Raw genomic sequence first — 114,730 nt, forward strand, 5'->3', positions numbered from 1 at the left:
AGCGGCGCCAGGCCCGGCGCGGGCGGGCGCGGCGCGGGCTCGGCGGGCGTTCCACCGCCGACGGCCCCCGCACCTGGTCGCACATACGTGCCAGCGGTGGCACATACCCGCCGGTGGTGGCACACACCGCGGACCGTGTGTGCGAGCACCACGGGGTATGTGTGAGCGGCGCCAGGCCCGGCGCGGGCGGGCGCGGCGCGGGCGGGCGCGGCGCGGGCTCGGCGGGCGTTCCACCGCCGACGGCCCCCGCACCTGGTCGCACATACGTGCCAGCGGTGGCACATACCCGCCGGTGGTGGCACACACTGCCGACGGTGTGTGCGAGCGCCGCGGGGTATGTGCGAGCGGCGCCGGCCCCGGCGCGGGCCGGCCCGTCGCGCCCGATCGCACATGTGTGCGAGCGCCCGCGGGGGTCTGCGCGCGCAGGATCGCGGACGGCCCCGGGCGACGACGTCACGCCGGCACGAGCAGGGCGAGCGTGAGCCCCGTGAGCTGCCACACCTGCTGCACCCGGTAGGTGCGCAGCGCCTCGCGCTTGGCGTCGTCCAGGCCGCCGAGGGGGTCGGTGCGCTCCCCGGACCGCACGACCCAGATCCGCGGGGGAGCGCCGAGGCAACCGGTGCACTCGGTGGCGCGCAGGCCGTCCGTGCGCAGGGGGCGGGACAGCAGGACGTCGACGGGGCGGCGGTCCGCAGGGACGTAGCGGTCGACGAGGTCGCGGCTCACCCGGTCCTCGCCGCGGGCGCCCGTGCCGTGCACGACGACGTCACCGGGCAGGTACTGCGTCGCGACGAGCGCGCCGAGCTCGCGGGTGGCCTGGCCGTGCCCGTCGGCGGCCCGCTGGTCGAGCTGGGCGGGAAGCGCGAGCACGCCGACGCAGGCCACGACGGCCGTGGCGCGCGCCGATGTCGTGCCCGCGAGGGCGAGCGCCGCGAGCAGCGTCCAGGCCGGGACGGTGAACAGCAGGTAGCGCCCGAGCCAGAGGTCCAGCACCGCGGAGGCAGCGAGCAGGCCGCCCAGCGGGACGAGCGCCCACAGCGCCGGGACGGCGGCGGGTGGCCGCAGCGAGACCGCGAGCAGGCCCAGCCCGATGACGACGCCGCCGATCAGCGTGGTCCCGAACATCTGCGACGGCGTCGTGGTGAGCCGGTCCGCGCCGAGCGTGGGGATCCAGTCGACCTGCGCGCGCTGCCGGGCGCCCAGCCACAGCAGGGGGAGGGCGGGCAGGCAGCCCGCGACCGCGCTCGCGAGCCACGCGGTCCCGCCGCGGCGCGCCAGGGCCACGGCCAGGCCGTGCGCCGGGACCAGCAGCAGGGCGACGACATGGAGGAGCCCGAGCGCCGCCACCGCCGCGGCGTACGCCGACCAGCGCGCGATCCCGGGCCGGTCCAGCGCGCGCACCAGCAGCAGGGTCGCGGCGACGGCCGCGCATACGGTGAGCGCGTACGGGCGTGCCTCCTGGGCGTACCGGCTGGTCGTCGGGAGGATCGCGAACAGCACCCCCGCCGCGAGCCCCGTGCGGGCCCCGGCCAGCCGGGAGCCCAGCGCGGCCGTCAGGCCCGCCGCGACCGCCATGGCCAGCACGGACGGGACGCGCAGCGCGAGGTCGGACGTCCCGGCGAGCGTGGCCCAGCCGCGCATCAGCAGGTAGTACGGCGCCACCACCGCGTCGATCTCGCCGAGCATCGCCCGAAGGCCCGGCAACGGCACCGTCACCGCGCCCCAGGTGGCGAGCTCGTCGGCCCACAGGGCGGGGGTGGACGCGCCGAGCAGGCCGAGCACGCCCGCGAGCACCGCCGGGAGCAGCGACACGAGCGCCCGGCGGTCCCGGAACCGCTCGGTCTCGATCATGCTGAGGTGACCCTAACCGGCCCGGGGCCACTCCGACAGGCCGCAGCTGCCCGTTTCCCGGCAGGATCCACCCCATGACCGAGCCCACCACCACGCTCGACGAGCGGTTCAGCGAACCCGACACGGCGGCGGTCCCGTGGTCGGACACCCTGCGGGTGATCGAGGAAGCGGAGCTGTTCCTGGTCACCACGGTCCGCGCGGACGGCAGGCCGCACGCCAGCCCGCTCGTGGCGGTCTGGCAGGACGGCGCGCTGCACTTCTGCACCGGCCCCGAGGAGCAGAAGGCCCGCAACCTGGCCGTCCACCCGCACGTCCTGCTCAGCACCGGCGACTCCCGCTGGGACGGCGGGCTCGACGTCGTCGTGGAGGGCGAGGCCGTCCGCGTCACGGACCCGGGGCGGTTGCGCGTCCTCGCCGAGGCGTGGACGCGCAAGTGGGACGGGCGGTGGCAGTTCGACGCGGGCGAGGGCGGGTTCGTGCACGAGGCGGGCGCCGCGTACGTCTACCGCGTCGAGCCGGCGAAGGTCCTCGCGTTCGGCAAGGGGCGGTTCACCCACACGCGCTACCGCTTCGCGCCCGCGCCTCGACGGGGATGAGCCGCGGGCCGCGGATCCCGTCGGTGCTGCGATGATCGGCCCGTGATCGTGCGCAGGGAGGTGGCGGGGGACGCGACCCGCGACGTCCTCCTCGCGGCGTTCGAGACCTCGCTCGAGGCCGGCCTGCTGGACGCCCTGCGGGCCGATCCGGGCTGGCTGCCGCGCCTGTCGCTGGTCGCGGAGCGGGCGGGCACGGTGGTGGGCCACGTCGTGTGCACGCGCGGGTACGTCGCGTCGACGCCCGCGCTGGGCCTCGGCCCGCTCGCCGTGCTCCCCGAGGAGCAGGGCAGGGGCGTGGGCTCGGCGCTCATGCACGCGGTGCTCGGCGCCGCCGACGCCGCGGACGAGCCGTTCGTCGCGCTGCTGGGCGAGCCCGCCTACTACGGGCGGTTCGGGTTCGTCGCGGCGTCGGAGCGGGGGATCGCGGCGCCGGACCCGGCGTGGGGCGGGTACTTCCAGGTGCGGGCGCTCACCGCGTATCGGCCGGTGAGCGGCACGTTCGCGTACGCAGCGCCATTCTCGTCGATGTGACGAGAAGGGGCGTGATGGCGGCGTACCCTCCTCGGCCCGGCCAGCACCGCCCAGACGGTCTTGCCGTCGGCGTGCGCCGCCACCCCCCACGCGCGCGCCAGCTCCGCCACCAGGTCCAGGCCGCGCCCGGAGCGCCTGCGGACGTCGGCCGCACCCCGCGGATCCGCGTCCCGGACGGCCACGTGCAGGCCGCGGCGGTCCAGGCTCAGGATCAGCAGCGCCGGTGCGCCGCCGTGCGCGGCGGCGTTCGCCGCGAGCTCGGCCACCACCAGCGGGGCGTCGGGGAAGCGGCCCGCGACGCTCCAGGCCGCGCAGGCGGCATCCACCAGAGCGCGGACGTCCGCGTCCGGCGCGAGCCCGATGCGTCGGCACAGTCGCTGCGGGCGCCGCCCCAGCAACGGCCGGGCGCCCGACCGGTGCGGCCCGACCGGGACCGCCTCGTCGATCCGCTGCGTGCGCAGCATCAGCGCCGTCGGCTCGCGGGCACCGAACAGCACCAGCCGCGCCGTCGGCCAACCGCCCGCGTCGGCCAGCGCGAGGGGGAAGACGTGCAGCAGGCCGGGGCGCGCGACCGTCAGGGCGCCGAGATCGACCCGAACGTCCACCCAGGCCGTGAGGTGCGCATGGACGGTGGTGCGCAGGACGTCCGCCGTGTCCGGGGCGAGCTCGCCGCGGGGGGTCAGGACGCGCTCGGCGACGTCGGTGTCGATCCGGATCGCGGCCACGGTCCCCTCCTGCGCGGCGGGTACCCCTGCCGCAGCGGCCCGAACCCCTACGCCGTCGCCCGAACAGCGATGGCCGTCGCGTCCGGGACGCAGCAGACTGGGCCCCGATCCCGGGAGGTATCTTGCCGCACACCGCCGTGCCCGAGCGCTACGACTCGATGCCCTACCGCCGCTGCGGGCGCAGCGGCCTGAAGCTGCCCGCGATCTCGCTGGGGCTGTGGCAGAACTTCGGCGACGACCGCCCGCTCGCCGTCCAGCGCGAGATCGTGCTGCGGGCGTTCGACCTCGGCATCACCCACATCGACCTGGCCAACAACTACGGTCCGCCCTACGGCTCCGCCGAGCGCAACTTCGGCCGGATGCTCGCCGCCGACCTCGCGCCGTACCGGGACGAGCTGGTGATCTCGACGAAGGCGGGCTGGGACATGTGGCCCGGCCCGTACGGCGAGCTCGGGTCGCGCAAGTACCTGCTCGCGAGCCTCGATCAGAGCCTGGCGCGGATGGGGCTGGACTACGTCGACATCTTCTACTCCCACCGCTTCGACCCCGAGACCCCGCTCGAGGAGACGATGGGCGCGCTCGACGCCGCCGTCCGTGCGGGCAAGGCGCTCTACGTGGGGATCTCGTCGTACTCCCCGGAGCGCACCGCGCAGGCCGCCGAGATCCTGCGCGGGCTCGGCACGCCCCTGCTGATCCACCAGCCGTCCTACTCGATGCTCAACCGCTGGATCGAGGACGGCCTGCTCGACGTCGTGGAGCGCGAGGGCGTCGGCGTCATCGGGTTCTCCCCGCTCGCGCAGGGCATGCTCACCGACCGCTACCTCAACGGGGTGCCGGAGGGTTCCCGCGCGGCGCAGGACGGCTCGCTGGACCGGCAGTGGCTCTCCGAGGAGAACCTCGACCGCATCCGCGCCCTCGCCGCCATCGCGGAGAAGCGCGGGCAGTCGCTCGCGCAGATGGCCCTTGCCTGGACGCTGCGCGATCCGCGCGTCACGTCGACGCTGGTCGGGGCGTCGAGCGTGGCGCAGCTGGAGTCGAACGTCGCGGCGCTGGCGAACCCTGACTTCGACGCGGACGAGCTGGCCGAGATCGACCGGTACGCGACCGAGGCGGGGATCGACCTGTGGCGGGGCTCGGCGACGAGCTGACCGGCGATCATGTCGGCGATGGGCTGGTCGAGTACGAATGCCACCAGGAATGCGGCCGGACGGAGAACGCCCGGCCGGTCCGTCGGGACCTGCCGGGCGTTCTTCCAGGTAGATGGCGGTAGCGGTGGGATTTGAACCCACGGAGGGCGTGAACCCTCACGCGCTTTCGAGGCGCGCTCCTTCGGCCGCTCGGACACGCTACCGGGACGAACTTTACCGGGGCACCGTCGGCCGGCGTCCGCGGGGCGGCTCGCCCGAACGCTGATCGACTTCCGTGCCCGCCCGCGCCACACTTCCGGGATGACCGTCGCCGCCCGACTGCTACTCCCCGTGATCGCGCTCCTCCTCGCGGGGTGCGCCCCCGATCAGACCCCGTCGACCGCCGAGGCCGACTGCACCCCCGGAGCCCTGCCCACCCTCGCACCCGGGACCCTGACCATCGGTACGGACGAGCCGGTGTTCCCGCCCTGGTACGTCGACAACGACCCCACGACCGGAGAAGGCTTCGAGGCGGCCGTGGCGTACGCGATCGCGCAGGAGCTGGGCTACCCGAAGGACAAGGTCACCTGGACGCGGGTGCCCTTCAACGCCGCGATCCAGCCCGGCCCGAAGACCTACGACCTCAACCTCACCGAGTTCTCGATCACCGAGGAGCGCCGCCAGGCCGTCGACTTCTCCACGCCCTACTACGACGTCAAGCAGGCCGTGATCACCCTGACCACGAGCCCGGCCGCTGCCGTCACCGACATCGCCGGGCTCAAGCCCCTGCGGCTCGGAGCCCAGGTCGGGACGACGAGCCTCGCCGCGATCAACGACCAGATCGTGCCGACCACCCCGGCCGCGGTGTTCAACACCAACGACGACGCCAAGCTCGCGCTCACCAACGGCCAGATCGACGCGCTGGTCGTCGACCTGCCGACGGCCTTCTACATCACCGGGGCGGAGCTGGACAACGGCAAGATCGTCGGGCAGCTGCCGTTGGCCGGGGGCACGCCGGAGCAGTTCGGGGCGGTGCTGGACAAGGGCAGCCCGCTGACCCCGTGCGTGAGCGACGCGGTGGACACGCTGCGCGCGGCCGGCACGCTCGCCGCGCTGGAGCAGCAGTGGCTGGCGTCGACCGGTTCGGCGCCCGAACTGAAGTGAGCCTCCCGGCTCCCCAGCTGAGCCCGCTCGCGCAGGAGCGGCTCGCCTACCGCCGCTCCCGCGCCCGCCGGTCCACGGCCGTCGCGTTCTTCTCGACGCTGCTGTTCGCGATCGTGCTGGTCGTGGTCGTGGGCAACTCGCCGGGCTGGCCGCGGTTCCGCGAGACGTTCCTGGACCCGGCGGAGGCGTGGCGCTCCCTGCCGTCGATCCTCGACGGGCTCTGGCTCAACCTGCGGGTGCTGGTGGTGGCGGAGATCGGCGTGCTGGTGGTGGGGCTCGCGATCGCGGGCATGAGGACGCTGCGCGGGCCGGTGTTCTTCCCGCTGCGCGCGCTGGCGACCGCCTACGTCGACCTGTTCCGCGGGGTGCCGCTGCTCATCGCGCTCTACCTGATCGGCTTCGGGCTGCCGGCGCTGCGGTTGCAGGGGATCCCGACGAGCGCGGCCGTCCTGGGGACGATCACGCTGATCCTCGTCTACTCCGCGTACGTCGCGGAGGTGTTCCGGGCGGGGATCGAGTCGGTGCACCCGTCGCAGAGTGCGGCGGCGCGCTCGCTGGGCTTGTCCCACCGCCAGTCGATGCGGCTGGTGGTGCTGCCCCAGGCGGTCCGGCGGGTGCTGCCGCCGCTGCTCAACGACTTCGTCGCGCTGCAGAAGGACGTCGGCCTCATCTCCGTGCTCGGCGCGGTGGACGCGATCCGGGCCGCGCAGATCGCCGTCGCCGAGTCCTACAACTTCACCCCGTACGTCGTCGCGGGGCTGCTGTTCGTGCTGCTCGCCGTGCCGACCGGCCGGTTCGCGGACGCGGTCGCCGCGCGGGCGGCGCGCCGTCAGGAGGGCTCGTGATCCCCGTCCTCCAGGTCCGCGAGCTCGTCAAGCGCTACGGCGACGCGACCGTGCTCGCCGGCCTGGACCTGCAGGTCCGCGAGCACGAGGTGGTCACGCTGATCGGGGCGTCCGGGTCGGGGAAGTCGACGCTGCTGCGGTGCGTGAACCTCCTGGACGACGTCGACGACGGCCAGGTCCTCCTCGACGGCGTGGACGTCACCGACCCGCGGCTCGGGGCGCGCAACCTCGCCGACGCGCGGCGCCGGATGGCGATCGTGTTCCAGGCGTTCAACCTGTTCCCGCACATGACGGCGGTGCAGAACGTGGCGCTCGCCCCGCGGGTCGTGCACGGGATCTCCCGGCGCGACGCCGACGCCCGGGCCACCGAGCTGCTGGAGAGGGTCGGGCTCGCGGCGCTCGCCGGGGCGTATCCCGACCGGCTCTCCGGCGGTCAGCAGCAGCGGGTGGCGATCGCGCGGGCGCTCGCCGTGGCTCCGCGGCTGCTGCTGCTCGACGAGATCACGTCGGCGCTGGACCCGGAGCTGGTGGGGGAGGTGCTCGCGATCGTGCGGGAGCTCGCCGCCGGCGGGATGACGATCCTCATGGCGACCCACGAGATGGGCTTCGCCCGTCAGGTGGCGGACAGGGTGTGCTTCCTCGACGGCGGGCGGCTCGTCGAGTCCGGTCCGCCGGAGCAGGTGCTGGGCGACCCGGTGCACGAGCGGACACGGACGTTCCTGGCCCGGATCATCGCGGCGGGCCGGCTGGGTTGACCGTCGAGAACGACACTGCGCTGATCAACAGGGCGATTCGATCATCGTAAGGTCGTTCTCGACGGGGTCACGGGAGCTGCGCGGGCAGGCCGAACGCCGCGAGGTGTTCCGGGCCGACGAACGTCGTGATCGCGCCGATGCGGTCGTCGCGCACCGTCAGGACGTCGACGGCGAAGCCGACGTGGGCGCCCGACTTCTCGTCCCACAGGTAGGAGCCCAGCGCGGGCTGACCGTTCGCGCCCGTCGGCAGCCGCCGCCACCCCCCGCAGGTGCCGAGCGGGACGGCCTTTGCGAAGTCCGTGACGGCGTCGCGGCCCGCGTACCAGTGCGGGAGCGGCGGCATCGCCCACGTGACGTCCTCGGTGAGGAGCGCGACCAGCGAGTCCGCGTCCCCGCGTTCGAGCGCCGACGCGTAGCCGTTGACGAGCGCCTGCAGGCGGGCGTCACCGAGGCTGCGCAACGTCGCCTGCTGGGAGCGCGGCGGCACCCGCTGCGCGACGACGCGGCGCGCCCGCTGCAGCGCGCTGTTCACGGACGCGACGGACGTGTCCATCACCTCGGCGATCTCCGCCGCGCTGAACCCGAGCACCTCGAACAGCAGCAGCGCCGCCCGCTGGTTGCCCGGCAGGTGCTGGCACGCCGCGACGAACGCCAGCTCGACGGCCTCGCGCTGCTCGTAGGGCAGCTCGGCGTCGGGGTAGGGGCCGAGCCACGCGACGTCCGTGCGCGGGCTGTCGTGGGCGACGGCGTACGGGCTCGACGGCCCGAGATCGACGGGCAGGGCACGGCGTCCGCGGCGCGCGATCACGTCGAGGCAGGTGCGGGTCGCGACCGTGTACAGCCACGTGCGCACGGCGCTGCGCCCCTCGAACCGTCCGATGTGGCGCCAGGCGCGCACCAGCGCGTCCTGCAGGGCGTCGTCGGCATCGTGGACGGAGCCCAGCATCCGGTAGCAGTGGGCGTGCAACTCGCGGTGCAGCGGCTCGACGAGGCGGCTGAATGCGTCGTCGTCGCCTGCACGGGCGCGGTCGAGGTCGGACGTATCTTCGGCCACAGCGATGAGTCTGCCGGACCGGCCGCGGTCACACCCTCCGTGCACCGAGCCGAGGAGGAGAACGTGACCACCACCCACCGCGCCCGACGCCGGAACGCCCTGGAGGAGTGGGCGCTCGTCCACGCCGAACGCGCCGCCCTCGCCGCGGATCTTGCGGACCTGCCCGAGGAGGCGTGGGAGACGGAATCGCTCTGCACCGGGTTCACCGTGCGCGAGGTGCTCGCCCATCTCGCCTCGGCGGCGGGGCTCACCCCGCTGCGCTGGTGGTGGGGCGTGCTGCGCTGCCGGTTCGACTTCGACCGGCAGGTCGCGATGCGCCTGGCCGAGCAGCTCGGGGACTCACCGGCCGAGACCCTCGAGCGCTTCCGCCGCGTCGTCACCAGCACGACGTCGCCGCCGCTGCCGGTGCTCGCGATGCTGGGCGAGACGATCGTGCACGGCCATGACATCCGCCGCCCGCTGGGCCTGCGCCGGGACCACCCGATCACGACCCTCACCCGCCTCGCCGACTACTACGCCGGGACCGACCTGGTCGTGCTCGCACGGGGCCGGATCGGCGGGTTGCGCCTGGTGGCCACCGACGGGCCGTTCACAGCCGGCGCGGGCGCGCTCGTCGCCGGCCCGACGCTGGCACTGATCATGGCGATGACCGGCCGCGGCTCCTTCTGCGACGACCTCGACGGCGACGGCGTGGAGCTCCTGCGCGAACGGTGCTAGTGCCTCGTCCCGGAAGGTTGGGGTTGTGATCGGGTCTGCTTGATCCATCGGTGGAGGGGCGGGAAGGGTGTCCGCCGGAGGTGGTGGGCGTGGCGCGAGGGCCCGAGGTGTTCGTCCGGGAGCTGACCCCGGACGAGGCGCAGCGACTGGTGAAGATCACCCGCACGGCGCGGGACCGGGTCCGGCTGCGGCGAGCGGGGATCGTGCTGGCCTCGATGCAGGGACGCACCGCGACCGAGGCGGCGGCGATGTTCGCCGCGACCGCGCAGTACGCGCGGGAGGTGATCCACGCGTTCAACGACAAGGGGCTCGCAGCCCTGGACCCAAAATGGAGCGGGGGTCGACCGCCTAAGTTCGGCCCCCACGTCCGCGAACTCATCTGCAGGGTCGCCCGCACCCCGCCCCAGCAAGTCGGACTGCCGTTCACCACCTGGAGCCTGACCAAGCTCGTCGAGCACCTCGCCGCAGCGCATCGAGTCGTGATCAGCGTTGAGACCGTCCGGCAGATCCTGCGCACCGCGGGGGTGCGCTGGCAGGCCACCAAGACCTGGAAGGCCAGCAACGATCCGCAGTTCGCCGAGAAGATGACCCGGATCCTCGACGACCGCTGCGCCGCCGGACAAATCCCCGACGGTGGTCGGGTGATCTGTGTCGACGAGTTCGGGCCGCTGAACCTGCAACCACGCCCAGGCCGGGGCTGGTTCCCCTCCGGGCGTCCGGCCCGGCTGCGGGCGACCTATCACCGCTACGGCGGCGTACGGCACATGCTCGCCGGGCTCGATCTCGCCTCGGGGCAGCTGTTCTACCGGCTCCGCGACCGCAAACGCTGGCAGGAGTTCCTGTCGTTCCTGCGCCAGCTGCGCCGCCGGTTCCCGCTCGGGCGGCTGCATGTGGTCTGTGACAACTTCTCCCCACACCGCAAGACCGAGGTCGCCACCTGGTGCGCCGACAACGACGTCGAGCTGGTGTTCACCCCGACCCACGCGTCCTGGCTGAACTGGATCGAGTCGGAGTTCACCGCGCTGCGCTACTTCACCCTCGACAGCAGCGACTACCCCTCCCACGCCGCACAGGAAGCCGCGATCGCCGGCTACGTCCGCTGGGCCAACCGCCACTCCCGACCCAAACGGCGCTTCGCCCCCGAGTCCAAGATCCGCAGACCGGATTACCTACCGAACGTTGCCTGACGAGGCACTAGCGGTGCGCGCCGAAGAACTCCTCCAGCAGCGCGGCGCACTCGCCCGCCAGCACGCCCCCGACCACCTCGGGACGGTGGGTGAGCCGCCGGTCCCGCAGCACGTCCCACAGGGAGCCCGCGGCCCCGGTCTTCGGCTCCCACGCCCCGAACACGACCCGCTCCACGCGGGCCAGCCCGATCGCGCCCGCACACATCGTGCACGGCTCCACGGTCACGACCAGGGTGCAGCCCGAGAGCCGCCACTCGCCGACGGCCACCGCGGCCGCGCGCAGGGCGAGGATCTCGGCGTGGGCCGTCGGGTCGCCCAGCGCCTCGCGTGCGTTGCAGGCTGCAGCAAGCTCGCGACCGGACGCGTCCAGCACGACCGCGCCGATCGGCACGTCGCCCGTCCGGAGCGCCCCCGCCGCGACCTCCAGCGCCCGGCGTACCAGCGCTTCGGGCTCCGGTGTCAACGCGGTGTCACCGCGCGTCGACGACTTCCGCCAGCGCCTCGCCGAACCCGCAGCGGCGGCCGATCGCGATCAGCTGCTCGTCGGGGTAGAGATCGGTCTCCGTGGCGAGCACCTCCAGCTCGTCCGCGGGCAGCCCGAGGTCGGCGACGATCGCGAGGTCGCCCTCCGGCCACGGCTCGGCGTCGGGATCGTCCGCCTCGTAGTCCGGCAACTCGACGCGCAACAGGTCCAGCACGTCCGCCGCGACGTCGTAGTCCAGCGCCGCGATCGCGTCCGACACCATCAGCGCCACCCCGCCCGGCACCGGGCGCAGCAGCACGAAGAACTCGTCGTCCACATCGAGCAGGCCGAGTACCGCCCCCGTCGAGCGCAGCTCCCGCAGGGCGGTGATCGCGCTGTCGAGATCGACGAGCGCTTCCGAATCCAGGCGAGTGCAGCGCCACCGCCCGTCCTCACGGATCGCGGCCACGGCGAACCCGGGCAGCGCGTCCTCCCGCCGGTCCGGGGGCGCTTCGGCGCTCTGCACAGCCATATGTCCACGGTAAGCCTTCGCCGGGGTGTGGGACAGAGCACAGTGGTGGTCGAATCGCCGACCGCAAGCCGACGTGCCGGTAACGGTCGGTTCGGTGCCAGGATCGGTACATGCCCCCGGCCGACGAGCAGCTGAACGGTCTGGTCGCCCAGGCACGCAGCCTCCAGCCGCGGACGATCGCCCTGCGCCGCGCGCTGCACCGCAGGCCCGAGATCGGCCTTGAGCTGCCGCATACGCGCGACGCCGTCGTCGCCGCGCTCGCCGACCTTCCGATCGTGGTCCGCCTCGGCCGGTCCAGCAGCTCGGTCACCGGCGTGCTGGAGGGTGCCCGTCCCGGGCCGACGGTCCTGCTGCGCGCCGACATGGACGCCCTGCCGCTGCAGGAGCAGACGACCCTCAAGTACCGCTCCGAGATCGACGGGCGCATGCACGCGTGCGGCCACGACACCCACGTCGCGATGCTCGCCTCCGCGGCCCGCCTGCTCGCCGAGCGCCGCGACAAGCTCGCCGGGCGCGTCCTGTTCATGTTCCAGCCGGGGGAGGAGGGCTACCACGGCGCACGGCACATGATCGACGAGGGGCTGCTGGACGCGTCCGGTCCGGCCGGCCGGCCGGATGCGGCGTTCGCGCTGCACATCTCGGCGACGCTGCCCGCCGGCGAGCTGCACACCCGCCCCGGCCCGCTGATGGCCGCGAACGACACGGTCCGCGTCGCGGTGACCGGCCGGGGCGGGCACGCCTCCGCCCCGCACGACGCCCTGGACCCCGTCCCCGCCGCCGCGGCCATGATCGGCGCGCTGCAGACCGCCATCACCCGGCGCGTCGACGCACACCAGCCCGCCGTGCTGACGATCGCCCGGCTCGTCGCGGGCACCACCAGCAACGTCATCCCCGAGACGGCCGACATGGAGGGAACGCTGCGGACGCTCTCCGAGCCCGTGCGCACCGTGGTGCGCGAGGAGATCCGGCGCGTCTGCCGGTACACGGCGCTCGCGCACGGTTGCACCGCGGAGGTCGACATCGAGCCGGGCTACCCGGTCACCGTCAACGACGAGGGGTCGGTCGAGCGGGTCTGCACGGTGGCCCGGAAGCTGCTGGGCCGGGGCAAGGTCGCCACGATGTCGACGCCGATCATGGGTGCGGAGGACTTCTCCTACGTGCTGCGGCAGGTGCCGGGGGCCCTGGCCTTCCTCGGCGGCTGCCCCCGTGGCACCGATCCCCGCGCGGCGGCACCGAACCACTCGAACCGGGTCGTGTTCGACGAGGAGGCGATGGCGGCCGGGACCGCCGTCTATGCGGGGTTGGCGCTGGACGTCCTCCGGTAGCCCGGCGAGTTCCGCATCTCGTCGGGGCGAGTTGCGCTTCTCGTCGGGGCGAGTTGCGCTTCTCGTCGGGGCGAGTTGCGCGTTCCAGCGGGGCGAGTTCCGCATCCGGCGGCCGCGAGTTCCGCATCCCGCGGCGGCGAGTTCCGCATCTCGTCGGGGCGAGTTGCGCTTCTCGTCAGCCGCGCACCCCGTCCCGTCCGACGAAACGAACAACACGGCCCGATGGATTGCGCAACTCGCGGGGCCGGGCGTCGGGCACAGTATCGCCCGTGATGCGGATCCGTGAGCTGGCGATGGCGCTGCGTTCCGGCGAGCTGTCGCCGGCCGAGCACGTGGCGGACGTCCTGGACCGGCTCGTCGCCGACACGACGAACGCCGTCGTCGCACTCGACACCGAGCGGGCGACGGCCGAGGCCGCCGCCCGTACCGCCGAGCTGGCGCGCGGCGAGTGGCGCGGCCCGCTGCACGGCGTGGCCGTCGGGATCAAGGACCTCGTCGACGTCGCAGGCCTCCCGACGCGCGCCGGCTCCCGGATCCTCGACGACGCCGGCCCCGCCCGGGCGGACGCCCCGATCGTGACGGCGCTGCGCCGCGCGGGCGCGGTCGTCGTCGCGAAGCTGCACACGCACGAGTTCGCCTACGGTCCGACGGGCGACGTCTCCGCCACCGGACCCGCCCGCAACCCGCACGATCCGTCGCGGATCACCGGTGGTTCGTCGTCGGGGTCCGCCGCGGCGGTGGCGGCCGGGCACCTGCCGCTCGCGATCGGGACGGACACCGGCTGCAGCGTGCGCACCCCCGCCGCGTTGTGCGGGATCGTCGGCCTGAAACCGACGTTCGGCAGGTTGCCGACCGAGGGCGTGTTCCCGCTGGCCGAGAGCTGCGACCACGTCGGGCTGCTCACCGCGGACGTCCACGGTGCCTCGGTGACCTACGACGCGCTCGTCCGGGAGGGCGGCGGCGGGGGCATTCAGGCCCCCGGCGTCGCGGGTGTGCGGATCGGAGCGCCGGCGGACGGCTACTGGGCACCGCTGGACCCGGCGATCGCGGACGGCGTCGCGGCCGCGGTGGAGCGGTTGGCGCGGCACGGCGCGGAGGTCGTCGAGGTCCGCACCGCGATGATCGGCGAGCTGGCGGCGACCTATCCGGTGATCGTCGGCAGCGAGGCCCTCGCCACCCACGGCACGTGGCTGGCCGAGCGGCCCGAGGACTACCAGCCCCTGACGCGACGGCGCCTCGAGCGGATGGCCGACCTCCCCGCACGCGAGTACGTGCTCGCGCAGCGGGCGCGGCGTCGGCTGGTGGCCGCGATGCGGGCCGCGCTGGACGGGGTGGACGCGCTGGTGTTGCCGACGACACGGCTGCGGGCGACGCCGATCGGCGAGCAGGTGATCGACGGTGTGACGGTCGCGTCCGCGCTGCTCGACCTGAACCTGCCGTTCAACCTGTCGGGCTGGCCCGCGGTGTCGGTGCCCGCGGCGGTGGACGGGCTGCCGGCCGGGGTGCAGGTGGTCGGCGTCGGACTGGAGGAGCGGGGCGTGCTGCGGGTGGCGGCTGCCCTCGGCGCCTGATCGCCCGGCTACTGTCTGTACGCATGGAGCGGGCGGTCTGCGTGCTGGGTGCCGGGCTGATCGGCGGCTCGCTGATGCGCGCCGCGGCGAAGGCGGGCCGCGACGTCTGGGGCACGAGTGCGTCGGAGGCGACGGCCGCCGCGGGCCGCGCGGACGGGTTCGACGTCACGGTCGACGCCGACGAGGCCCTTCGCCGCGCGGCGGATGTCGATGCGCTCGCCGTGCTCGCCGTCCCGCTGCCGGTGGTGCCGCGCGTGCTGGAACGGGTGGACGCCGTCGCGCCGACGGTGCGGCTGACCGACGCGGTGAGCGTGAAGGTGGCCGTCGCCGACGCCGTTGCTGCGCACGCCCCCCGGGCCCGCTACGTCGGCGGGCACCCGATGGCCGGCACGGCCGAGTCCGGCTGGCGGGCGGGCGTGCCGGACCTGTTCGAGGCGGCCGCGTGGGTCGTCGACAGCGACGACGGCGTCGACACCGACGTGTGGTGCGACGTCGCCGAGCTCGCCTGGGCCTGCGGCGCCCGGGTCGTCCCGGCCGCGGCGGACGAGCACGACCTCGCCGTTGCCCGCATCTCCCACCTGCCCCATCTCCTGGCCGCCGTCCTGGCCGCGACGGGCGCCGGACCTCAGGGCGGTGTCGAGTCGGACCTGCCGCTCGCCCTGGCCGCCTCGTCGTTCGCCGACGGCACGCGGGTGGCGGGGACCCGGCCGGAACTGGTGCTGGCGATGTGCGAGGGCAACCGGGCGGCGCTGCTCGCCGCGGTGGACGACGCGCTGGGCCGGCTCGGCGCCATGCGTGGCGCGCTCGCCTCGACGGGTGGGCTCGCCGCGACCGTGCGCGCCGGCTACGCAGCCCGGCAGCGCTGGCAGGCGACGCGGGAGCCGCTGGGGCACCGGGTCCGGCGGCCGCGGCCGGGCGACCTCGCGGGGCTGCGGGAGATCGGCAGGCGCGGCGAGGTCGTCGTCGGCTGGGCGTGACGGCGGCCTGCCGAAACCCGCAACTCGGCCGGGCGGAACCCGCAACTCGGCCTGGCGAAACCCGCAACTCGCCGCCGCGGGATGCGCAACTCGCCGCCGCGGGATGCGGAACTCGCGGTCAGCTCGCCACGGCGGGCGCTGCGGGAGAGGCGGGCCGGGGGACCTCCGTGGCGGCGACCAGCGTCGCGATCTGCGGGTACTGCACGACGAAGCCGTTCACGTCCACGACGAGCTCCGCCTCGAAGTCGTCCCAGCTGAACCCGACGACCGCGTGGTCGTCGACCACCGGCGAGATCGTGTGGTAACGCTGCGTGACCAGCTGGGGTTCGAGGTCCGGGAGGGACACGAACACCATCGGGACGTCCTCGTCGCGCGGCTCGCGATGCAGCCCGAGCCGTCGGATGGGCAGGGAGTTGTAGAGCGCGCTGAACTCGACGTCGACGTCCAGCGCGCCGTCGAACGCCGGCCGCGTGCTGCCCGAGCCGCTGTCGGCGAGCCAGAGGCCGTCCTCGCGGCGGTTGAGCGTCAGGTGGCGCTCGCGGGCCGCCGTCGCGGAGGTGAGCGAGACCCGCTGCACGATGTCGTCGTCGCCGACGATCAAGCGGTACGACGCGGTGAACCCGGGTCGCACCAGCCTGCCGAGCGCGCGCAGGCCGCCCTGGGCTCGCTGGATCCGGACGCCCTCGATGCCGATCCCCTCGGCTGCCTGCCACGTGAGCATGGAGGTCACGTGGCACACGGTAGTCACCCGAGTGGCAGGTCCACCTCTCCTGGTGCGGGTCCGGGGGAGAATCCTGCCCGATCGGCGGGGTCTCAGGACCGCGAGGGGACCCGCAGCCAGTCCGGACAGCGCAGCCCCGGCCGGTAGATCGAGCTGCGGCGTTTCGCGACGACCCCCGGCAGCCCGCGTTGGGAGGCGGCGGTGAGGAGGGCCGCGCCGTCGGCGTAGATGGGGGATCGGGTGACGGCGGCGTCGGGCGCCGGGTCGAACGGCAGCCGCTCCAGGGTTGCGCGCCGGTCGGCGAGAGGCCGGTCGAGCAGCGGGACGCCGTAGAGGCGCAGCACGTCGAAGGCCATGAACGTGACGGCGCCGGGCTCGCCGTGCCCGGCGAGGCGCCGCGCGAGAGCCTCCCCGCTGGGCACCCCGTCGGCGAGCAGGACGACGACGCCGTCGAGCAGGATGTCCGGGGCGAGATCGGCGACGGCACCGAGCTCGGGGAAGACGCCGGTGCGGTCGGTGCCGCCCGCGTCGGTGAGGCGTAACCGGCGGTCTTCGACCTCGGCCAGCATGCGCAGCCCGTCCCACTCGACCTCGAACATCCAGTCCGGCCCACCGGGGAGGGTCCCCGGAGTGGCGAGCATGGGTTGCACACGGCCATGCTGTCACCGGGACCGGCGGAATCGTGGGAGGAGCCCCATGCGCGCGATGTGGAGTGGCGCGGTGTCGTTCGGGCTGGTGAGCGTGCCGGTCAAGCTCTACACCGCGACGTCGAGTCATGACATCCGCTTCCACCAGGTTCGGGCCTCGGACGGGGCGCGGATCAAGTACAGGCGGGTCGCGGCGACCGACGGCGAAGAGGTCGAGTACGCCGACATCGTCAAGGGTTACGAGACCGAGGACGGCGAGCTGATCATGCTCACCGAGGAGGATCTCGACCAGCTGCCGATCGCCTCCGGCCACGAGATCGACGTCGTGGAGTTCGTCCCGGGCGACCAGATCGACCCGCTGCTGTTCGACAAGAGCTACTACCTGGAGCCCGAGCCGAAGGCGGCGAAGCCGTACGCGCTGCTTCGCGAGGCGCTGGTGCAGACCGACCGCATGGCCGTCGTGAAGGTGGCGCTGCGGCAGCGCGAGACGATGGCCGTGCTGCGGGTGCGGGGCAAGGTCATCGTGCTGCAGACGATGATCTGGCCGGACGAGGTGCGCACCCCGGACTTCGACATCCTCGACTCCGACGTCGAGCTGCGCCCGCAGGAGCTCAAGATGGCGGCGTCGCTGATCGAGAGCCTCGGCGCGGAATTCGACCCGAGCGACTTCCACGACGAGTACCGCGACGCGGTCGCCGAGATGATCGAGCGGAAGCGGACGACGGGAGAGACGCGTCCCGCGCCGGTGGCTGAGCAGCCCGCGGACGAGGGCGACAGCATGACGGACCTGCTGACGGCCCTGCAGCGCAGCGTCGAGGCGGCGAAGGCGAGTCAGAAAGCGCCGGAGAAGCAGGAGAAGCCCGCGGACGACGCGCCGAAGGAGAAACCCGCTGCGCGCAAGCGGTCGTCGAAGAAGGCCGACGATGCCGACGAGAAGCCCACGCGGCGGCGCAAGGCGGTGTAGCCGGCCGCCGGGTGAGCAGGGTGCCCCCCGACGGGCGCGGACCGCCGCGGGTGCGTCGAGTGTGCGTTCGTGCAGGTCGGGCCCGGACTGGGTGCACGCTCGGCGGGTGGGCCGCGCAACTCGGCCTGATGAGATGCGCAACTCGCGGTGGGCGGGCGGTGAGTGGCGGTCGGACGCGCAACTCGGCCTGATGAGATGCGCAACTCGCGGTGGGCGGGGGCCGCAACGGGTCGGGGGAGGGGTCAGCCCGTGTCGATCGCCCGCGCCGCGAGGATCCGTTCGAGGATCAGTGCGGCGCAGCCCGCCACCCCGCCGCGCTCGCCGAGCTTGCTGGGCTCGATGCGCAGCCGCCGCGTGACCGACGCCGAGGCGTGCCGGTAGACCTCCTCGCGCACGCCCGCGACCAGGGGTTCGAACGCGTCGGCGAGGTCGCCCGCGAGGACGACGACGCCCGGGTTGACCAGGTTGACCGCCCCGGCGAGCACCTCGCCGAGACGCCGTCCCGCGTCGCGGACGAGCGAGACTGCCTCGTGGTCGCCGCGGTGGGCGAGCTCGACGATCCCGGCGAGCGTGGTGACGCCGCGCCCGGACAGCGCCCGGATGAGCGCGGGCCCGCCCGCGACCGCCTCCAGGCAGCCCGTCCCGCCGCAGCGGCACGCGACGCCGCCGCCGTCGCGCACCGCGGTGTGGCCGATCTCGCCGCTCGCGCCGTCCGCGCCGCGCTGCAGGCGCCCGCCGCTGACCAGGCCCGCCCCGATGCCGGTGGAGATCTTGACGAGCAGCAGGTCCTCGACGCCGGTGTCGCGCAGGGCACGGTGCTCGGCGACGGCGAGGGCGTTCACGTCGTTCTCGACGACCAGGGGCAGCGGCCGGCCCGGCAGCGTCAGGTGGTCGGTGAGCGCGACACCGTCCCAGCCGGGCATCGCGGGCGCGCGGACGCTGCAGCCGCGGTCGCGGTCCACGGGGCCGGGGATGCTCACGGCGATGCCGCGGACCGTGGCGTCCTCGGTGGCGGCGATCCGGCGGAGGGCGGCGAGCTCCTCGGCGACGGCGCTGAGGACGGCCGCGGGGCCGAGGGTGACATCGATGCGTAGCTCGGACTCGGTGACGACGCGGCCGGCGAGGTCGCACACCGCCACCTGGCTGCGGCTGGCGCCGACGGCCGCGACCAGGACGGCGCCGCCCGTGGCGTGGAACTCCAGCCGGGCCGCGGGCCGACCTCCGGTGGACGCCTCGCCGGGCCGCTCGACGAGCCAGCCCTTCGCGAGGAGGTGGTCGACGCGCGCCGCGACGGCGGTGCGGGACAGGCCCGTGAGCCGGCCCAGCTCGGCGCGGGTGTCGGCACCGCCGCGGACCAGCTCGAACAGGTCTCCGGCGGAGGGTTGGTAGCCGGCTCCACGACGAGCTGCCATGGGGGTCAGTGAATCACTTCCGTCGGTGCGAGGCACGATCAGCACCATATAGGCACTTTAAGTACCTAAACATGACTGCTATGGTTCGGAACTGCCCCACTTCCGACGGGAACAGGAGTCGGCTCGTGCCGAAGCCTTCGAACCCCTCGCCCACCACAGACCGGGCCTGCGATCTGGTCGTCTTCGGCGGCACCGGTGATCTCGCGATGCGCAAGCTCCTTCCGGCGCTGCTGCGCCGGGACACCGACGAGCAGCTGCCGGAGGTCTCGCGGATCGTCGCGGTCTCGCGCGCCGGCCTCGACGACGCGGGCTTCCGCGACAAGGTCGACGCCGAGCTGCGCCGCTCCGCACCGGACCACACGGCGACCGCCCGCAAGCGCTTCCTGCGCAGGCTGCACCACCGCACCGTCGACGTCACGGACGGCACCGATGCCGAATGGGCCGCCCTCGCGGAGCTGCTCGGCCCGCCCGGCCGTCGCGACCGCGTGCTGTACCTCGCCTGCGCGCCGCAGTTGTTCGGCCCGATCGTGCGCCAGGCCCGTGCCGGCGGCCTTCTCGACGACGCCACCCGCGTCGTCCTGGAGAAGCCGATCGGCCACGATCTCTCGTCCGCGCGGCGGATCAACGACGAGGTCGGCGCCGTGGTCGCCGAGGAGAACACCTTCCGCATCGACCACTACCTCGGCAAGGAGACCGTCCAGAACCTGCTGGTCCTGCGCTTCGCCAACACCCTGCTCGAACCGCTGTGGAACGCCGGCGGGATCGACCACGTGCAGATCTGCGTCGGCGAGACCCTCGGCGTCGGCGGGCGCGCCGGCTACTACGACGGTTCCGGCGCGCTGCGCGACATGGTGCAGAACCACCTCCTGCAGCTGCTCTGCCTGGTCGCCATGGAGCCGCCGGCCCGGCTCGACCGCGAGGCCGTCCGCGACGAGAAGCTCAAGGTCCTGCAGTCGTTGCGCCCGCTCACCGGCGCAGACGTGGCCCGCTGCACGGTCCGCGGGCAGTACACCGCGGGCCTGGTGGACGGCCAGGCCGTCCCCGGCTACCGCGACGAGCTGGCGGCCCCCAGCCGCACCGAGACGTTCGTGGCGCTCAAGGCGCAGGTGCACAACTGGCGCTGGGCCGGGGTGCCGTTCTACCTGCGCACCGGCAAGCGGCTGGGCCGGCAGGCCTCGGAGATCGTCGTGCAGTTCCGGCCGGTGCCGCACTCGATCTTCCCGCTGGTCGGCGACGACATCCCGGCCAACCGGCTCGTCCTGCGGCTGCAGCCGGACGAGGGCGTGCACCTGCAGATGATGACCAAACAGCCCGGCCCCGGCGGCATCCGCCTGCACCCGGCGCAGCTGGAGCTGAGCTTCGCCGAGACGTTCGCCGCCCGCCTGCCCGACGCCTACGAGCGGCTGCTCTCCGACGTCGTGCGCGGCAACCCGACGCTGTTCATGCGCCGCGACGAGATCGAGGCCGCGTGGCACTGGACCGAGCCGGTCCAGGCCGCCTGGGACGCCCTCGGAGAGGCGCCGCGGCCCTACCCGGCAGGCACCGCGGGACCCGCGGCAGCCACCGCCCTGATCGAACGTGACGGCCGTACCTGGTACGAGGAGACCCTTCCGTGACCCAGCCGACCCTCCACCCCGTCCTCGCCCGCGTCACCGACACGGTCCGCGAGCGCTCCGAGACCACCCGCGCCACCTACCTGGCCCGCACCCGGGCCGCTGCGCTCGAAGGCCCCGCCCGGGCCGGCCTGGGCTGCGCGAACCTCGCCCACGGCGTGGCCGCCTGCTCGCCGCAGGACAGGCTCGCCCTCACCCGCGCGCCCGTCCCGAACGTCGCGATCGTGTCGGCCTACAACGACATGCTCTCCGCGCACCAGCCGTTCGCCGAGTACCCGGCCCGGCTCAAGGACGCCGTGCGCGCCGCGGGCGGCACGGCCCAGTACGCGGGCGGCGTGCCCGCGATGTGCGACGGGATCACGCAGGGTCGCGCCGGCATGGAGCTGTCGCTGTTCAGCCGCGACCTCATCGCGATGTCCACCGCCGTCGCGCTCTCGCACGACATGTTCGACGCCGCGCTCCTGCTCGGCGTCTGCGACAAGATCGTTCCCGGGCTGGTGATCGGTGCCCTGTCGTTCGGGCACCTGCCGACGATCCTGGTGCCGGCCGGGCCGATGACCTCTGGGCTCGCCAACGCCGAGAAGAGCCGGATCCGCCAGCTGCACGCCGAGGGCAAGGTGGGCCGCGAGGAGCTGCTCGCCGCGGAGTCCGCGTCCTACCACGGGCCCGGGACCTGCACGTTCTACGGCACCGCGAACTCCAACCAGCTGCTCATGGAGATCATGGGTCTGCACCTGCCCGGGGCGAGCTTCGTCAACCCGGGCACGCCGCTGCGCGACGCCCTCACCACCGCCGCGGGCGAGCGGGCGGTCGCGCTGGCCGGTGGCGGCGCCCCGATCGCCGACGTCGTGGACGAGCGGGCCGTCGTCAACGGGCTCGTGGCGCTGCTCGCCACCGGCGGGTCGACGAACCACACGATGCACCTCGTCGCGATGGCGGCCGCCGCGGGAGTGGAGCTGCGCTGGTCCGACTTCGCCGAGCTCTCGGCCATCGTGCCGCTGCTGGCCCGCGTCTACCCGAACGGCAAGGCCGACATCAACCACTTCCACGCCGCGGGCGGTACGTCCCACCTCGTGCGGGAGCTGCTCGGGGCGGGCCTGCTGCACGGTGACGTCACCACGGTGGCGGGTGAAGGCCTCGACGCCTACACCACCGAGCCGTTCATCGGGGACGGCCTGCGCTGGCGGCCCGGCCCGGCCCGCAGCCTCGACACCGAGGTGCTGCGGCCGGTCGCCGCGCCCTTCGCCCCGGACGGCGGGCTGCGCCTGCTCGACGGCAACCTCGGCCGCGCGGTGATCAAGACCTCTGCGGTGGCGCCCGAGCACCGGATCGTCAAGGCGCCCGCGCGCGTCTTCGACGACCAGGCGCACTTCCTCGCCGCGTTCGCCGCCGGTGAGCTGTCAGGCGACCTGGTCGCGGTCGTGCGCTACCAGGGCCCGCGCGCCAACGGCATGCCCGAGCTGCACAAGCTCACCCCCGCGCTCGGTGCGCTGCAGGACCGGGGCCACCGGGTCGCGCTCGTCACCGACGGGCGGATGTCCGGGGCGTCGGGCAAGGTGCCCGCCGCGATCCACGTGTCCCCGGAAGCGGCGGCGGGCGGTCCGCTCGCCCGGATCCGGGACGGCGACCTCGTCGCCCTCGACGCCGACGCCGGGCTGCTGGAGGTCCTCGTGCCCGCACCCGAGCTGGACGCGCGCGAGCACGCCGGTGCCCCGCCGGACGACGGCAGGTGGTCGGGGACGGGGCGCGAGCTCTTCGCCGCGTTCCGCCGCGCCGTGGGCCCGGCCGAGCTGGGCGCGAGCGTCATCGGGGGTGTGCGGTGAGCGAGCTGCTCGACATCGCTCTTCTCGACATCGCGCCGGTGATCCCCGTCGTGGTGCTGCACGACGTCGAGGCGGCCGTCCCGCTGGCCCGGGCGCTGGTGGACGGGGGCCTCGCCGCCATCGAGGTCACGCTGCGCACACCGGAGGCGTTGCCCGCCGTCGAGCGGATCGCCGCGGAGGTGCCGGATGCGCTGATCGGCGTCGGGACGGTGCTCGGCCCGGCGCACGTGGCGGAGTCGGTGCGCGCGGGGGCGCGGTTCCTGGTCAGCCCCGGGGCGACTCCCGGCCTCCTGGACTGCCTGGTCGACAGCGGGCTGCCGTTCCTGCCCGGCGTCGCGACGATCTCGGAGATGATGGCCGTGTACGAGCGCGGGCTCACGGGGATGAAGTTCTTCCCTGCCGAGGCGGCGGGCGGTCGTGCGTTCCTGTCGGCCGTTGCGGGTCCGCTGCCGCAGCTGCGGTTCTGCCCCACCGGGGGAATCACGGCGGCGTCCGCGCCGGGCTACCTCGCGCTGCCCAACGTGGGCTGCGTCGGCGGCTCGTGGACCACGCCGCGCGACGCCCTCGACGCCGGGGACTGGGGGCGCGTCACGGCGCTCGCGAAGGAGGCGGCGGCGCTGGGGCCCTGAACTTCCCCTCGCAACGAGCGGCGCGTTCGTCCCACTCAGTTGGACGAACGCGCCTTTCGTTGCGAAGGGTGGCCGGGTCAGGGGCCGTGGGCGGACTTCGGCGGTACCTCGTCGTTCTGGATCGCCTTGAACAGCACGGAGGCCCGCTTGGTGTCCCAGCGCACGACGGACTGGCCGCCCACGCTGCCGGAGTTCGCCACGGGCACCGTGGTGGCGAGGCCGTCGCCACCGGCGATCCCGCGCATGGCGAGCGCGAGCCCGGCGAGGTTCCACACGTGGTCGCCGGAGTCGACGGTGACGGCCCGCGCCATCGCGCCGGCCAGCGGCACCACGCGGAACGGGTTGAGCAGCGTGGTGGGGCTCGTCGCCTTCTCCACGAGCGCGCCGAGGAACTGGCGCTGCCGGGTCACGCGGTCGAAATCCGATCCCGCGGTGGCCCGTGTCCGGACGTAGCCGAGCGCGGTGGCGCCGTCCATCTCCTGGCAGCCGGCCTTGATGTTCAGCGCCGCCTTCGGGTCCCTGATCGCCTGGTCGGCGCAGATCTCCACCCCGCCGACGGCGTCCACGGCGTCCACGAAGCCGCTGAAGCCGATCTCGGCGTAGTGGTCGATACGCAGGCCGGTGGCCCGCTCCACCGTCTGGATGAGCAGCTTCGCCCCGCCGAAGGAGTACGCCGCGTTGAGCTTCTCCCGGCCGTAGCCCGGCACGTCGACGTAGGAGTCCCGCGGCAGGCTCACCAGGACGCTGCCGCTGCTGCCGCTGTGCAGCAGCATGATCGTGTCCGTGCGCTGGCCGACGTCGCCTCCGGTGGCGAGCTCGCGCTCCTGCTCCTTCGTGAGGCCCTTGCGGCTGTCCGAGCCGACGATGAGCCAGTTCGTGCCGTCCGAGCTGGCCGTGCTGTCGCTGGGCAGCGCGTCCGTGCGCTCCAGGTTGACCTCGACGTACGTGCCGAACGCCACGACCAGCGCCAGCACCACCACGCACGCTGCGATGACGCGGCGCTTCCAGAAGCCGGCACGGCGCGGTGGGCGCGGGCGTACCGGAGGCCGGTCCTGCCGGGGCGGCCCGGGCGCGACGGCCGACCGCGGGGCGTACCCGTTCGGCGGCAGCACCTCTGTGGGCGACTCTGTGGGCGACTCGGCGGGCGGCTCTCCGGACGGCTCGTACCGGGGCGGCGGCGAAGTGTTCCAGCTCGGACGCTGGGAGCGCCGGCCGGGCGGTGGCGGCGGCGCGCCGCGCCGCGGTGGCCCCGACCGTCCGTTCATCCCGCTCTCCCCGTCCTCACTGTCCGTTGCTGTCCATCACTGTCCGTCGACGTGCCTCTGGCCGTGCGCCCGACAGAGGGATCCCACATGAGGGAGACGTCCGAGAGGCCCTACAGGTTCTGTCGTGTCGATTACAGATCGGTGGGCGGTGCGTCCGGGGCGGCGGGAGGGGCACTGCAGCGCCGCCCGCGAGGTGGGATTGACGACGCTGCGGCGGGCCGGGGCGGGGCAGTTGTCCACCTCGACGGTACCTGTCCACAGGTTCCGGATTCGTCCGCAGGCGAGGTCGCCGACGGACGATCATCGGATCCGTGGAGATCACCAACGGTCGGCTGCTGCGCCCGGCCGAGCTGCGGGTACGCGGGTTCACCGACGGCGAGCTCCGGAGACGGCGGCGGGCGCGGGAGCTGGCGGCCGTCCGGCGTGGAGCCTACGTCCTCGGCGGCGACGAGCGGTTGCGGACGCCGGCCTCCCGGCACGCGTTGCTCGTGGAGGCCACGACGGGTGCGGTCCACCCGGACGCGGTCGTCAGCCACGTGTCGGCCGCCGTCCTGCACGGGCTCCCGGTCTGGGGTGCCCCGTTGGATCGCGTGCACCTCACGCGGCCGCGGCGCTCCGGCGCGCGACGAGGTGGCGTCGCGCACGTGCACGCCGCATCCCTCGCTCCGGGCGAGATCACGGTCGTCAGGGGGATCCCGGTCACGACCGTCGCGCGCACGGTCGTCGACATCGCCCGGTCCGCCTCGTTCGAGGCCGCTGTCGTCACCGCGGACGCCGCGCTGCGTGCGGGCGTCGATCCCGACGAACTGCGGGACGTACTTGCACGAGGTGCCCGTCGTCCCGGGCAGCCGGGGGCGCGCCGCGTCGTCGCGTTCGCGGACGGGCGCAGCGAGAGCCCGGGGGAGTCGCGCAGCCGGGCGCTGCTGCACCTGCACCACCTGCCGCCTCCGGAGCTGCAACGGCCGGTGTGGTCGGCCGAGGGGCACTTCCTGGGCCGGGTCGACCTCTGGTGGGAGGGGCGCCGCACGGTCGGGGAGTTCGACGGGCTCGTCAAGTACGGCCGCTCGCTGTCGCCGGGTCAGGACCCCACCGGCGTGCTCGTGGCGGAGAAGCGCCGGGAGGACGCGCTGCGCGACTCCGGCCTGCAGGTGGTCCGCTGGATGTGGGACGAGCTGGAGCACTTCGTCGTGGTGGTCCGGCGGCTGCAGCGGGCGTTCGACCGCGCCGGGCGCGCCCGACCGGCCTCGGACGGCCGCGCTGCCCGGCCGCCGCCCGCTCGGCCGCCGCCCGCCGCGCCGCGGGCCCAGCCGCCGCCCGCCCGGCCGCCGCGCGGCCGGCAACCGCTCCCGGCTCCGCGACCTCGCAACGTCTCGATGCACCGCGCAGCGCTCCGGATGGCTGCGGAGTGGCGGTTGACGCTGCGAGGTGGTGCGGCGACGTGGCGAGGTGGCTGCGAGGCGGCGCGGCTCACTCCAGCAGCGGCTCGCCCTCGAACAGGCCGAGCTGCTCGGCGTAGAACTCGATGCCCACTCCGTTCGGGTCGCGGATGTAGAGGCTGTTGTCGATGCCGCGGTCCGGGCCGATGTAGGGGATGCCCGCCTCGTCCAGGCGCTTCCGGGCGTTCGCGAACTCCTCGTCGGAGGTGGACAGCGCGAGGTGCTGCACCCCGCCGATCGTCTCGCTGAACTCCGGGTGGTCGTGGCCCGGGAAGTCGAAGAAGCCGAGGAGGTTGCCGTTGCCGATGTCGAAGAAGAAGTGGCTGGACCCCGCGTAGTCGCGGTTCTCCACGAGCTCGACGAGCGGGAACCCGAGCGTCTCCTGGTAGAAGCGGATGGTCTCCTCGACGTCGCGGCAGATCAGGGCGAGGTGGTGCACCCCCCGCACGGTGGTCCGCGGCCGCTTCGACGGCGACCGCAGGTACTTCTCCTTCAGTGACGCGCGCCGGGCCCGGACGGCCTCGAGCTCGGCTCCCTGCGGCTGTGGCATGGCGGTCCCTTCTCGCGGTGAGTCCGGCCCCCACCTTGGCACGGCCGGGGCCTACGGTCACCGGAATGCAGCGCCACGCCTCCGGATCGCCCTTCGAGGCGACGATCGGGTTCTCCCGCGCCGTCCGCATCGGCAGCCGGATCCTCGTCTCCGGCACCGCCCCCGTCTGGCCGGACGGCTCGTGCCCTGACGACGTCACGGAGCAGGCCCGCCGCTGCTTCGCGATCGTCGCGGAGGCGCTCGCGGCACTGGGGACCGAGCTGCGCGACGTCGTCCGCACGCGGATGTTCCTCACCGACCGTGCCGACGCCGACGCGGTCGGCGCCGTGCACGGCGAGCTGTTCGCCGAGGTACGGCCCGCCGCGACGATGGTGGTGGTCGTCGGGCTGCTCGACCCGCGCTGGAAGGTGGAGGTCGAGGTGGAGGCCGAGGTCACCCGGCCCTGAGCAGCGCCGGGCACTCCGAACGGGGGACGCCGGATCGCGAGCTGCGGCCGGTGTGAGGGTCTGTTAACGGGGGTCGTACGCGGCAGAAACAGGGGCGATGAAACCTCGAACGGGTGACCGCGACACACTGCCCGTACTGCTCGCTGCAGTGCGGCATGACGGTGTCGCCGGACGGTGAGGTCGCGGGCCGGGACTTCCCGACCAACCGTGGCGGGCTGTGCCTGAAAGGCGCATCCGCCGCCGAGCTGCTGGCGCACCCGCAGCGGCTCACCACGCCGCTCGTCCGCCACCGCGGCACGCTGCGACCCGCGTCCTGGGCCGAGGCACTGGACCGGATCGCCGCCGCGATCCGCTCCGCCCAGCTCCGGTACGGCCACGACGCCGTCGGCTGCTTCGGCGGGGGCGGGCTCACCAACGAGAAGGCCTACCAGCTGGGGAAGTTCGCCCGGGTGGCGCTGCGGACCTCGGCGATCGACTACAACGGCCGCTTCTGCATGTCCTCGGCCGCCGCGGCGGGCACGCGCGCGTTCGGGATCGACCGGGGGCTCCCGTTCCCGATGGCGGACATCCCGCTGGCCGACGTCGTGGTGCTGGTGGGCGCCAACCCGGCCGACACGATGCCGCCCGCGATGCGGTTCTTCGAGGAGGGACGGGCGCGGGGCGCGCGGCACGTCGTCGTCGATCCGCGGCGCAGCGCCACCGCCGAGCTCGCGCACCGCCACCTGCAGCCGGTGCCGAACACGGACCTCTCGCTGGCCGCGGGGATGCTGCACGTCGCAATCCGGGAGGGCCTCGTCGACGAGGTGTACGTCGCCGAGCGCACCACCAGCTTCGACGCGGTCCGCCGCGCGGTGCGGGAGTACTGGCCGGACAGGGTCGAGCGGACGACCGGCGTTCCCGTCGCGGACATGGTCGCCACCGTCCGGGAGCTGGCGGGCGCCCGTACCGCGATGATCCTCACCGCGCGCGGCGCCGAGCAGCACGCCGACGGCACCGACACCGCCCAGGCCTGGATCAACCTGGCCCTCGCCCTCGGGCTGCCCGGCAGCCGCCCCGGCTCGGGCTGGGGCACGCTCACCGGGCAGGGCAACGGCCAGGGCGGGCGCGAGCACGGCCAGAAGGCCGACCAGCTCCCGGGCTACCGCAGGCTGGCCGACGCGGCCGCGCGCGCCCACGTCGCCGCGGTCTGGGGGGTCGACCCCGACGAGCTGCCCGGCCCCGGCCCGTCGGCCTACGAACTGCTGGACCGGCTCGGGACGGACGGCGGCGTGCGGGTGCTGCTGCTCGCCGCGTCCAACCCGGTGGTGTCCGCGCCGAACGCCGGGCACGTCACGGCGCGCCTGGACGCGCTGGACTTCCTCGCGGTCAGCGACTTCTTCCTCTCCGAGACCGCACGGCGCGCCGACGTCGTCCTGCCGACGACGATGTGGGCCGAGGAGGAGGGCACGCTCACCAACCTGGAGGGGCGCGTGCTGCTGCGCCGCCGCGCCCTCGCGCCGCCGGAGGGCGTGCGCAGCGACCTGGAGATCTGGCACGCGCTCGCGCAGCGCCTCGGGCGCGGGGAGCTGTTCCCGACCGACCCGTGGCAGGTCCAGGACGAGCTGCGCCGGGCGTCGGCCGGCGGTCCGGCGGACTACGGGGGCATCACCCGCGAGCGGCTCGCCGCGGGCGAGGAGCTGTTCTGGCCCTGTCCGGACACCGAACACCCGGGTACCCCGCGGATGTTCACCGAGCGCTTCGCCACCCCCGACGGCCGCGCCCGCTTCGTCGCCGTCCGGCCGCGGCCGGCGCGGGAACGCCCGGACGCGCGGTACCCCTACCTGCTGACGACGGGTCGCAGCCGCACCCCCTACCAGTCGGGCACCCAGACGCGCCGCACCCCGTCCCTGCACGGTGCGGAGCCGGACGCCCGGGTCGAGCTGCACCCGGAGCTGGCCCGGGAGCTGGGTATCTCCGACGGCGCGCCGGTGCTGCTGCGGTCGGTGCGCGGCGAGACGCGGGTGCGTGCCCGCCTCACGCCCGCCATCCGGTCCGACACCGTGTTCGTCCCGTTCCACTGGGCGGGCGTGAACGACCTGGTCAGCGACGCCCTGGACCCCATCTCCCGCATGCCCGAGTTCAAGACCTGCGCCGTGTCCGTCGGACCCGAACCCGCCCACCACCACCTCGGAGGACAGATGCACAGCACGCACCGGTTCCTGCAGGGCATCTACGAGTTCACCGGTACCGGAGCCACCAAGCCCGCGCTGCTGCACCCGGACCTGCGCTACACGGTCCCCGCGGGCGTGACGTCGCAGCCGCTGTACTTCCGCGGCGGCAACTCCACCGACGAGCTCGTCACGGTGGTCCTCCTGCGCGACGGCGTCCCGATGCGCTACTTCCCGATCGGGGCGAAGGCCGACAGCCACGTCTCGCTGCGCGTGGTCGAGGACCTCGACGACGGCACGACCCTGGAGCTGCACCTCGCCGCGCCGGACGGGCTCACCGGCACGGTGGTCGTGGACCTCGGCCTGGTGGAGGTCTGATGGCCCTGGACCTGGTCGTCGTCGGCAACGGGATGGCAGGCGCCCGCGCGGTGGAGGAGATCATCGCCCGCGGCGGCAGCGAGCGCTTCCGCATCACGGTGTTCGGCGACGAGCCGTACGGCAACTACAACCGGATCATGCTGAGCCACGTCCTCGCAGGTGAAGGGGACGAGGACGGACTCGGGGAGATCTACCTCAACCCGCTGGACTGGTACGCCGACAACGGCATCACCCTGCACGCAGGTGTGCGGGTCGTGCGCATCGACCGCTTCGCCCGCAAGGTCTTCGCCGACGACGGCACGGTCGCCCCGTACGACAAGCTGATCATCGCCACCGGGAGCCGCACGTTCTTCCCGCCGATGGACGGCATGTGGGTCGACGACCGCACCCTCACCCCGGGCGTGTTCGGCTTCCGCACCCTCGACGACACCACGGCGATGCTCGACTGGGCCGTCGACGCAGCGCCCGAGCGCCGCCGCGCCGTCGTCATCGGCGGCGGGCTGCTCGGTCTGGAGGCCGCGTACGGGCTGCAGCAGCGGGGCGTGGAGTGCCACGTCGTCCAGTCCGGGCCGGTGCTCATGAACCAGCAGCTCGACGACGAGGCGGGCGCGATCCTGCGCCGCGTCGTCGAGCGCCTGGGGATCGGGGTGCACACCGGCAGGCGGACGACCGCGATCCGCAGCGCCGGGCACGTCACCGGCGTGGTGTTCGGCGACGGCTCGTCGCTGGACGCGGACATGGTCGTCGTCACCGCGGGCATCCGGCCCAACGTCGGCCTGGCGATGATCTCCGGGCTCACGGTGGAGCGCGCCATCGTCACCGACGACCAGATGCGCTCGGTCGACGACTTGGACGTCTACGCCGTCGGTGAGTGCGCCCAGCACCGCGGCGAGACCTACGGGCTGGTGGCGCCGCTGTGGGAGCAGGCCCTCGTGCTCGCCGACCACATCACCGGCGCCGACCCCAAGGCCGCCTACCACGGCTCCAAGACCGCGACGAAGCTGAAGGTCGCGGGCGTGGACGTCGCGGCGATGGGGGTCAAGCGTCCCGAGCGCGACGACGACGAGTTCGTCCGGTTCTCCGAGCCGCGCCGCGGCGTCTACAAGTCCGTGGTGATCCGCGAGGGGCGGCTGGTCGGCGCCACCCTCCTGGGCGACGTCGGCAAGGTCGCGTTCCTCACCCAGAGCTTCGACCGCGGCCTGCCGCTGCCCGAGGAGCGCGTCGAGCTGCTCTTCGAGCTGGGTGCGCCCCCGGCGGAGCAGAGCGTCGCGGAGATGGACGACTCGGTGCAGGTCTGCAACTGCAACGGCGTCTCCAAGGGCGACCTGGTGGCCTGCGTGAAGGCGGGCACCCACAGCGTCGGCGGGGTGATGGCCGCGACGCGCGCTGGGAAGGGCTGCGGGTCGTGCAAGGCGTTGGTGGCGGACGTCGTCGAGTGGGCTGCCGGTGGGGACGTGGAGATCGACGAGTCCGCGGGCTGGTACGTCCCCGCGATCCCGATGGACAAGCCCGCGCTGGTGGCGGCGATCCGCGCGCAGGGGCTCCGGTCGGTGTCGGCGGTGTTCGCCGCGCTCGCCCCGGACGGCGAGGACGCGGGCTCCAAGATGGCGCTCACGTCGCTCCTGCGCACGATCTGGCCGGGCGAGTACGTCGACGAGCGCGACGCCCGCTTCATCAACGACCGCGTGCACGCCAACATCCAGCGCGACGGCACGTTCTCCGTCGTGCCGCAGATCGCGGGCGGGGTGACCTCGGTCGAGCAGCTGCGGCGCATCGCGGACGTCGCGGAGAAGTACGACGTCCCGATGGTGAAGATCACCGGTGGGCAGCGGATCGACCTGCTCGGCGTCCGCAAGGAGGACCTGCCCGGTGTCTGGGCCGACCTGGACATGCCCTCGGGGTACGCCTACGGCAAGTCGTTCCGCACGGTGAAGACGTGCGTGGGCACGGACTTCTGCCGCTTCGGCCTCGGCGACTCCACCGGCCTCGGTGTCGCGATCGAGAAGCGCTACCAGGGCCTGGAGGGCCCGGCGAAGCTGAAGCTCGCGGTCGCGGGCTGCCCGCGCAACTGCTCCGAGGCGATGGTCAAGGACGTGGGGCTCGTCGCGGTCGGTGACGGGCGGTGGGAGGTCTACATCGGTGGCGCGGCGGGGGCGTCCGTGCGCAAGGGCGACGTGCTCGCGACCGTCACGGGCCAGGACGAGGCGATCCGGCTCGTCGGGCGCTTCATCCAGTACTACCGCGAGAACGGGCGCTGGCTGGAACGCACCTACGACTTCGTCCCGCGCATCGGGCTCGACGAGCTGAAGGCGATCCTCGTGGAGGACCGCGACGGCGTCGCCGCCGACCTGGACGCGCGCATGCAGGACTGCGTGGACGCCTACGTCGACCCGTGGCTGGAGGGCCGCGAGCCCGTGACGCCGGGGCAGTTCGCGGGCGCGTTGCCGCTGGTCCCGCTGCCGCGCGTGCCGGTGCGCGGGGTGGGGGCGTGAGCGCGCGGCGCCGCCCGTCCCCGGCCGCAGTGGGGTGGCTTCACTCCGGCTCAACCGGCGTAAAGCCACCCCACTGCACCCGCGGCGGCCGGGCGGGCGCGAAGGACTCCCGGTGAGCGCGCCGGAGGTGACGGCGCACCGGCTGGGCCCCGCGGCGGCCGTCCCGGTGGGGGAGGGGCGCGCCTTCGCCGTCGGCGACGAGCAGGTGGCCGTCTTCCGGCTCCGCGACGGGTCGCTGCACGCGCTCTCCGCCGCGTGCCCGCACGCGGGCGGCCCGCTCGCCGACGGCACCGTCGACGCGACGAAGGTGGTGTGCCCCCTGCACCAGCACGCCTTCGCCCTCGCCGACGGCGCGTGCCTCACCGCAGGTCCCGACGCCCGGGCGTACCCGGTGCGCGTGGAGGGCGGCGAGATCGTCGTGGAGACCTGACGGGGGACGCGGTCAGGTGCGGTGGTGGCTCTCCTGCACCTCGTACACCGGCGTCGGGATCGCCTCCTGGCGCGCCTTCAGCTGCAGCGCCAGGTACAGCGAGTAGTGGCGCGACTGGTGCAGGTTGCCGCCGTGCAACCAGAGGTTCTCCTGGTTGGTCGGCTTCCACATGTTGCGCTGCTCGCCCTCCCACGGACCGGGGTCCTTGGGGGTGTCCGAGCCGAGGCCCCACACCCGGCCGACCCTGGCCGCGACGTCCTCGCCGCACAGCTCCTCGACCCAGCCGACCATGTTCCCGTAGCCGGTGGCGAAGACGACGACGTCCGCCTCGAGCTCGGTGCCGTCCTCGAGCTTCACACCCTTCTCCGTGAGCTCGGCGACCTGGCCCTGGACGAGCTTCACCTCGCCGTTCGCGACCAGGTCCGCCGCGCCGACGTCGATGTAGTAGCCGGAGCCGCGGCGCAGGTACTTCATGAACAGCCCCGAGCCGTCCGCGCCCCAGTCGTGGCGGAAGCCGGACGCCTCCAGGCGCTCGTAGAAGTCGGCGTCGCGCTCCTTCATCTGCTCGTACAGCGGGATCTGGAACTCGTGGAGGATCCGGTACGGCAACGACGCGAAGATCATGTCGGCGTGCCAGGTGGTGACGCCGTTCCGGATGGCCTGTTCGGAGTAGAGGGCGCCCAGGCCGATGTCCATCAGCGTGTTCGACTTGACGATGTGCGTGGACGAGCGCTGCACCATCGTCACCGACTCCGCGCCCGCCTCCCACAGCGCACCGCAGATGTCGAACGCCGAGTTGTTCGACCCGACGACGACGGCCTTCCTGCCGGCGTAGGCGTCGGGGCCCGGGAACTGCGAGCTGTGGAACCACTCGCCGCCGAAGGCGTCCTTGCCGGGGATGTCGGGGATGTTCGGGCGGCCGGACATGCCGGTGGCCAGCACGAGCTGCGTCGGCCGCAGGGTGATCTCCTCGCCGTCGCGGTCCAGGACGACCGTCCAGCGCTCCCCGTCGAACGTCGCGGACCGGCAGGTGGTGGAGGACCAGTAGTTGACCTCCATCACCCGGGTGTACATCTCCAGCCAGTCGCCGATCTTGTCCTTCGGCGAGAACACCGGCCAGTTGCGCGGGAACGGCAGGTAGGGCAGGTGGTCGTACCAGATCGGGTCGTGCAGGCACAGCGTCTTGTAGCGCTTTCGCCACTGATCGCCGGGCCGCTGGTGGCGGTCGACCACGATGTGTGAGACGCCGAGCTGGCGCAGCCGCGCGCCGAGCGCGATGCCGCCCTGCCCGCCGCCGACGATCAGCACGTACGGCTGCTCGGTGCGGCCGAGCTCGGCCGCCTCCACCTCCTTGCGCTCCTTCCACGTGACGCGGTCGCGGAAGGCGCCGTGCTCGGTGCCGTGCGGGCGCCGCTCGTCCAGGTTCTCCTCGTGGCCCTTCAGCTCCTCGAGGGCCGTGAGGAACGTCCACGCCTTGAGCGCCCCGTCCTCCTCGGTGAGCCGGACGAGGCCCTTGCCGCGGCCGACGCCGGTCTCGAACGCGAACCAGCCGGTGACGACGCCGTCCGCCTCGGTGGGCTCGGCGGTGAAGGTGAAGCCGGACGGGTCGGTGCTCTCCAGCGTGGCGTGCAGCAGGTCGGCGACACCGTCGGGGTTCTCGACGGTCTTGATGTTCCACGTGAACGCGATGAGGTCGCGCCAGAAGCTCTGCGCAGCGAACATCCCGGCTGCGCGGTCCACGTCCCGCGCGGCGAGCGCGTTCTCGAAGTCCGCCAGCCACGCGTCCGCCCGGCGGGCGGGTGTCGAGGTGTCGGGGCGTTCCAGGGTCTGACTCACGGCGGGGACCTCCTGCGACGGTGCGGTTTCCTGTGACAGGCAACACCGCGCAGAACCGGTCGGGCACCGGTTGCATCAGGGTTGCATCGGTAGCCGTCGCGCCTCAGAGCCAGCGCGGCGCCCCCGGCACGCTCCCGTTCGACGAGGCCACGTCCCCGCCCGTGCTGCGCCCGGTCAGCCAACCGGCGAGCGCTCCAGCGGGCCCGTCGAGGACGGCGACCGGTTCGCCCCGCCCCAACCGCCAGCGGCCGTCCGGCGAGCGCAGCAGCATCGAAGGGCAGCCCTCCCGCGCGCTCATCACGGCGGTGATGTCGTCGAGCAGCACCTCGGCCATCCCGTCGGGCAGCCGCAGCGGTGTCTCGTGATCGGTCCCGAGGCTCGCGTCGATGTCGTGGGCGTGCAGCCACACCTCCCGGGTCCGCATCCACGGCACCTCCGCCGCCGGGATCGTGCGGCCCTGGGCGCTGCGCACCGACGCCGTCCACTCGGTGTCGGAGAGCTCGGCGAGGGCGGCGGCCAGGTCGGCGGCGGTGGACACCAGCTCGGCGCGCAACCACGCGATCGGTCGGGCGGCGGACTCCTCGATGCCGCGATCGCGCTCCTCGGCGTCGGCGTACATGGGCGTCTCCACACCGGTGCGGGCCCACGCGGCGAGCCGGCCGAGCGCCTCGGCGTTGCGGGCCAGGTGGCCGACGACGTGCGCGCGGGTCCAGCCGGGCAGCGCGCTGGGTGCGCGCAGCGCGTCGTCGTCGAGCCCGTCCACGACGGCCTCCACATGCGCCTGGCCCGCGTGCATCCAGGCCAGCGTCGTCGTGGTCTCGTGGCGGGTGCTCACCGCCCTCCCCTCGCTTCCGTGCCTCGGCACTCGGGCCGGGACGGGTCGGATCCGGGCGCGTCGCGTCGTCCTCGCCTGGCGGCTCGCCCGGCGCTCATGCGCCCTCCTCCTCGGCGCTGGATGGGTCGGATCCGGGCGCGTCGCGTCGTCCTCGCCTGGGCGGCTCGCCCGGCGCTCATGCGCCCTCCTCCTCGGCAACCCTGCGCGCCACGTCCTCCCGCAGTGCCTTCTTGTCGATCTTCCCGACCGCGGTCGTGACCATCTCGTCCACCACGATCAGGCGCTCCGGGAGCTTGAACTTGGCGACGGGGCCCATGCCGGCGCGGATCTCGTCCAGCGTCACCGTCGCCCCGTCGCGCGGCACGACGAAGACGGCGACGCGCTCCCCGAGATCGGGATCGGGCATCGCCACCGCGGCGACCTCCAGCACGCCCGGCACCTGGTAGACGAGGTTCTCCACCTCCTCGGCGGAGATCTTGTCCCCGCCCCGGTTGATCATGTCCTTGTCCCGGCCCTCGACGATCAGGTAGCCCTCGGACGTGCGGCGGCACACGTCACCGGAGCGGTACCAGCCGTCCTTCGTGAACGACTTACGGTTCTGCTCGGGCGCCCGGTAGTAGCCGCGCGGGGTGTACGGGCCGCGGGTGAGCAACACGCCGAGCTGGCCCTCCCGGACCGGGTGCTCGTAGGAGTTCACCAGCTTCACCTCGTCGCCGGGCGACAGCGGGCGGCCCTGGGTGGTGCAGACGATCTCGTCCGGATCGTCGAGGCGGGTGAAGTTGAGCAGGCCCTCGGCCATGCCGAACACCTGCTGCAGCTGCGCCCCCAGCACCGGCCTGATCTTGCGGGCCAGCTCGTCGGCCAGCCGGGCCCCCCCGACCTGCAGGACCTGCAACGGCCCGTCCGGTCCGCCGGGCGGCCCGTGGACCGCCGCGTGCTCGAGCCAGCGGGCGGCCACCGCCGGCACGGTCGAGGTGAGCGTGACCCCCTCCGCCGCGATCGTCGCGAACGCCTTCTCCGGCTGCAGCGTGCCCAGCATGACCACCCGCCCGCCGCGGATCAGCGTGCCGAGGACGCCGGGGGAGGCGAGCGGGAAGCTGTGGCCGACCGGGAGCTGCACCAGGTAGACGGTGTCCGCGTCGATCCCGGAGACGTCTGCGCTGGCCTTGGCGTTGTAGGCGTAGTCGTCGTGGGTGCGCGGGATGAGCTTCGGCAGGCCGGTCGTGCCGCCCGACAGCAGGAACAGGGCCACGTCGCGCCCGCCGGGCGGGGTGGCGTCCCAGCGGGCCCGCTCCGCCGCGGCGTCCTGCGGCGGAGCACACAGGGTGCGCAGGCACTCGCTGCCCGGAGCGATCTCGTCGCCCGCACAGAGCACGAACGACGGCCCGTCGATCTCGTGGGCCATGCTCTGGTGGTCGAAACCCCGTAGCCGGTCCGGCACCGCGACCGCGACCGCCTCCGAGTGCTGGGCGAGGTAGGACACCTCCGTCCGCCGGTGCCCCGGAAGGGCCATCACCGGCACGATCCCGGCGCGCAGGCACGCCGCCGTGAGCGCGACGAACTCCCAGCGGTTGGGCAGCTGCACCACGATCCGGTCGCCGGCGCCGATGCCCAGATCGGCCAGCCGGGACGCCGCGGCGTCCGCCCGCGCCATCAGCTCGCCGTAGGTGAGGCGCACGTCGCCGTCGACCACGGCCACCGCGTCCGGGGCCCGGTCCGCCGCCTCCTGCAGCAGCGTGCCCAGCGGCACGCCCTCCCAGTAGCCGGCGGCGATGTAGCGCTGCACGAACTCGTCCGGCCACGGGACGAGCCCATCCGTGATGGGGGCGGCCACGTCAGTGCTTCTCGGCCACGCAGACGTTGCGGCACTCGCCGAGGCCCTCGATGGCCGTGACGACCTCCTGGCCCTCGGCGAGGAACAGCGGCGGCGTGCGGCCCGCACCGACCCCGCCCGGCGTACCGGTGAAGATCAGGTCGCCCGGGGCGAGCGTGACGATCGCGGAGATGTACTCGACGAGGCGGACCGGGTCGAACACCAGCTCGGAGGTGCGCGAATCCTGGCGGACGTCGCCGTCCACCGTGCACGAGATCCGCCCGGGCTCGACCTCGGTGACCAGCCACGGACCGACGGGCGTGCACGCCTCGAACATCTTGCCCTGCAGCCACTGCAGCGTGCGGTTCTGGTAGTCCCGTGCGCTGACGTCGTTGCCCACCGCGTAGCCCGCGATCGCCGCGGCGGCGTCCGGGCCGGTGGCGTGGCGCACCTCCGCGCCGATCACCACGACGAGCTCGGCCTCCCAGTCGACCTTCTCCGACCCGGCCGGCAGCACGATCGGGTCGCGCGCGCCCGTGAGCGTGCGCGCGAACTTGGCGAACAGAGTCGGGTACTCGGGCAGCTCGCGACCCATCTCGCGGATGTGGTCGCGGTAGTTCAGCCCGACGCAGATCACCTTCTCCGGCGACGGCACCAGCGGGGCGTAGTCGAGGTCCGCCAGCGGCAGGACGGCCCCCGACGCAGCGGCGGCCGCCTCCCGCCAGTCCGGCTGCTCCAGCACGGCGCGGACGTCGGTGCGGCCGAGATCGACGGCCCCTTCGTCGTCCACCCGGACGGCGCGCAGGCCGCTGTCGGTGCGGACGGTCGCGAGCTTCATCGAGGGACCTCTCGTCGTGACGGTGCGTGTGGGCAGGGGCCCGCCGCACCGTAGCGCGCGGACCGGGTTCCCGCCGACGTCCGTTCCGCCCAGCGACCGGCCGACGACTAGAGCCCTCGGGTGAAGCCCTCCGGCACGATCACGTCGTTCGGGCCCAGCTCGTGGATGGTGGACTTCCCGAGCCCGAGCAGCGCCTCGTCGATCCCCGCCCGCAGGATCTCCAGCACCCGCTTGACCCCGGCCTCACCCTCCGCGGCCATGCCCCAGAGGTACGCCCGGCCGATCATCACGGCCTTCGCGCCCAGCGCGAGGGCCTTGACGACGTCCCCGCCGCGCCGGACGCCGCCGTCCAGCAGGACCTCGACCTGGTCGCCGACCGCCGCCACCACCGACGGCAGCGCGCGGATCGACGCGGGCGTGGTGTCCAGGTTGTTGCCGCCGTGGTTGGACACCGAGATCGCGGAGGCCCCGGCGTCGACGGCGCGGCGCGCGTCGTCCGGATGCATGATGCCCTTGATCATGAACGGGCCGCCCCACTCGTTGCGCAGCCACGCGAGGTCGTCCCACGTCGGCAGCGGGGTGAACATCCACTGCCCGTAGAACTGGAAGAAGGGCGGCGCCTCCTCGCCGGGCATGACGGTGTTCGGCACGGTGAGATCGGGGATGACCTTGCCCGAGCGCACCCAGTCCAGGATGTAGCGCGGCTTGAAGGCGACCTCCGGGGCGAACTTCAGCACCGCCTTGAGATCCATCTTCTCCGGGATCGACGGGCTGCCCACGTCGCGGCGGTGGCAGAACGTCCAGTCCAGGGTGACGATCAGGCCCTGTGCGCCCGCTTTCTTCGCGCGCTCGGCGCGGGCGAGGATCACGTCCTTGTCGCCCGCCCAGTACATCTGGAAGAACGTCTTCGGGTTGGCGGCCACGACGTCCTCGACCGAGCGGCTGGCCATCATGGACAGCCCCATCGCGGTGCCCTCTGCCGCGGCGGCCTTCGCGACGGCCACCTCCCCCTCGGGGTCGACGGCCTGCACGCCGGTCGGGGAGATGATCACCGGCGTCGAGAGGTCCTGGCCCATGACGCGGGTGGACTGGTCGCGCTGCTGCGGCAGGTTCGCGATATGCGGGCGGAACCCGATCTCACCGAACGCCCTGACGTTGTCCTCGCGCGTGAGGGCTTGCTCGGTGCCGGCCATCAGCGCCTTGTACACCGACCTGGGCAGGCGCCGCTTCGCCCGGCGCTGCGCCTCGGCGACCGTCTCGAACCACTGGTTGGCCATTTCCGGAGACTAGCCCCGCCGGGGTGGCGCGGGCCCGGTTCCGGCCCGGTCGGGCAGGTCCGGAAGGTGAGGTTCCTGCCCGATCGGCGGGGCCGTGCCGCCGTCGGGTGACCTCGCCCGCGAACGGCGCGTCACCGGAGTAGGTTGCCGCCGACGCCGAGGTGGGGGAGGGCACGTGCACGATGGCGACGAGGGCCGTGACCGGGATGTCGCGGGGCCGTCCGAGACCCCTCGCCCCGCCCCGGACGGCGGCCCCGGCCATGACCCGGAGCGCACGCAGCCCGCACTCGACCGCGCCGGGGACGCCCCGGGGGGCGCCGAGGGCCGCACCCCGCCGGAGCGCGTGCCGTGGTCCCCCGATCCGGGGGCGGATCCGGCCCCGGCATCGTCCGAGCCGGCTCCGTGGGGGAGCGACGGCCGCCAGGAGGCGGGCCACGCCGCGCCTGCCGGGACCGAGGGGGGGTCCGAGGTGGAGGAGCCGCCCGCGCCCGCCGAACCGCAGGCGCGGGCCGCGACCGCCGAGGAGCCCACCGCCGACCTGCGGCAGCTGCCCGAGCCGCGGACGCCCGGTGAGGGCTCGCCTGCGGAGGAGCCGACCGCCGTCCTGCCGCTGCCGTCCGAGCCGGGGACGCCGCAGGACGAACCGCCTGCCGAGGAGCCGCCGCCCGCCGAGCGTCTCGTCATCGCCCTGGCCGACGGACCGACGTTGCGGGACGTCGCCGCGCGGGCCCCGATGCGGGCGGGCGAGGTGGCGAGGATCGGCTCCGAACTGGCCACCGTCCTCGCCCACCTGCACCACCGCGGCCACGCCCACGGGGCCGTGAGCCCCGCGAACGTCGTCCTCGCCCCCCGCGGGCAACCGCAGCTCGTCGACGTCGGGGACGGGGCGGGTGCCCGGCCCGCCGACGACGTGCACGACCTGGGCCTCGTGCTGCTCACCGCGCTCAACGGATCGGACTCGGGCGTCGTCCCGACCGACGTCCCGCGGCCGCTGCGCCGCGTCCTGCTCGCCGCCACCGACGCCGATCCCACCCGCCGCCCGACGGCGCGGCAGATGGTCGACATGCTGGCCTGGGTGGCGCGCGACGATCATCCCGGCGCGCCCCCGGAGCCGGGGCCACGGAGGGGCTGGAGCGCCGGGTGGGCGGTCGGGGTCGGCGCGTTGCTGCTGGTGCTCCTCGGGCTGGCGGCCGTCGCGGTGCTGCGGGAGAACCCGGATCCGGCCGCGAACCCGACCGTGCCGACCTCCGAGCCCGCCCCAGCGCCCGCCCCTGAGCCCACCCCCGTGCCCACTTCGGCGCCGACGTCCGTCGCCGTACCGGAACCGACCCCGTCCGTGGCGCCGCCCGTCCCGACACCGACACCGACCGTCCCCGTGCCGACCGAGACGCCCGCGGTGCCCGAGACGCCGGTTCTGCCCACCGCGCTCCCCACCTCGCTCCCGGCCCTGCCGACCGGGCTGCCCACCGCCCTGCCGACCACCCTGCCCACGATCGACGTGCCCACCGCGCTGCCCGAGCTGCCCGACGTGCCGGACCTGCCCTCCGAGGCGGGCGGGCTGTGGGACCGGTTCGTCGAATGGGTCAAGAGTCTGTTCTGATCTGCTCCGGTGCGCGGAGGGGCAGGGGTAGGGGCATGAGCGGACGAGGACGGGGCACGGCCGTGCGGGCGGGCGCCCTCGCCGTGACGGTCGCGGGCGCTGCGGCGGGGACGTGGGCCGGGGCCCGGGCACTGCGCCGCCGGGCGCGCACCGTCCCTTCCCGGGCAGTGCTCGTGGAACCCACCGGGGACCGGACCGCGGCGACGCCGTACCACCGGGAGGGCACGGGCACCCCGCTCGTCCTGCTGCACGGCATCACCGCCACCTGGAAGGTGTGGATGCCGCTGCTGCCCTACCTCACCGCGCACCACGACGTCCTCGCGCTCACCCTCGTCGGTCACGACGGCGGCGCCCCCCTCGCCGAGGGCGTCGCGGTGTCGGTGGACGCCCTGGTCGACGGGGTGGAGGCCGAGCTGGACCGGCTCGGCGTCGACACCGCGCACCTCGTCGGCAACTCGCTCGGCGGCTGGGTGGCGATCGAGCTGGCCCGCCGCGGGCGCGCCCGCTCGCTGGTGCTGTTCAGCCCGGCCGGGGCGTACACGTCGAAGCGTCGGCTGGCGATGGTGACGGCGGGCATCGGGGCGTCGCTGTCGCTCCTGGTCCGGCTCGCCCCCCGCCTCGACACGATCGTGCAGCGGCCCGCCGGGCGGCGTGCCCTGGCGTTCACGCAGGTGGCGCACCCGGAACGGCTGCCACCGGACGTCGTCGCGGACACGGCGCGCTCCGCCCTCGCGGCCACCATCGCCACGCCGCTGCTGCGCGTGCTGCTCGACACCCCGCTCGACCCGCTGCCGGCCGGTCACCGGTACCCGATCCGGCTCGTCTGGGCGCAGCCGGACCGCGTCATCCCGTTCGCGCACTTCGGCGCGCCGATGCTCGAGAAGCTCCCGGGTGCCGAGCTGATCCGCCAGCCCGGCATCGGCCACGTCCCGATGAGCGACGACCCGCCGCTGGTGTCGCGGCTGGTCACCGAGATCACCACCGCCGCGGACCGGGCCACCCCCTGACGCGCGAGTTCCGCATCCCACCGCCGCGAGTTGCGCATCTCGTCAGGCCGAGATGCGCGTTCGGTCAGGCCGCCGTGTTCAGGACCGCCGAGTTCAGGGCCGCCCGCAAGCCGCGCAGCGCATGGAACATCCGGCTCTTCACCGTGCCGACGGGGATGCCCAGCTCGGCCGCCACGTCCGGGTAGGCGCGGTCGCGCAGCACCGCCCGCACCACCACGCTGCGGTGCGCGTCGCTCACGGTGGCGAGCGCGTCCACCAGCACGAGCCGCGTGAGCACCGCGTCGGTCACGGGCGCGACGGTGTCGGGCGGCAGCGGCAGTCGCGCCAGCGCCCGGTCGTGGACGGCGCGCGAACGGGCCGCGTCGACCAGCACGTGCCGCAGGATCGTCGTCAGCCAGGCCTCGACGGGCTGGCCGGGCCGTGGTTCGAACGAGCGGCATGCCCGCCAGGCGCGCACGAACGTCTCCTGCACGGCGTCCTCGGCGCAGCCCGCGCCGCTCGCGGCGGCGAGGCGCAGCAGTCGACCCCGGTGCGCGCGGTACGCGACCGCGAACCCGCGCTCGTCGCACAACCCGGCGCACCCGCGGGCGCCCCCGCAGCCCGTCATCTCGCCGATCACTTCGGGGCCGCCACGCAGCGGTAGACCTGGCGGGTCGTGGCGGCGACGATCTGGACACTGCCGTCGCCGGAGACGAGCCCGGCGAGCTCCTCCTGCCCGGCCCGGTAGCGCAGGTTGTGCCACTCGGGCACCGCCGTTGCGCCGCCGGCGAGGAAGGTCTGCAGCTCGTCGAGTGCCGGGATGCGACGCCCTTCGGCGAGGCAGGTCAGGTTGGACTCCCGCCAGGTCAGCCGCTCCGTCCGCAGCTGAGTCTCGATGCAGGCGCCCTCGTGCAGCGCGGTGCCCGCCGGGCAGGTCGTCCCCGGTGCCGCGGTCGGGGTGACGGAGGCGGCAGGCTGCGGTGCGCCGCACGCGGCGAGGGAAGCGGCCGCGACGGCGGCGAGGACGGCTCGGCGGATCATCTGGGTCTCCCGGCGTGACGTGGGTGCCCGGGAGCCTCTCGGCCCGGCAGGTGCGGCACCATCGGGGAAACCCCGCGAACCGGGCCGGGCCGACGACCGTGGATGCTCGGCGAAGGGGACGGGAGGTCCGGTGCGCGACGACGAGCTGCTCGGCCGCGACCGCGAACGGGCGCGCCTGCACGCGGCGTTGCGCCGGCTCGCGACCGGATCCGCGGCGGTGCAGCTGGTCGGCGAGGCGGGGATCGGGAAGTCGGCGCTGCTCGCCGAGCTCGCCCACCGGGCCGCCGCGGGCGGAGCCCTCGTGGTGCGCGCCGACGCGGCGGAGTTCGAACAGGACCGGCCGTACGGGCCCCTCGCGGATGCGCTGGAGCCCCACCTGCCGCTGCTCGACCTCGACGCGCTCGGACCCGGCCACCGCGCGTCCCTGGCCGCGGCGCTGCCCGCGCTCGGCGCCGCTGGGGGGATCTCGCGCCCGCACGTCCACCGGGCGGTGGCGGCGTTGCTGGACCTCGCCGCCGCGGCGCACCCGCTCGTCCTGGTCCTCGACGACCTGCACTGGGCCGATCCGGAGACCGCCGCGCTCGTCGGCCACCTGGTGCGCAGCCCCGGGCGCGGGCGGGTGCTGCTCGCGGTGGCACACCGCCCGCTCCCGCCGGGAGACCTCCTCGCGGCGCGGCTGGATCGCGCCGTCGCGACCGGGTCCGCCGACCGCGTCGAGCTCGGCCCGCTCGACGACGAGGCGGCGACCGCACTCGTGGCGACGCATGTGCCCGAGGGGCCCGCCCGCGACGCACTGCTGCGGGCGTGCGGGGGCAACCCCTTCCACCTGCGTCAGCTCGCACGCTCGCCGCGCGGCGTTCCCGGGACGGTGACCGGGACGATCCTCGCGGAGGTCGCGACGCTCGACCCGGCAGCGGCGGCGCTGCTGCGCGGCGCGGCGACGGTCGGCGATCCCTTCGACCTCGATCTCGCCGCCGTCGCCGCCGGTCAGGACCCCGACGCGGCGCTCGATGCGCTCGACACCCTCGTCGCGGCCGCCCTGGTGGTGGTCGGCGAGTCGCCGCGGGTGTTCCGGTTCCGGCATCCGCTGGTGCGGCGGACGGTGCGGGGGCACACCGCGCCGGGGTGGTCCGCGCGCGCCCACGGGCGGATCGCCGCCGCGCTCGCGGCCGCCGGGGCCCGTCCGGAGGCGCGCGCGCCGCACGTCGCCCAGGCCGCCGGGCTCGGCGACCGCGACGCCGCCCGGCTGCTCGTGACGGCCGCGGACGCCGTCGTCGCCCGCTCGCCCGCCACCGCGGCGCGCTGGCTCGCCGACGCCCTGCGCCTGCTCCCGGGCGCCGGGGCGGCGCTGCGCCACGACCTCCTCGGCCGGCGCGCCCATGCGCTCACCGACGCGGGGCGGCTCGACGACGCCGTCGCGACCCTCCGGGAGATCCTCGCGCTCGGCGCCGCGGACCGGACGGCGGTCGTCGCGGCGTGCGCGCGCACCGAGTACCTGCGGGGACGGCCCGTGGCGGCGCTGGAGCTGCTCGACGCCGAGCCTTCCGCCGGGGCCCGGGAGCGGGCGGTGCTCGCCACGGAACGGGCCGCCATCACGCTGCCCGCCGATCCGGTACGGGCGGCGGAGCACGCCGCGGAGGCGGTCGCGGCCGCGCGGTACATCGGTGGGCGGGCGCTGCGGACCCGGGCGCTCGCGCTGCAGGCGCTGGCGCTGGTACTGGCGGGGGACCCTCGCGGGGTGGCGATCGCGGGGGAGGCGGCGGGCGAGGTGGCGGACTCCGGGGTCGCCGGGACGGAACCGGTCCCGGTCGGCCGGGCGGTGTGGACGGCCGCGGCCGATCCCGCAGACACCCTCCGGTGGCTCGGCGAGGCACTCACGCTGCTCGGCAGGCCGTCCGGGATCGACCACCTCCGCCGCGGTCTTGACCTGGCGGCAACCGGGCCCGCAGCGGTGTCGTTGCGCACCGCGCTCGGGTTCGCCCTCGCCCGGCAGGGGCGGCTCCCGCGAGCCCGCCTCCAGCTCGACGACGCCGTCGACCACGCCCGCCTCGCCGGGTCGGACGAGCTGCTCGCCCAGGCGCTGACGGTGCGCTGCCACGTCCGCACCTGGACCGGCGACCTTCCGGGCGCGCTCGCCGACGGCCGCCGCGCCGTGGACCTCTCCGCGCACCGCCGGGACGGGGTCGGGGCGGCAGCCGCGATGTTCCTCGCGGACGCGTTGCTGCAGGCCGGGGACCCGGCGGCGGCCGTGGATACGATCCTCGACGGCGCGGGTGGGCCGGAGCTGGCGCTGCTCGCTCCCGCCCTCCGCGCGGACGGCGCGGCGGTGCTCGCGGAGGCGGCGCTGGCCACGGGGCGGGTCGCGTTGGCCCGGGCCGCCGCGGGGGAAGCCGGTCCCGGTACCGCCGCGGGAGAAGCCGGGGCCGCCGGTGGAGCTGGCCCCGGAGCGCCCGGTGCCGCCGGTGGAGCTCGCCCCGGAGCGCCCGGTGCCGCCGCCCGTGGAGCCGCGCCCGCCGTCCCGTCCCCGGTCCTGCGCGCCCGCGCCCTGCTCGCCGTCCACGACGGCCGGACGGACGCCCGCGAGCTGGCCGCCGGGGCCCGCACGCCACTGGAGCGGTTGCGCGCCAGGCTCGTCGGCGCGGACCGGGCCGAGTTGCTCGCGGTCGCGGAGGCCGCGGACGAGCTGGGCGCGACGACGATCGCCGCCGCCGCGCGGGCGGGTGCGGCGGGGCGCGCCCTCACCGACCGGGAGCGGGCTGTCGCCGAGCTCATCGCGGCCGGGCACTCCAACCGCCGGATCGGCGCCGAACTCTACCTGGCCGAGCGGACCGTGGAGCGCTACGTGAGCGCCGTCCTCGCGAAGCTCGGCGCGCCGAACCGCGCCGCCGTCGGCGGGCTGCTCAGGGGAGGTCGGTCAGCCGCACCGGGGTGACCTCGGTCCGGGCCGCGACCCAGGGCGGCAGGAGGCCGAGCGCGGCCTCGGCGTCGTCGGCCTCCACCGTCCACCAGAGGGTGTGGCCGCCGTAGAGGCACGACGCCGGCACGGACTCATGGCGCAACGGGCTGTCGTAGCCCTTCCATGCGGCGAACGCGGTGGCGCAGTCGGTGGCGGCGTGCCGGTGCAGGAGCTGGAAACGTCGCCGGCCGGTCACCGCACCAGAGTCGCGCCGGCGCGGCCCGCGCGGTGTCGGGGAAAGCCGCCGCCGTCGCCGCGGGTGCTGGACCCGGACCGGCGGCGATCTCCACACTGGCCCCATGGGTGCGGGCCTGGTCGGGCGGGAGGCCGAGCGGGCCCGCGCGGAGCGGCTCGTCGCGGAGGTCGGGACGGGTGTGCCGCGGGCGCTCGCGGTCCGCGGCGAGCCCGGGATCGGCAAGAGCGCGCTGCTGGGGCATCTCGCCGTGGTGGCCGGGTCCGCGGGCTTCCTGGTCCTCTCCGGGCGGGCCGCCGAGTACGAGCAGGACCTGCCCTTCGGGGCGGTCGTCGACGCGGTCGACCCGTTCCTCGGGGCGTGGGACGGCGCCGCCCCCGCCGAACTGGCCGCGGTGTTCCCGGCGCTCGGGCCCGGCACCGCTCCGTCGCCCGTGGACCGCCACCGGCTGCACCGGGCGATGGCCGACCTGCTCGCGATCCTGGCCGCCCGGCGGCCCGTCCTGCTCGTCCTCGACGACCTGCACTGGGCGGACGCGGCCACCGTCGAGCTGGTGGAACGGTTGCTGCGTCGCCCGCCCCCGGGGCCCGTCCTGCTCGCCGCGGCGCTGCGGTCCGGGTCGGCGGCCACGCCGTTGCGGGCGGTGCTGCGCGCTGCGGAACGGCACGGTCACGTCGAGGCGGTGGACCTCGGCCCGCTCGACGCCTGCGAGGCGGACCTGCTGCTGGACACCGTGCTCCCGCCCGGCGCGCCGCAGCGGGACCGCATCGCGGCGGACGCGGGCGGGAACCCGTTCTACCTGCTCCAGCTCGCCCGGGCGCCCGGGGCACCCGCGGGGGAGGGCGACAACGGCCAGCTGCCTGCGCCGATCGTGGCCGCGCTGCGGGCGGAGCTGCGCGACCTGCCCCGGAACGCCGGCCTGCTGCTCGCGGCCGCGGCGGTGGCGGGCGACCCGTTCGAGATCGACGTCGCGGCGGCGGCCGCCGGGCTGGCACCCGATCCCGCGCTGGACGCCCTGGACGAGCTGTGGGCGCGCGATCTCGTCCGTACCACGGACGCGCCCCGCCGGTTCGCCTTCCGCCACCCGGTGCTGCGCCGGGCGGCCTACGCCGCGGCCGGGTCGGGCTGGCGGATCGGTGCCCACGCGCGGGCCGCTGCGGCGCTGGCGGCGGCCGGTGGCCCGGCGGCGATGCGCGCCCACCACGTGGAGCGGTCCGCGGCCGCAGGGGACCGGGACGCGGTGGCCGTGCTGTCGGCGGCCGCGCGGGACGTGGCGGGCGTCGCGCCGGTGACGGCGGCCCGCTGGTCGGGGGCGGCGCTGCGGCTGCTGCCCGCGACGGCGGCCGCCGAGCGGGTGGAGCTGAGCGAGGCCACCGCGGCGAGCCTGCTCGCGGCCGGGCGCCTGGACCAGGCCCGGCCGGTACTGCGCGCGGCCGTCCCGCTTGCGGCGGACGAGGCCACGCGGGTGCGGCTGGCGTGCGGGTGCGCGGACGTCGAGTGGCGCCTCGGGGCCCGCGCGGAGGGGCTGCGGCTGCTCACCGACGTCCTCGGCCGCTGCACGGATCCGGCGCTCGCGGTGCGGGTACGGATCGCGCTCGGCACTGCGCACCTGTGGGGCGCCGATCCGTCCGCCGCCGCGCGCTGGGCGGTCGAGGCCAGGGACACCGCGCGCGATCCGGGGCTGCGGGCCACGGCCGCGGCGCTGCTGGCCATCGCGACCGCGCACGACGACCTGGACGCCGCCCGCCTGGCGGTCGCCGAGGCCGCGGCGTTCCTCGACCGCTTTCCCGACACCGACGCCGCCCACGTCGATGCCTTCCTGTTCGCGGGCTGGGCCGAGACCTCCCTGGAGTGCGAGGCCGCGGCCGTCGGTCACCTGCAGCGGGCGCTCGCGGTCGCCGCGGACGCGGGACGCGCGCTCGTCGTCCCGGAGATCCGCTACGGGCTGGCGGTGGCGCTCGCCGCGACCGGCGACGTCGCGGGTGCGGCCCGCGCGGCCGACGAGGCGGCCGAGGCCGCGCGGGCGACCGGCGCGACGGACACCCTGGCCTGGGCGAGGCTCGCGCACCTGCACGCGGCGCTGGCGGCCGGGGATGCCGCGACGCTCGCCCGGTACGCGCGCGAGGCCGGGCCGGAGAGGGACCCGTCGGACCTCTCCGCGTCGATCGACGGAGCCGGCCGGGCGATGGTCGAGATGGCGGGCGGGGACGCGGCCGCGGGCGTGACGTTGATGCTCACCGCGGGCGGCGGCCCGGACCTGCTGCAGTTCGCCCGGGCCTACCGCCCGTACTGGTACCTGCTGCTGACCGACGCCGAGCTGCGCCGCGGCCGCCGCGACGCGGCCGCGGGCTGGGCCGAACGGGCCCGGACCGCCGCGGAGGGGCTGGGACTCGACGGGCGGACGGGGTGGGCGCTGCGGGCCGAGGCCGCCGTGCGGTTGGCCCGCTACGAGCCGGCGGCCGAGCTCGCCCTGCGCTCCGCGGAGCTGCTCGAGCGGGCCGCCTACCCGCTGGAGGCGGCCCGCTCGCGGGCGCTCGCCGGTGCGGCGCTGGTGGCCGCGGGCAGGCGCGCGGCGGGGGCGGCGATGGTGGACGGGGCCGCGGCGACGCTCGCCGCGCACGGTGCCCACGGCTGGGCCGCCGCCGCCCGGGAACGGGTGGGCGGAGCGGGCGGTGAGCTGAGCCGCCGCGAACGGGAGATCGCCGATCTCGTGGCGGACGGCTGCACGAACCGGGAGATCGCCGAGCGGCTCACCCTGTCGGTGAAGACCGTCGAGACCCACCTGGGGCGGGCGTTCGGCAAGCTCGGGGTGAGCAGCCGGTCGGGCCTCGCCGCGCGGCTGCGGGGGTAGCTCAGCGCTCGCGGAAGGCCGCCTCCACCGCGTCGACGATGCCCCGGTAGCCGGTGCAGCGGCAGATGGTGCCCGCGAGCTCCGCGCGGATCGTCTCCCGGTCCGCGTCGGTGTGGGTGGCCAACAGGTGCACGGCCGTGAGCAGCATCCCCGGCGTGCAGAAGCCGCACTGCAGGCCGTGGTGGGCGACGAACGCCTCCTGCACCGGGTGCAGCACGCCGTCGCGTTCCAGGCCCTCGACGGTGGTGACGGCGCACCCGTCGGCCTGCACGGCGAACATCAGGCAGGCCCGGACCGGCTCCCCGTCGACCAGGACGGTGCAGGCCCCGCACACGCCGTGCTCGCAGCCGAGATGGGTGCCGGTGAGGCCGAGGTCCTCGCGCAGGGCGTCGGCGAGGGTGCGGCGGGGTTCGACGTCGAGGTGCTCGACCTCGCCGTTGACGGTGACCGTCACGTCCATCGCCGCTGCCTTCCCAGGGCCCGCCGGACCATCTCGGCGGCCAGCGCGCGACGGTGGTCCGCGGGAGCATGCACGTCGTCCGCCGGCCGGATCTCGGCGGCCGCGGCCTGGGCCGCCCGCTCCGGCGATCCGCCGTCGCGCAGCACCTCCTCGGCGGCGACGGCGCGCACCGGCAGCCCGCCGACCCCGCCCAGCACGATCCGCTGCTCGCGGCCGATCTCCGCGAACACGGCCGTGACCAGCGCGAAGTCGCCGTGACGGCGGGCGAACTCGGCGAAGCCCCACCGGCGTGGCACCGGGAACCGCAGCCCGACGACCATCTCGTCGTCGGCGAGCGTCGTCGTCAGGGGGCCGGTGATCAGCTCCTCGACGGCGCACTCCCGCGTCCCGGCCGGCCCGGCGATCTTGGCGACGGCCCCCGTCGCGACGGCTACCGCCGGCAGCTCGGCCGCCGGGTCGGCGTGCGCGATCGAGCCACCCGCCGTGCCCCGGGTGCGGATCGCGGCGTGCCCGATGAAGCGGGCCGCCTCCGCGAGCAACGGGTGGTGGTCCTGCGCGGCGAGGTCGCGGTGGCGGGTGAGCGCACCGACGTCGACCGCGGCGGACCGGGCGTGCGCTCCGTCCGGTTCGAGGGTGACGGGGTGCACGCCCGCCAGGGCCGGGATGCGGTTGACGTCCACGAGCACCGCGGGCCGGGCGAGCCGCAGCGCCATCACCGGCACGAGGCTCTGCCCGCCGGCGAGGATCTTCCCCTCGCCGTCGGCCGCTGCCAGCGCGGCGACGGCCTCAGCGACGCTGGACGCCCGCACGTACTCGAACGGCGCCGGCTTCACGACGCCGCCGACCCGCGCCGAGTGTGCGGTGAGTCCGCCGCCGGCCTGCCGAAGTGCACGCTCGCCGGGTCGGCCAGCGCCGCCCACACCGTCGCCGGCGTCACCGGAAGCGTCGTGATCTCGACCCCCAGCGCGTCCGCCACCGCCCCGGCGATCACCGCGTTCGGCCCGAGCGTGCCGCCTTCACCGACTCCGCGGACGCCGAGCGGGTTCGCCGCCGGGTGCGCCACGTGCCCGATCGCGATCTCCGGGATCTCCGCCGAGGTGGGCATCAGGTAGTCCAGCAGGGTGCCGGTGACGAGGTTGCCGTCGGCGTCGTAGGCGAGGTGCTCGTACATCGCCCCGCCGATGCCCTGCGCGACCGAGCCGAGGATCTGCCCGTCCACGATCTGCGGGTGCATGGCCCGACCGGCGTCCTCGACGCAGGCGTAGCGCAGGATCTCCACCTCGCCGGTCGCGCGGTCCACCCGGACCGCCGCGGCCTGCGCCCCGGCCGCGAACGCGCCGCGGATCGGGTCGTAGAAGCGGGTGGCCGACAGGCCCGGCTCGATGCCCTCGGGCAGGCGGTTCGACTCCAGGTACGCGACCCGCGCGACCTCCGCGAGCGTGATGCGCGGATCGGCCTGCCCGACGACGGTGATCTCGCCGCCGGAGATCCGCAGGTCGTCCGGGTTCGCCTCCATCAGCCCCGCTGCGAGCCGCAGCACCTGCTCCCGGACGGCCTGCGCGGTCCGGTGCGCCGCGCCACCGCCGATCACGGCCTGCCGCGAGGAGAACGCGCCGAACCCCCACAGCGACTCGTCGGTGTCGCCGAGCCGCACGTCCACGTCGTCGAAGCGCACGCCGAGCGCGTCCGCGACGATCTGCGCGATCACCGTCTCCTGGCCCTGCCCCTGCGAGGTGACACCGGTGAGCACGGTGACCCGCCCGTCCGGGTCGACGCGGACGGTGCACGCGTCGTGGCCCGTCCGGAACGGCATCCGCGGGCCCGCGCTCGCCGCCCGCCCCAGCCCGGTGAGCTCGTTGTAGCAGGCCATCCCGATCCCGACGGAGGGGTCGTCGCGCAGCTCGTCGTGGCCGATCAGCTCCAGCGCCCGCTCCAGGCACTCCAGGTAGTGACCGGAGTCGTCGACCAGCCTCGTCGGCATCCGGTAGGGCACGTCCTCGGGGCGGATCAGGTTGCGTCGCCGCACGTCGAGCGGGGAGCGGCCGAGCGCGCGGGCGCCCGCGTCGAGCAGCGACTCCATCACGAACACGCTCGACGGTCGCGCGACCCCGCGGTACGGGCCCGCGGGAGTGGTGTTCGTCGCGACCCCGCGGACGGTGCACCGGTAGTGCGCGAGCTTGTACGGCCCGGTGAGCAGCCCGCCCGCCATCAGGGCCTCCAGCCCCGCCGTCCACGGGTAGACGGAGTAGGCACCGACGTTGCAGGTGACGTCCGCGTCGATCGCCAGCAGCTCGCCGTCCGCGGCGAAGCCGGCCCTCACGAGGTAGCGGTGGTCGCGGGCGTGGCACGCGGCGGCGAGGTGCTCGACGCGATCCTCGACCCACTTCACCGGGACGCCCGGCATCGCCAGCGCGACCAGGCACAGCGCGACGTCCTCGGCGTAGAGCACGGCCTTGACGCCGAACCCGCCGCCGACGTCCGGCGCCACCACCCGCACCGATCCCTCGGGCAGCTCCAGCAGTTCGGCGACCATGTTGCGCACCAGGTGGGGCACCTGGGTGGTGGTCCAGAACGTCAGCCTGCGGTCGTAGGGGTCCCACAGCGCGACCCCGGCCCGGCACTCCAGCGGGTTGGCCGCGTGCCGGTTGGTGACGAGCTCCCGCTCGACGACCACGGCGGCGTCGCGCAGCGCCGCCTCGACGTCGCCCGCGTCGAACGTGCGGGAGAGCAGCACGTTGTCCGGTGCCTCCGGGTGGACCGGCGCGGCGGGAGGGTCCCAGGCGCACACCGTCACCGGCAGCGGGTCGTAGTCGACCTCGACCAGCTCGGCGGCGTCCTCGGCGCGGTAGCGGTCGGGTGCGACGACGACGGCGACGGGCTCGCCCGCGTACCGGACGACGTCGTGGGCGAGCACGGGCTGCGCGGTCTCCACGTACGACCGCAATGCCGATCTCGCCCGCAGCGCGACGTCGCGGAAGTCCGCGCCGGTGAACGCACGCACCGACCCGGGGACGTGCACGCCGGTGATCCTGGCGTGCGCCAACGGCGAGCGGACGAACGCGACGTGGCGCATCCGGGGCAGCGCCAGGTCCGCGACGAACCGGCCGTGGCCCGTGACGAGCCGGTGGTCCTCCTTGCGCCGCGGGCTCGTCCCGAGCGCTCCCGCGAGTTCCGCATCTCGCCGCCCCGAGTTGCCGGTTTCGCCGGTGCCCGCCCCCGCGAGTTCCCCATCTCGTCGCGCCGAGTTGTGGATTCCGTCAGGCGCGCTCACGGCATCGCGTACCCGCCGTTGACCGAGATCACCTGGCCCGTGGTCCACGACGACAGCGGCGAGGCCAGCAGCAGCACCATCGGCACCACGTCCTCGGGGCGCCCGAGGCGGCGCAGCGGGTACTGGGCGAGGATCCGGCGCATCCGCTCCCCGTCCTCGGCACGGTCCTCGGATTGCCCGCCACCGGAGTGCTCGGCGAAGTTGTCGGTCCGGACGAGCGCGAGGGAGACGGCGTTGGCCCGGATGCCGAAGCGGGCCAGCTCCTTGGCCAGCGACCGGGTCAGGCCGACCGTCGCGGACCGCGCCGTCGCCGTCACCAGCAGGCCGGACTCGCCGACCCGCCCGGAGTCGCCCATGAGGCTCACGATCGCGCCGCGCCCGCGGTCGGCCATCCGGGTCGCCACGGCGTGCGTGACCTGCAGCGTCCCGGTCACGGTGACGTCGATCTGCGGCGCCCAGTCCGCCGGGGTGGAGTCCAGGAACCGCTGCAGCTTCGTGGCCGCGGCGTTGTTGACCAGCACGTCGATCGGCCCGAGCTCGCCCTCCACCCGCCCGACGAGGGACGCCACGTCGTGCGGGCTGCGCAGGTCCCCGCCCACCGCGAGCGCCTTCACACCGAGCCCCTCGGCCTGCGCAACCGCGGAATCCGCGCCCTCGGACGAGGAGAAGAAGTGGAACGCGACGTTCGCGCCCTCGGCCGCGAAGCCGAGCCCGATCGCCCGGCCCAGACCCTGTCCCGCGCCGGTGACCAGCACCGTCGCGCCCGCCAGCTGGAGATCCATCGCGGCCCCTTCGCCTCGCTCCGCGAGCAGGCTAGCCCCGGCCGGCGGCAGGTGCGTGGCGAGCGGGGCGGGGCCGGTGCTCCTCGGCCGCCCACGTCGCGTCCGGGGCGAGCTCCACGACGTCGCGGTGCAGGCGCGACTCGCACCGGCGGCTGATGGCGACCGACACCACCGTGACGGGACCGTGCGCGCCGTGGCCGTGCTGGGCCGTCACCGGCCAGCCGCGGGCCCACAGCCCCTCGGCGAGGCTCGCCGATCCGCTCACCACCGTGACGCCGATCGAACCCGGGGTGATCCGGTCGCCCGCCACGAGCCCGGCGAGCACGCCCAGCGCCACCCCAGCGGCGTACGCGCCGACGCTCAACGGGTCGTCGACGTTCGTGACGACCTGGCTGATCGCCGTGATCTGCAGGACGGCGCCCACGGCGCCGAGCGCCACCGCACCGGCCCGGCCGCCGCGCGCGGCGATGAGCACCCGCCACTGCCAGAGCCCGACCTCGGTGAGGACGAGCGCCGCGATCAGGAGCGGACGGTAGGTGGCCATCGCGTCCTCACAGCACGGCCAGGATGAGAAGTGTCATGACACCGATGCTCGGTGGGGCGGCCCGGCGATCGTGAGTGACAGGAATGACCAGGTGCGCAAGAATCCAGCCATGCATGTCGTGGCCGTCCTCGCGCTGCCGTCCGTCGTGGCGTTCGACCTCGCGATCCCCGCGCAGGTGTTCGGCCACGTCGACGAGCGCGACCACTACCGGCTCGCCGTCTGCGCCCCGGTGCCCGGCGACGTGCCGACGACGACCGGGTTCGGCATCCGGGTCGACGACGGGCTCGCGGCGCTCGCGGGTGCGGACACCGTGATCGTCCCCGGGTACCGGCCGCTGGACCCGCCCGACGCCGCGACGATCGACGCGCTGCGCGCCGCCGCCGACCGCGGGGCACGCGTCGTCTCGATCTGCACCGGGGCGTTCGCGCTCGCCGCCGCCGGGCTGCTCGACGGCAGGCGCGCCACCACGCACTGGCGCGACGCCCCCGCGCTCGCGCGGCGCTTCCCGGGGGTCGAGGTCGACCCGGACGTCCTCTACGTCGACGAGGGCCGGGTGCTGACCAGCGCCGGCGTGGCGGCGGGGCTGGATCTCTGCCTGCACCTGGTGCGGGCGGACCGGGGCGAAGCGGAGGCGACCCGGATCGCCCGGCGGATGGTCGTCGCCCCGCACCGCGGCGGCGGCCAGGCGCAGTTCCTGCAGCGCCCGGTGCCGCGCAGTGGCGGGCCGACGATCGCGGCGGTGGCGGAGTGGGCGCTGCGCCATCTCGACCGCCGGCTCACCGTCGCCGATCTCGCCCGCCGGGCCGGGCTCGCGCCCCGCTCGCTGGCCCGCCGCTGGGTGGCCGAGACGGGCCACACGCCGCTGCAGTGGCTGACCGAGCAGCGGCTGCTGGAGGCGCGGCGGCTCCTGGAGAGCACGGACCTGCCGGTCGCGGCGGTCGCGCACCGCACCGGCATCGGCTCGGCCGCGCACCTGCGGGCACTCTTCGCCCGCGAGACCACGACGACCCCCTCGGCCTACCGCGCGGCCCACCGTGGCGTCAGCGGGGTCAGTGCGGGGCGGTCATGAGCTCGACGAACCGCCGGTACGCCGCGTCGACCTCGCTCCCGTCGGCGCCCGCGAGCAGCTCCATCAGCAGGCCGCGGGTGACCGCGATCCCCAGGCGCACCCCGGCCGGATCCGGCGGTATGCCCAGCGCCTCGGCGGCGGCCGCCGCGTCGTCCAGCCACGGCCGGGTGAGGCCGGCACGCAGCTCCTCCGTGCCGGGAGCACCCTGCACCACCAGGCCGAACACCTCGAAGAACAGCGCGACGGACGGGCGCATCGCGGGGTCGCTCACGCGGGCCCACAGGTCGGTCATCACCTCCGCCGGGTCGGCGGCGCGCCGGGCGGTGTCCGTCATCAGGGCGCGCTGGCGGGCCTCGACGGCGGCGACGATCGCCGCGAGCAGCCCCTCACGGGACCCGAAGTGGTACAGCAGCATGCGGTGGCTCGTGCCCGTGCCGCGCGCGATGTCGCGCAGGCTGCGCCCGGTGATCCCCTCCTGCGCCGCGTACGCCAGGACGCGTTCGAGGAGCCGTTCCCGCGCTTCCGCCGCCATGTACCAAACGGTACATTGGCGGTATGAGATGGACACACTCGGTGCCGATCGATGCGCCGGCCGACGTCGTGTGGGAGCTCGTCACCGACGTCGAGGCCTGGCCCGGCTACTTCACGACGGTGCGGTCGGTGCGGCGGCTCGACGAGGGTCCGCTGCGGGTCGGCAGCTCGGCCCGGATCGAGCAGCCCGGCCAGCCGCCCGCGGTCTGGACCGTCGCCCGGCTCGATCCCGGCCGGGAGTTCAGCTGGGGCACCGCCCGGCGCGGGTTGCGGATGACCGGCACCCACCGCGTCGTCCCCGAGGGGCCCGGCTGCCGCAACGAGCTGGAGCTGGCGGCGGAGGGCCCGCTCGCCTGGCTGGTCGCGCTCGCGGCGCGGTACGTCCTGCGCACCGAGAACGCCGGCTTCCGGGCGGAGGCGCTGCGGCGGGTCGCCGCCTGAGGATCCCGTGACGGCCGTCGACCTCGGCCTGCTCGGCGGGTTCGAGGTGACGGTCGACGGCGTCCCCGTACCGGCCGGGCGCTGGACCCGACGGCACGCGACCGCCCTGGTCAAGCTGCTCGCGCTCGCACCGGGCCGGCGCCTGCACCGCGAGCAGGTCCTCGACCTGCTCTGGCCGGGGGAGTCCCCCGCGGACGCGCTGCCCAGGCTGCACAAGGCGGCCCACTTCGCCCGCCGGGCGCTCGGCGTCCCGGACGCCGTCGTGCTGCGGCGGGAGACGGTGCTGCTCTGCCCCGACACACCGGTCACCCTGGACGTGGACCGCTTCGAGTCGCTCGCCCGCGCGGCGCTCGGCGGCGGGGACACCGCGGCCGCCCGGGCCGCGCTCGCCGCGTACCCGGGCGAGCTGCTCCCGCACGACCGGTACGAGCCCTGGGCACAGGATCGCCGCGAGGAGCTGCGGCTGCGCCACCGCGAGCTGCTGCGCCTCGACGGTGCGTGGGCGGAGCTGCTGGAGACCGACCCGGCCGACGAGGTGGCGCACCTCGCACTCATGCAGCGCCACGCGGACGCGGGCGACCACCTCGCGGCGTTGCGCCAGTTCGAGCGCCTGGCCCGGACGCTGCACCGCGAGCTGGGTGTGGCGCCCGGCCGCGAGGCGACGGCGCTGCGCGACCGCATCCTGGCCGCGCGGTCCGCTCGGCCCCGGCGGGTCGGGACGCTGGTCGGCCGGGACCGCGAGCTGGCGGTGGTCGAGGACGCCCTGCGGGCCGTCGCGGGCGGCCGCGCCCGCACGCTGATCGTCACGGGGCCGGCGGGAATGGGCAAGTCCGCGCTGGTCGAGGCGGCGGTCGAGCGCGCGGCGGGCCGGGGTCTGCGGGTCGGCACGGGGACGTCAGCCGCGATGGAGGGCGCGTGGCCGTACGCCCCGGTGCTGGAGGCCCTCGCACAGCTCTGCCGGGCCGATCCGGGTCTGCTCGACGACCTCGACGCCCCGCAGCGCGCCGCCATCGAGCGCGCCCTCGCCGGGGCGGACACGGACTGGGACGGCGCCGGCTCGCACCAGCGGCTCTTCGGGGCCGCGGCGGACCTCGTCGCGGCCGCCGCGGCCGGGAGCGGTGTGCTGCTCACCGTCGAGGACCTCCACGACGCGGACGAGGCCAGCCTGCGCCTGCTGCACCACCTCGTCCGGGTCGGGCACGGGCGGGCGGTCGGGGTCGTCGTGTCGCACCGGCCCGACCCGATGCCCGACGCCCTGGTCGGGTGGCGGCGCAGCCTCCTGGACCGCCACGGCGCCGTCGAGGTGCCGCTTCGCCCGCTCGCCGCACCCGACGTCGCACGCCTCGTCGGCCGCCACGTCGCGGCGCCGGACGCGCAGTTGCTCGGCCGCATCGACGCGCTGGGCCGCGGGATCCCGTTCGCCGTGCAGGAGCTGGCCCGCCGCGCCGCGGCGGGGACACCGCTGCAGGCGACGCTTGTCGGCGTCGCCGGAGAGACCCGCGACGTTCTGCAGCGCGTCGCGGTCGCCGGGTCGGCCTTCGACACCGACGAGTTCGTGGCGCTCTCGGGGCTCGCCGAGCACGAGGCCTTCGACCACCTGGACGCCGCGCTCACCGCGCTCGTCGTCGAGCCTGTGGTGGTCGGGACGCCGGCCGGCTACCGGTTCCGCCACGCCCTGCTGCGCGAGGCCCTGCTCGCCGACCTCCCCGAGCACCGGCGGCGGACGGTCCACCGCGACGCCGCGACCCGGCTCGTCGGGCTCGGCGCGTCACCGGCGCGGATCGGCCACCACCTGATGGCCGCCGGGATGGGCGCGCAGGCCGTGCCCCACCTGCTGCGGGCCGCCCGCACCCAGGCGGCCGTCGGCGCGTACGGCGAGGCGCTGGCCCTGCTGGACGACCTGTGGCCGCACGCGACGCGGCGTGAGCGCGGCGGGGCCTTGATGCTGCGCGGCGACCTGCAGAACGCGCTCGGCGATCCCGCCGCCGTCGCCACGTACCGGGAGGCGCTGGTGCACGCGCCGCCGGAGGCGCACCGCGCGCTGCGGATACGGCTGGCGCACGCGGCGATGCTCGCCGGGGACCTCGCCACGACCGTGGCGGCGCTCGACGGCCTCGACCCCGACGGCGGGGACGGCGACGCCGACCTCCTGCTGACCCGCGGCAAGTGTGCGTACTTCGGCGGCGACTTCACGGCTGCCCAGGCCGCGGCGGACGCGGCGCAGCGCCTCGTGCTCGCCGGGGCGTCGAGCTGGAAGGTGCTGGACCTCGTCACCCTCCAGGGCATGCTGGCGCACCGCACGGGCGGCTGGTTCCACCGGCTCGCCGCGGAGCTGGAGCGGACCCGGGAGAGCCCGGAGGTCGCGCACACGATCTTCGACGGCTACCTGTGCTCCGCGGAGTACCTGCTCTACGGGCCGACGCCGTACGCCGAGGTCATCGACCTCGCCGGCGACCTCGCTGCGACGGCGCGGCGCAGCGGGGCACAGCGCGCAGAGGCGTTCGCAACGGCGCTGCTGGGCGAGGCGGCGCTGCTGTCCGGGGATCTCGCGCGGGCCGGCCCCGCGCTGGAGCTGGCGGGCGAGCTGCACCACGCGATCGGCTCGGTCGGCGGGGAGGCGCACGCGGTGCAACGGCTCGCGGAGGTACGCCTCGCGGCTGGCGACCGGGCCGGTGCGCGGGAGCTGCTGGACCGGGCGCTGCCGCTCGCGCGGCGTTCGATCCTCGCCCGCCACCTGCTGCACCGCGTCCACGGGACGATGATCGTGGCCGCCGAGGACCCGCAGGAGGCGCGCGCGGTCGTCGACCGCGCCGAGGCGGCCATGGGCTGGGACGACCGGTGTGCGTTCTGCTCGATCATGCTGTACGTGCCGGCGGCGACCGCCTGCGCCCGCGCGGGCGACCTGGCCGACGCGCGGCGGCTGCTCGGGCTGGCCCGGGAGTCGGCGGCGCTCTGGGACGGGACGTCCTGGTCCGGGGCGATCCGGGAGGCCGAGGCGGAGATCGCCCTCGCCGAGGGCGATCTCCCCGGCGCGCGGGCGGGGCTGGCGGCCGCCGCGGCCTTGTTCGACCGGGCGGGCCAGCCCCTGGACGCCGCGCGTTGCCGACGCGCGGTGCGCGCGGCGGAACCCGGTCAGGCGGGTGGGGCGAACAGCTCCAGCGCGATGCCGTCGGGGTCGCGGAACGCGAGCCCGGAGCCGTAGCCCGCGTCGACGATCTCGCCGCGGGTCACGCCCAGCTCGTCCAGCCGGGCGGCCCAGTCCACGAGCTCGGCGCGGCTGGCGCAGCCGAACGCGATGTGGTCCAGCCCGGGCCTGCGCTCGGAGAACCGCTCGTAGCTCGTGAGCGCCGGGAAGCCGTGCAGGCCCAGCAGTGTGCCGTTCAGCTCGTAGACGACGTGGCGGAACGGGCCCGTGTCCTCGTCCAGGATCGGCTTGACGCCGAGGACGCGGTTGTACCAGTCGACGCTGGCGTCGAGGTCGGTCACGGTGATCGCGACGTGGGTGATGGCGGGCATGGTGGTCGGGACGGCCACGGTCCCCTCCTCGCTGTGTGGTGACGCCGGCGGATGCCGGATGCCGACGACGCTAGGAGCCGGTCCTTCCCCGGGCCTTCCCCGCCGCGCGGGCGGGGGAAGGCCGGGCGGCGGGCTGGTCGGGCGGTGACCGCTCACCCGTGCCGTGATCACCGGATCTGTGACCTGAGCTGCACGGATGCACGTCGTGTCACGGAATCAGTGATCACTGCACGTGAGCGGCGCCACGGCCGGATCACCGGCTCACCGCTCGTCGGCCCGCCGTCCGGCAGCGGCCTCGGTGACGGTGCGTGCGATCCGCCCCGCCCGGGTGGCGTCCCGCTTCGCGGTGGAGATCCAGTCCAGCAGGGAGCGCCGGGCCGAGCGGGAGAACCCGTCCCAGTGCACGCGGGCTTCGGGGACGGCGTCGAGGGCGGCGCGCAGGTCGGCGGGCTCGACGAGGTTCTCGACGTCGTCCAGCGCGGTCCAGGCCCCGCTCGCCTTCGCCTCCTCGACGGCGGCGAGTCCGGCCGGGCGCATCAGCCCGGCCTCGGTGAGCCGCGCGACGCGCGCCTTGTTCGTCCCGGCCCACCGACTGCCGGACCGGCGCGGGGTGAGCAGCAGCGCGGTACGGTCCTCGTCGATACGGCGACCCCGGCTGTCCACCCAGCCGACGCACAGCGCCTCCTCGACCACCTCGTCGTAAGAGACGTGCGGCCCGCGGCCCTTCTTCCAGGTGACGGCCCAGAACCCGGGCCCGGTCGCGTCCGCGAGCACCTCGCGCAGCTGCGCCCGCGACGCGACGGCGATCTCCGGGTAGGTCTCCGGTCTCGTCACGGCAGCGCCCGGTACATGACGTGCAGGCCCACGAGCCCCGCCACCCGGTCGTCGAACGCCTCCGGCACGGTGCCGACGATCTCGAACCCGAGGGACCGCCACAACCGCACGGCCGGGTTCGTCTCGACGACGGCGTTGAACTGCACGCCGCGGTAGCCCTGCTCGCGCGCCCACGCGAGCGCCCACTTCCCGAGTGCCCGCCCGACCCCGCGGCCGCGCTGCGCCGGGTCCACCATGAAGCTCGCCGTCGCGATGTGCCCACCGCGGCCCGGCCGGTTCGGACCGGCCTTCGCCGAGCCGAGCACGGTGTCCCCGTCGACCGCGACCACGGTGACCCCCGGCGGACGCTCCATCCACAGCGCCCGGGCCTCGTCGGAGGACAGTCCCTCCGGATAGGCGTACGTCCGGCCGTCGGCGATGATCGCGGCGAAGAACGGGTGGATCGCGGACCAGTCCGCGTCCGTGGCCGGGCGGATCTGCACCTCGCCGAGGGTAGGTGCCCGACCCCGCCGCCGGGCAGGCGGCAGGCGATGCCACGCGCGCGATACCGCCGATCCCGGTCCCGCTGCCGGACCCGCGGGCTGCGGTGCCCATCGGCCACCGGGGAACCCCGGGGAGGCGGCTCGTCAACGCGGCTCGATCGGCCCCGACACGTGACGGGCGAGCTGTGCCGCGATCGGCTCCGCGCCGATCCGGTTGTCGACGGCCAGGTGCGGCACCGGCGGCGGCTCGTCGGGGCGCATCCTCGCCACGAACCCGTCGAACGCGGTGAGCTTCCCGGCGTCCTGGGCCCGACCCCGGGCCTCCAGCCGGGCGCGCAGGGTGCGGGTGTCCGAGCGCACCCACACCAGCCGGACGGGCTCGCCGCCCAGCTCGGCCACCCACGCGCGCCACCGCGCCGGTTCGCGGATCTGCGTCGTGAACGGCGCGCACAGCAGCACCGGGCAGCAGTGGGCGCGGATCTCCGCGGCGACGCGGGTCATGCCGGCGTACTCGTGCACCTTGACGTGGGCGTCGTACCAGGCACCCTCGCGCTCGCCGTCGGGGCGACCCGCGGCGGCGAGGGCGGCGGCGACGAACCCGCCGTACATCGTGTCCTTGTCCAGCAGCGCCGGTGCGGGGTCCAGCGCAGCGGCCAGCGCGGCCGCGACGGTGCTCTTTCCCGCGCCGGGCGCCCCGGCGACCACCCACACGTCCGCCACGGAGGGCGAGTATCTCGTCGAGGAGCCGCGCTCAGCCGCCCGCGTCGTCCTTCTCCGGCGGCGCGGCGCCGTCCGGGCCGCCCTGCGGGGCACCCTCGGCGGGTCCGGCCATCTCGGGGGGCGCCATCTCGGTCCCACCCGCGTCCGGCTGCCCGGCGTCGGGTTGCCCCGCGTCGGGTTGTCCGGCATCCGGCTGCCCGGCGTCCGGTTGTCCGGCATCGGGTTGTCCGGCCTCCGGCTGTCCCGCGTCGGGTTGCCCGGCGTCCGGCTGCCCGGCCTCCGGCTGTCCCGTGTCCGGCACCGTCGGGTCCGCCGGGACGGCGCCCGCCCTGGTCACGGGGGCGAGCCCCGGTTGCGCGACGAGCACGGTGTCGGGCGGGTACGGGTACTCGCCGCTGAAGTTGCCGGGTCCGGCGTAGCGGCAGACCACGAGGTCGTAGGGCAGGTTGCCCCGGGCGGCGAAGCCGCAGCCCACCCGCGTCGTCGTGCTCCAGACGATCTGGGAGTAGTGACCCCAGCTCGTCCAGTTGCCCGGCGGCTGGTCGACCGGCTGCGGGTCGGTCTGGTAGAGCACGCGCTCGTCGGCGGCCAGCCGGTCGGTCGCGCCTTCGAGCGGGCCGCCGGCGAGGTTCTCCCCGAGGCCCGGCCGCGAGTCCCACGTCGAGTGCTCGAACGTGCCGTCGGCCTGCTTCGCGTCGGCCCACTGCTGTGCGCCGGCGGCGATCGTGGCGTCCCACACCAGCGGGGCCTCGCCGACCTCGGCACGGTAGACGTTGTGCCGAGCGACGATCTCGTCGCGCTGCGCGGTGGTGAGCTGCGCGCCGGTCGTCGGGTCGACGACCAGGTTCGCGCTGCTGACCGGCGCCGCGAGGCCTGCGCAGGCCGACAGCATCAGCCCGCAGACGGCCAGCGCGACCGGTCCGACGGCGTGGCGTCGGACCCGGGGCTGCGGGCCGGTCGGTCGTGGTGTGCGGTGTGGTGCGACATCCATCCGACGGCCCTCCCCGTCCTGTCCGCCGCAGCGAACCGGTCGGACGCTACGCCGGAGCGGCTCGCCCGGGCCAGAGTGGACCCTCGCCGGCCGGCGGGATTGCGGCGAACGGCCCGGCCGGGCGCCCACCCCTGAGGCGACCGGAGCAGTCCCGGAGCACCGCGCACGGGGGGTGGTGTGGCGGAGAACCCCGACGCGCGGGACGATCGGTGTTGCTGTACCGATCCACCGTTCCCAGAGCCGAGAGCGGTCCGCCCGATCCCCGGGGGAGGACCCGTGAACGCACCCACCGCCGCCGCCATCCATGCCGGCGTGGTCTCGGAGGAGGAGCACACGGCCCTGCGCCGCGACATCCGGCGGCTGTCCACGCTGCTGGGCGAGACGATCGCCGCGCACGGTGGCCCCGAGCTGCTGGTGCTGGTGGAGGACGTGCGCCGCTCGTCGCGGGAGGCGGCATCGATGACGGCACAGCGCAACGGCACCGGGGCAGCGGACGGCGCCGCGGTCGCCGCCCTGCTCGCCGGCCTCGACGCGGGGACGGCCGTGGCGCTCGCGCGGGCGTTCTCGCAGTACTTCCAGCTCGCGAACCTGGCCGAGCAGCTGCACCGTTCCCGCGAGCTGCGGATGCTGCGTCCCGCGGAGCGCCGTCCGCTGCGCGCGCTGATGCAGCGCCTGGCCGCGGAGTGCGACCACGCCGAGGTCGAGGAGGTCCTGGGGCGCGCCGAGCTGCGGCCCGTGTTCACCGCGCACCCGACGGAGGCCTCCCGGCAGTCGGTGCTGCGGGTGCTGCGCCGGGTCGCGGACGCGCTGGACCGCGACGCTGCGGACGAGGAGCTGGCGGCGCTGGTCGACCTGCTGTGGCAGACCGACGAGATCCGCCCCGGCCGCCCCACGGTCGTCGACGAGGCCCGCGGGATCGCCTGGTTCCTCGACCAGCTCGGCACCCGCACCGTCCCGGACCTGCTGGGCGAGTTCGAGCGGGAGGTCCGCGCCGCCGGGTTCACGATGCCCGTCGGCGCCCGCCCGCTGGTGCTGGGTTCCTGGGTGGGCGGAGACCGCGACGGCAACCCGAACGTCACCCCCGCGGTGACGCGCGAGGTCCTGCAGATCAACGCCGAGCGCGCGCTGCGGATCCACGAGCGGCTCGTGGCCCGGCTGATCGAGGAGCTGGGCGTGTCGACGCGCGTTGTCGGGGTGTCCGAGGAACTGCGCGGCTCGCTCGCCCGGGACCGGCGCGTCCTGCCCGAGGTGCACGACCGCTTCATCCGGCTCAACCAGCACGAGCCGTACCGGCTCAAGCTCTCCTACGTGCTGGCCCGGCTGGAGAACACCCGCCGCCGGGTCGCCGACAGCCGCCCGCACGTGCCCGGCCGGGACTACCTGGGCACCGAGGCGTACGTCGAGGATCTCGCGGTGCTGGACCGGTCGCTGCGCGCCCACCTCGGCGGCCGCATCGCCGACGGCACCCTCGCCCGTGCGCTGCGGTCCGCCCGGGCGCTCGGCCTGCATCTCGCCGAGCTGGACTTCCGCGAGCACTCGGGGCTCCTGCACACCGCGCTCGGTGCGGTGTTCGACGCGCTCGGCGAGCTGGACCGGCCGTACGCGGAGCTCTCCCGTGACGAGCGCACCGCCCTGCTGTCCGCCGAGCTGCGCAGCCGCCGCCCGCTCGTCCGGCGCCACTACGGTCTGCCCGCCGCGGCGACGGACGTCGTCGCCACCTTCGACGTCCTGCACGACATCCAGCACGAGCTCGGGCCGGAGGTCTGCCACACCTACATCGTGTCGATGTCGCAGGGCGTGGACGATCTGCTCGCGGCCGCCGTGCTGGCCCGCGAGTCCTACATGGTGGAGCTGCACCAGAACCCGCGCTCGTCGCTCGACCTGGTGCCGCTGTTCGAGACGGTCACCGAGCTCGCACAGGCCGGCGCGCTGCTGGAGGGGCTGCTCTCCGACGAGGGCTACCGCGTCCACGTCCGCAACCGGGGTGACGTGCAGGAGGTGATGCTCGGCTACTCCGACTCCAACAAGGGCGCGGGCATCACCACGTCGCAGTGGGAGATCCACCGCGCCCAGCGGCAGCTTCGCGACGTCGCGGCCCGCCACGGGGTGCGGCTGCGGCTGTTCCACGGCCGGGGCGGGTCGGTCGGACGCGGTGGCGGGCCCGCGGGCGAGGCGGTGGCGTCGTCGCCGTTCGGGGCCGTGGACGCGACGATGAAGCTCACCGAGCAGGGCGAGGTCATCTCGGACAAGTACTCGCTGCCCACGCTCGCCGAGGACAACCTGGAGATCCTGCTCGCGGCGATGCTCTCGGCGACGCTCACCCACCAGTCCTCCCGCTGGCCCGACGACGTCCTCGCCCGCTGGGACGAGGCCATGACCTGCGTCTCCGACGCCGCCCGCGCCGCCTACCGCGAGCTGGTGGACGAGCCGGGGCTGCCCGCGTTCTTCGCCGCCGCCACCCCGGTGGACGAGCTGGGCAGTCTCAACGTCGGCTCGCGGCCGTCGCGGCGTCCTGGTGGCGGGACGGCGACGCTCGACGACCTGCGCGCCATCCCCTGGGTGTTCGGCTGGACGCAGACCCGGATGGTCGTCCCCGGTTGGTACGGGCTCGGCTCCGGGCTGCGGGCCGCACGCGCGGCGGGCTACGGGCCCTTGCTCGAACAGATGCGCGAGTGGGCGTTCCTCGCGAACCTGCTCGGCAACGTCGAGATGACGCTCGCCAAGACGGACCTGCGCATCGCCGAGGCGTACGTCTCGCGGCTGGTGGAGCCGGGCCTGCAGCCGATCTTCGAGCGGATCCGCGCCGAGCACGCCGTCACCCTGCAGGAGGTCCTGCGGCTGGCGGGCGCGCCGACGCTGCTCGCCGCGCACCCGGTGCTGCGCAACACGCTCGCCGTGCGGGCGGCGTACCTGGAGCCGCTGCACCACCTGCAGGTCGAGCTGCTCGCCCGCCGCCGCGAGGTGGACGAGCCCGACGGCGACCTCCAGCGGGCGCTGCTGCTCACGATCAACGGCATCGCTGCGGGGATGCGGAACACGGGCTGACGGTGCACACGGCGGCGTCGTCGTGCACACGTCCCGCCATGTGCACAACCGCCGACGGCGTGTGCGACCGCCGCGGGGTCTGTGCCCCGGCGGGCGCATCACCGCCGACGGCCCCCGCACCCGGTCGCACATGTGTGCCCGCGGTGGCACATAGCCGCCGGGGGTGGCACACATCCGCCGGTGGTGGCACATGCCGCAGACCATGTGCGCGAGCACCCCGGGGTATGTGCGAGCGGCGGCCTCCCGACGGGTGGTCGCACATGTGTGCGAGCGGTGGCACATATCCGCCGGTGGTGGCACATGCCGCAGACCGTATGCGCGAGCACCCCGGGGTATGTGCGAGCGGCGGCCTCCCGACGGGTGGTCGCACATGTGTGCGAGCGGCGCCGGGCCCGTCGCGGGCGGGCGCGTGCCCGGCGGGGCGTTCCACCGCCGACGGCCTCCCGCGCCGGTCGCACATATGTGCCAGCGGTGGGATACACCCGCGGGTGGTCGCACATATGTGCCAGCGGTGGCACGCGACGGTGTGCACCGCGCGCGGGGGGCGGGCGGCCCGAACTCAGCCGATCGCGGCCGTCACCGTCTCCTCGATGAGGTCCGCCATCGTCGTGGCGTAGGTGGCCGACAGGTGGTTGTCGTCCATGTAGACGAGCACGTTGCCGATCTCGGCGGGACAGAACGCGCCGTCGCAGACGGTGTCGGCGATGTCGAGGAACCGGACGTTCGCCGGGATGCCGAACGCGTTCACCCACGGCGGCTCGGGGCCGTAGATGCTGTCGCGGTCCGCGCCGCACACCGGCGAGCCGCGCCCGTTGCGTTCGATGCACTCGGGCATGGAGCCGTCGAACCGAGGGTTGTCCCGCACGGCCAGCACGGGGATGCCCAGCGCGTCCAGCCGCGTCCACTGCTCGACGAAGCCGGGCGGGAGCTGCTCGGTGCGCCCGCTGCGCACGTCGCGGGTCGCGAGCGTGACGACGGCGTCCGGGCGCACGTCGGCGATCTCCCCGCCCGCGGCGTCGAGCCAGGAGATGCAGTCCACGTCGTCGGGGTCGGTCTCGGAGACGGTGGAGAACGGGCAGGCGCCGCGGATGATCGCGACGATCTGCCAGTCCCGGCGCTCGGCGATGGGCGCCAGCGCCCCGATGAGCTGCTGGGAGTGGGAGTCGCCGACCACGACGATCCGCTTGGCCGGGACGCGCTCCCCCATCGGCTGGGCGCACATGTCCATCGGGAAGCGGGCCAGCGGGGCGCACTCCCAGCGCTCGATGCGCACCCAGTCCTCGTACACCGACACGGGCGGCGGGACCAGGGGTGCGTCGGCGACGCCCACACCGGTGAGCGCGCGGGCGCCCGGATGGGTCTCGACGGCGACGGGCCCCGCGCTGCGGCTCAGCAGCGCGAGCTGCCATCCGCCGGTGACGAGCAGGACGACGACGGCACCCGCGGCGGTGCGCCGCGCGAGCGGGCGCAGTGCGGCGCCGGTGAGGCGCTGCTCGACGAGGTGGTGGGTGGCGACGGCGAGCACCACCGACACGGCGACGACGGCGAGCCCGCCGCCCGGCCCGGCCGTGTCGCGGTCCGCGACGACCAGGAACAGCACGAGCACCGGCCAGTGCCACAGGTAGAGCGGGTAGGACAGGGCGCCGACGTAGCGGGCGGGGCGGGAGGCGAGCACCCGCCCGGCGCCGCCGGTGGCACCCGCGACGAGCACCATGGCCGCGCAGAGGGTGGGCCACAGCGCGCCGATCCCGGGGAAGGCCGTGACGTCGAGGACCGCGCCGCAGGCCAGCAGCCCCAGCACGCCCGTCCAGCCGAGCAGGTGGCGCAGCCTGCGGCCGGGGTGCAGCCGGTCGATCACCAGCGCGAGGACGGCGCCGAGGCCGAACTCCCAGAGCCGGGTGAGCGTGTGGAAGTAGGCCAGCGGCTGGTCCTGGGCCGTGAGCCGCAGCGAGAACCACAGGGACGCGGCGACGAGCCCGATCGAGACCAGCAGGAGCCGTCCCCACAGCAGGCGGGGCTGGCCGCGGCTCGCGAGCGCCACCAGGGCGACGGCGAGCGGCCAGAGCACCATGAACTGGACCTGCACCGACAGCGACCAGAAGTGCTGCACCACGCTCACGGCCTGCGAGCGGGCGGCGTAGTCCGTGGCGTCGGCTGCCAGCTGCCAGTTCTGCAGCATGAACGTGGAGGCGACGATCTCGCGGACCGTCTGCGCCCAGCGGCTCTCCGGCAGCAGCGCGATCCCGGCGGCGACCGTGGCGACCAGCACGATGGACGCGGTGGGCAGCAGCCGGGTGGCGGTGCGCGTCCACTGGCGGCGGACGTCGATGGTGCCGGTGCGGGCGGCGCGGTACAGCCCGCCGGTGAGCAGGAAGCCGGTGACCAGGAAGAACACGTCGACGCCACCGGAGACCCTGCCGAACCAGACGTGGTAGGCGACGACGAGCAGGACCGCGAGCGCGCGCAGGCCTTCGAGCTCGGGCCGGAACGTGCGCCGCGTGGCGGCCTGCTCCGTCCCGGTCATCGCCCCGAGCCTAGCCGGGCGTGGGCCGTGCGGGTTCTGGTGTTACCGCCGGTACGCTCCCGCCGCCGGTGCTCTGTTCGGCCGCGTCGGGCGTGTGGGCGACGGAGAAGCTCTCGACGACGTGGGCGTGCGGGACGACGCCTGCGAGCCCGCCGACGCCGCCCCGCGCGGCCCGCCGCGCCCGCGGGACCCGCGCGATCCCGACGACGTGGACGTCGATCCGGTCGCGGGTGACGCGCAGCCGCAGGTGGCTCTTGTAGTCGGGGATCTGCCCGCCCGAGAACGCCTCGAGCGTGTGGCAGCACAGCAGGTGGTCGGCGATCTGGAGGTAGAGGGCGAACACGAGCGCCCCGAGGACCCCGAGCACGACGGTCGTGACGGCTCCTCGCAGGCCGACCTCCGCCAGCCAGGCGACGACGTCCTCCTGTGTCGACTCCGGGCGCAGCCACGCCGTCCACCGTTCGGGCAGGCCGTCGGTCAGCAGCCAGACGATCCCCGCGTACCCGGCCGTGTGCAGCGCGGCCAGCGCCACCGCCCTCGGCCAGCGCGATGGGCTGCCGTCGTGCTCCTTCGTGCCCGCCACGGCGTAGAGAAACGTCGCCAGGAGCACGGCCGCACCGGCGATCCAGAACGACGGTGACCGCACCATCTCGTCCATGGCCCGGGTCGCGGAGAGGTAGAGCGGCAGGATCAGCACGCCGAGCAGCGCAGGCAGCGTCCACCCGTTGCCGAAGGCGGCCACGGGCAGCCGCCGCCAGCCGAGCAGGCGCGACGTCCGGGCCTCCGGGTAGCGCCCGACGATCGTGTAACCGATCTCCGCGGAGTCGTCCGGCCCGGTCTGCGAGGGATCGCGGGTCAGGGTCCACGGGGCGAGGTCGAAGCGCAGCGTCCGCGGCAGGTGGTGGGTCGAGGCCAGGAACGCCCCGCCCCCGCCGCAGGTGACGAGCTCCGGGGCGAATCCGTCGGCGAGTGACGTGTCGGTCGCCGTGTACCTGGCGTAGTGGTGGTCGTCGCCGGTGAGCACGAGCCGGATGCGGTGGCGCTGGGTCGGGCCGAGGGTCCGGTCGACGAACCACAGGGTGGTGAACAGCGGGCTGTCCGCCGGCGCCCGGTAGAGGTCCTCGCCGCGCGCCTCCAGCCAGCTCGGCGTCGCCGTGCACAGCACGATCCGGTCATCGGCGCCCAGCTGCGTGCGGGCGGCCCGGAAGTAGGTCAGCTGCTCCACGTCGATCGGCCGGTTCAGCTGGCCGTCCACGGCCCACAGCCACCAGCCGGGGACGAGCTGCACCGCGAAGTAGCTGCGCGACTGGAACGCGCCCCAGCCGCCCACGCTGCGGCGTTGCCGGGTCGGCGGAACCGGTAGCGCGGGCGGGCCGTCGCCAGCCGGACGGTCGATGTGGGACTCGCAGAAGATCCGCCGGAAGGCGCCCAGCCCGTCGTACCAGTCGTGGTTGCCGGGCAGGGCGAGCAGCGGTGGCCGGTCCGCGACGCCCTCGAGGATCGCCGCGCGGCGCAGCACGGAGACGAACCGCTCCTCGTAGACCTGCGCCGACGCCACCGGGTAGACCTCGTCGCCACCGAGGACGAGCAGGTCCGCGCGCTGCGGGCGGTCGGCGAACGCGGCGGCCTGCTCGATCCGCGCCGCGCCGGAGAGGCAGCGGGCGGTGGCGAACGTCGCGTCGAAGCCGTCGCCGGTGTCGGACACGAAGTCGATCCACACCGTCGCCCCGTCCGGGGTGGCCAGCGTGTAGAACTCCCGCGGGCTCGCCGCCATCGCCTCGCGCTTGTCGGCGAAGCGGGCGAAGGAGGACGCCTGCAGCACGTCGACCGACGTCGTCACGAGCTGGCGGACGTCGAGCCACTTCACGGGCCTGCAGGGTTGCGGCATCCCGCCCTCGTCGGTGATCACGGGCACCTCCGGCTCGGTGTGTACCGGTGTTCGCCGACGGTGGCGGTGGCGTTACGGCGAGCACACAGAAGGTCCCGACACCTACACAGCGGGGGCACAGGTTCGCCCGGCAGGCTGGACGGCACGCGACGAGAGGAGCACCCGGTGACCCCCGGCCACCCCCACACCCACGACCCCGACGACGAGCTGGACCGCGGCCTCGGCTACGACCTGCCCCGGCTGATGGGTCGCCGCCGCCTGCTCGGGCTGCTCGCCGGGGCCGGCCTGCTGACGGCGACCGCGTGCGCCGGCGGTCCGGGCGGCCCGTCCGGGGTCGCCGTCGCGCAGGGCTCCGAAGGCGAGATCCCGCAGGAGACCGCCGGCCCGTACCCGGGGGAGGGCTCGAACGGCCCGAACGTGCTCACCGAGTCCGGGGTCGTCCGCTCGGACATCCGGTCGAGCTTCGGCACGCTCTCCGGCACCGCCGAGGGGATCCCGCTGACGCTGTCCCTGACGGTCACCGACCTCGCCGGGGCGCCGATGCCCGGCGCGGCCGTCTACGTCTGGCACTGCGACCGGGCGGGCGACTACTCGCTCTACACCCGGGAGGACCAGAACTACCTGCGCGGCGTGCAGGTCGCGGGCCAGGACGGCGCGGTCGCCTTCACGTCGATCTTCCCGGGCTGCTACTCCGGCCGCTGGCCGCACGTGCACTTCGAGGTGTTCTCCTCGCTGGACGAGGCGACCTCCGGCGCGAACGCGATCACGACGTCGCAGCTCGCGTTCCCGCAGGAGGCCTGCGCCGCCGTGTACGCGACCGCGGGCTACGAGCAGAGCGTGGAGAACCTCTCGCGGATCACCCTGGCCTCGGACACCGTGTTCTCCGACGGGGTCGAGGAGCAGATGGCCGCCATGACGGGGTCCGTCGGGTCCGGGTACACCGCGGCCCTCACGGTCCCGGTCGCCTGATCCCGGGATGACACGGGCGGCGCGCCGTGTTGGCCCGGTCATGAACCCCGCCACCACTGCCTTCGACCCGCACGCGCTGCTCGCCGAGGCCCGCCTCGGAGTCCTCGCCACCATCAAGTCGGACGGCCGTCCGCAGCTCTCGCCCGTGACACCGTTCTACGACCCCGACGCGGGCGTGATCCTGGTGTCGATGACCGAGGGCCGCGCGAAGACCGCGAACCTGCGCCGCGACCCGCGCGCGACGCTGGAGGTCACCAGCGCCGACGGGTGGGCCTGGGCGACGGTCGAAGGGGTCGCCACCCTCACCGGCCCTGGCACGGACCCGGACGGGCCGGAGGTCGAGGCGCTGGTCGGCTACTACCGCCGCGCCGCGGGGGAGCACCCGGACTGGGCCGAGTACCGGGCGGTGATGGTCGCGGACCGGCGCGTCCTCATGACGATGACCGTCGACCGCGTGTACGGCGCGCGGATCCGCTGAGCCCGCTCAGATGAGCCCGGCCGTCCGCGCGACGTGCGCGGCGGCCGTGCGGTTGCCCACCTCGAGGCGGCGCATGGCGTTGCGCAGGTAGGTCTTCACCGTCTCGACGGTGAGGCCGAGCTCCTCGGCGATCTGCGCGTTCGTGGCACCGGTGGCGACCAGCGCGAGGCACTGCTGCTCGCGCGGCGCGAGCCGGACGTCCGGCGGCAGGTCGGCCGCGGGGCCCGCGAGGCTGCGGTGGGCGCGCATCAGGCGGGCGCGCAGCTCGGGGTCGGTCTGGCGAGCGGCGACGTCCCTGAGCTCGGCCAGCGCCTCCTGCGTGGAGAGCCGCCCCGCCTCGGCCCGGGGCGGCGCCAGCAACCGGGAGAGCTCCACCTCCAGCTTGCGGACGATCCCGCCGGTGCGCCGCACCGCGACGTCGCCGATCGGGAGGCCGTCGCGGGAGGCCCCGTACACGACACCGACGACGTCGGCGCCCACCCGCAGCGGGAACGCGAGCACGCCGGTGAGCTGCTCGCCGTCGACGACCTGGCTGTCGAAGTGGTGGGTGATGGTGGCGTTGGTGCGGTAGTCGCTCACGAGGCAGGGACGCGCGCGGGCCAGCGCGAGACCGCCGAGCCCGCGACCGCGCTGGACGGCGAGGCCGTCCAGGGTGCGTCCGAGGGTGCCGCGCAGCTCCGAGATCACGATCCGTTCGGTGCTGCCGTGCTCCACGGCCCCGCCGAACACCGCGGGCAGCCCGGTGAACTCCCGGAGCAGGTCCAGGCGAGAGCCGACGAGCCGGCGGACGACGTCGGTGGTCGCGGTCGATGCGCTCACGCGGTCGCCTCCCTCGGTCGCGGCGGTGCGAGTGTCGTCCTCCCAACGCCGACGCCCCCCACCGGGTGACGGTTCGTGCCCGGCGCACAACCCGGGCGGCCGGCTTCGGTCCGCAGACCGATGGAACGCGGCGCCCCGCTTCGTAGCGTCGCCGTACCAGCTCGGACGGGGAGGACGGGATGAGGACCTACGCGCTGTCGCGGCCGGTCGACGGACGGGACACCTGGCACGACCCCAAGCGGTACCTGTGGCTGCTCGGACTGGTGGTGCCGGTGCTGCCGTTCGTCGCGATGGGCCTGCACGCCTGGACCGGCCTCGCCGCCGCCCTCTACGTCGGCCCGGTGGTGCTGCTGGTGATCGTCCCGCTGATCGACCTGATCACCGGCGACGATCCCACGAACCCGCCGGACGAGGTGGTGGAGGCGCTGGAGGAGGATCGCTACTACCGCTGGGTGACCTACGCCTTCCTGCCCGTCCAGTACGCGGGGTTCGCCGCCTCGGCCTGGTACGTCGCTACGCAGGACCTGACCTGGGTCGGCGTGCTCGGGCTCGCGCTCACGGCGGGTTCCGTCGCGGGAGTCGCGATCAACACCGCGCACGAGCTCGGGCACAAGCGCGAGTCCGCCGAGCGGTGGCTCGCCAAGGTCGCCCTCGCGCAGTGCTTCTACGGCCACTTCTTCATCGAGCACAACCGCGGCCACCATGTCCGCGTCGCCACGCCCGAGGACCCGGCGTCGAGCCGCATCGGGGAGAGCTTCTACGCGTTCTGGCCGCGGACGGTCCTCGGCTCGCTGCGCAGCGCCTGGCGGCTGGAGACGAAGCGGTTCGCCCGCCGCGGGCGCCACCCGTGGCGCATCGGCAACGACGTGCTCAACTCGTGGCTGCTGTCGGCCGTGCTCTGGGGTGGCCTTGTCGCCTGGCTCGGGGTCGGGATCGTGCCGTTCCTGCTGATCCAGGCCGTGTGGGGGGTCACGCTGCTGGAGCTGGTCAACTACATGGAGCACTACGGGATGCTGCGCCGGAAGGTCGGGCCCCCGGACCGTCGCCGCTACGAGCGGGTCACTCCCGCGCACTCGTGGAACTCCAACCAGATCGCCACGAACGTGCTCCTCTACCACCTGCAGCGCCACAGCGACCACCACGCGAACCCTACGCGCCGCTTCCAGACCCTCCGTGACTTCGCCGAGGCGCCCGTCCTGCCCACCGGCTACGCGGGGATGATGGTGACGGCCCTGGTGCCGCCGCTGTTCCGCAGGCTGATGGACCCGCTCGTCGTCGCCCACTACGACGGCGACCTGCGCCGGGCGAACGTGCAGCTGTCGAAGCGGGAGCAGTTGCTGGCCCGCTACCCGGTCCCGGTGGCCGCCGGTCGCGCCGGCACTGCCGAGGGCGGCGCAGCGGAGGCTGCCGCCAGCACGGCTGCTGCGGACGTCGCCGCTGCCCGCTGCCCCGGCTGCGGCTACACCTACGTCGTCGCCGAGGGCAACGAGCTGGAGGGCTTCGCCGCCGGTACCGCCTGGTCGGACGTCCCGGACGACTGGTGCTGCCCGGACTGCGGCGTCCGGGAGAAGGTCGACTTCGTCCCGCTGGCCGCGGCTGACGGCTGACCGGGAGCCTCCGCCGGGTACGGTCCGGCGATGATCGAGGGCGCCTCGGAGACGCTCCGCGAGGTCGCGGCGGCACTCCTCGCGGAGCCGGACGAGCTGCTCGCCACGGTCGTCGCGGAGATCACCGCCGCGGTACCGGGCCTCGCCGCGGAGCCGCGGCTGCGGGCGCTGCTCGCCGCGACCGTCCACGACACCGTCCTCGGCGGGCTCGCGGTGTTCGCGAGCGGCGCCCCCGTCAGGGACGCCGTCGCGCCCGACGCCGGGGTCGAGCTCGCCTGCCGCTTGGCCCAGCAGAACGTCCCGATCTCGGTGATGCTGCGCGCGTACCGGCTGGGGCAGGCGGCGTTCCAGCAGGAGATGCTCACGCGCATCGGCGGACGCCGGGTCGGCGCCGAGGAGCTGGTGGGCGCGGCGCGCGACCTCACCTCGGTGACGTTCAGCTTCGTCGACGCGATCGCGGAGCAGGTCGTCGCCGCCTACCAGGCCGAGCGTGACGAGTGGCTGTCGCGGCGCAACACCGCCCGCCTCGCCAGGGTCACGGCCCTGCTCGCGGGCGGCACCGGCGACGCACCGCCGGGCTACGACGTCGCCGGCACGCACCGGGCCGCCGTCCTGTGGAGCGACGACGGCGGCCCGGACCTGGAACGCCTCGTCCCGCCGCTGGCCGCCGCGGTGGGCTGCGCGCGGACGCCGCTGGTCGTGGCGCCGGACGCCTCCACGCTGTGGATCTGGTTCCCCGGCGCCCCCGAGGTCCCCGACGGCGCCGCGCTCGGGCCGGGTGCGTGGGCGGCCCTCGGCGATCCCGCGGACGGGCTGGACGGGTTCCGGGCCTCGCACCGCCAGGCCGTCCGGGCGCAGTCCGTGGCGCTGGTGGCCGAGCCGCGGCACCGGCTGCGGATCACGACGATGGCGGCGCTGGGCCCGCTGGCGCTGCTCGGCGCCGATCCCGCCGAGGCCGGGCCGTGGGTGCGCGCGGTGCTGGGCGGCCTCGCCGCGGACGACGAGCCGCACGCCCGGCTGCGCGAGACGCTCTGGACCTACCTCGCCCACGACGGCAGCCTCGCCGCGACGGCGGCCGAGCTGCACCTGCATCGGAACACCGTCCAGTACCGGATCCGCCGTGCGGTACAGGCGCGGGGCTGCCCCCTGGTCGAGCGGCGCCTGGACGTCGAGGTGGCGCTGTTGGCGTGCCGGGTGCTCGGATCCGCGGTTCTCGTTCCGGAATGACCGGACGGTGGTTGGCAATGCTTCACGACTGCTGCTAGGTGTCGGGGGCCGACGGGTGGCAACGGGGCCGCCGGGCGTGGATCGGAGGTCGGCATGGGTCGGGTCGAGGGCAAGGTCGCGCTGATCACGGGTGCCGCGCGGGGCCAGGGGCGTTCGCACGCGCTGCGGCTGGCGGAGGAAGGCGCCGACATCATCGCCGTGGACGTCTGCGAGCAGCTGGGGAGCGTCCCGTACGACATGGCGACGGAGGCCGATCTCGCGGAGACGGCCAAGCAGGTCGAGGCGCTGGACCGGAGGATCGTCACCTGCAAGGCCGACGTCCGCGACCTCGCGGCGATGCAGGCCGCGGTCGCGGAGGGCGTGACCGAGCTGGGGCGGCTGGACGTGGTGGTCGCGAACGCGGGCATCGCCAGCTTCGCGCCCGCCCACGAGCTCACCGAAGAGGTCTGGGACGAGATGATCGAGGTCAACCTCACGGGCGTGTGGAAGACCGTGCGGGCCGCGCTGCCGACGCTCATCGACCAGGGCAGCGGCGGATCGATCATCATCACCAGCTCGACGGCGGGGCTGGTCGCGTTCGGCAACCTGGCGCACTACACGGCGGCCAAGCACGGCGTCGTCGGGCTGATGCGGGTGCTCGCGGTGGAGCTGGCCCCGCAGCGGATCCGGGTCAACACGGTGCACCCCACGACCGTCGACACGGACATGGTGCAGAACCCGTCGATCTACCAGCTCTTCCTCGGCAAATCCGACGCCACCCGCGACGAGGCGGAGCAGGGGATGAAGATGGTCAACGCGCTGCCGATCCCGTGGGTCGAGGCGATCGACATCTCCAACGCCGTGCTCTACCTGGCCTCCGAAGAGGCCCGCTACGTCACGGGAACGACGATGGTGGTGGACGCGGGCGGCACCGCGCCGTACAAGATCCCGCACGCGTGACCGTCTCCACCGGCGCGGCGCGCCGCGATGAGATCGCCCGCGACGTGGTGGGCCGCCGCCGCGAGCTGGACCTGGTGCTCGCGGCGGTCACGGCCGGGCGCGACGTCCTGCTGGAGGGGCCGCCGGGCACGTCCAAGTCCACGATCCTGCGGGCGATCACGGCGAACTGGGGAGTGCCGTTCGCGCTGGTGGAGGGCAACGCGGAGCTCACCCCGGCCCGGTTGGTGGGCCACCACAACCCCGCACGCGTGCTGCGCGAGGACTACTCGGCGGAGAACTTCGTGCCGGGCCCGCTCGTGTCCGCGATGCGCCAGGGCGGGTTCCTCTACATCGAGGAGCTCAACCGGGCCCCCGAGGACACCCTCAACGTGCTGCTCGCGGCGATGGCCGAGCGGCAGGTCGAGGTGCCGCGGGTGGGCACGATCACGGCCGGGGCGACGTTTCGGGTGCTCGCCTCGATGAACCCGTTCGACAACGTCGGCACGGCGCGGATCTCCGACTCCGTCTACGACCGGTGGTGCCGGCTCGCGATCGGCTACCAGGACGAGGGCGACGAGCGCGCGATCGTCGCGGTCCGCACCGGCAGCACCGACGAGCGGCTGATCGCCGACGCCGTGGCGCTCACCCGCGCGACCCGGGTGCACCCCGAGCTGCGGCGCGGCTCCAGCGTGCGCGGGGCGATCGACCTGGTCGCGATCGCGGCCGAGCTGGCCGGCCTGCACGAGGGCGGGTACGAGCAGGTGGTCCTGGACGCCGCGCAGCTGGCGCTCTCGGCACGGATCGGCGTGGACGAGGCGGGCGAGGCGACGCCGGAGGCGGTGATCACCGAGATCTGGGAGAACCATTTTTTCTCGCGCCCCGGCGTGCGGCGCCGGGACCGCACCGGATAGACGTCCCCAACGCGGTCGCGCTCCCGTCGGCGCGCGGGATGCTCGCGCCGCTGCGGCGCAAGCCCAAGCGCCTCGACGAGGCCCCGGCGCTCTACCGGTCGGGGGGCGGCGCGCCGGTGGTCGTCGACCTCGCCGGGGGGCTGCCGGGCCCCGCCGGGGACGGCCCGGCGGGCGGCCAGGGCGTGCTGGTGACGTCTGCTCGGTCGCAGCTGCGGGATCTCGACCGGTTGCTGGAGGACGAGCCGGTCGACCGCGAGGTGGCGGCGCTCGCCCGGCGGATCGCGCGGCGGCTCGCCGTGCGCCGCCGCCCGCGCGAGGTGCGCGGTGAGCGGGGCGCGGGCCGGCTCGCCTCCGTGCCGTACCGCTACCGCTCCGACGACATCGATCTCGACCGCACCATCGAGGTGCTCACCGAGCGTCCCGTCCCCGAGGACGCCGACATCGTGGTGCGCGAGCGGATGCGCCCGCGCCAGGCCGTCGCCCTGGTCGTGGACGTGTCCGGCTCGATGCGCGGGGAGAAGGTCCGCACGGCCGCCGCGACCGTCGGTGCGCTGTCGGCCGATCTCGCCGACGACCGGCTCGCCGTCGTCGCGTTCTGGTCGGACGCGGCGGTGCTCACCCCGCTCGACGCACCGGTGACCGGGCATCAGGTGCTGGACGCGCTGCTGCGCATCCGCGCCCGTGGGCTCACCAACGTGCACTTCGCGCTCGCCGTGGCGCACGCCGAGCTGCACCGGTCCGCGGCGCGGCGGCGCACCGCCGTGCTGCTCACCGACGCCGTGCACAACGCGGGGCCGGACCCTCGCCCGCTCGCCCGCCGCTTCGACGAGCTGCACGTCCTGCTGCAGGCCGACGGCGAGCACGACGCACCGCTCGCGGCCGACCTCGCCCGCCTCGGCCGTGGCCGGCTCGCCCGGGTGCACACCCACCGTGACGTCGCTCCCGCGCTGAACCGGATGTTCGCGGGGAGGTGATCCCGGGGTGAGGGCCCGCCGCGCCCGCCCGCGACCGGCCGGCGCCGCTCGCACAGACCCCGTGGTGCTCGCGCACACGGTCTGCGGTGTGTGCCACCACCGGCGGGTGTGTGCCGCCGCTCGCACATATGTGCGACCACCCGCGCCGGGTTCGCGTCCGCGCCCGCCCCGACCGGCCGGTGTCGCTCGCACAGACCCCGCGGCGCTCGCACACACGGTCTGCGGTGTGTGCCACCACCGGCGGGTATGTGCCGCCGCTCGCACACATGTGGGACCACCCGCGCCGGGGCCGGTGCCGCTCGCACAGACCCCGCGGCGCTCGCACATATCCCGTGGTGCTCGCACACACGGTCTGCGGTGTGTGCCACCACCCGCGGGTATGTGCCACCACCCGCACGAGCGCGTGGCGGCGGGCGGACGGCGTCCTGAGCGCCCCGGCCGGTGTGCCGCGGTCAGTGACCCCGGAACGCCTCCGCGAGCCACCACGACGGCCCGTCTGCGGTCACCTTCGCGTCCACCAGTATCGGCCGGTCCCGCGGCCCGGCGAGCCAGTCCGCGACGGCGTCCAGGTCGGCGGGCGAGCGCACGGTCGCGGCCGCGCAGCCGTACCCGGCGGCGATCGCGGCGAGATCGGCGTCGGGGAACGTGACGGTGGCGTGGTCGTCGCCGGTGAAGTGGTGCACCTCCGCGCCGTAGCCCGCGTCGTCGTAGACCACGACGAGCATCCCGATCCCCAGCCGGACGAGCGTCTCCAGCTCGGAGATCCCCATGAGGAACCCGCCGTCGCCGAGCGCGGCCACCGGCAGCCGGTCCGGCCGGGCCAGCGCCGCCCCGATCGCGGTGGCCAGCCCCAGGCCGATCGACTGGTAGGACTGCGTCATGCAGAACCCGGCCGCGTCCGGGACGGCGAGGTAGGCCGCCGGGTAGCCCATGAAGTTGCCGGAGTCGATCGCGAGGGTGCGCTCGGCGGGCAGCAGCGCGTCCAGCCGGGCGGACAGCGCGCGGGGGTCGATCCTGCCGTCATGGCCGTCGCTGTCCACCGGCAGGTCGGTCCACCGTCCCTCCGTGGCGATCCGCTTCGCGACCTCGTCGGTGCGCTGCCCGGGCCCGCCCCGCACGGCCGCCAGCACGTCCCGGGCGGTGGCGGCGACGTCGCCCACCACCCCGAGCCGGACGGCCCGGTTCCCGCCGAGCGCCGCCGGGTCGTCGTCGACCTGGACCACGGCGGCGTCCGGGCCGATCAGGGCCCCGTGGCGTGTGGTCCACACCGTGAGCGACGCGCCCCAGGCGACGACCAGGTCCGATCCGGCGATCAGCTCGGCGGCGAGCGGAGTGGCGAACCCGCCGGAGATGCCGAGGTCCCACTCCTGCCCGGCGAACAGGCCGTTCGCGACGGCGGACGTCGCGAGCAGTGCGCCGCACCGGTCCGCGAGCGCGACCAGCTCGGGCGCCGCCCCGAACGCCCCGCGGCCCGCGACGAACACCGGGCGCGCCGCCGCGTCCAGCAGCGCGGCCAGCTCGGCGACGGCCGCCGGCCCGGGCCGCGGCGCGATCCACGGCGTCACCGCGGGTAGCGCGTCCGGGACGGTGCACGGCTGCGCCTGCACGTCCAGCGGCAGCGCGAGGACGACCGTGCGCCGCTCCCGCACGCACGTCCCGTAGGCGCGCAGCACGTCGGCGACCGCCGAGGCGGGCGAGTGCACCCGCTCCGCCACCGCACCCACCGAGCGGACCGCGGCGTCGCTGTCGATGCGGAAGTTCGACCGCACCGCCGCCCCCGCCGTGTCCGCGGCCAGGACCAGCAGGGGAGTGCGGCTCTTCGCCGCCTCGGCGATCCCCGTCAGCGCGTTGGTCAGCCCCGGCCCCTGGTGCACGGTGAGCACCGCGACCTGCCCGGACGTGCGCGCGTAGGCGTCCGCGATCACGGCGGCGCCGCCCTCGTGGCGGGCGGCGACGAACGGGACGCCGCCGGCCCGCAGGGCGTTCGTGACGTGGAAGTTCCCTGAGCCGACCACGCCCGCCGCGACCCCGACCCCGAGCCGCGCGAGGACCGTCCCGACGACCTCCGCGACCGTCACTTCTCGACCAGCGCCAGCACGCGAGCCGGGCTGCCGGAGCCGCCGACGATCGGCAGCGGGCACACGATCAGCACCGCGCCGGTGGGCGGGAGCCGGTCCACCCCGCGCAGGCTGGTGAGCCCCCACTTGTTCGCGCCCATCAGCTCGGAGTGGCACGGGAACGCGGGCTCGAACGAGTGCGCCGCACCGGCGTCCGTGCCGACGGTCTCCACGCCGAAGCCGGTGATCGGGGTGTCCCGGGCGAGCCAGCGCGCGCACTCGACCGACACGCCCGGGGTGTGCGGGCCGGACTCGTCGGCGTTGGCGAACGCGGCCGCGTCGTCCCCGCGGGCGGCCCAGCCCGTGCGGTAGAGGAGCCAGCCGCCGTCCGGCAGCGGGCCGTGCTCGGCCTCCCAGGCGCGGACGTGCTCGATCTCCAGCAGGAAGTCCGCGTCCTTCTCCACCTCGCCCGTCATGTCGATGACCGCGGCGGGCCCGACGAGGGTGGTCATCGGCGCCTGGGAGACGTCGAGGCCGTCGCGTCCGGTGATCCAGTGGACGGGCGCGTCGAGGTGGGTGCCGGTGTGCTCGCCGGTGTGGATGTCGTTCCAGTACCAGGCCGGGCCCTTCTCGTCGTAGCGGGAGAGCAGCTCCAGCTCGAACCGGTGGGTGTTGGCCAGCGGCGGGGGCAGCTCCAGGATCGGCGTGGACTCCTGCAACGGGGTGGTCAGGTCGAGGATCTCGACGCGGCCCGAACGGGTGGCCTCGACCACGGCGGACAGCACGGACATGGTTCTCACTCCTCGCGACGGCGTCCCGCCGAGCATTCCGCGTCGGCGCGGCGCGACCAACCCCCGCGCGCCATCCCGGCCCTGGTCACGAGGCATCCGCCGCCTTCCGGGCGTGGCTAGACTCGGCGATCCGGGGGGCCGCGTGCGCCCTCCGGTGCAGGCGGGGTGCGTCGATGAGCGGAGCGGAGCCGGCTCCCCGGGTGCGGCTGCGGGACGTGGCCCGGCGCGCGGGCGTCGCGCAGTCCACGGCGTCCGCCGTGCTCACCGGACGATCCGAGGAGGCCCGCATCGCCCCCGCCACGCGGGCGCGCGTCCAGGCCGCCGCCGCGGAGCTGGGCTACCGGCCGAACCTCGCGGCGCGCAACCTGCGCTCCCGCACGAGCCGCATCATCGGGCTGGTGTCGGACGCGATCGCGGCCGAGCCGTACGCGGGGGAGATGGTGCGCGGCGCGTCCGCCGCGGCCGTCACGCACGGGCGGCTGCTGCTGATCGCCGAGAGCGACGGAAGCCCCAGCGTCGAGGACGATCTCGTGCACGGCATGATCGACCGTCAGGTGGACGGCCTCATCTACGGCTGCCTCGCCACCCGCACGGTGACGCTCTCGGCTGCGGTCCGCTGCCTGCCGACGGTGCTGCTGAACTGCCTGGCGGACCCGCTGCCGGGTCCCGCGGTAGTGCCGGACGACGTGGACGGCGGCCGGGAGGCGGCGGCGGCCCTGCTCGCGGCCGGGCACCGCGAGGGGATCCACGTCGTCGGCAGGCGCTACCGCAACGTCCTGGCCGGGCGGCGCCGGCTACGGGGCATCCGGGCACGGCTGGCGGAGGCGGGCTGTTCGGTCGCCGGGCTCCTGGACTGCGAGTGGACACCCGCGGAGGCCTACGCCTCGGTCTCGGCGCTGCTGCGCCGCACCCGCCCGGCCGCGCTGATCTGCCTCAACGACCGCGTCGCGTTCGGCGCCTACCAGGCGCTGGCGGCGGCGGGGCTGCGCGTCCCGGACGACGTGTCGGTGGTCGGCTTCGACGACTCGGTGATGGCGGGCTGGATGCAGCCCGGGCTGAGCTCGGTCGCGCTGCCGTACCACGAGATGGGCCGGCTGGCGGCCGACCTCCTGATCAAGGAGGACCGCCATCCGGTGGTCCACGAGATCGGGATGCTGCTGCGGCATCGGGGCTCAGTCGGCGCCCCCGCGCCGTCGCGGGCCTGAGCCCGGTCGACGGGCGTGCTTCGCGGGGTTCCGGTGTGCTTCGCAGGGTGTGCCTCGCAGGGTGTGGGTGCGCTTCGCAGGGCCTGCGGCGTCTGCGAGGGGTGTGCGGGCTCTGCGAGGACGCCGGCGGGCTGGGCGGGACCGGTGGCCTGGCCCGGCTGCCGGGCCCCGCCACCGCCGCCCCCACGGGCCGCGCCACCGCCGCCCCCACGGGCCGCGCCGCCGCCGCCGGGGCTGAGCCACTGCCACCACCTGCCGCCGCTGCGGTGGGCTGAGCCTGGTCGACGGGGCCGCGCCTTCGCAGGGTTCCGGTGCGCTTCGCAGGGTGTGGGTGCGCTTCGCAGGGCCTGCGGCGTCTGCGAGGGGTGTGCGGGCTCTGCGAGGACGCCGGTGGGCTGGGCAATGAGGCGCCGCTCGGCGGGGTGCTGATCGGGGAGACCCGGCCGACCCGGCGGTGGGCCCGGCCGACCCGGCGGTGGGCCTATTGTCGGGCCCGGGCGGTGGACCCGTGGCCCGGCCCGGCCGCGGGCCCGCCACAGGCGCCCCGCGGGCTGAGCCACCGCTACCCCCCGCGGGCCCCGCCCCCCACCGTCCCCGCAGGGCCCGCCCCGCCCCACTGAGCCATCCGCCACTACGCCGGTCGGCCCTTGACCCCGCCGCACGATTATCGATAATCGAGCACAGGGCAGTGATGCCGATCACAAGGAGGCCTGGCGTGTCGGTGCAGCAACGCCGGGTGCTCACCCGTTCGGTGCTGCGCGAGCAGCTGCGCGAGGAGATCCTCACCCGCATCCTCGACGGCGACTACGCGCCGGGCGAGCGGATCGTCGAGAGCCGGCTCATGAAGGAGTACGGCGTCAGCCAGGCACCCATCCGGGAAGCCCTGCGCGACCTCGAGGCGATGCGGTTCGTCGAGAGCGAGGCGCACCGGGGTGTGCGGGTCCGGTCGGTCACCGAGAAGGAGATCGGCGAGATGTACCCGGTGCGCGCCGCGCTGGAGGAGACGGCGGGGCGCCTCGCAGCCCCCCTCGTCACGGACGCCGTCCTCGATGCGCTCACTGCGGAGATCGCGGCCATGCGCGAGGCCCACCGCTGCGGCGACCTGCACGCCCAGCTCGTCCACGATGCCCGCTTCCACGAGGTGATCTTCGAGACCGCCGGCAACGGCCTGCTCCTCGACATGTGGCGCTCCCTGCACGCCGAGATTCGCGCTCTCGTGACCTACCTGCGCGTCGACACCACCCCGATCATCGACGCCCACCTGCCGATCCTGGACGCGCTGCGCAGGCGCGACCCGGACCTCGCGGCGCACGAGATGCGCCGTCACATCGAGCACTTCGGCGCGCTCGCCATGGGAGTGCCCGCCGACTGACCGTCCCGGACCGTCCGCACGAGGAGGTGTGGAGTTGAAACCCGCCGCATTCGACTACCTGGCGCCGCGCACGATCGACGAGGCACTGGCACAGCTCGCCGAGCACGGCGCCGAGGCGCGCCCGCTCGCAGGCGGCCAGAGCCTCGTCCGGCTGATGAACCAGCGCGCCGCGACACCGTCGGTCATCGTGGACCTCAACCGGCTGCCCGACCTGGACCACGTCGCGTCCGACAACGGAACCGTCCGGATCGGGGCGCTCGCCCGGCAGCGCGGCGTCGAGACCTCCGACGTCGTCCGTAGCCGGATCCCGCTGCTCGCCGAGGCGGGAGCGCAGGTCGCGCACCTGGCCGTACGGGAGCGGGGCACGGTCGTCGGCAGCGTCGCGTTCGCCGACCCGTCCGCCGAGCTGCCCGCGGCGCTGCTCGCCCTCGACGGGCAGGTCGTCGCGCAGAGCGTCGGCGGCGAGCGGGTCCTGGACGCCGAGGCGTTCTTCACCGGCCCGTTCACCACCGCGCTCGACCCGGACGAGCTGGCCGTCGAGCTGCGGATACCGGCACTTCCGCAGGAGCGCTGCGGCAGCGCGTTCGTCGAGATGGCCCGCCGCCACGGCGACCTGCCGGTGTGCGGGGTCGCCGCCGTCGTCCGCCTCGACTCCGACGATCGGATCGGCTCCGCGCGCATCGCCCTGTGCGGTGTGGACCGCCGCCCCGTCCGGGCGACCGAGGCGGAGGATGCGCTCGCGGGCCGGCAGCCCACGGACGAGCTCCTCCGGGAGGCCGCCGCCATCGCCTCGTGGAACGTCGATCCCGCAGGCGACTGCCACGGATCGGCCGAGTTCCGCCGCCACCTGGCAGGGGTCCTCACCCGCCGTGCCCTCGCCACCTCGATCAGCAGAGCCGTCGATGCAGCCCGGGAGGATGGGAATGCCTGAGAAGGTCCGGATCACCGTCACCGTCAACGGCACCGCCCACGACGTCCTCGTCGAACCGCGCACGCTGCTCGTCGACCTCCTCCGCGACACCCTGCAGCTGCCCGGTACCCACATCGGCTGCGAGCAGGGCGTCTGCGGCGCGTGCACGGTGCGGGTCGACGGCCGCCCCGCCCGCTCCTGCCTGATGTTCGCCGCGCAGCTCGACGGCTGCGAGGTCACGACCGTGGAGTCGCTCGCCGGCCCGGACGGGCTGCACCCCGTGCAGAAGGCGTTCGCGGAGAACCACGGCCTGCAGTGCGGTTTCTGCACGCCCGGGATGCTCATGGCGGCCTGCGAGCTGCTCGAACGCGTTCCGGTGCCCGCGCCGGAGGACGTCCGCGAGTCCCTCGGCGGCAACCTCTGCCGCTGCACCGGCTACCAGAACATCGTCCGGTCGGTGTGCGCCGCTGGTGCGGCGCTCGCGGCGGCTGACCAGGTCCCGAGCGGGGTGCAGGCATGACCACGGTGGAGAACGGCTCAGGGAACGGCTACCGCTGGATCGGCAAGCCCGTCCCTCGCAAGGAGGACCCCAAGCTGCTGACGGGCCGCGCCGGCTACATCGCCGACGTCACCCTCCCCGGGATGCTGCACGCCGCGGTGCTGCGCAGCCCGCACGCGCACGCGCGCATCCGCTCGATCGACACGTCGGCGGCGAAGGCGCTGCCCGGGGTCGTCGCCGTGCTGACCGGGCCCGAGACGCTGGAGCACATCAACCCGATGCCGGCGTTCTGCGCCGAGCCGGTGCCGCAGTCCGCGGTCGCGACCGAGAAGGTCCGCTACCCGGGCGAGGCCGTCGCGATCGTCGCGGCCACGGACCGCTACCTCGCCGAGGACGCGTGCGCGTTGATCGACGTCGACTACGAGGTGCTGGACCCGGTCGTGGACCCGCTCGCGGCGATGGCGCCGGACGCCCCCCGCCTGCACGACACCCTGGACTCCAACGTCGCCTTCCACCGCACGCTCGACTTCGGGGACGTCGACGCCGACCTGGCGCGCGCCGCCCACGTCGTCCGCCGGACGGGCCGCTGGCACCGCATGTGCGCCTCGCCCATGGAGACCGCTGGCGCGGTCTGCTCGTACGACCCCTACAGCGGCACGATGACCGTCTGGTCGAACTCGAACTTCCACAACTTCCTGCCGTGGGCGTTCGCCGGGATGCTCGGCGTGCCCACGAACCAGCTGCGCATGATCCCGTGCGCGGTCGGCGGCAGCTTCGGCAGCAAGCACTTCATCACCAAGGTCCTGTCCGTCGCCGGGGCGCTCACGAAGGCCACCGGCCGGCCCGTGTGCTACCTGGAGGACCGCCAGGACAACATCGCCGCCAACGACAACGTCGGCCCGGACCGTGTCTACGACGCCGCGCTCGCCCTGTCCGCGGACGGCGAGATGCTCTCGCTGACGCTGCGGATCGTCGATGACTACGGCGCCTACTTCCAGTTCGCGCACGGCCAGCACGGCAACGCGATGTCGCAGCCCACCGGCCCGTACCGGATCGCGAGCCTGCGCTACGACGTCTCCTGCGTGCTCACCAACAAGGTGCAGCAGGGCTTCTTCCGCGGCGCGGGCGCGGATCCCGGCAACTTCATCCTCGAACGGCTCGTGGACGCGGCCGCCGAGGAGTTGGGCATCGACCGCGTGGAGCTGCGGCGGCGCAACTTCATCCAGCCCGACCAGTTCCCGTACAAGATTCCCAGCGGCAACGTCTACGACAGCGGCAACTACCCCGCCGTCCTGGACCGCGCGCTGGAGCTCGCCGACCTCAAGCACTGGCAGGCCGAGCAGGAACGGGCGCGCGAGGAGGGTCGCTACCTCGGCATCGGCCTGGCCTCCTGCCAGGAGCGCACCGCGTACAACGCGAGCGAGTGGTGGTTCCTCTACGACGAGCCGCCGCTGCCCGCGACCAGCACGCCGGAGAGCGTGAAGCTGTCGGTGGACGCGATGGGCACCGTGCGCGTCGAGCTGGGCTGCCCGCTGTGGGGCAACAGCCCCGAGACCGTCGTGAGCCAGGTGGTCGCCGAGGAGTTCGGCATCGATCCGGCCGACATCGCGATCGTCTACGCGGACTCCACGGCCGGGGCGCTCTCGGCCGGGCCGGGTGGCAGCCGCCTCACCGTGATGCTCTCCGGGGCCGCCCGCGGCGCCTCGCGCACCGTCCGCGACAAGATGATCCGCATCGCGGCGCACGCCATGGAGATGGCGCCCGAGGACGTCGAGTGCGTCGACGGCACCTTCCGCGCCAAGGGCGCCCCCGGCACGTCCATGACGATGGGCGAGGTGGCGATGCGCGCGCACCTGTTCGCCCACGACAACCCGGAGGGGGAGTACAGCGGGCTGGTCGACGTGCACACCTACGACCACCCGTACTCGACCCCGCCCTCGGCGGACCGCACGGACATGGGCGCCTTCTACCCGATGGTGTCGCACGCCTGCCACATCCCGATCGTCGAGGTCGATCCGGAGACGGGCCAGGTCACGGTGCTCAGGTACTACGTCGTGAACGACTGCGGCACCGTGATGAACCCGCCGCTGGTGGAGGGCCAGGTCGTCGGCGGGGTGGCGCAGGGGATCGGCGCAGCGCTGATGGAGGAGTACAGCTACGCCGCGGACGGCAGCCTCGCCAGCCCGACCTTCCGCGAGTACCTCATCCCGAGCATGCACGAGATCCCCGACATCGTCGTGGAGCACCTGGAGACCCCGTCGCCGTTCACCGAGTACGGGGTGAAGGGCGCAGGCGAGGGCGGCAGGCTCGTCGCGCCGACGGCGATCGCGAGCGCGATCAGCGACGCGCTGCGCCCGCTCGGGGTGTGGGTGGACGAGCTGCCGATGACGCCGGAGCGGGTCGTGGCGGCGGTGCGCGCGGCGGCCGGGGAATGACGTCCACCCGTCCGGTGGCGGTGGGTCCGGCCGGCGCGATGCCGGACGGGCAGCGGGTGCGCGCCGCGGGGCTGGTGCGCACCGGCCGCTCGTACTCGCTGGCCGCGACCCGGTTCCCGGGGATGCCGCTGTTCCCCGGACACCCGGCGTTCCAGGTGCTCTCCTACCGCACCCCGCAGGGGCTGCGGGTGGGGCGGGAGAACCTGTGGGCGCCCGCGGCGAACGACGCCCACCTCGGCTGCATGACCGAGGTGATCAGCTCGACGGCCCACTCCGGCGCGCACGTCGACGCTCTGGCCCACATGACGATCGGCGAGGACGCCCGCTGGTACGGCGGGGCGTGCGCGGCCGAGCACCTGGGCGACTTCGGCCCGACGGTGGGGGACGCGGCGAGCCTGCCGCCGCTGTTCACCCGCGGTGTCCTCGTGGACGTCGCGGGGCACCGCGGGGTGGAGTGCCTGCCAGCGGGCTCGGTCGTGGACGCGGCCGAGGTCGAGGAGATCTGCGCCGCACAGGGCGTGGAGATCCGGGAGTGGGACGTCGTGGTCTTCCGCACCGGCTACATGGGTCTGTGGCCCGACGCCGCGCGGATGGCCCGGCACCGCTCGCCGGGGCCCGACCTCTCGGTGGCGGAGCTGCTCGTCGCGCGCGGGGTGGTCGCAGCGGGCAGCGACACCGAGACCTTCGAGGTGCAGCCCGCGCCCGATCCCGGCGTGCCCGCCAACCCGCAGCCGGTGCACACGAAGCTGCTGATCGAGAGCGGCGTCTACATCATGGAGAGCCTGGATCTGGAGGAGCTGGCCGCGGACCGGGTGTACGAGTTCCTGTTCGTCGCGCTGCCGCTGAAGATCGCCGGGGCGACCGGGTCGATGATGGACCCGCTGGCGGTGATCTGAGCTCCGGGGTCACGCGACGTCCGGTCAGGGGCGGCGGTCCGCGAGGACGCAGAACTCGTTGCCCTCCGGGTCGGCCAGTACGACCCAGCTCTCCTCGCCCTGCCCCACGTCGGCGTGTCGAGCGCCGAGGTCGAGCAGGCGGCGGACCTCGTCGTCCTGCTCCCTGTCGGTGGGGTTGACGTCGAGGTGGAGCCGGTTCTTGACGGTCTTGCCCTCGGGCACACGCGCGAACGTCAACGTCGGTGGCACCGGTCCGGGGCGGTCGCCCGCCACCGTGGCAGGCCCGATCGTGACGGTCCCGTCGTCCTCGTCCTGCACCTCGTAGCCGAGGACCGAGCACCAGAACCGGGCGAGACGGTCGGGATCGGCACAGTCGATCCCGAGCTCGGTGAGCTTGCTGGTCATGTCGGGACCTCACACCACTCCGAACATGATCGCCAGAAGTGAGACGGGCCGCCCGTATCCGGGCTTGCCGTCACACTCCTGGTGATCATGGCTGCGGCAGTCGCCGACCCGCGACGGGGTGACCGGGGCGGGGCTGCATCCCCCGTGCCGGCCCCGCCCCGGTCGGCAGCGGTGGGCGGGACCGTGCCCGCGCACCGCGGGTCAGTCGGGGGGACCGTCCGTGGCGTGGAGCGGGCACCGCGGATCGACGAGTGGTTCCTCGGCGGCGCCTGCGCGGTACGCCGCGTTCGCGAGGATCGAGCACAGGCATCCGCGGGCCACGGCGCGTGGCCCACCGGGCGCCAGATGCGGATCCGGATCCTGCGGCCCAGGCGCGACCACCGACGTCTCGTCGGACATGCATGCCCCTCTCCCCCTGACACGGATGCATGCCGTGCTCGTCGAGTACCGTATACAACGAGTAACGCGAACTTCGCAGTGGCGTTACTCGCCTTGAGAGATGCGTCTCGCGATGTCGTCGGGCGAGGACGAGGCGGCCGGATCGAGCACGATCCCGTACCCGCGGGCGACGCCGTCGATCTGCGCCCAGATCAGCCGCGTGAGGTGGTCGACGACCGCGTCGCGGTCGATCGTCCGCTCCTGCACCCACCACTCTGCGGTGTGCTGGACGAGGCCGACGATGCCGCGCGCCCACACCTCGGCCATGACCTCGTCCTCGTGACCGAACGCGCGCAGGTAGTCGCCGAGCACCGCCCCCACCGCCGTGACCACGAACTCCTCGCCCGCTCGCACGACGTCCTGGCCCCCCACCGGGGGATGGAGGGCGAAGAGGCGGTAGACCCCGGGCGACTCGTCGAGGAACTCCACGAACGCCGCCACCGAGGTCCGGATCCGCGTGTGGAACGGCCCCTCGGCGAACACAGCGGGCATCAGGCGCTGCATCAGCCGGGTGACCGCGCGCTCACCCATCGCGGACAGCAGCGCGGCCCGATCCGCGAAGTGCCGGTAGATCACCGGCCGGGTCACGCCTGCCCGCGCGGCTACCTGGTCCATCCCGAAGTCCGGACCGGCCGTCTCCAGGACGGCCAGCGCGGCGTCGAGCAGCTGTTCCCGCCGTTGCGCGCGGTGCGCGTCCCACCGGGTGCGGCGCCCGTCCGGCGCCGCACGCCGCCCCGCCGCACCGGTCTGGTCGAGCTGCTCGCCGGGCACGCACCGATACTCCACACCGCAGCGCCGCTGTCGACCCGGACGCGGCGGAACCCGCCCGCCGGGTGAACGCGATGATCCCCACGGCCCGCGCGGATCACCTATCCGAACGGGTAGTGGCCCGCGCCATGCGATCGCGCAGGATGGCGGTATTGCAGCGGAACGACAAGGGAGTCGGTCATGAGCGGGACCATGCGGGCGTTCGTCATCAAGGAGATCGGCCGGACCGAGGTGATGGAGAAGCCGATCCCGGAGCCGGGCCCGGAAGAGGCCGTCGTGCGGACCACCGCGGCCCTCATCTGTACCTCCGACGTCCACACCGTGAAGGGCGCGCTGCCGGTCCCGGGGGACCGCACGCTCGGTCACGAGTCCGTCGGCGTGATCCACAGCCTCGGCGCGGCGGTCACCGGGTTCACCGAGGGTCAGCGCGTGGCCGTCAACGCGATCACCCCGTGCTATCGCTGCAGCTACTGCCAGCGCGGGTTCACCAGCCAGTGCGGCGGGCCACTGGGCGGCTACAAGTACACCGGCCAGATCGACGGGAACATGGCGGAGTACTTCGTCGTGCCCGCGGCGTCGGCCAACCTCGCCCCGATCCCGGACGGTGTCGAGGACTCCACCGCCGTCTACGCCTGCGACATGCTCTCCACCGGGTTCATGGGGGTCGAGCACGCCTTCCTGCAGTTCGGCGAGACGGTCGCCGTGTTCGCCCAGGGCCCGGTCGGGCTGAGCGCGACGATGGGCGCCAACCTCATGGGAGCCGGGCAGATCATCGCGGTGGAGTCGCGCCCGGAGCGCCAGGCGCTCGCGAAGCGCTTCGGCGCGGACGTCATCGTCGACTTCACCCAGGGCGACCCCGTCGAGCAGATCATGGACCTCACGGCAGGCGAGGGCGTCGACGCCGCGATCGAGGCGTTCGGCTTCCCGCAGACGTTCGAGGCATGCGTGCGGGTCACCAAGGCCGGCGGGCCGCGTGTCGAACATCGGGTACCACGGCGAGAACCCCGCACCGCTGCAGCTGCCGCTGGACGCGTTCGGGCTCGGCATGAACGACAAGGCCATCCACACCGGCCTGTGCCCCGGCGGCAGCGAGCGGATGAACCGGCTCTTCCGGCTCATGCAGTCCGGCCGCATCGACCCCACGCCGATGACGACGCACACCTTCGCGTTCGACGACATCCAACGGGCCTTCGACATGATGACGACCAAGGAGGACAACATCATCAAGCCGTTGATCACGTTCTGACGATCGTCTGGTGTTGCCGGGCCGGTTGCCCTGGCGGCGGCGGCCCGGCCATCATCCCGCCGACCCGTTGTCGCCGACCGGAGGCCCACCCGTGCGCGTACCACTGACCGTTTCGGACTTCCTCGACCGCGCCGTCACGGCCTACCCCGACGCGCTCGCCGTCGTCGACGAGCCGCTGCAGCCCGCGCCGCCGGTCCCGACGACGACCTACCGGGAGTTCGCCGCGCGGGTCCGTGCCTGGCAGGCGGGTCTCGACGCGCTCGGTGTCGGGGAGGGCGAGCGCGTGGCCGTGGTCAGCCACAACTCGGCGCGCCTGATGGAGCTGCTGCACGCGGTGCCGGGTACGGGCCGCATCTGCGTGCCGGTCAACTTCCGACTCCGGGCCCACGAGGTGGCGTTCATCATCGAGCACTGCGGCGCGGACGTCCTGCTCGTCGATCCCGAGCTGGACGACGACCTCAAGGGCATCGGCGCCCGGCACCGCTTCGTCCTCGGCGCGGAGACCGAGGAGGCGGTGATGCGGTTCGACACCGAGCCGCGCCCCTGGGCCGAGCCCGACGAGGACGCCACCGCCACGATCAACTACACCTCGGGCACCACGGCCAACCCGAAGGGTGTGCAGCTCACCCACCGCAACCTGTGGATCAACGCCCTCACCTTCGCGATGCACCTGCGCCTGTGGGAGCGCGACGTGCTCATGCACACGCTGCCGATGTTCCACTGCAACGGCTGGGGGATGCCGTACGCCACCGTCGGCCTGGGCGTGCCGAACATCGTCATCCGCAAGGTGGACGGGGCCGAGATCCTGCGCCGCGTCGACGAGCACGGCGTGACCGTCATGTGCGGGGCGCCGGCGGTCTGGGCGATGGCGCTCGACGCCGCCGCGGCCCGTGACGCGTCGGACGGCCCGGTGCCCGGCCGCGGCAGCGTGCGCATCGTCGTCGCGGGTGCGCCCCCACCGTCGCGCACCATCCAGCGCATCGACGAGCAGCTCGGCTGGACGTTCCAGCAGATCTACGGCCTCACCGAGACCGCGCCACTGCTGACGTTCAACCGCGCCGATCCCGCCGACGACGGCCTTCCCGCCGAGGAGCGTGCGAGGAAGCTGTCCCGCGCCGGCAAGCCCGCCCTCGGCGTGCGCCTGAAGATCTCCGGCGACGGCGAGGTGCTCGTCCGCTCGAACGTCGTCATGGACGGCTACTGGCAGAACCCGGACGCGAGCGCCGAGGCGTTCGACGGCGGCTGGTTCCACACCGGCGACGGCGGCGGCATCGACGACCAGGGCTACCTGACGATCTCCGACCGCAAGAAGGACATCATCATCACCGGCGGGGAGAACGTGAACTCCGTCGAGGTCGAGGACGTCATCTTCGCCCACCCGGCCGTCGCGGAGGTGGCGGTGATCGGCGTCCCGTCGGAGAAGTGGGGCGAGACGATCAAGGCGCTCGTCGTCCTCGCGCCGGGCGCGGAGGCCACCGAAGCCGACATGATCGCCCATTGCAAGCAGCGGCTGGCGGGCTACAAGGCCCCGACGTCGGTGGAGTTCCGCACCGAGATCCCGCGGACGGCGACCGGGAAGATCCAGAAGTTCAAGCTCCGCCAGCCGTACTGGGAGGGGCGGGAGCGCCAGGTCGGTTAGCCGGCCCGCCGCGCGCGGGGCGTCCGGTGGCGACACGACGCTCGTTGTCGCGCATCCGCGGTTCGTAGTGGGCGAAGAACACCTTGCCGACGAGATCGCGCCTGCTGCGCACACCGGTCTTGTCGAAGATCGACTTCAGGTGTTGCTGCACCGTGTGCGCCGACACGGTGAGCGTCGCGGCGATCTCGGCCGTCGACGCGCCCTGCAGCACCATCCGCGTGACGTCACGCTCCCGCTCGGTGAGGCCGAACGCTGCCATGAGCAGCGGGTTGATCGGGGCCGGACGAACCGGCTCGAGGATCACGGCGACCCGGCCGCCGGTCGTGCCGTCGAGGCGCGCCCCGTGCATCACGACCCACGCGCCCCCGGTAGAGAGCACCCGGGCCATCGCGACGCCCCTGCCGGGATCGCGTGCCCGGGCCGCGACGGAGCGGACGGCCGTGGGTAGCCGCCCGGCACCGAGCTCGGCGCCCGGCAGGTCGGCGAGCAGGAGGTCGACACCGGGCGTGCGCGACTCCACCTCGCCGGTGGCCGACAGGACGAGCAGGCCGGGCGCATCGGCCGACTCGGGATCGGTGGCCTCACCGACCAGGAGCGCCCGGCGCGCGCCGTCGGCGAGGTGCGGCGCGACGGCGCGCAGGAAGCGCTGCTCGGTGGCGTCGAACATCGGACGGCCGGGCTCGCGGTAGATGCCGAGGGCGCCCCACACCTCACCGGTGCGGCTGCGTAACGCGAGGATCAGTTCCTGGTCGCCGCCCATCGCCATGTTCGCCTGCCAGCGTGGGCTCCCGGTGGGGTCGCCGCCGGTGGCGTCGTGGAGCGTCGAGAGGCCGCTCGGACAGCGGGCGACGTCCGCGAGCAGGTTGACGTCGTCGGTGTAGTACTCCGACGTGAGCCACTCGGCCGGGAACTCCGTGACCTGCGGGTGATAATGGCTGGTGATCAGCAGGGACGCCGGGTCGAGGGTGTAGGAGCACGGCGCCGTGTAGTGGGGGACGGCCCGGCGCAGCACCTCGTTCATCCCCGTCCAGAGGGTGACGAGATCGGTCGGGCGCGCGCCGAGCTCGGCGATGCGGTCGACGGCCCGCCCGAGGTCGGTCATGCCCGGCGAGCGTAGAGGCCGCCGCCACGAGGTGGAATGCCACGAAGCTGGAATGGGCGCTGCCTCCGTCGCTGCCTAGCGTCGCCGTCACGGACGGAGGAGGTCGCGATGACGACGGATCTGGCGGCGCGGGTGCTGGCGGCGGGCACCGGGGAGATCAGCCCGGACGCAGGCGGGGTCCGGGACCGCTTCATGATCGACGGGGTGCTGACCGGCGGCCGGTTCGCGCTGGTCGAGCACCTCTTCCCGCCGCGGGCGCTCGCGGCGCCGATGCACCGCCACCACGACGAGGACGAGTTCACCTACGTGACGCGGGGGCGGATCGGGGCCGTCCTGGGCGGCGTGGAGCTGGAGGCGCGGCCCGGTGACCTGATCGTCAAGCCGCGCGGGCAGTGGCACACGTTCTGGAACGCGAGCGACGAGCCCGCCGCCTGCCTGGAGATCATCTCGCCGGCCGGGCTGGAGCAGGCGTTCCGGGAGATGGCGGGGCTCGGTCCCACGCTGGATGCGGCGGGTCTCGCCGAGCTGGCCGCGCGTCACGGTTGCGACATCGACATGGAGGCGACCGGCCCCCTCGTCGCACGGCACGGCCTGGCGTTCTGACATGGACGCCGACATGGACGCCAGGTCGCCGGAGGAACTGGAGACGATGCTCGAGGACGCCGTCGTGCTCGGCGACGGGCGGGCCGCGGCGCGCCTGTTCGCCTCCGACGGGGTGCTGGTCGCCCGCGGCGTGCCGGGCGAAACGCGGGGGCGAGCAGAGCTCGCGTCCGTGTTGCCGCGGCTGGGCTACGTCGCCGATCCGCGGGTCGTGGCGCGGTGCGACGATCTCGCCCTCCTGCTCGGGCCGGCCGCGGTGAACGTCGCCCGGCGCGGGCGGCGTGACCGGTGGCGGTTCGCGATCTCCGTGCGGGCGGAGCCGGGTCCGGCCGAGTGAGATCTCGGACGGCTACCGGTCGAGAGGTGCGTGATCCCCGGCCGGACGGTCCGGCGGGCGAGCCTCCGCGGCCGCGGGATCGCCGGGCGGGTGCTCGCGGAACCACTCCACGATGCCCGGCATCCGCGGCTCGAAGCCGCCGGGTACGGAGAAGTTGAGCGCCCCGGCCCGCTCGCCGGTGCGGTTGCAGAACCCGTGCGGTGTGCCGCCGGGCGCCAGCACGAGCGATCCCTTCGGCGCGTCGATCCACCGATCGCCGAGGAGGAAGGTCATCGTGCCGTCGAGGACGTAGAAGACGTCGTCCTCGGGATGGCTGTGCTCGCCCACCCCCGTGGTGTGCGGCTCCAGCCACCACTCCGAGATCGAGTAGCGGTCGGCGGTCTCCGTCCCGTCCGCCTTGAACACCGCGTTCATCCGGCTCATCGGGTAGTGGCGGCCCTCGCCGGGTGCACGGTGGACCGGGGGTCGGGGTGCCGGGTCTGTGTTCATCTCCCGGACGGTAGCCATCCGCGGGCGCCGGGCGCTTGGACGAATGGGACGCGGCGGGCCAGACCCAGCACTGCCGCACTTACTTGTAGGACGACTATTGACCGACGTCATTCAACCTCGTACCGTCTCCGGCACCGGCGCGACGGCCGCCGCGCCGCAGGGCAGCGGGTGGCCGGAATCCAGCACCGTCACTGCACTCCACCCCGCCGGGGTGGACCGGATGCACGGGAGGCCAGCGTGACGAGCAGTGCTCCGAGCAGCACGCGGAAGGTCGCGGTCGGGACCTTCATCGGCACGACGATCGAGTGGTACGACTTCTTCCTCTACGGGACGGCGAGCGCGCTGATCTTCAGCAGGCTCTTCTTCCCGACCTTCGACCCGCTGACCGGCACGCTGCTGTCGTTCGCGACGTTCGGCGTCGCGTTCGTGGCCCGCCCGATCGGTGGCGTGATCTTCGGCCACTTCGGCGATCGCCTCGGCCGCAAGCCGATGCTCGTCGTGACCCTGCTGATGATGGGGCTCGCGACCGGGTTCGTCGGACTGCTGCCGACCTACGAGACGATCGGCGTGGCGGCGCCGATCCTGCTGGTCCTGTTCCGGCTGGTCCAGGGCCTGTCCGCGGGCGGTGAGTACGGCGGCGCGGTGCTCATGACGGTCGAGCACGCCGAGCGCGGACGCCGCGGCTTCTACGGCAGCTGGGTCCAGGCCGGGTCGCCCGCCGGGCTCATCCTGGCCAACGTCGCGTTCCTCGCGGTCGCCCAGCTGCCCGAGGCGGCGCTGTTCTCGTGGGGCTGGCGGATCCCGTTCCTGGCGAGCTTCGTGCTCGTGGTGGTCGGGCTGGTCATCCGCGTCGCGCTGGACGAGAGCCCGGAGTTCGCCAAGGTCAAGCGGACCACCGGAACCGAGGCCGCGCCCGTCGTCGTCGCGCTGCGCAACGACTGGCGGCAGATCCTGCTGACCGCGGGTGCCTACGTCAGCGCGGGCGTCACCGTCTACGGCGCGGCGGTGTTCAGCCTGAGCTACGCCTCCACCACCGCCGGGTTCACGCGGACCGAGGCCCTGATGTTCGTCATCCTCGGCCAGGTCCTCGCGTTCGTCGCCATCCCGCTGTTCGGCGCGCTGTGCGACCGGGTGGGCAGCAAGCCGGTCTTCCTCGGCGGGGTGGTCGGGATGGGCCTGCTCGCCTTCCCGTGGCTCTGGCTGCTCGACAGCGGCAGCTTCGGGTTGGCGCTGCTGGGCTACTGCCTGCTGTTCATCCCGTACAGCGCCTGCTACGGCGCCATGGCCTCGTTCTTCGCGAGCGTCTACGAGACCCGGGTCGGCTACTCGGGGTTCTCGATGGGCTACCAGCTCGGCACGATCGTCGGCAGTGCGTTCGCCCCGATCATCGCCGCGCAGCTGCTCGCGAGCACCGGCACGGTCGCGGCCGTCGGCTGGTACCTGGTGGCCGCGGCGGTGGTCTCGCTGGTGTGCGCCGCCTATCTCGGATCGGCCCGGCGGGAGGCGGACGTGCCCGCCCGGCTGGGTCGCGAGCTCGCCACGTAGAAACGCACGCACCACATCGTCGACCGAGGAAGCCGGGGCCTGGAAAAGTGGCATTCACACCGTTGGCATCGGGCGGGCGCGGGGACGCGGTCCGCGACCAGCTCCTCGCGGCGATCACCCGGGGCGACTTCCGCCCGGGCGACAAGCTGCCGTCCGAGAGCGTGCTCGTGGCCGAGTTCGGCGTCAGCCGGGTGAGCGTCCGGGAGGGCCTGCGGGCCCTGCAGGCGCTCGGGATCATCGAGATCCACCACGGTCGCGGCAGCTTCGTCGCGCTCGGCCCGGGGGAGCGCTACTACGAGCCGTTCGCCGGCTGGCTGCAGGTGCACCGCGACGAGATCCTCGACCTGCTCAAGGTCCGGGGGGCGCTCGACGAGCTGGCGGCGGCGGAGGCCGCCGCCGGTGCCGGACCAGCGGGTGTGGCCGCGGTCGAGGAGGCGCACGAGCGCTTCTGCGCGGCCGCGGCGGACTCGGAATCCGCGGTCGACGAGCTCGTCCGGCTCGACATCGACTTCCACCAGGCGATCGCGACGGCCAGCGGCAGCTCGCTGCTGCCCCGGCTGCTCGCCGAGCTCAACTCGCTGTTCACCGAGTCGCGGCGGGCCGCGTTCGGGCTCCCCGGTCGGGGGGCGCGCTCGGCCCAGGAGCACGAGGCGATCGTCGCCGGCATCCGCGCGGGCGATCCGGCGACCGCGCGGGCCGCCGCGGCCACCCATCTCGAGTCCACCCGCTCCACCCTCGGCGATCCCGCCTTCCTGCGGGTGCTCGCCGAGGTCACCGACGGCGACCGGGAACCCCCGGAGCCGGCCACCTGAGAGGACGACCGATGCAGATCACGGGCGCAGACTTCTCCATCGTCCGGCTGCCGAAACGCCGCGAGCACACCTGGGCGTCGAACACCAAGCTCACCATCGGCCGCCACGTGCTCGTCCGGCTGCAGACCGACGAGGGCGTCGTCGGGTGGGGCGAGTCCCCCGCGCTGCCCACCTGGGGCGGCGCGGACGGGCGCCACCACGGCGAGACCGCCGAGACAGTCGTGCACCTCGGCCGCGACCACCTGCTGCCCGCGATCATCGGGTGCGACCCGCTGCACCTGGGTGTGATCCACGCCCGGATGGACGCGGCGGTGAAGGGCAACCCGTACGCCAAGGCGGCGCTGGACATCGCCTGCCACGACGCCGCAGGCAAGGCGCTCGGCGTCCCGGTCTGGGCGCTGCTCGGCGGCAAGCACCGCGACGGGATCGAGGTCGCGCACTCGCTGGGCCTGCTGCCGATCGAGGAGTGCCTCGAAGAGGCGTCCACCGCCGTCGCCGAGGGAGTGCGCACGATCAAGGTGAAGACGGGGCGCGACGCCCGCCGCGACGTCGAGGTCGTGGCGCGGCTGCGCGAGGCGCTCGGCCCGGACGTGCGGATCCGGGTCGACGCCAACGAGGGCTATGCCACCGTGCACGAGGCGATCGCCGTCACCCGGGCGCAGGAGGAGTACGGCATCCTGCTCTGCGAGCAGCCGGTGGCCGGTGCGAAGGGCCTGGCCCGGGTGGCCGCCGGGGTGTCGACACCGATCATGGCCGACGAGTCGGCCTGGACGGCGCTGGACATCGTGGAGCTCGACGCCGCGCGCGCCGCGGCCTGCTACTCGCTCTACGTCACCAAGCCGGGCGGGCTGTACCGGGCCCGCCGGCAGGCCGACATCGCGGCCACGCTCGGCATGTACTCCGACATCGGCGGCTCGGTGGAGATGGGTGTCGGCAACGCCGCGAACCTGCACCTCGGTGCGGCGTCGGCGACGGCGTGGCTGCCGAGCGTGTGCCCGGTGACGCGGCTGTCCGGCGAGCCGGGGCCGTCCACCGCGGGCGTCTACTACACCGACGACGTGCTCACCGAGCCGCTGCGGTTCGTCGACGGCAGGCTGCTCGTGCCGGACGGGCCCGGCCTGGGCGTCGAGGTCGACATGGACAAGGTCGAGGCGTACCTCGAGTGACGACGGACGGGACCGACACGACCAGGGGAGGCATGTGATGGCCACGGTCGCCGTGCTCGGCGCGGGCAACGGTGGGCTCGCCGCGGCTGCGGATCTCACGCTGCGCGGGCACACCGTGCGTCTGTTCAGCCGCACGCCCGCCCCCCTCGACCCGGTACGCGAGGCCGGCGGGATCACCCTGGAGGGGGCGGCCGGATCCGGCCTCGCGGTGACGGAGCTGCTGACGACCGATCTCGCCGCCGCGGTGTCGGGGGCCGACCTGGTCATGCTCGTGGTGCCCGCGACCGCGCTCGCGCCCTACGCCGCACTGCTCGCACCGCACCTGACGGCCGGGCAGCCGGTGTTCCTCAACCCGGGCGGCACGGGCGGGGCGCTCGCGCTGCACGCCGCGCTGCGCGCCGAGGGGTTCCGTGGCGAGCTGCGCATCGCCGAGGTCTCAACCCTGACCTACGCTTGCCGTACGTGCGGCCCGGCGGCCGTGCGGATCTCCAACGTCGCGCCCCGGCTGCCGTTCGCCGCGTTCCCCGGCCGCGCCGCAGCGCAGCTGCACGAGCTGGTCGCCCCGCTGTACCCGGCGGTGCGGCGCTGCGGCAGCGTGCTGGAGACGGGGCTCGCCAACCTCAACGCCGTCGAGCATCCGCCGCAGATCCTGCTCAACACCGGCTGGGTCGAGCACACCCGGGGCGACTTCTACTTCTACTACGAGGGCACCACCCCCTCGGTCGGCCGCGTGATCGACGCCGTGGACCGGGAACGGCTCGCGCTGGCTGCGGCGCTCGGCGCGCCCGCCGTCCGGTTCGTCGACGCGTTCCGGGACGCCGGCTACACCACGCCCGAGGCCGCCGCCACCGGCAGCACCTACATCGCGATGCAGCACAGCGCGGCCAACCGCTGGTTCCGCAGCCCGCCCTCGCTCGACCACCGCTACGTGCATGAGGACGTCGGCCATGGTCTGGTGCCGTGGACGGAGTGGGCGCGGCTGGCCGGCGTCCCCACGCCGGTGATGGACGGGCTGGTCACCCTGGCCGGGGCCGCCACCGGGCGGGACTACCGCCGCGACGGGTTGACCGCGGCGCGCATGGGCCTCGCCGGGATCGGCACCGGCGGGATCGTCCGGTTCCTCGACGCCGGCCCGGCCGAGGTGGCGGTGCGGTGACGTCGCCCGCGGTCGACTTCTGCTACGTGCCCGGCGGGCCGGTGGCCGAGGTCGCGGCCCTGGCCGCGCTCGGCGAACGGCTCGGGTTCCGCTGCCTGTGGATCCCCGACCAGGGGTTCTTCCGGGACCCGTTCCTGCTCGCCGCCGCGGCGGCCGCCGCGACCAGCACGATCGGCATCGGGATCGGCATCACGATGCCGGTGACCCGCCACCCGGTGCAGATCGCCCGGGCCGCGGCCACGCTCGACGAGATGTCCGGCGGGCGGCTGCGGCTGGGCCTGGGCAGCGGGAACATGGAGCACGTCGTCCGGCCGCTGGGCATGCCCGCCGACGACCCGGCCGGGCGCGTCCGGGCGGCGGCCGAGCAGATCGCGGCGCTGCTGCGCGGCGAGTCCGTCCGCTACGCACCGGAACCGCTCGCCGCGGTGCGGCTGGACATCGACCCGGCCCGGGTCCCGCCGCTGTACGTGGGCGGGCGCGGCCCGCGGATGCTGGAGACCGCCGGCGCCGTCGCCGACGGCGTGCTGCTGGAGTCGCTGTTCCACGGATCCGGCCTGGAGCACGCGCTGGAGCGCGTCCGGCACGGGCGGGCGACCCGTGCCGATCCGCCGGCGATGGACGTCGTCGCCTGGCAGGTCGTGGTCGTCACCGACCGGCCGGAACGGGAGATCGAGGCCTACCGGCCGTGGATCGCCCGGATCCTGCGGGGCGGGCCGGTGTCGGCACTGCTGCGCATCGGTGTGGCCGAGGAGACGGTGCACGCGGTACGCGCCGCCGGCGACGAGGCGGCGGCGCTCGCCGCGGTCACCGACGATGCGGTGCGCTGCCTGGTGATGCTGGACGACCCGGCCGGGATCGCGGAGCGGTTCGGCGCGCTCGCCCGCCGCGGGTGCACGGCGGTATGCGTGCTGAGCACGACGGGGTTCGCCGAGACCGCGGAGAACCTGACGCGGATCGGGACGACGGTGCTGCCCGCGCTCGCGGGCCCGACGCCGGGAGGGGCGTGAGATGGATCGGGACGTGAGGGGCCGCCAGCAGGCCGCGATGGCGAGCGTCGGGCTGGACGCGCTGGTCGCGGTGTCGGTGGACAACGTCGCCTACGGCGCGGGGTACGTCGTGCCGTCACAGGCGCTCGGGATGCGCCACCGGCAGTTCGCGGTGCTCGCGACCCGCGACGGGGACTCGGCGATGCTGCTCACCACCAACGAGGTCGACGAGGCCCGCGAGCGCAGCCCGATCACCTCCCTCGTCGGCTACGACGAGTTCACCGAGGATCCGATGCAGGTGCTCGGGGAGATGCTGCGCGAGCGCGGCCTGTCCGGTGCCCGGATCGGGGTGGAGCTCGACGTGCTGCCCGCCGTCCGCTGGACGAGCCTGCGCACCGCGCTGCCGGACGCCCGCTTCGAGCCTGCCGCCGCGGCGTTCGACCGCGCCCGGATGATCAAGACCCCGGCCGAGGTCGCGCACCTGCGCGAGGCGGCGGCGATCGCGATGGACGCCCAGCTCGACGCGCACGCCGCGTTCCGGGCGGGGATGACCGAGCACGAGGCGTACCGGCTGCTCGCGGACCGGGCGCTGGCAAGGGGCGCGGACAAGATCGTGATGATCCAGGTGGCCGCGGGCACCCGCAGCACCCTGTCCAACCCGTCGCCGGGCCCGACGCCGTTCGAGGATGGCCGCGCGGTGAAGGTCGACGTGTTCGTCAGCCGGCAGGGCTACCTCTCCGACACCGGTCGCTCGGTCGTGATCGGACGGTCCACCCCCCGGCAGCGCGACACCTGGGCGCGGATGAACGACGTCATGGACCTGATCCGCGACGAGGTGCGCCCCGGTACCGCCACCGGGCAGCTGTGGACGCTCTTCGTGCGCGAGTTCGGGCGCCGCGGGCTCGCCCCCGCGATCCGGTTCCTCGGCCACGGCCTGGGGCTCAGCCTGCACGAGGAGCCCTACATCGCCGCGCACGCCGACACGCTGCTGGAGCCGGGGATGGTCTTCGCCGTCGAGCCGATCGGGATCGACGAGGGCAACGGCTACCACCTGGAGGACATCCTGCTGGTGACCGAGGACGGCCACGAGAACCTCACGCCGCGGTTCCCGCGCGAGCTCGTGGTGTGCTGATGGCGAGCGTGGGCCGCGCCGTCCCGCGGCGCGAGGACCGGGCACTGCTGCAGGGCCGGGGGCGGTTCCTCGACGACCTGCCCGACGTCGGGGTGCTGCACGCCCGGTTCGTGCGCAGCCCGCTGGCGCACGCGCGGATCGACGGGATCGCGGTCCCGGCGGAGGCCGCGGGTCTGGTGGCCGTGTTCACCGCGGCGGACCTGGACCTGCCGCCGATGCTGCCGCCGATCGACAACCCCGACGCCCTCCCGGTGCCGCGTCCGGTGCTGGCCCGCGACCGGATCCGGTTCGCCGGCGAACCGTTCGCGCTGGTCGTGGCGACCGATCCGTACCTCGCCGAGGACGCCGCCGAGCTCGTCGAGCTGGAGGCGGAGCCGTTGCCGGCGGTCACCGACCCGCGCGCCGCGCTCGACCCGGCGAGCCCGAGGGTGCACGACCACCCCACAAACATCCTGTTCGAGCGGCGCTTCGCCACCTCGCAGCCGCTCCCGGAGGACGCGCCGGTGCGGATCCGGCGGGTGTTCGCCTCGTCCCGGCAGACGGCGCTGCCGCTGGAGCCGCGGGGCCTGCTCGTCCGGCCCGCGGGCGACGGGCTGGCGCTGTGGGCGTCCACCCAGAGCCCGCACATGCTCGCCGCGGTTCTCGCCGAGCTGCTCGGCCTGCCGCCGGAGCGGGTCCGGGTGAGCGTCCCGGACGTCGGGGGCGGGTTCGGGCAGAAGGCCCACGCCTACCCGGAGGAGGTCGCCGTCGCGGCAGCGGCGCTGCGCCTGGGGCGGCCGGTGAAGTGGGTGGAGGACCGGGCCGACAACCTCGCCGCCGCCTGCCACGCCCGCGACCAGCGCATCGAGCTGGAGGTCACCGCCGACGCCGACGGGCGCCTGCGGTCGCTGGACGCCGACGTCGTGGTCGACATGGGCGCGTACGGCGTCTACGCGCACGGCCACCTGCTGGAGGCTGCGGGCACGCCGAGCATGATCCCGGGCCCGTACCGGGTGCCCGCCTACCGCTTCCGCAGCCGCGCGGTCGCTACGACGAAGTGCCCGCTGGGCGCCTACCGCGGGGTGGGGCTGCCGGTGGCCACGTTCGTGCACGAGCGGGCGATGGACCTCGTCGCCGCCGCGACCGGGCTGGACCGGGCCGAGGTCCGCCGCCGCAACCTGCTCACCGCGGCCGAGCTCCCCTGCACCTCGGCGACCGGCCAGCGCTACGACAGCGGCGACTACCCGGCCGCGCTCGAGCGGGCGCTCGCCGAGATCGGCTACACCGGGTTCCTCGCCGAGCAGCGGGCCGCGCTCGACGAGGGGCGGTTGGTGGGCTTGGGCATGGCCGTCTACGTCGAGTACGCCGCGGTGGGCTCGGCGGTCTTCGCCGCGCGCGGCATGCGCGGCCTCGCCGGCTACGACGAGGCCCAGGTGACGCTGCGGCTCGACGGGCGGCTGAGCCTGTGGACCACGCTCCCGGCCGCCGGCCAGGGGCTGGCCACGACGTTCGCCCAGCTCGCCGCCGACAGTCTCGGGATCGACGTGGACGACGTCGTCGTCGAGCCCGTGGACACCGCGGCCGCCCCGCTGCGGGGCAACGGCACCTTCGCCAGCCGCAGCGCGGTCTCCGGCGGCGGCGCGATCCGCGAGGCGTGCGGCGAGCTGCGGACCCGCCTGGTGCAGGACGCCGCCCGCCTGCTGGAGGCCGAACCCGCCGATCTGGAGGTCGTTCCCGGTCACGTGCGGGTCGCCGGGGCGCCCGCGAGCCGGGTGACGCTGGCCGTGCTGGCGGCGGCCGCGCCCGAGGGGCGCTACACGGTCCTGCGCCGCTACGACCCGCCGCAGCCGGTCTACCCGTACGGGGCGCACGCCTGCCGGGTCGAGGTGGCCGCGGCCACCGGGGCGGTGACGATCACCGACTACGTCGTCGCCGAGGACTGCGGGCGGGTGATCAACCCGGCGATCGCGCTCGGCCAGACCCACGGTGCGGTGGCCCAGGGCATCGCCGGAGCCCTCTACGAGCGGCTCGTCTACGACGGCGACGGCCAGCTGCGGACCGGCTCGCTGATGGACTACCTCGTCCCGACCGCCGCGGAGATCCCGCCGCTGCGGGTCGTGCACCTGCACGTGCCGACGAGGGTGTCGACGAACGGCGCGCGCGGGGTCGGGGAGAGCGGCACGCTCGCCCCCGGGGCGGCGATCGCGAACGCGATCTCCGACGCCGTCGGTGCGGAGTGCAACGCCACGCCGCCCGCGCCGGAGTGGGTCCGCCACGCCGCCGCGGTCCGCCTGCGCGCGCACCGGGACACGGCCCGCGACCGGGAGTACGTCCGGTGAAGCCCCCGCCCTTCGACTACGCCGCGCCGACGGACCTCGCCGCCGCCCTGGACCTGCTGGCCACACCGGACATCGAGGCCAAGGTCCTCGCCGGTGGTCAGAGCCTCGTGCCGATGCTGAACCTGCGGCTCGCGCGGCCGGACCTGCTCGTCGACATCTCGCGCCTGCGCGGCCTCGACCACCTGGACGCTTCGGACGGGTGGCTGCGCATTGGCGCCCTCGTCACCCATGCGCGGCTCGCCGCGTCACCGCTGGTCCGACGGCACTGGCCGCTGGTCGCGCGGGCGGCGGGGCTCGTCGGTCACCACCAGATCCGCAACGCCGGGACCGTCGGCGGGTCGCTCGCGCACGCCGATCCCGCGGCCGAGCTGCCCGCCGCCGTCCTGGCGCTCGACGCCGAGCTGCTGATCGCCTCGCCCGGCGGGACGCGCACGGTTGCCGCCCGCGACTTCTTCCGCGGGTACCTCGAGACCGCGGTCGGGGTGGACGAGATCCTCGTCGAGATCGCCGTCCCGCCGCCGGCGGAGCGATACGGCTCGGCGTTGCGCGAGCACGCGCGGCGCGCGGGGGACTTCGCCGTCGCGGGCGCCGCGGTGCACCTCGTCCTGGACGGCGGGCTGCGCTGCGCCCGCGCCTCGGTCGTGCTCATCGGGGCCGGCGCCACGCCCCTGCGGGCGGGGGCGGCCGAGCAGCTGCTGGTCGGCGGGCCGGTCGACCCGAACGGCGCCGCCGAGGCCGCCGTACACGGCCTCACCCCGACGGCCGATCTGCACGGCAGCGCGGAGTACCGCGTCCACCTGCTGCGGGCGCTCGTCGAGGGCGCGGTCGAGGAGGCCGCGCGCCGCGCGGGTGCCACCGCGAACGGGGAGCGATGACGATGCGGATCACCGTCGAGGTCAACGGGGGCCGGATCGAGCGGGACGTCGAGCCCCGAGTGCTCCTCTCGGACTTCCTGCGCCACGAGCTCGGGCTGACGGGCACCCACGTCGGCTGCGAGCACGGCGTGTGCGGGACGTGCACCGTGCAGGTGGACGGCCTGCCCGTCCGTTCCTGCCTGCGGCTCGCCGTCCAGGCCGACGGCCGGTCCGTGCGCACCGTCGAGGCGCTCTCGGGACCCGGGGAACCGCTGCACCCGCTGCAGGAGTCCTTCCACCGTGCCCACGCCCTCCAGTGCGGCTTCTGCACTCCGGGGTTCCTGATGTCGCTCGAACCGGTGCTCGCTGACGTGCCCGGGATGACGGACGAGGAGCTCGCGGAGCTGCTCGGCGGGAACCTCTGCCGGTGCACGGGCTATCGCAACATCGTGGCCGCGGTGCGCCGGGCCGCCGAGGCGGTCCGGCAACCGGGGTGCGGAGAGATCCGCGACGCTTGACTTTCGGCATGCATGCATACATAGTTCCGCTGGTCGGCACACCAGCGGAAGGAGAGCGATGTCGCTCGCGACCTTCGCGGAGGATCAGGGGATCGGCGTCGTCACGCTGAACAATCCGCCGCTCAACCTGCTCAGCACCAAGCTCCTCGCGGACCTCGACGCCGCGGTCGACGCGGCCGCGGGATCGGCGGCCAGGGCGGTGATCGTGCGCGCCGAGGGCGGCCACTTCGGCGCCGGCGCCGACGCGGGCGACATGTTCGCCGGTGTGTCCGGGGAGCAGGCGCGGCCGCAGATCATCGGCTGGCTGCACACGCTGCGCAAGCTGGAGACGCTGCCGGTCCCGGTGATCGCCCAGGTGCAGGGCACCTGCGTGGGCGGCGGCCTGGAACTGGCGCTGTACTGCGACGTCATCGTCGCCGGCGCCTCGGCCAGGCTCGGCCACCTCGAGGCGAACCTCGGCACCGCGACGCTGCTCGGCGGGGCCCAGCGCATCGCCGAGCGGGCGGGTCCGGCCCGGGCCCGGTGGTTCGTCTACACCGCCGACGCCGTCGACGCGGCCACCTGTCAGGCGTGGGGGATCGTGCAGCAGGTGGTCGCGGACCATCTGCTGGCCGAGACCGTCGACGCCCTCGCGCGCCGCCTCGCCGACGGTCCCACCCGCGCCCACGCGATCACGAAGCGGCTCATCGGCGCCCAGCGCGACCGGGGCGTCGCCGCCGCCGACGAGCTGCTGCTCGACCTCGCGCACACCGTCTACGACACGGCGGACATGCAGCACGGGGTCGCGGTCCTGGTCGAGCACGGCGCGCGCAAGCTGAAGGAGAAGACCTCCTTCGTCGGCCGGTGAGCGCCGTGACCGGGCCGAATCCCACGACGCTGTGCGCGCTGCTGTTCGACCGGGCCCGCTCCCACGCGACCGCGCCCGCCGTGTCCACCTGGACCGCCACCGGCTGGGAGACGCTCAGCTGGGGCCACTACCGGACCGCGATCGCGGAAGCGGCCGCGGGGCTCGCCGAGCTGGGGATCGCCCGCGGCGACCGGGTCGCGATCGTCGCAGGCAACCGGGCCGAGCACCTCGTCGCCGACCAGGCGATCGTGCACGCGGGCGCGGTGCCCGTGACGCTCTACTCGTCGCTCTCGGCCGACCAGCTCGTCTACTGCGTGAACGACGCGGGTGCGGTCGCGGTCGTCCTGGAGGACCGGGCGCACCTGAGCCGCTGGTGGCCGCTGCGGGACCGGATGCCGAGCCTGCGCACGATCGTCCTGATGGACGCGTTCACCGACGTCGCCCCGCTCGACGACGACGCGGTGGTCCGCCTCCCGGTCCGGTCCGACCTGACCGGGGACGCCGAGCTGCCGGTGCCCTGGCAGGCACTGCTGGCCGGTGGCCGGACCCGGCTGCGCGAGGACGCACGCTGGTTCGACCGGTCGTGGCGCGCCGTGCGCGGCGCCGACACCGCCTGCATGGTCTACACCTCGGGCACCACCGGGAACCCCAAGGGCGTCGTGCTGACCCACGCGTCGCTGCTCGCCGAGATCCGCGGCCTGGACGTCGTGCCCGGGCTCATCCCGCGCCCGCACACCTTCGTCGGGTACCTGCCGTTCGCGCACGTCGTCGAGCGGGTGTTCTCGCTCTACCTGCCGATGCTCACCGGCGGGCACGTGTACCTCTGCCCGTCACCGGCCCGGCTGTTCGAGTTCCTCCGCAGGGCTCGCCCGACGCTCTTCTTCGGGGTGCCGCGGATGTGGGAGAAGCTCACCGAGCTCGCCCGCGCGCACGTCCGCCTGACCTTCGACGCGGACGGCCAGGAGGACTTCGAGCGGGCCGTCGAGGCGGGGGCGGCCGTCCAGCGCGCGGCCGAGGCGGGCACGGACGACCCGGACGCCCTGGCCGTTTGGGCGAAGCTCGATCCGGAGGTGCTGGCGCCCGTGCGCGAGGCCCTGGGCCTGGATGCGTGCCGGTCGGCGATCGGTGGCTCGGCCCCGACCGCACCCGTCGTGAACTACTTCGCCGCGGGCCTCGGGGTGCCCCACCACGAGGGCTACGGGCTGTCGGAGACGAGCTGCGTGCTCGCGATGAACCCGCCGGGCGCGCTGAAGGTGGGGACGGTCGGCCCGGCGCTGCCCGGGACCGAGATCCGGATCGCCGACGACGGGGAGGTGCAGGTGCGGGGTGGGATCGTCTGCCCCGGCTACTGGCACCTGCCCGAGCAGACCGCGGCCCTGTTCACCGACGACGGGTGGCTGCGCACGGGCGACCTCGGGAGCCTGGACGCGGACGGGTACCTCACGGTGACCGGGCGCGCCAAGGAGCTGATCGTCACCTCCTACGGCAAGAACGTCTCGCCGGTGCCGATCGAGGCGATGGTCGACGAGCACCCGCTGGTCCGTCAGACGGTGCTGGTCGGCGAGGCCAGGCCGTTCGTGAGCGCGTTGATCGTCATCGATCCCGCCGAGACCGCCCGGTTCCGGACCGAGCCCGCCGCCCACCCGACCGAGGACGCCGGGATCCACGCCGCGCTGCGTGCCCACCTGGACCAGGTCAACGCCCGGCTGTCCAACCCCGAGCGGGTCAAGAGGTTCGTGGTGCTGGACCGGGAGTGGACCGCCGCGTCCGGGGAGCTCACCCCGTCGCTGAAGCTGCGCCGCAGCGTGATCGCCGAGCGCCACGCGAGCGCGATCGACCAGTTGTACGACACCACCGCCTGAGGGCGGGAAGGAGTACCGAACCATGCGAGAGCCGGTCATCGTGGCCACCGCCCGCAGCCCGATCGGGCGCGCGTTCAAGGGCAAGCTCAAGGACGTCCGCGGTGACGACATGGTCGCCGCCATGATCACCGCGGCGCTGGACCGGGTCCCGGCGCTGGATCACGACCTCGTCGAGGACGTGATCATCGGGACGGGGAGCCCGCAGAACGAGCAGGCCTACAACATCGCCCGCGTGGCCTCGCTGCTCGCCGGGCTGCCCGACGTCCCGGGGGTGACCGTCAACCGCTACTGCTCGTCGTCGCTGCAGGCGATCCGGATGGCGGCGCATGCGGTGGCCGCGGGGGAGGGCGACGCGTTCGTCGCGGGCGGTGTCGAGTCGGTCAGCCGCTACCCGCAGCGGATCCCGGACCCGGACGGATTCGAGAACCCGCGCTTCGACCCGTCGCGGCACCGCAGCGCCGAACGGGCGCTCGGCGGCGTCGAGGACTGGGAGCCGCAGGAGCTGCCCGACGCATACGTCGAGATGGGCCAGACCGCGGAGAACGTGCGGATCCTGGAGGGCGTCACCCGCGAGGAGATGGACGCCTTCGCGCTCGCCTCGCAACAGCGCGCGGCGGACGCGATCGAGGACGGCTTCTTCGCCCGCGAGATCACCCCGCTGACCCTGGCCGACGGCACGGTCGTGGACACCGACGAGTCGCCGAGGCCGGCCACGACGGCGGAGGGCCTCGCCGGGCTCAAGCCCGCGTTCCGGCCCGACGGCGAGGTCACGGCCGGCAACTCCTGCCCGCTCAACGACGGCGCCGCCGCGGTCGTGGTGATGGACCGCAGCCGTGCCGAGCGGATCGGGATCACCCCGCTCGCCCGGATCGTGTCGACGGCGGTGACCGGGGTCGACCCGGAGATCATGGGTCTCGGCCCGGTCACCGCGATCCCCCGCGCCCTGCGCCGGGCCGGGCTGACCGTGGCCGACCTGGACCTGGTCGAGATCAACGAGGCGTTCGCCGCGCAGGTGATCCCGTCGGCCCGGCGGCTGGGCATCCCGCACGACGTGCTGAACGTGCACGGCGGCGCGATCGCGCTCGGCCACCCGTTCGGGATGACCGGTGCCCGGATGACGACCACGCTGATCAACGGTCTGGACCGGGTCGGCGGCCGGTACGGGGTGGTCTCGATGTGCGTGGGCGGCGGCCAGGGCATGGCGATGGTCCTCGAACGGCTCTGACCGGCGGCGCCGCGATGGGCTACGATATGTATGTATGCATATCGACAGCGAGGAGTGGTGGTGGCTCGGGGGAGCGAGGTCAGGTCGCGCATGGTCGACGCCGGGGCGGCGCTCTTGGCGCGGCGCGGCTACGGCATCACGATGCTGGAAGTGATCAAGGAAGCGGAGGCGCCGCGGGGGTCGATCTACTACCACTTTCCCGGCGGGAAGGACGAGCTGGTCGTCGACGTGGCGGCCAGGATCGGCTCGGAACTGCGCCACCTGGTCGAGGTGATGGCGCGCCGGAATCCGGGGATCGCCGATTTCCTCGGCGCCCTCGTGCAGCACCACGCCAAGCGGCTCGCCCAATCGGACTTCGTTGAGGGCTGCCCGCTTCTCGGCGTGACCGTCTCGGTGGACATCGAATCGTCGGAGATTCGCGAGGCGGTCGCCGCAGCATTCGAAATCTGGGTCGACGCCATTTCTTTCGTATTGCGCGAGAAGGGGCTCGACGCGCCTGTCGCCGCCCGGCTCGCCTCGACGACGGTGGCGGCGGTCGAGGGGGCGATCGTGCTCGGCCGCGCCACGCGCAGCAGGCGGCCGCTGGACGACTTCGGCGCACTGATCCCGGCGCTGGTGGCGGGTCTCGACGGGTCCGCTGCGGCCTGAGCCTGCGGATCAGCGGTCGAGGACGGACACGCTCACGTCGATCGTGGCGACGATCTGCTCCCGGTCCACGCCCGCGCGCCAGAGCACGCCGACGGCCTGGCGGATCCCGACGAAGTAGCGCGCGAGGCGCAGCGGGTCGGCGTCCGCCGGGAGCATTTCCGCCGCCTTCGCGGCGTGCAGGTACTCGCTGAGCTGCGCTTCCTGCTGGGCGAGCCCGGTGCGGGCGCTCGCCATGATCTCGGTGGGCGTGTCGTCGGCCTCGGCGACGGTGTTGGTGACCAGGCAGCCACCCGGGCGACCGCTGAGTGCGAGGGTGTCCAGCAGGCCCACCAGCAGGCTGCGGACGGCCTCCCGCGGCTCGTCGCCGGTCATCCGCTCCTGCAGCGTGCCCATCATGTAGGCGCGGTAGCGCTCGAGCACGAGGGCGAACAGCTCGGCCTTCCCGCCGAACGTCGAGTACAGGCTCCCGCGGCTGAGGCCCGTCTCGCGCACGAGGTCGTCGATCGACGTCGCGGCATAGCCCCGGTGGCGGAACAGCTCCGTCACGCGGTCGAGGACCTGCTGCTCGTCGAACTGCCTCTTGCCGGCCACCGACACCGTCCTTGGAAATCGCCGAGGGCATCAGCTTGACATCTTGGATCGATCGTTCCAAGATGATTCCACGCGTGATGCTGTTCACGATCCTAGTTCATTCATTCAGGCACCTCTGCAACGGAGCACACCCATGCCTCTCTGGAAGATCTATCACCCGGCCGGCGCCTATACCGAGCAGGACAAAAAGGAGTTCTCCCAGCGGATCACCGAGATCTACAGCGCGGTCCCGATCCCGAAGTTCTACGTCGTGGTGATCTTCGAGGAGACTCCGCCGGGCAGCGTCTGGGTCGGCGGCGACCGGCACGACCGGTTCGTCCGTTTCAAGATCGACCAGATGGCGCGGACGCTGCCCGGCCCGGTGATCCGGGAGTGGTGGATCAAGGCGGTCGACGAGGCCACCCACCCCTGGGTCAAGGACCGCGGCTACGAGTGGGAGATCACGATCGAGGAGCCGCCCGCCGACCTGTGGACCCTGTCCGGCGAGCGACCGCCGCCGTTCGAGTCCGTCGCCGAGAAGCGCTGGATCGAGGAGAACCAGGCCACGCCGTACTCGCTCGCGGAGCGGCTCCCGGTCGCGCTGTCACTCGCGCCGGGGACGCACGACCCGGGCGACTGACGGCATCTCCGGCGACCGAACGAGCGCACCCTCGTACGCACTGCGCGTACGAGGGTGCGCTCGTACCGGCGTCCGGGTCCGCACCGGGTTGTGTCTATGTATGTGTGCATGCATACTCAGCACTCGCCCTCGACGAAGGAGTCCCTGTGAGCGGTCCCGAACCCGTCGCAACGACGACCACCGAACCCGAGCGGTGGGCCGCGGCCCACCGCAGCGGCACGTTCCGGGAGCTGCGCCGCCGCCACCGTGGCTTCACCTTCCCCGTCACGCTGGGCTTCCTCGTCTGGTACGCCTGCTACGTCCTGCTCGCCACCTACGCTCCGGCGCTGCTCGCGGTGCGGGTCGGCGGGAACGTCACGGTCGGCCTGCTGCTCGGTGTCGCCCAGATCCTCTCCACGTTCGTGGTGACCGCGGTCTACGTCCGGTTCGCCCACCGGCGCCTCGACCCGCTCGCCGCCCGGGTGCGCTCCGGGATGGGCCTGGACGGGGGCCCGGCATGAACGTCGCGCTCAACGTCGCGGTCTTCGCGGCCTTCGTCGCCGCGACGCTCGTGGTGGTCGTGCGCGCGGGGCGCCGCTCGGACACCTCCACGGACTTCTTCGCCGCCGGCCGGTCGATCACCGGCCGGCAGAACGGTGTGGCCATCGCGGGCGACTACCTGTCGGCCGCCTCGTTCCTCGGGATCACCGGCGCGATCGCGATCAACGGCTACGACGGGTTCCTCTACTCGATCGGGTTCCTCGTCGCGTGGGTCATGGCTCTCCTGCTCGTCGCCGAGCTGCTGCGCAACACCGGCCGCTTCACCCTCGCCGACGTGCTGAGCTTCCGCCTGCGGGAGCGGCCGGTCCGGACGGCGGCCGCGCTCTCCACGCTCGCGGTCACCTTCTTCTACCTGCTCGCCCAGATGGCCGGGGCGGGCGCGCTCGTCGCCCTCCTGCTGGACGTCCGCTCGGGCGCGGGCCAGGCGGTCGTGATCGCGGGCGTGGGTGCGCTGATGATCGTCTACGTGTTCGTCGGCGGCATGCGCGGCACCACGATGGTGCAGATCATCAAGGCCGTCCTGCTGATGGGTTGCTCGGCGACACTGTCGATCTGGGTGCTCGCCCGGTTCGGCTTCGACTTCTCCGCGCTGCTGGGTGCGGCGGTGGACGCCGCGGGCGACGGCGGCGCCGCGCTGCTGGAGCCCGGGAAGGCCTACGGGCGCAGCGAGCTCACCCGGCTCGACTTCGTCTCGCTCGCGCTGGCGCTGGTCCTCGGCACGGCAGGCCTGCCGCACATCCTCATGCGCTTCTACACGGTGCCGACCGCGCAGGACGCGCGCCGCTCGGTGACCTGGGCCATCGGGCTCATCGGGGTGTTCTGCCTGTTCACCCTCGCCCTCGGCTACGGGGCGGCCGCCATCGTCGGCCCGGCGACGATCCGCAGCGCCCCGGGCGGCGTCAACTCCGCGGCCCCGCTGCTGGCCCAGGAACTGGGCGGGCCCGTCCTGCTGGGGATCGTCGCCGCGGTCGCGTTCGCCACGATCCTCGCGGTGGTCGCCGGCCTGACCATCACCGCGTCCGCCTCGTTCGCCCACGACATCTACACGGGCGTCCTGCGCCGCGGCGCGACCGACCCGCGCGCCGAGGTCCGCGTCGGGCGGATCGCCGCGATCGTGATCGGGCTGCTCGCGATCGGCGGCGGCATCCTCGCCAACGGCCAGAACGTCGCCTTCCTCGTCGCCCTCGCGTTCGCCGTCGCCGCGTCGGCCAACCTGCCGACGCTGCTCTACTCGCTGTTCTGGCGGCGCTTCACCACCCGCGGCGCGCTGTGGAGCATCTACGGCGGCCTGTCCAGCTGCGTGCTGCTGATCGTGTTCTCCCCGGTCGTGTCGGGCAAGCCGGTCGATCCCGCGACGGGCCGCAGCGCCTCGATGATCCAGGGCGCCGACTTCTCCTGGTTCCCGCTGGACAACCCGGGCCTCGTCTCGATCCCCCTGTCGTTCCTGCTGGGCTACCTCGGCTCCGTGGTCGGGCCCGACCCGGCGGCGCTCGCCCGCTACCCCGAGATGGAGGTCAGGGCCCTCAGCGGCGCGGGCGCCGAGCGGGCCGTCGACCACTGATCGGCTCAGGCGACGTTGGGCGCGTTCCACCCCGCCGCGACGTGGATCGACTCGCCGGTGATGTAGCGGGCGTCGTCCGAAGCCAGGAACAGCATCACGTTCGACACGTCCTGCATCTCCAGCCAGGGGATCGGGATCGCGTTCACCGACACGAACGCGTCGTAGACGTCCTCGCGCGTCGGGTCGGCGAGGTCCGGTGCGAACGCCCCGTACATGTGCCTGTTCTGGATCATCGCGGTGTCCACGTTGGTCGGACACACCGCGTTGACGGTGATCCCGTACGGGGCGAGTTCGAGCGCGGCGGTCTTCATCAGGCCGATGCACCCCCACTTGGCCGCGCAGTAGTGGGCGAGCCCCGGGACCGCGGTGCGCCCCACGATCGACGAGGTGACGATGATCCGGCCCGACTCCTGCTCGACCATGGTCGGGATCACCGCACGGAACGACTTGAACACCCCGGTCAGGTCCACCGCGATCATGTCGTCCCACTCCTCGTCGGTGATGTCGGCGAAGGGGGCGTGGCCGACGATCCCGGCGTTGGCCAGCAGGATGTCGATCCGGCCGAGCTGCTCCAGCCCGTGGTCGACGACCGCGGACATGGCCGCGGTGTCCGTGACGTCGGCCTGGACGGCGACGCAGCGGCGGTCCAGCGCCTCGACCAGCTTGACCGTCTCCGCGAGGTCGTCCGGGCCGGCCATCTCGTAGTGCACGCTGGGCAGCTGCTCGGCGATGTCGCAGACGACGATGTCCGCGCCCTCGCGGGCGAAGGTGAGCGCGTGGTTGCGTCCCTGGCTGCGGGCACCCCCGGTGATCAGCGCGACCTTGCCTTCGAGCCTGCCGGGCATCGGAACCTCCAGCCGTCGTGGGGATCCCACTCTCGGACGGCGGCGCGGTCCGGGTCACCGTCGCGCGGGTCGAGAACCGGAGGTCCGGTCGTCCCGGCCGGTCCAACACCGGGACCTGGTCAATCTGACACACCCGCGACGCCGCCCACCCCGCCACGATGTGGCGGCGCAGCCGATCACGGAGGGACCGCCGATGACCGACGAGGAGCCGGACCTGGTGGCGGTCCGCGGGCGCATCGCGCAGCGGCTGGTGGGCCGCGAGCGCGAGCTCGAGCTGGTGCTCTCCGCGGTCGCCGCGGGCCGCGACATCGTCCTGGAGGGGCCGCCGGGAACCAGCAAGACCACGATGCTGAAGGCGATCACCGCGGAGTGGGGCATCCCGCTGCTGTTCGTCGAGGGCAACGCGGACCTGACCCCTGCCCGGCTGGTCGGCCACCACAACCCGGCCCGGGTCCTGCGCGAGGACTACAGCGCCGAGAACTTCGTCCCCGGCCCGCTCGTCGAGGCCATGCGCAGCGGCGGTTTCCTCTACCTGGAGGAGTTCAACCGCTCCCCGGAGGACACGCTCAACACGCTGCTCACCGCGATGGCCGACCGGTCGATCGCGATCCCGCGGGTCGGGGTGGTGCACGCAGCGGCGTCGTTCCGGGTGATCGCGTCGATGAATCCCCTGGACGACGCCGGCACGACCCGGCTGTCCACGAGCGTGCACGACC

99 protein-coding genes, 1 tRNA gene and 1 pseudogene (1 of these 101 cut by a window edge) are annotated in these 114,730 nt (G+C 74.4%); 61 read left to right on the forward strand and 40 right to left on the reverse strand.

The genetic code is table 11. The features are described from left to right. Positions 1 to 453 precede the first annotated feature (453 nt). On the reverse strand, positions 454 to 1,851 hold the full coding sequence (locus AB7J25_RS03455; RefSeq protein ID WP_428504907.1) for a glycosyltransferase family 39 protein: 1,398 nt from the start codon (positions 1,849 to 1,851) through the stop codon (positions 454 to 456). Between the two features lie 74 nt (positions 1,852 to 1,925). On the opposite strand from AB7J25_RS03455, the gene AB7J25_RS03460 reads away from it, so the two are divergent. From AB7J25_RS03460 to mgrA, 3 genes are all read left to right on the forward strand, one after another. Beyond that, the gene (locus tag AB7J25_RS03460) at positions 1,926 to 2,447 is read left to right on the forward strand and encodes a pyridoxamine 5'-phosphate oxidase family protein (RefSeq protein ID WP_428504909.1); all 522 of its coding nucleotides are present in this window, start codon (positions 1,926 to 1,928) and stop codon (positions 2,445 to 2,447) included. A gap of 42 nt (positions 2,448 to 2,489) precedes the next feature. Further along, complete coding sequence (locus AB7J25_RS03465) at positions 2,490 to 2,978, forward strand: GNAT family N-acetyltransferase (protein WP_428504911.1); 489 nt, start codon at positions 2,490 to 2,492, stop codon at positions 2,976 to 2,978. Between the two features lie 847 nt (positions 2,979 to 3,825). After that, positions 3,826 to 4,851 (forward strand): L-glyceraldehyde 3-phosphate reductase, encoded by a 1,026-nt coding sequence (mgrA, locus tag AB7J25_RS03470; protein WP_428504913.1) that lies wholly within the window; start codon positions 3,826 to 3,828, stop codon positions 4,849 to 4,851. A 113-nt stretch (positions 4,852 to 4,964) separates the two neighbouring features. Here the strand turns inward: mgrA and AB7J25_RS03475 are convergent. After that, positions 4,965 to 5,054: transfer RNA gene (locus AB7J25_RS03475), tRNA-Ser, on the reverse strand. A 97-nt stretch (positions 5,055 to 5,151) separates the two neighbouring features. Between AB7J25_RS03475 and AB7J25_RS03480 the strand changes: the two genes are divergently transcribed. Genes AB7J25_RS03480 through AB7J25_RS03490 form a run of 3 tightly spaced genes read left to right on the forward strand, consistent with a single transcriptional unit; the run spans position 5,152 to position 7,594 of the window. Further along, positions 5,152 to 5,994: an ABC transporter substrate-binding protein gene (locus tag AB7J25_RS03480; RefSeq protein WP_428504915.1), complete on the forward strand. Its 843-nt coding sequence runs from the start codon at positions 5,152 to 5,154 to the stop codon at positions 5,992 to 5,994. Then, entirely contained in the window at positions 5,991 to 6,839 is an 849-nt protein-coding gene (locus AB7J25_RS03485) for an amino acid ABC transporter permease (RefSeq protein WP_428504917.1), read from the forward strand. The genes AB7J25_RS03480 and AB7J25_RS03485 overlap by 4 nt, the downstream gene beginning before the upstream one ends. Next, positions 6,836 to 7,594 carry an amino acid ABC transporter ATP-binding protein gene (locus AB7J25_RS03490; protein ID WP_428504919.1) on the forward strand — a complete coding sequence of 253 codons (759 nt, stop codon included), beginning with the start codon at positions 6,836 to 6,838 and terminating at the stop codon, positions 7,592 to 7,594. The genes AB7J25_RS03485 and AB7J25_RS03490 overlap by 4 nt, the downstream gene beginning before the upstream one ends. A gap of 67 nt (positions 7,595 to 7,661) precedes the next feature. Here AB7J25_RS03490 and AB7J25_RS03495 read toward each other — a convergent pair whose 3' ends face one another. Next, positions 7,662 to 8,648, reverse strand: a complete 987-nt coding sequence (locus tag AB7J25_RS03495; RefSeq protein ID WP_428504921.1) for a sigma-70 family RNA polymerase sigma factor — start codon at positions 8,646 to 8,648, stop codon at positions 7,662 to 7,664. A gap of 63 nt (positions 8,649 to 8,711) precedes the next feature. Between AB7J25_RS03495 and AB7J25_RS03500 the strand changes: the two genes are divergently transcribed. Both AB7J25_RS03500 and AB7J25_RS03505 read left to right on the forward strand, forming a co-directional pair. Beyond that, a complete protein-coding gene (locus AB7J25_RS03500) occupies positions 8,712 to 9,365 on the forward strand; it encodes a maleylpyruvate isomerase family mycothiol-dependent enzyme (RefSeq protein WP_428504923.1) in 654 nt (217 codons plus the stop codon). Positions 9,366 to 9,454: 89 nt separating this feature from the next. Further along, positions 9,455 to 10,552 (forward strand): IS630 family transposase, encoded by a 1,098-nt coding sequence (locus AB7J25_RS03505; RefSeq protein ID WP_428504925.1) that lies wholly within the window; start codon positions 9,455 to 9,457, stop codon positions 10,550 to 10,552. A 7-nt stretch (positions 10,553 to 10,559) separates the two neighbouring features. Here the strand turns inward: AB7J25_RS03505 and AB7J25_RS03510 are convergent, their stop codons facing one another. Both AB7J25_RS03510 and AB7J25_RS03515 read right to left on the reverse strand, forming a co-directional pair. Continuing rightward, on the reverse strand, positions 10,560 to 11,015 hold the full coding sequence (locus tag AB7J25_RS03510) for a nucleoside deaminase (protein WP_428504927.1): 456 nt from the start codon (positions 11,013 to 11,015) through the stop codon (positions 10,560 to 10,562). A 7-nt stretch (positions 11,016 to 11,022) separates the two neighbouring features. Next, the gene (locus AB7J25_RS03515) at positions 11,023 to 11,547 is read right to left on the reverse strand and encodes a tRNA adenosine deaminase-associated protein (RefSeq protein ID WP_428504929.1); all 525 of its coding nucleotides are present in this window, start codon (positions 11,545 to 11,547) and stop codon (positions 11,023 to 11,025) included. Positions 11,548 to 11,657: 110 nt separating this feature from the next. Between AB7J25_RS03515 and AB7J25_RS03520 the strand changes: the two genes are divergently transcribed. The 3 genes from AB7J25_RS03520 to AB7J25_RS03530 all read left to right on the forward strand — a co-directional run bounded on the left by AB7J25_RS03520 (position 11,658) and on the right by AB7J25_RS03530 (position 15,420). After that, complete coding sequence (locus AB7J25_RS03520; protein ID WP_428504931.1) at positions 11,658 to 12,872, forward strand: M20 metallopeptidase family protein; 1,215 nt, start codon at positions 11,658 to 11,660, stop codon at positions 12,870 to 12,872. A gap of 272 nt (positions 12,873 to 13,144) precedes the next feature. Beyond that, a complete protein-coding gene (locus AB7J25_RS03525; RefSeq protein WP_428505116.1) occupies positions 13,145 to 14,443 on the forward strand; it encodes an amidase in 1,299 nt (432 codons plus the stop codon). A gap of 23 nt (positions 14,444 to 14,466) precedes the next feature. Then, on the forward strand, positions 14,467 to 15,420 hold the full coding sequence (locus AB7J25_RS03530; RefSeq protein ID WP_428504933.1) for a prephenate dehydrogenase: 954 nt from the start codon (positions 14,467 to 14,469) through the stop codon (positions 15,418 to 15,420). Between the two features lie 118 nt (positions 15,421 to 15,538). Here the strand turns inward: AB7J25_RS03530 and AB7J25_RS03535 are convergent, their stop codons facing one another. Both AB7J25_RS03535 and AB7J25_RS03540 read right to left on the reverse strand, forming a co-directional pair. Then, a complete protein-coding gene (locus AB7J25_RS03535) occupies positions 15,539 to 16,141 on the reverse strand; it encodes a putative glycolipid-binding domain-containing protein (protein ID WP_428505118.1) in 603 nt (200 codons plus the stop codon). A gap of 92 nt (positions 16,142 to 16,233) precedes the next feature. After that, a complete protein-coding gene (locus tag AB7J25_RS03540) occupies positions 16,234 to 16,782 on the reverse strand; it encodes a hypothetical protein (RefSeq protein WP_428505120.1) in 549 nt (182 codons plus the stop codon). A 55-nt stretch (positions 16,783 to 16,837) separates the two neighbouring features. On the opposite strand from AB7J25_RS03540, the gene AB7J25_RS03545 reads away from it, so the two are divergent. After that, positions 16,838 to 17,752 (forward strand): Ku protein, encoded by a 915-nt coding sequence (locus tag AB7J25_RS03545; RefSeq protein WP_428504935.1) that lies wholly within the window; start codon positions 16,838 to 16,840, stop codon positions 17,750 to 17,752. A 242-nt stretch (positions 17,753 to 17,994) separates the two neighbouring features. On the opposite strand, the gene AB7J25_RS03550 is transcribed toward AB7J25_RS03545, so the two are convergent. Further along, complete coding sequence (locus tag AB7J25_RS03550) at positions 17,995 to 19,164, reverse strand: ROK family transcriptional regulator (RefSeq protein WP_428504937.1); 1,170 nt, start codon at positions 19,162 to 19,164, stop codon at positions 17,995 to 17,997. A 125-nt stretch (positions 19,165 to 19,289) separates the two neighbouring features. Between AB7J25_RS03550 and zwf the strand changes: the two genes are divergently transcribed. Genes zwf through eda form a run of 3 tightly spaced genes read left to right on the forward strand, consistent with a single transcriptional unit; the run spans position 19,290 to position 23,229 of the window. Further along, the gene (zwf, locus tag AB7J25_RS03555) at positions 19,290 to 20,780 is read left to right on the forward strand and encodes a glucose-6-phosphate dehydrogenase (RefSeq protein ID WP_428504939.1); all 1,491 of its coding nucleotides are present in this window, start codon (positions 19,290 to 19,292) and stop codon (positions 20,778 to 20,780) included. Continuing rightward, on the forward strand, positions 20,777 to 22,600 hold the full coding sequence (edd, locus tag AB7J25_RS03560) for a phosphogluconate dehydratase (protein WP_428504941.1): 1,824 nt from the start codon (positions 20,777 to 20,779) through the stop codon (positions 22,598 to 22,600). The genes zwf and edd overlap by 4 nt, the downstream gene beginning before the upstream one ends. Further along, entirely contained in the window at positions 22,597 to 23,229 is a 633-nt protein-coding gene (gene eda, locus AB7J25_RS03565) for a bifunctional 4-hydroxy-2-oxoglutarate aldolase/2-dehydro-3-deoxy-phosphogluconate aldolase (RefSeq protein WP_428504943.1), read from the forward strand. Before edd ends, eda begins: the two co-directional genes overlap by 4 nt. Before the next feature lie 77 nt (positions 23,230 to 23,306). On the opposite strand, the gene AB7J25_RS03570 is transcribed toward eda, so the two are convergent. Beyond that, a complete protein-coding gene (locus tag AB7J25_RS03570; RefSeq protein WP_428504945.1) occupies positions 23,307 to 24,203 on the reverse strand; it encodes an LCP family protein in 897 nt (298 codons plus the stop codon). Positions 24,204 to 25,961: 1,758 nt separating this feature from the next. Next, positions 25,962 to 26,480 (reverse strand): VOC family protein, encoded by a 519-nt coding sequence (locus AB7J25_RS03575; RefSeq protein WP_428504946.1) that lies wholly within the window; start codon positions 26,478 to 26,480, stop codon positions 25,962 to 25,964. Positions 26,481 to 26,545: 65 nt separating this feature from the next. Here AB7J25_RS03575 and AB7J25_RS03580 point away from each other — a divergent pair, with 65 nt between their 5' ends. The 4 genes and pseudogenes from AB7J25_RS03580 (at position 26,546) to AB7J25_RS03595 (ending at position 32,373) form a co-directional block, all read left to right on the forward strand. Then, the gene (locus AB7J25_RS03580; RefSeq protein ID WP_428504948.1) at positions 26,546 to 26,926 is read left to right on the forward strand and encodes a RidA family protein; all 381 of its coding nucleotides are present in this window, start codon (positions 26,546 to 26,548) and stop codon (positions 26,924 to 26,926) included. Between the two features lie 113 nt (positions 26,927 to 27,039). Beyond that, positions 27,040 to 29,067: pseudogene (locus AB7J25_RS03585) on the forward strand (molybdopterin oxidoreductase family protein); the annotation flags it as partial. 383 nt (positions 29,068 to 29,450) lie between these two features. After that, positions 29,451 to 31,943, forward strand: a complete 2,493-nt coding sequence (gene nirB / locus AB7J25_RS03590) for a nitrite reductase large subunit NirB (RefSeq protein WP_428504950.1) — start codon at positions 29,451 to 29,453, stop codon at positions 31,941 to 31,943. Between the two features lie 112 nt (positions 31,944 to 32,055). Then, positions 32,056 to 32,373, forward strand: a complete 318-nt coding sequence (locus AB7J25_RS03595; protein WP_428504952.1) for a Rieske (2Fe-2S) protein — start codon at positions 32,056 to 32,058, stop codon at positions 32,371 to 32,373. Between the two features lie 12 nt (positions 32,374 to 32,385). Here AB7J25_RS03595 and AB7J25_RS03600 read toward each other — a convergent pair whose 3' ends face one another. From AB7J25_RS03600 to mftD, 5 genes are all read right to left on the reverse strand, one after another. Further along, a complete protein-coding gene (locus AB7J25_RS03600; RefSeq protein WP_428504954.1) occupies positions 32,386 to 34,209 on the reverse strand; it encodes a flavin-containing monooxygenase in 1,824 nt (607 codons plus the stop codon). Between the two features lie 103 nt (positions 34,210 to 34,312). After that, complete coding sequence (locus tag AB7J25_RS03605) at positions 34,313 to 35,044, reverse strand: maleylpyruvate isomerase family mycothiol-dependent enzyme (protein ID WP_428504956.1); 732 nt, start codon at positions 35,042 to 35,044, stop codon at positions 34,313 to 34,315. Between the two features lie 175 nt (positions 35,045 to 35,219). Further along, positions 35,220 to 36,878: a (2,3-dihydroxybenzoyl)adenylate synthase gene (locus tag AB7J25_RS03610; protein ID WP_428504958.1), complete on the reverse strand. Its 1,659-nt coding sequence runs from the start codon at positions 36,876 to 36,878 to the stop codon at positions 35,220 to 35,222. 1 nt (position 36,879) lies between these two features. Then, positions 36,880 to 37,695 (reverse strand): fumarylacetoacetate hydrolase family protein, encoded by an 816-nt coding sequence (locus tag AB7J25_RS03615; RefSeq protein WP_428504960.1) that lies wholly within the window; start codon positions 37,693 to 37,695, stop codon positions 36,880 to 36,882. A 107-nt stretch (positions 37,696 to 37,802) separates the two neighbouring features. Continuing rightward, entirely contained in the window at positions 37,803 to 38,972 is a 1,170-nt protein-coding gene (gene mftD / locus AB7J25_RS03620; RefSeq protein WP_428504962.1) for a pre-mycofactocin synthase MftD, read from the reverse strand. A 175-nt stretch (positions 38,973 to 39,147) separates the two neighbouring features. Here mftD and AB7J25_RS03625 point away from each other — a divergent pair, with 175 nt between their 5' ends. After that, positions 39,148 to 40,572, forward strand: coding sequence for a hypothetical protein (locus AB7J25_RS03625; protein WP_428504964.1), 1,425 nt, complete (start codon positions 39,148 to 39,150; stop codon positions 40,570 to 40,572). Positions 40,573 to 40,607: 35 nt separating this feature from the next. Further along, positions 40,608 to 41,579 (forward strand): alpha/beta fold hydrolase, encoded by a 972-nt coding sequence (locus AB7J25_RS03630; RefSeq protein WP_428504966.1) that lies wholly within the window; start codon positions 40,608 to 40,610, stop codon positions 41,577 to 41,579. A 64-nt stretch (positions 41,580 to 41,643) separates the two neighbouring features. Here AB7J25_RS03630 and AB7J25_RS03635 read toward each other — a convergent pair whose 3' ends face one another. Then, positions 41,644 to 42,186, reverse strand: coding sequence for an RNA polymerase sigma factor (locus AB7J25_RS03635; protein ID WP_428504968.1), 543 nt, complete (start codon positions 42,184 to 42,186; stop codon positions 41,644 to 41,646). Positions 42,187 to 42,194: 8 nt separating this feature from the next. Further along, positions 42,195 to 42,599, reverse strand: coding sequence for a hypothetical protein (locus tag AB7J25_RS03640; RefSeq protein WP_428504970.1), 405 nt, complete (start codon positions 42,597 to 42,599; stop codon positions 42,195 to 42,197). A gap of 130 nt (positions 42,600 to 42,729) precedes the next feature. On the opposite strand from AB7J25_RS03640, the gene AB7J25_RS03645 reads away from it, so the two are divergent. Continuing rightward, entirely contained in the window at positions 42,730 to 45,531 is a 2,802-nt protein-coding gene (locus tag AB7J25_RS03645; protein WP_428504972.1) for an AAA family ATPase, read from the forward strand. Here the strand turns inward: AB7J25_RS03645 and AB7J25_RS03650 are convergent. Continuing rightward, on the reverse strand, positions 45,500 to 45,751 hold the full coding sequence (locus AB7J25_RS03650) for a hypothetical protein (RefSeq protein ID WP_428504974.1): 252 nt from the start codon (positions 45,749 to 45,751) through the stop codon (positions 45,500 to 45,502). The two genes, AB7J25_RS03645 and AB7J25_RS03650, sit on opposite strands and share 32 nt — an antisense overlap. 103 nt (positions 45,752 to 45,854) lie before the next feature. Between AB7J25_RS03650 and AB7J25_RS03655 the strand changes: the two genes are divergently transcribed. Next, a complete protein-coding gene (locus tag AB7J25_RS03655; protein ID WP_428504976.1) occupies positions 45,855 to 48,599 on the forward strand; it encodes an ATP-binding protein in 2,745 nt (914 codons plus the stop codon). Position 48,600: 1 nt separating this feature from the next. On the opposite strand, the gene AB7J25_RS03660 is transcribed toward AB7J25_RS03655, so the two are convergent. Genes AB7J25_RS03660 through AB7J25_RS03680 form a run of 5 tightly spaced genes read right to left on the reverse strand, consistent with a single transcriptional unit; the run spans position 48,601 to position 53,656 of the window. Further along, a complete protein-coding gene (locus AB7J25_RS03660; protein ID WP_428504978.1) occupies positions 48,601 to 49,059 on the reverse strand; it encodes a (2Fe-2S)-binding protein in 459 nt (152 codons plus the stop codon). Then, the gene (locus tag AB7J25_RS03665; protein WP_428504980.1) at positions 49,050 to 49,892 is read right to left on the reverse strand and encodes an FAD binding domain-containing protein; all 843 of its coding nucleotides are present in this window, start codon (positions 49,890 to 49,892) and stop codon (positions 49,050 to 49,052) included. The genes AB7J25_RS03660 and AB7J25_RS03665 overlap by 10 nt, the downstream gene beginning before the upstream one ends. Then, positions 49,889 to 52,330, reverse strand: coding sequence for a xanthine dehydrogenase family protein molybdopterin-binding subunit (locus tag AB7J25_RS03670; protein WP_428504982.1), 2,442 nt, complete (start codon positions 52,328 to 52,330; stop codon positions 49,889 to 49,891). Before AB7J25_RS03670 ends, AB7J25_RS03665 begins: the two co-directional genes overlap by 4 nt. Next, positions 52,327 to 53,112 (reverse strand): SDR family NAD(P)-dependent oxidoreductase, encoded by a 786-nt coding sequence (locus AB7J25_RS03675; RefSeq protein ID WP_428504984.1) that lies wholly within the window; start codon positions 53,110 to 53,112, stop codon positions 52,327 to 52,329. The genes AB7J25_RS03670 and AB7J25_RS03675 overlap by 4 nt, the downstream gene beginning before the upstream one ends. Positions 53,113 to 53,143: 31 nt before the next feature. Next, on the reverse strand, positions 53,144 to 53,656 hold the full coding sequence (locus AB7J25_RS03680; protein WP_428504986.1) for a DUF5698 domain-containing protein: 513 nt from the start codon (positions 53,654 to 53,656) through the stop codon (positions 53,144 to 53,146). Between the two features lie 109 nt (positions 53,657 to 53,765). Here AB7J25_RS03680 and AB7J25_RS03685 point away from each other — a divergent pair, with 109 nt between their 5' ends. Further along, positions 53,766 to 54,725 carry a GlxA family transcriptional regulator gene (locus AB7J25_RS03685; protein ID WP_428504988.1) on the forward strand — a complete coding sequence of 320 codons (960 nt, stop codon included), beginning with the start codon at positions 53,766 to 53,768 and terminating at the stop codon, positions 54,723 to 54,725. Here AB7J25_RS03685 and AB7J25_RS03690 read toward each other — a convergent pair. Further along, positions 54,706 to 55,257, reverse strand: coding sequence for a TetR/AcrR family transcriptional regulator (locus tag AB7J25_RS03690; RefSeq protein WP_428504990.1), 552 nt, complete (start codon positions 55,255 to 55,257; stop codon positions 54,706 to 54,708). The two genes, AB7J25_RS03685 and AB7J25_RS03690, sit on opposite strands and share 20 nt — an antisense overlap. Before the next feature lie 23 nt (positions 55,258 to 55,280). On the opposite strand from AB7J25_RS03690, the gene AB7J25_RS03695 reads away from it, so the two are divergent. Both AB7J25_RS03695 and AB7J25_RS03700 read left to right on the forward strand, forming a co-directional pair. Further along, positions 55,281 to 55,697 carry an SRPBCC family protein gene (locus AB7J25_RS03695; RefSeq protein ID WP_428504992.1) on the forward strand — a complete coding sequence of 139 codons (417 nt, stop codon included), beginning with the start codon at positions 55,281 to 55,283 and terminating at the stop codon, positions 55,695 to 55,697. Between the two features lie 7 nt (positions 55,698 to 55,704). After that, the gene (locus tag AB7J25_RS03700) at positions 55,705 to 58,899 is read left to right on the forward strand and encodes an ATP-binding protein (protein WP_428504994.1); all 3,195 of its coding nucleotides are present in this window, start codon (positions 55,705 to 55,707) and stop codon (positions 58,897 to 58,899) included. Here AB7J25_RS03700 and AB7J25_RS03705 read toward each other — a convergent pair. The 5 genes from AB7J25_RS03705 to AB7J25_RS03725 all read right to left on the reverse strand — a co-directional run bounded on the left by AB7J25_RS03705 (position 58,830) and on the right by AB7J25_RS03725 (position 62,240). After that, on the reverse strand, positions 58,830 to 59,231 hold the full coding sequence (locus tag AB7J25_RS03705) for a VOC family protein (protein ID WP_428504995.1): 402 nt from the start codon (positions 59,229 to 59,231) through the stop codon (positions 58,830 to 58,832). The two genes, AB7J25_RS03700 and AB7J25_RS03705, sit on opposite strands and share 70 nt — an antisense overlap. A 243-nt stretch (positions 59,232 to 59,474) precedes the next feature. Then, positions 59,475 to 60,047 (reverse strand): YdeI/OmpD-associated family protein, encoded by a 573-nt coding sequence (locus AB7J25_RS03710; protein ID WP_428504997.1) that lies wholly within the window; start codon positions 60,045 to 60,047, stop codon positions 59,475 to 59,477. Beyond that, a complete protein-coding gene (locus AB7J25_RS03715) occupies positions 60,044 to 60,529 on the reverse strand; it encodes an N-acetyltransferase family protein (RefSeq protein WP_428504999.1) in 486 nt (161 codons plus the stop codon). The genes AB7J25_RS03710 and AB7J25_RS03715 overlap by 4 nt, the downstream gene beginning before the upstream one ends. Before the next feature lie 144 nt (positions 60,530 to 60,673). Then, complete coding sequence (locus AB7J25_RS03720) at positions 60,674 to 61,249, reverse strand: AAA family ATPase (protein ID WP_428505001.1); 576 nt, start codon at positions 61,247 to 61,249, stop codon at positions 60,674 to 60,676. Positions 61,250 to 61,280: 31 nt separating this feature from the next. Continuing rightward, positions 61,281 to 62,240, reverse strand: a complete 960-nt coding sequence (locus tag AB7J25_RS03725; protein WP_428505003.1) for a CAP domain-containing protein — start codon at positions 62,238 to 62,240, stop codon at positions 61,281 to 61,283. Positions 62,241 to 62,516: 276 nt separating this feature from the next. Here AB7J25_RS03725 and ppc point away from each other — a divergent pair, with 276 nt between their 5' ends. After that, positions 62,517 to 65,285, forward strand: coding sequence for a phosphoenolpyruvate carboxylase (gene ppc, locus AB7J25_RS03730; protein WP_428505005.1), 2,769 nt, complete (start codon positions 62,517 to 62,519; stop codon positions 65,283 to 65,285). A gap of 559 nt (positions 65,286 to 65,844) precedes the next feature. On the opposite strand, the gene AB7J25_RS03735 is transcribed toward ppc, so the two are convergent. Together AB7J25_RS03735 and AB7J25_RS03740 are read right to left on the reverse strand one after the other, a co-directional pair. Continuing rightward, a complete protein-coding gene (locus tag AB7J25_RS03735) occupies positions 65,845 to 67,809 on the reverse strand; it encodes an acyltransferase family protein (RefSeq protein ID WP_428505007.1) in 1,965 nt (654 codons plus the stop codon). 10 nt (positions 67,810 to 67,819) lie between these two features. After that, entirely contained in the window at positions 67,820 to 69,718 is a 1,899-nt protein-coding gene (locus AB7J25_RS03740; protein ID WP_428505009.1) for a metallophosphoesterase, read from the reverse strand. Between the two features lie 144 nt (positions 69,719 to 69,862). Here AB7J25_RS03740 and AB7J25_RS03745 point away from each other — a divergent pair, with 144 nt between their 5' ends. After that, positions 69,863 to 70,666 (forward strand): intradiol ring-cleavage dioxygenase, encoded by an 804-nt coding sequence (locus AB7J25_RS03745; protein ID WP_428505010.1) that lies wholly within the window; start codon positions 69,863 to 69,865, stop codon positions 70,664 to 70,666. Positions 70,667 to 70,706: 40 nt separating this feature from the next. Then, a complete protein-coding gene (locus AB7J25_RS03750) occupies positions 70,707 to 71,144 on the forward strand; it encodes a PPOX class F420-dependent oxidoreductase (RefSeq protein WP_428505012.1) in 438 nt (145 codons plus the stop codon). A gap of 6 nt (positions 71,145 to 71,150) precedes the next feature. Here the strand turns inward: AB7J25_RS03750 and AB7J25_RS03755 are convergent, their stop codons facing one another. Next, positions 71,151 to 71,963 (reverse strand): helix-turn-helix transcriptional regulator, encoded by an 813-nt coding sequence (locus AB7J25_RS03755; RefSeq protein WP_428505014.1) that lies wholly within the window; start codon positions 71,961 to 71,963, stop codon positions 71,151 to 71,153. A gap of 179 nt (positions 71,964 to 72,142) precedes the next feature. Here AB7J25_RS03755 and AB7J25_RS03760 point away from each other — a divergent pair, with 179 nt between their 5' ends. From AB7J25_RS03760 to AB7J25_RS03780, 5 genes are all read left to right on the forward strand, one after another. After that, positions 72,143 to 73,570, forward strand: a complete 1,428-nt coding sequence (locus AB7J25_RS03760; RefSeq protein WP_428505016.1) for a fatty acid desaturase — start codon at positions 72,143 to 72,145, stop codon at positions 73,568 to 73,570. Positions 73,571 to 73,600: 30 nt separating this feature from the next. Further along, a complete protein-coding gene (locus tag AB7J25_RS03765; RefSeq protein ID WP_428505018.1) occupies positions 73,601 to 74,797 on the forward strand; it encodes a PucR family transcriptional regulator in 1,197 nt (398 codons plus the stop codon). A 93-nt stretch (positions 74,798 to 74,890) separates the two neighbouring features. Beyond that, positions 74,891 to 75,736 carry a mycofactocin-coupled SDR family oxidoreductase gene (locus tag AB7J25_RS03770; RefSeq protein WP_428505020.1) on the forward strand — a complete coding sequence of 282 codons (846 nt, stop codon included), beginning with the start codon at positions 74,891 to 74,893 and terminating at the stop codon, positions 75,734 to 75,736. Continuing rightward, positions 75,733 to 76,626, forward strand: coding sequence for an AAA family ATPase (locus AB7J25_RS03775; protein ID WP_428505022.1), 894 nt, complete (start codon positions 75,733 to 75,735; stop codon positions 76,624 to 76,626). Before AB7J25_RS03770 ends, AB7J25_RS03775 begins: the two co-directional genes overlap by 4 nt. Positions 76,627 to 76,664: 38 nt before the next feature. Further along, positions 76,665 to 77,600: a vWA domain-containing protein gene (locus AB7J25_RS03780; protein WP_428505024.1), complete on the forward strand. Its 936-nt coding sequence runs from the start codon at positions 76,665 to 76,667 to the stop codon at positions 77,598 to 77,600. Positions 77,601 to 78,052: 452 nt separating this feature from the next. On the opposite strand, the gene AB7J25_RS03785 is transcribed toward AB7J25_RS03780, so the two are convergent. Both AB7J25_RS03785 and AB7J25_RS03790 read right to left on the reverse strand, forming a co-directional pair. Then, positions 78,053 to 79,678, reverse strand: coding sequence for a thiamine pyrophosphate-binding protein (locus tag AB7J25_RS03785; protein ID WP_428505025.1), 1,626 nt, complete (start codon positions 79,676 to 79,678; stop codon positions 78,053 to 78,055). Further along, complete coding sequence (locus AB7J25_RS03790; RefSeq protein WP_428505027.1) at positions 79,675 to 80,448, reverse strand: cyclase family protein; 774 nt, start codon at positions 80,446 to 80,448, stop codon at positions 79,675 to 79,677. The genes AB7J25_RS03785 and AB7J25_RS03790 overlap by 4 nt, the downstream gene beginning before the upstream one ends. 173 nt (positions 80,449 to 80,621) lie before the next feature. Between AB7J25_RS03790 and AB7J25_RS03795 the strand changes: the two genes are divergently transcribed. The 6 genes from AB7J25_RS03795 to AB7J25_RS03820 all read left to right on the forward strand — a co-directional run bounded on the left by AB7J25_RS03795 (position 80,622) and on the right by AB7J25_RS03820 (position 87,765). Continuing rightward, positions 80,622 to 81,653: a LacI family DNA-binding transcriptional regulator gene (locus tag AB7J25_RS03795; protein WP_428505029.1), complete on the forward strand. Its 1,032-nt coding sequence runs from the start codon at positions 80,622 to 80,624 to the stop codon at positions 81,651 to 81,653. A 715-nt stretch (positions 81,654 to 82,368) separates the two neighbouring features. Continuing rightward, entirely contained in the window at positions 82,369 to 83,025 is a 657-nt protein-coding gene (locus AB7J25_RS03800) for a GntR family transcriptional regulator (RefSeq protein ID WP_428505031.1), read from the forward strand. Between the two features lie 34 nt (positions 83,026 to 83,059). Beyond that, the gene (locus tag AB7J25_RS03805; protein ID WP_428505033.1) at positions 83,060 to 83,956 is read left to right on the forward strand and encodes an FAD binding domain-containing protein; all 897 of its coding nucleotides are present in this window, start codon (positions 83,060 to 83,062) and stop codon (positions 83,954 to 83,956) included. Next, the gene (locus AB7J25_RS03810; RefSeq protein WP_428505034.1) at positions 83,949 to 84,455 is read left to right on the forward strand and encodes a (2Fe-2S)-binding protein; all 507 of its coding nucleotides are present in this window, start codon (positions 83,949 to 83,951) and stop codon (positions 84,453 to 84,455) included. Before AB7J25_RS03805 ends, AB7J25_RS03810 begins: the two co-directional genes overlap by 8 nt. After that, a complete protein-coding gene (locus AB7J25_RS03815) occupies positions 84,452 to 86,869 on the forward strand; it encodes a xanthine dehydrogenase family protein molybdopterin-binding subunit (RefSeq protein ID WP_428505036.1) in 2,418 nt (805 codons plus the stop codon). The genes AB7J25_RS03810 and AB7J25_RS03815 overlap by 4 nt, the downstream gene beginning before the upstream one ends. Continuing rightward, positions 86,866 to 87,765: a cyclase family protein gene (locus AB7J25_RS03820; protein ID WP_428505038.1), complete on the forward strand. Its 900-nt coding sequence runs from the start codon at positions 86,866 to 86,868 to the stop codon at positions 87,763 to 87,765. The genes AB7J25_RS03815 and AB7J25_RS03820 overlap by 4 nt, the downstream gene beginning before the upstream one ends. 24 nt (positions 87,766 to 87,789) lie before the next feature. Here the strand turns inward: AB7J25_RS03820 and AB7J25_RS03825 are convergent, their stop codons facing one another. Together AB7J25_RS03825 and AB7J25_RS03830 are read right to left on the reverse strand one after the other, a co-directional pair. Continuing rightward, a complete protein-coding gene (locus AB7J25_RS03825; RefSeq protein WP_428505040.1) occupies positions 87,790 to 88,170 on the reverse strand; it encodes a VOC family protein in 381 nt (126 codons plus the stop codon). Between the two features lie 483 nt (positions 88,171 to 88,653). After that, positions 88,654 to 89,379, reverse strand: a complete 726-nt coding sequence (locus tag AB7J25_RS03830; RefSeq protein WP_428505042.1) for a TetR/AcrR family transcriptional regulator — start codon at positions 89,377 to 89,379, stop codon at positions 88,654 to 88,656. A 177-nt stretch (positions 89,380 to 89,556) separates the two neighbouring features. Here AB7J25_RS03830 and AB7J25_RS03835 point away from each other — a divergent pair, with 177 nt between their 5' ends. Together AB7J25_RS03835 and AB7J25_RS03840 are read left to right on the forward strand one after the other, a co-directional pair. Further along, positions 89,557 to 90,729 (forward strand): alcohol dehydrogenase catalytic domain-containing protein, encoded by a 1,173-nt coding sequence (locus AB7J25_RS03835; protein WP_428505044.1) that lies wholly within the window; start codon positions 89,557 to 89,559, stop codon positions 90,727 to 90,729. Continuing rightward, positions 90,714 to 92,261 (forward strand): AMP-binding protein, encoded by a 1,548-nt coding sequence (locus AB7J25_RS03840; RefSeq protein ID WP_428505046.1) that lies wholly within the window; start codon positions 90,714 to 90,716, stop codon positions 92,259 to 92,261. The genes AB7J25_RS03835 and AB7J25_RS03840 overlap by 16 nt, the downstream gene beginning before the upstream one ends. Here AB7J25_RS03840 and AB7J25_RS03845 read toward each other — a convergent pair. Further along, entirely contained in the window at positions 92,212 to 93,363 is a 1,152-nt protein-coding gene (locus tag AB7J25_RS03845) for a helix-turn-helix transcriptional regulator (RefSeq protein ID WP_428505048.1), read from the reverse strand. The two genes, AB7J25_RS03840 and AB7J25_RS03845, sit on opposite strands and share 50 nt — an antisense overlap. Before the next feature lie 108 nt (positions 93,364 to 93,471). Here AB7J25_RS03845 and AB7J25_RS03850 point away from each other — a divergent pair, with 108 nt between their 5' ends. Together AB7J25_RS03850 and AB7J25_RS03855 are read left to right on the forward strand one after the other, a co-directional pair. Continuing rightward, positions 93,472 to 93,966 carry a cupin domain-containing protein gene (locus AB7J25_RS03850; protein WP_428505050.1) on the forward strand — a complete coding sequence of 165 codons (495 nt, stop codon included), beginning with the start codon at positions 93,472 to 93,474 and terminating at the stop codon, positions 93,964 to 93,966. A 1-nt stretch (position 93,967) separates the two neighbouring features. Then, the gene (locus AB7J25_RS03855; RefSeq protein WP_428505052.1) at positions 93,968 to 94,300 is read left to right on the forward strand and encodes a hypothetical protein; all 333 of its coding nucleotides are present in this window, start codon (positions 93,968 to 93,970) and stop codon (positions 94,298 to 94,300) included. 12 nt (positions 94,301 to 94,312) lie between these two features. Here the strand turns inward: AB7J25_RS03855 and AB7J25_RS03860 are convergent, their stop codons facing one another. Further along, entirely contained in the window at positions 94,313 to 94,789 is a 477-nt protein-coding gene (locus AB7J25_RS03860) for a cupin domain-containing protein (protein WP_428505054.1), read from the reverse strand. Positions 94,790 to 95,026: 237 nt separating this feature from the next. Between AB7J25_RS03860 and AB7J25_RS03865 the strand changes: the two genes are divergently transcribed. The 13 genes from AB7J25_RS03865 (at position 95,027) to AB7J25_RS03925 (ending at position 109,858) form a co-directional block, all read left to right on the forward strand. Then, positions 95,027 to 96,334, forward strand: coding sequence for an MFS transporter (locus AB7J25_RS03865; protein ID WP_428505056.1), 1,308 nt, complete (start codon positions 95,027 to 95,029; stop codon positions 96,332 to 96,334). A 47-nt stretch (positions 96,335 to 96,381) separates the two neighbouring features. Next, positions 96,382 to 97,146, forward strand: a complete 765-nt coding sequence (locus tag AB7J25_RS03870; RefSeq protein ID WP_428505058.1) for a FadR/GntR family transcriptional regulator — start codon at positions 96,382 to 96,384, stop codon at positions 97,144 to 97,146. 11 nt (positions 97,147 to 97,157) lie between these two features. Beyond that, positions 97,158 to 98,312, forward strand: coding sequence for a mandelate racemase/muconate lactonizing enzyme family protein (locus AB7J25_RS03875; protein ID WP_428505060.1), 1,155 nt, complete (start codon positions 97,158 to 97,160; stop codon positions 98,310 to 98,312). Between the two features lie 37 nt (positions 98,313 to 98,349). Continuing rightward, a complete protein-coding gene (locus AB7J25_RS03880) occupies positions 98,350 to 99,468 on the forward strand; it encodes an NAD/NADP octopine/nopaline dehydrogenase family protein (protein ID WP_428505062.1) in 1,119 nt (372 codons plus the stop codon). Further along, positions 99,465 to 100,475 carry an LLM class flavin-dependent oxidoreductase gene (locus AB7J25_RS03885; RefSeq protein ID WP_428505064.1) on the forward strand — a complete coding sequence of 337 codons (1,011 nt, stop codon included), beginning with the start codon at positions 99,465 to 99,467 and terminating at the stop codon, positions 100,473 to 100,475. The genes AB7J25_RS03880 and AB7J25_RS03885 overlap by 4 nt, the downstream gene beginning before the upstream one ends. Positions 100,476 to 100,488: 13 nt before the next feature. Further along, complete coding sequence (locus AB7J25_RS03890) at positions 100,489 to 101,586, forward strand: M24 family metallopeptidase (protein WP_428505066.1); 1,098 nt, start codon at positions 100,489 to 100,491, stop codon at positions 101,584 to 101,586. After that, positions 101,586 to 103,904: a xanthine dehydrogenase family protein molybdopterin-binding subunit gene (locus AB7J25_RS03895; protein WP_428505068.1), complete on the forward strand. Its 2,319-nt coding sequence runs from the start codon at positions 101,586 to 101,588 to the stop codon at positions 103,902 to 103,904. Before AB7J25_RS03890 ends, AB7J25_RS03895 begins: the two co-directional genes overlap by 1 nt. Further along, on the forward strand, positions 103,901 to 104,779 hold the full coding sequence (locus AB7J25_RS03900) for an FAD binding domain-containing protein (protein ID WP_428505070.1): 879 nt from the start codon (positions 103,901 to 103,903) through the stop codon (positions 104,777 to 104,779). Before AB7J25_RS03895 ends, AB7J25_RS03900 begins: the two co-directional genes overlap by 4 nt. Then, the gene (locus tag AB7J25_RS03905) at positions 104,776 to 105,276 is read left to right on the forward strand and encodes a (2Fe-2S)-binding protein (protein WP_428505072.1); all 501 of its coding nucleotides are present in this window, start codon (positions 104,776 to 104,778) and stop codon (positions 105,274 to 105,276) included. The genes AB7J25_RS03900 and AB7J25_RS03905 overlap by 4 nt, the downstream gene beginning before the upstream one ends. 58 nt (positions 105,277 to 105,334) lie before the next feature. Then, positions 105,335 to 106,123 (forward strand): enoyl-CoA hydratase/isomerase family protein, encoded by a 789-nt coding sequence (locus AB7J25_RS03910; RefSeq protein ID WP_428505074.1) that lies wholly within the window; start codon positions 105,335 to 105,337, stop codon positions 106,121 to 106,123. After that, positions 106,120 to 107,985 (forward strand): AMP-dependent synthetase/ligase, encoded by a 1,866-nt coding sequence (locus AB7J25_RS03915; protein ID WP_428505076.1) that lies wholly within the window; start codon positions 106,120 to 106,122, stop codon positions 107,983 to 107,985. Before AB7J25_RS03910 ends, AB7J25_RS03915 begins: the two co-directional genes overlap by 4 nt. Before the next feature lie 22 nt (positions 107,986 to 108,007). After that, complete coding sequence (locus tag AB7J25_RS03920; RefSeq protein WP_428505077.1) at positions 108,008 to 109,210, forward strand: acetyl-CoA C-acetyltransferase; 1,203 nt, start codon at positions 108,008 to 108,010, stop codon at positions 109,208 to 109,210. A 90-nt stretch (positions 109,211 to 109,300) separates the two neighbouring features. Beyond that, positions 109,301 to 109,858, forward strand: a complete 558-nt coding sequence (locus AB7J25_RS03925) for a TetR/AcrR family transcriptional regulator (protein ID WP_428505079.1) — start codon at positions 109,301 to 109,303, stop codon at positions 109,856 to 109,858. A 9-nt stretch (positions 109,859 to 109,867) separates the two neighbouring features. On the opposite strand, the gene AB7J25_RS03930 is transcribed toward AB7J25_RS03925, so the two are convergent. Further along, positions 109,868 to 110,449 carry a TetR/AcrR family transcriptional regulator gene (locus AB7J25_RS03930; protein WP_428505081.1) on the reverse strand — a complete coding sequence of 194 codons (582 nt, stop codon included), beginning with the start codon at positions 110,447 to 110,449 and terminating at the stop codon, positions 109,868 to 109,870. 133 nt (positions 110,450 to 110,582) lie between these two features. On the opposite strand from AB7J25_RS03930, the gene AB7J25_RS03935 reads away from it, so the two are divergent. The 3 genes from AB7J25_RS03935 (at position 110,583) to AB7J25_RS03945 (ending at position 113,169) form a co-directional block, all read left to right on the forward strand. After that, entirely contained in the window at positions 110,583 to 111,068 is a 486-nt protein-coding gene (locus AB7J25_RS03935) for a tautomerase family protein (RefSeq protein ID WP_428505083.1), read from the forward strand. A gap of 146 nt (positions 111,069 to 111,214) precedes the next feature. After that, a complete protein-coding gene (locus AB7J25_RS03940) occupies positions 111,215 to 111,568 on the forward strand; it encodes a DUF485 domain-containing protein (RefSeq protein WP_428505085.1) in 354 nt (117 codons plus the stop codon). Continuing rightward, positions 111,565 to 113,169 carry a solute symporter family protein gene (locus AB7J25_RS03945; RefSeq protein ID WP_428505087.1) on the forward strand — a complete coding sequence of 535 codons (1,605 nt, stop codon included), beginning with the start codon at positions 111,565 to 111,567 and terminating at the stop codon, positions 113,167 to 113,169. Before AB7J25_RS03940 ends, AB7J25_RS03945 begins: the two co-directional genes overlap by 4 nt. 5 nt (positions 113,170 to 113,174) lie before the next feature. Here the strand turns inward: AB7J25_RS03945 and AB7J25_RS03950 are convergent, their stop codons facing one another. Continuing rightward, positions 113,175 to 114,014, reverse strand: coding sequence for a mycofactocin-coupled SDR family oxidoreductase (locus AB7J25_RS03950; protein ID WP_428505089.1), 840 nt, complete (start codon positions 114,012 to 114,014; stop codon positions 113,175 to 113,177). Between the two features lie 193 nt (positions 114,015 to 114,207). Here AB7J25_RS03950 and AB7J25_RS03955 point away from each other — a divergent pair, with 193 nt between their 5' ends. Then, a protein-coding gene (locus tag AB7J25_RS03955; RefSeq protein ID WP_428505091.1) for an AAA family ATPase crosses the window boundary here: on the forward strand, positions 114,208 to 114,730 show its 5' portion. The gene runs 398 nt beyond the window's last position; the window shows 523 of its 921 coding nt (coding positions 1-523); it begins with the start codon at positions 114,208 to 114,210; its stop codon lies beyond the right edge, outside the window.

Origin of the sequence: Pseudonocardia sp., from assembly GCF_050246655.1 — a bacterium.
Lineage (GTDB): Bacteria > Actinomycetota > Actinomycetes > Mycobacteriales > Pseudonocardiaceae > Pseudonocardia.

Bases quoted from the DNA above. Each gene is read 5' to 3' on its own strand.
- AB7J25_RS03455 (WP_428504907.1), bottom strand. From the start codon at position 1,851: ATGATCGAGACCGAGCGGTTCCGGGACCGCCGGGCGCTCGTGTCGCTG.
- AB7J25_RS03460 (WP_428504909.1), top strand. From the start codon at position 1,926: ATGACCGAGCCCACCACCACGCTCGACGAGCGGTTCAGCGAACCCGAC.
- AB7J25_RS03480 (WP_428504915.1), top strand. From the start codon at position 5,152: ATGACCGTCGCCGCCCGACTGCTACTCCCCGTGATCGCGCTCCTCCTC.
- AB7J25_RS03515 (WP_428504929.1), bottom strand. From the start codon at position 11,547: ATGGCTGTGCAGAGCGCCGAAGCGCCCCCGGACCGGCGGGAGGACGCG.
- AB7J25_RS03520 (WP_428504931.1), top strand. From the start codon at position 11,658: ATGCCCCCGGCCGACGAGCAGCTGAACGGTCTGGTCGCCCAGGCACGC.
- AB7J25_RS03525 (WP_428505116.1), top strand. From the start codon at position 13,145: ATGCGGATCCGTGAGCTGGCGATGGCGCTGCGTTCCGGCGAGCTGTCG.
- AB7J25_RS03530 (WP_428504933.1), top strand. From the start codon at position 14,467: ATGGAGCGGGCGGTCTGCGTGCTGGGTGCCGGGCTGATCGGCGGCTCG.
- AB7J25_RS03535 (WP_428505118.1), bottom strand. From the start codon at position 16,141: ATGCTCACGTGGCAGGCAGCCGAGGGGATCGGCATCGAGGGCGTCCGG.
- AB7J25_RS03540 (WP_428505120.1), bottom strand. From the start codon at position 16,782: ATGCTCGCCACTCCGGGGACCCTCCCCGGTGGGCCGGACTGGATGTTC.
- AB7J25_RS03545 (WP_428504935.1), top strand. From the start codon at position 16,838: ATGCGCGCGATGTGGAGTGGCGCGGTGTCGTTCGGGCTGGTGAGCGTG.
- AB7J25_RS03550 (WP_428504937.1), bottom strand. From the start codon at position 19,164: ATGGCAGCTCGTCGTGGAGCCGGCTACCAACCCTCCGCCGGAGACCTG.
- AB7J25_RS03575 (WP_428504946.1), bottom strand. From the start codon at position 26,480: ATGCCACAGCCGCAGGGAGCCGAGCTCGAGGCCGTCCGGGCCCGGCGC.
- AB7J25_RS03580 (WP_428504948.1), top strand. From the start codon at position 26,546: ATGCAGCGCCACGCCTCCGGATCGCCCTTCGAGGCGACGATCGGGTTC.
- nirB (WP_428504950.1), top strand. From the start codon at position 29,451: ATGGCCCTGGACCTGGTCGTCGTCGGCAACGGGATGGCAGGCGCCCGC.
- AB7J25_RS03615 (WP_428504960.1), bottom strand. From the start codon at position 37,695: ATGAAGCTCGCGACCGTCCGCACCGACAGCGGCCTGCGCGCCGTCCGG.
- mftD (WP_428504962.1), bottom strand. From the start codon at position 38,972: ATGGCCAACCAGTGGTTCGAGACGGTCGCCGAGGCGCAGCGCCGGGCG.
- AB7J25_RS03630 (WP_428504966.1), top strand. From the start codon at position 40,608: ATGAGCGGACGAGGACGGGGCACGGCCGTGCGGGCGGGCGCCCTCGCC.
- AB7J25_RS03635 (WP_428504968.1), bottom strand. From the start codon at position 42,186: ATGACGGGCTGCGGGGGCGCCCGCGGGTGCGCCGGGTTGTGCGACGAG.
- AB7J25_RS03640 (WP_428504970.1), bottom strand. From the start codon at position 42,599: ATGATCCGCCGAGCCGTCCTCGCCGCCGTCGCGGCCGCTTCCCTCGCC.
- AB7J25_RS03655 (WP_428504976.1), top strand. From the start codon at position 45,855: ATGGGTGCGGGCCTGGTCGGGCGGGAGGCCGAGCGGGCCCGCGCGGAG.
- AB7J25_RS03660 (WP_428504978.1), bottom strand. From the start codon at position 49,059: ATGGACGTGACGGTCACCGTCAACGGCGAGGTCGAGCACCTCGACGTC.
- AB7J25_RS03675 (WP_428504984.1), bottom strand. From the start codon at position 53,112: ATGGATCTCCAGCTGGCGGGCGCGACGGTGCTGGTCACCGGCGCGGGA.
- AB7J25_RS03680 (WP_428504986.1), bottom strand. From the start codon at position 53,656: ATGGCCACCTACCGTCCGCTCCTGATCGCGGCGCTCGTCCTCACCGAG.
- AB7J25_RS03685 (WP_428504988.1), top strand. From the start codon at position 53,766: ATGCATGTCGTGGCCGTCCTCGCGCTGCCGTCCGTCGTGGCGTTCGAC.
- AB7J25_RS03690 (WP_428504990.1), bottom strand. From the start codon at position 55,257: ATGGCGGCGGAAGCGCGGGAACGGCTCCTCGAACGCGTCCTGGCGTAC.
- AB7J25_RS03695 (WP_428504992.1), top strand. From the start codon at position 55,281: ATGAGATGGACACACTCGGTGCCGATCGATGCGCCGGCCGACGTCGTG.
- AB7J25_RS03725 (WP_428505003.1), bottom strand. From the start codon at position 62,240: ATGGATGTCGCACCACACCGCACACCACGACCGACCGGCCCGCAGCCC.
- AB7J25_RS03735 (WP_428505007.1), bottom strand. From the start codon at position 67,809: ATGACCGGGACGGAGCAGGCCGCCACGCGGCGCACGTTCCGGCCCGAG.
- AB7J25_RS03750 (WP_428505012.1), top strand. From the start codon at position 70,707: ATGAACCCCGCCACCACTGCCTTCGACCCGCACGCGCTGCTCGCCGAG.
- AB7J25_RS03760 (WP_428505016.1), top strand. From the start codon at position 72,143: ATGAGGACCTACGCGCTGTCGCGGCCGGTCGACGGACGGGACACCTGG.
- AB7J25_RS03765 (WP_428505018.1), top strand. From the start codon at position 73,601: ATGATCGAGGGCGCCTCGGAGACGCTCCGCGAGGTCGCGGCGGCACTC.
- AB7J25_RS03770 (WP_428505020.1), top strand. From the start codon at position 74,891: ATGGGTCGGGTCGAGGGCAAGGTCGCGCTGATCACGGGTGCCGCGCGG.
- AB7J25_RS03780 (WP_428505024.1), top strand. From the start codon at position 76,665: ATGCTCGCGCCGCTGCGGCGCAAGCCCAAGCGCCTCGACGAGGCCCCG.
- AB7J25_RS03790 (WP_428505027.1), bottom strand. From the start codon at position 80,448: ATGTCCGTGCTGTCCGCCGTGGTCGAGGCCACCCGTTCGGGCCGCGTC.
- AB7J25_RS03795 (WP_428505029.1), top strand. From the start codon at position 80,622: ATGAGCGGAGCGGAGCCGGCTCCCCGGGTGCGGCTGCGGGACGTGGCC.
- AB7J25_RS03810 (WP_428505034.1), top strand. From the start codon at position 83,949: ATGCCTGAGAAGGTCCGGATCACCGTCACCGTCAACGGCACCGCCCAC.
- AB7J25_RS03815 (WP_428505036.1), top strand. From the start codon at position 84,452: ATGACCACGGTGGAGAACGGCTCAGGGAACGGCTACCGCTGGATCGGC.
- AB7J25_RS03820 (WP_428505038.1), top strand. From the start codon at position 86,866: ATGACGTCCACCCGTCCGGTGGCGGTGGGTCCGGCCGGCGCGATGCCG.
- AB7J25_RS03825 (WP_428505040.1), bottom strand. From the start codon at position 88,170: ATGACCAGCAAGCTCACCGAGCTCGGGATCGACTGTGCCGATCCCGAC.
- AB7J25_RS03835 (WP_428505044.1), top strand. From the start codon at position 89,557: ATGAGCGGGACCATGCGGGCGTTCGTCATCAAGGAGATCGGCCGGACC.
- AB7J25_RS03845 (WP_428505048.1), bottom strand. From the start codon at position 93,363: ATGACCGACCTCGGGCGGGCCGTCGACCGCATCGCCGAGCTCGGCGCG.
- AB7J25_RS03850 (WP_428505050.1), top strand. From the start codon at position 93,472: ATGACGACGGATCTGGCGGCGCGGGTGCTGGCGGCGGGCACCGGGGAG.
- AB7J25_RS03855 (WP_428505052.1), top strand. From the start codon at position 93,968: ATGGACGCCGACATGGACGCCAGGTCGCCGGAGGAACTGGAGACGATG.
- AB7J25_RS03860 (WP_428505054.1), bottom strand. From the start codon at position 94,789: ATGAACACAGACCCGGCACCCCGACCCCCGGTCCACCGTGCACCCGGC.
- AB7J25_RS03875 (WP_428505060.1), top strand. From the start codon at position 97,158: ATGCAGATCACGGGCGCAGACTTCTCCATCGTCCGGCTGCCGAAACGC.
- AB7J25_RS03880 (WP_428505062.1), top strand. From the start codon at position 98,350: ATGGCCACGGTCGCCGTGCTCGGCGCGGGCAACGGTGGGCTCGCCGCG.
- AB7J25_RS03895 (WP_428505068.1), top strand. From the start codon at position 101,586: ATGGCGAGCGTGGGCCGCGCCGTCCCGCGGCGCGAGGACCGGGCACTG.
- AB7J25_RS03905 (WP_428505072.1), top strand. From the start codon at position 104,776: ATGACGATGCGGATCACCGTCGAGGTCAACGGGGGCCGGATCGAGCGG.
- AB7J25_RS03910 (WP_428505074.1), top strand. From the start codon at position 105,335: ATGTCGCTCGCGACCTTCGCGGAGGATCAGGGGATCGGCGTCGTCACG.
- AB7J25_RS03920 (WP_428505077.1), top strand. From the start codon at position 108,008: ATGCGAGAGCCGGTCATCGTGGCCACCGCCCGCAGCCCGATCGGGCGC.
- AB7J25_RS03925 (WP_428505079.1), top strand. From the start codon at position 109,301: ATGGTCGACGCCGGGGCGGCGCTCTTGGCGCGGCGCGGCTACGGCATC.
- AB7J25_RS03935 (WP_428505083.1), top strand. From the start codon at position 110,583: ATGCCTCTCTGGAAGATCTATCACCCGGCCGGCGCCTATACCGAGCAG.
- AB7J25_RS03945 (WP_428505087.1), top strand. From the start codon at position 111,565: ATGAACGTCGCGCTCAACGTCGCGGTCTTCGCGGCCTTCGTCGCCGCG.
- AB7J25_RS03950 (WP_428505089.1), bottom strand. From the start codon at position 114,014: ATGCCCGGCAGGCTCGAAGGCAAGGTCGCGCTGATCACCGGGGGTGCC.